Origin of the sequence: Pseudomonas sp. NFACC42-2 (assembly GCF_900116055.1) — a bacterium.
GTDB lineage: Bacteria > Pseudomonadota > Gammaproteobacteria > Pseudomonadales > Pseudomonadaceae > Aquipseudomonas > Aquipseudomonas marginalis.
On record NZ_FOZO01000008.1, the window covers coordinates 1 to 111,073 of the forward strand.

Annotated in this window: 117 protein-coding genes, 1 tRNA gene and 1 pseudogene (1 of these 119 cut by a window edge); 49 read left to right on the forward strand and 70 right to left on the reverse strand. The window is 62.0% G+C overall.

Annotated features, from left to right (window positions below; genetic code table 11):
* On the reverse strand, positions 1-444 hold a 444-nt coding region (locus tag BM416_RS16205; RefSeq protein WP_218190222.1), incomplete at its 3' end, for a DUF2268 domain-containing putative Zn-dependent protease.
* A 185-nt stretch (positions 445-629) separates the two neighbouring features.
* On the opposite strand from BM416_RS16205, the gene BM416_RS16210 reads away from it, so the two are divergent.
* Together BM416_RS16210 and BM416_RS16215 are read left to right on the forward strand one after the other, a co-directional pair.
* On the forward strand, positions 630-1,727 hold the full coding sequence (locus BM416_RS16210) for a carboxynorspermidine decarboxylase (protein WP_092488724.1): 1,098 nt from the start codon (positions 630-632) through the stop codon (positions 1,725-1,727).
* 28 nt (positions 1,728-1,755) lie between these two features.
* Positions 1,756-3,000 carry a saccharopine dehydrogenase family protein gene (locus BM416_RS16215; protein WP_092488725.1) on the forward strand — a complete coding sequence of 415 codons (1,245 nt, stop codon included), beginning with the start codon at positions 1,756-1,758 and terminating at the stop codon, positions 2,998-3,000.
* 131 nt (positions 3,001-3,131) lie between these two features.
* Here BM416_RS16215 and BM416_RS16220 read toward each other — a convergent pair whose 3' ends face one another.
* The gene (locus BM416_RS16220) at positions 3,132-3,911 is read right to left on the reverse strand and encodes an IclR family transcriptional regulator (protein WP_027607245.1); all 780 of its coding nucleotides are present in this window, start codon (positions 3,909-3,911) and stop codon (positions 3,132-3,134) included.
* A gap of 215 nt (positions 3,912-4,126) precedes the next feature.
* On the opposite strand from BM416_RS16220, the gene BM416_RS16225 reads away from it, so the two are divergent.
* The 6 genes from BM416_RS16225 to BM416_RS16250 all read left to right on the forward strand — a co-directional run bounded on the left by BM416_RS16225 (position 4,127) and on the right by BM416_RS16250 (position 9,155).
* Entirely contained in the window at positions 4,127-4,909 is a 783-nt protein-coding gene (locus BM416_RS16225) for an ABC transporter substrate-binding protein (RefSeq protein ID WP_092488726.1), read from the forward strand.
* Positions 4,906-5,574 carry an ectoine/hydroxyectoine ABC transporter permease subunit EhuD gene (gene ehuD / locus BM416_RS16230; RefSeq protein ID WP_027607247.1) on the forward strand — a complete coding sequence of 223 codons (669 nt, stop codon included), beginning with the start codon at positions 4,906-4,908 and terminating at the stop codon, positions 5,572-5,574. The genes BM416_RS16225 and ehuD overlap by 4 nt, the downstream gene beginning before the upstream one ends.
* Entirely contained in the window at positions 5,571-6,323 is a 753-nt protein-coding gene (locus BM416_RS16235) for an amino acid ABC transporter ATP-binding protein (RefSeq protein ID WP_027607248.1), read from the forward strand. The genes ehuD and BM416_RS16235 overlap by 4 nt, the downstream gene beginning before the upstream one ends.
* Positions 6,320-7,588, forward strand: a complete 1,269-nt coding sequence (locus BM416_RS16240; protein WP_092488727.1) for an NAD(P)/FAD-dependent oxidoreductase — start codon at positions 6,320-6,322, stop codon at positions 7,586-7,588. The genes BM416_RS16235 and BM416_RS16240 overlap by 4 nt, the downstream gene beginning before the upstream one ends.
* Positions 7,589-7,714: 126 nt before the next feature.
* A complete protein-coding gene (gene mddA, locus BM416_RS16245; RefSeq protein ID WP_092488728.1) occupies positions 7,715-8,485 on the forward strand; it encodes a methanethiol S-methyltransferase in 771 nt (256 codons plus the stop codon).
* 430 nt (positions 8,486-8,915) lie between these two features.
* Positions 8,916-9,155 (forward strand): DUF6124 family protein, encoded by a 240-nt coding sequence (locus BM416_RS16250; protein ID WP_092488729.1) that lies wholly within the window; start codon positions 8,916-8,918, stop codon positions 9,153-9,155.
* Between the two features lie 37 nt (positions 9,156-9,192).
* Here BM416_RS16250 and glsB read toward each other — a convergent pair whose 3' ends face one another.
* Together glsB and BM416_RS16260 are read right to left on the reverse strand one after the other, a co-directional pair.
* Positions 9,193-10,101 carry a glutaminase B gene (gene glsB / locus BM416_RS16255; RefSeq protein ID WP_027607252.1) on the reverse strand — a complete coding sequence of 303 codons (909 nt, stop codon included), beginning with the start codon at positions 10,099-10,101 and terminating at the stop codon, positions 9,193-9,195.
* A gap of 55 nt (positions 10,102-10,156) precedes the next feature.
* A complete protein-coding gene (locus tag BM416_RS16260) occupies positions 10,157-10,501 on the reverse strand; it encodes a hypothetical protein (protein ID WP_065948097.1) in 345 nt (114 codons plus the stop codon).
* Between the two features lie 90 nt (positions 10,502-10,591).
* Between BM416_RS16260 and BM416_RS16265 the strand changes: the two genes are divergently transcribed.
* Positions 10,592-10,927, forward strand: coding sequence for a hypothetical protein (locus tag BM416_RS16265; protein ID WP_092488730.1), 336 nt, complete (start codon positions 10,592-10,594; stop codon positions 10,925-10,927).
* A 75-nt stretch (positions 10,928-11,002) separates the two neighbouring features.
* Here the strand turns inward: BM416_RS16265 and BM416_RS16270 are convergent, their stop codons facing one another.
* Positions 11,003-11,413 carry a hypothetical protein gene (locus BM416_RS16270; protein ID WP_053134349.1) on the reverse strand — a complete coding sequence of 137 codons (411 nt, stop codon included), beginning with the start codon at positions 11,411-11,413 and terminating at the stop codon, positions 11,003-11,005.
* A gap of 110 nt (positions 11,414-11,523) precedes the next feature.
* Here BM416_RS16270 and BM416_RS16275 point away from each other — a divergent pair, with 110 nt between their 5' ends.
* Positions 11,524-12,372 (forward strand): AraC family transcriptional regulator, encoded by an 849-nt coding sequence (locus BM416_RS16275; protein ID WP_092488731.1) that lies wholly within the window; start codon positions 11,524-11,526, stop codon positions 12,370-12,372.
* Here BM416_RS16275 and BM416_RS16280 read toward each other — a convergent pair whose 3' ends face one another.
* Genes BM416_RS16280 through BM416_RS16290 form a run of 3 tightly spaced genes read right to left on the reverse strand, consistent with a single transcriptional unit; the run spans position 12,373 to position 15,189 of the window.
* The gene (locus BM416_RS16280; RefSeq protein WP_092357384.1) at positions 12,373-13,161 is read right to left on the reverse strand and encodes an ABC transporter ATP-binding protein; all 789 of its coding nucleotides are present in this window, start codon (positions 13,159-13,161) and stop codon (positions 12,373-12,375) included. It lies immediately after the preceding gene.
* Positions 13,155-14,144 carry an ABC transporter permease gene (locus BM416_RS16285; protein WP_092488732.1) on the reverse strand — a complete coding sequence of 330 codons (990 nt, stop codon included), beginning with the start codon at positions 14,142-14,144 and terminating at the stop codon, positions 13,155-13,157. The genes BM416_RS16280 and BM416_RS16285 overlap by 7 nt, the downstream gene beginning before the upstream one ends.
* A complete protein-coding gene (locus BM416_RS16290; protein ID WP_092488733.1) occupies positions 14,131-15,189 on the reverse strand; it encodes an ABC transporter substrate-binding protein in 1,059 nt (352 codons plus the stop codon). Before BM416_RS16290 ends, BM416_RS16285 begins: the two co-directional genes overlap by 14 nt.
* Positions 15,190-15,424: 235 nt before the next feature.
* On the opposite strand from BM416_RS16290, the gene BM416_RS16295 reads away from it, so the two are divergent.
* A complete protein-coding gene (locus BM416_RS16295) occupies positions 15,425-16,369 on the forward strand; it encodes an aliphatic sulfonate ABC transporter substrate-binding protein (RefSeq protein WP_092488734.1) in 945 nt (314 codons plus the stop codon).
* A gap of 351 nt (positions 16,370-16,720) precedes the next feature.
* On the opposite strand, the gene BM416_RS16300 is transcribed toward BM416_RS16295, so the two are convergent.
* The 3 genes from BM416_RS16300 to BM416_RS16310 are packed head-to-tail and all read right to left on the reverse strand — an operon-like array spanning position 16,721 to position 19,960.
* Positions 16,721-18,196, reverse strand: coding sequence for an FGGY family carbohydrate kinase (locus BM416_RS16300; protein ID WP_092488735.1), 1,476 nt, complete (start codon positions 18,194-18,196; stop codon positions 16,721-16,723).
* 5 nt (positions 18,197-18,201) lie between these two features.
* Positions 18,202-19,134, reverse strand: coding sequence for a transketolase family protein (locus tag BM416_RS16305; protein WP_092488736.1), 933 nt, complete (start codon positions 19,132-19,134; stop codon positions 18,202-18,204).
* Positions 19,124-19,960 carry a transketolase gene (locus BM416_RS16310; protein ID WP_065941830.1) on the reverse strand — a complete coding sequence of 279 codons (837 nt, stop codon included), beginning with the start codon at positions 19,958-19,960 and terminating at the stop codon, positions 19,124-19,126. Before BM416_RS16310 ends, BM416_RS16305 begins: the two co-directional genes overlap by 11 nt.
* 361 nt (positions 19,961-20,321) lie before the next feature.
* On the opposite strand from BM416_RS16310, the gene BM416_RS16315 reads away from it, so the two are divergent.
* From BM416_RS16315 to BM416_RS16355, 9 genes are all read left to right on the forward strand, one after another.
* Positions 20,322-21,329, forward strand: coding sequence for an ABC transporter permease (locus BM416_RS16315; RefSeq protein WP_092488737.1), 1,008 nt, complete (start codon positions 20,322-20,324; stop codon positions 21,327-21,329).
* 49 nt (positions 21,330-21,378) lie between these two features.
* On the forward strand, positions 21,379-22,311 hold the full coding sequence (locus BM416_RS16320) for a sugar ABC transporter substrate-binding protein (protein ID WP_065924581.1): 933 nt from the start codon (positions 21,379-21,381) through the stop codon (positions 22,309-22,311).
* Between the two features lie 15 nt (positions 22,312-22,326).
* A complete protein-coding gene (locus BM416_RS16325; RefSeq protein ID WP_092488738.1) occupies positions 22,327-23,838 on the forward strand; it encodes a sugar ABC transporter ATP-binding protein in 1,512 nt (503 codons plus the stop codon).
* A gap of 315 nt (positions 23,839-24,153) precedes the next feature.
* Positions 24,154-24,918, forward strand: a complete 765-nt coding sequence (locus BM416_RS16330; RefSeq protein WP_027607265.1) for an SDR family oxidoreductase — start codon at positions 24,154-24,156, stop codon at positions 24,916-24,918.
* A gap of 11 nt (positions 24,919-24,929) precedes the next feature.
* Complete coding sequence (locus BM416_RS16335; RefSeq protein ID WP_027607266.1) at positions 24,930-25,730, forward strand: SDR family oxidoreductase; 801 nt, start codon at positions 24,930-24,932, stop codon at positions 25,728-25,730.
* Between the two features lie 45 nt (positions 25,731-25,775).
* Positions 25,776-26,729, forward strand: a complete 954-nt coding sequence (locus BM416_RS16340) for a sugar-binding transcriptional regulator (protein WP_092488739.1) — start codon at positions 25,776-25,778, stop codon at positions 26,727-26,729.
* 22 nt (positions 26,730-26,751) lie between these two features.
* The gene (gene tal / locus BM416_RS16345; RefSeq protein ID WP_092488740.1) at positions 26,752-27,675 is read left to right on the forward strand and encodes a transaldolase; all 924 of its coding nucleotides are present in this window, start codon (positions 26,752-26,754) and stop codon (positions 27,673-27,675) included.
* Positions 27,672-28,667: a GlxA family transcriptional regulator gene (locus BM416_RS16350; protein ID WP_092488741.1), complete on the forward strand. Its 996-nt coding sequence runs from the start codon at positions 27,672-27,674 to the stop codon at positions 28,665-28,667. The genes tal and BM416_RS16350 overlap by 4 nt, the downstream gene beginning before the upstream one ends.
* A 126-nt stretch (positions 28,668-28,793) precedes the next feature.
* Positions 28,794-29,993, forward strand: a complete 1,200-nt coding sequence (locus tag BM416_RS16355; RefSeq protein ID WP_092488742.1) for an NAD(P)/FAD-dependent oxidoreductase — start codon at positions 28,794-28,796, stop codon at positions 29,991-29,993.
* Between the two features lie 8 nt (positions 29,994-30,001).
* Here the strand turns inward: BM416_RS16355 and aqpZ are convergent, their stop codons facing one another.
* The 3 genes from aqpZ to BM416_RS16370 form a co-directional block, all read right to left on the reverse strand.
* Positions 30,002-30,697 carry an aquaporin Z gene (gene aqpZ / locus BM416_RS16360; RefSeq protein ID WP_371856057.1) on the reverse strand — a complete coding sequence of 232 codons (696 nt, stop codon included), beginning with the start codon at positions 30,695-30,697 and terminating at the stop codon, positions 30,002-30,004.
* Positions 30,698-30,825: 128 nt separating this feature from the next.
* Positions 30,826-32,010: a sugar transporter gene (locus tag BM416_RS16365; RefSeq protein WP_092488744.1), complete on the reverse strand. Its 1,185-nt coding sequence runs from the start codon at positions 32,008-32,010 to the stop codon at positions 30,826-30,828.
* Between the two features lie 88 nt (positions 32,011-32,098).
* Complete coding sequence (locus BM416_RS16370) at positions 32,099-33,097, reverse strand: bile acid:sodium symporter family protein (protein ID WP_027607273.1); 999 nt, start codon at positions 33,095-33,097, stop codon at positions 32,099-32,101.
* A gap of 85 nt (positions 33,098-33,182) precedes the next feature.
* On the opposite strand from BM416_RS16370, the gene BM416_RS16375 reads away from it, so the two are divergent.
* Complete coding sequence (locus BM416_RS16375; RefSeq protein WP_092488745.1) at positions 33,183-33,971, forward strand: AraC family transcriptional regulator; 789 nt, start codon at positions 33,183-33,185, stop codon at positions 33,969-33,971.
* 275 nt (positions 33,972-34,246) lie between these two features.
* Here BM416_RS16375 and BM416_RS16380 read toward each other — a convergent pair whose 3' ends face one another.
* Positions 34,247-35,260, reverse strand: a complete 1,014-nt coding sequence (locus BM416_RS16380) for an ABC transporter substrate-binding protein (protein ID WP_092488746.1) — start codon at positions 35,258-35,260, stop codon at positions 34,247-34,249.
* A gap of 165 nt (positions 35,261-35,425) precedes the next feature.
* Between BM416_RS16380 and BM416_RS16385 the strand changes: the two genes are divergently transcribed.
* Positions 35,426-35,857, forward strand: coding sequence for a hypothetical protein (locus tag BM416_RS16385; RefSeq protein WP_092488747.1), 432 nt, complete (start codon positions 35,426-35,428; stop codon positions 35,855-35,857).
* A gap of 9 nt (positions 35,858-35,866) precedes the next feature.
* On the opposite strand, the gene BM416_RS16390 is transcribed toward BM416_RS16385, so the two are convergent.
* The 3 genes from BM416_RS16390 to BM416_RS16400 form a co-directional block, all read right to left on the reverse strand.
* Positions 35,867-36,811 carry a N5-glutamine methyltransferase family protein gene (locus tag BM416_RS16390; RefSeq protein ID WP_092488748.1) on the reverse strand — a complete coding sequence of 315 codons (945 nt, stop codon included), beginning with the start codon at positions 36,809-36,811 and terminating at the stop codon, positions 35,867-35,869.
* A gap of 11 nt (positions 36,812-36,822) precedes the next feature.
* Positions 36,823-38,196, reverse strand: a complete 1,374-nt coding sequence (locus BM416_RS16395; RefSeq protein WP_092488749.1) for an iron-containing redox enzyme family protein — start codon at positions 38,194-38,196, stop codon at positions 36,823-36,825.
* Positions 38,197-38,344: 148 nt separating this feature from the next.
* Positions 38,345-39,094, reverse strand: coding sequence for a glucose 1-dehydrogenase (locus tag BM416_RS16400; RefSeq protein WP_092488750.1), 750 nt, complete (start codon positions 39,092-39,094; stop codon positions 38,345-38,347).
* A gap of 144 nt (positions 39,095-39,238) precedes the next feature.
* Between BM416_RS16400 and BM416_RS16405 the strand changes: the two genes are divergently transcribed.
* Entirely contained in the window at positions 39,239-40,099 is an 861-nt protein-coding gene (locus BM416_RS16405) for an AraC family transcriptional regulator (RefSeq protein ID WP_092488751.1), read from the forward strand.
* Between the two features lie 25 nt (positions 40,100-40,124).
* Here the strand turns inward: BM416_RS16405 and BM416_RS16410 are convergent, their stop codons facing one another.
* The 3 genes and pseudogenes from BM416_RS16410 to BM416_RS16420 form a co-directional block, all read right to left on the reverse strand.
* Complete coding sequence (locus tag BM416_RS16410) at positions 40,125-41,102, reverse strand: saccharopine dehydrogenase family protein (protein ID WP_092488752.1); 978 nt, start codon at positions 41,100-41,102, stop codon at positions 40,125-40,127.
* Positions 41,099-41,248: pseudogene (locus BM416_RS16415) on the reverse strand (VOC family protein); the annotation flags it as partial. The pseudogene BM416_RS16415 and the gene BM416_RS16410, both read right to left, overlap by 4 nt.
* A 70-nt stretch (positions 41,249-41,318) precedes the next feature.
* On the reverse strand, positions 41,319-42,062 hold the full coding sequence (locus BM416_RS16420; RefSeq protein ID WP_092488754.1) for an SDR family NAD(P)-dependent oxidoreductase: 744 nt from the start codon (positions 42,060-42,062) through the stop codon (positions 41,319-41,321).
* A 138-nt stretch (positions 42,063-42,200) separates the two neighbouring features.
* Between BM416_RS16420 and BM416_RS16425 the strand changes: the two genes are divergently transcribed.
* The gene (locus BM416_RS16425; RefSeq protein WP_175539078.1) at positions 42,201-43,088 is read left to right on the forward strand and encodes an AraC family transcriptional regulator; all 888 of its coding nucleotides are present in this window, start codon (positions 42,201-42,203) and stop codon (positions 43,086-43,088) included.
* A 20-nt stretch (positions 43,089-43,108) separates the two neighbouring features.
* Here the strand turns inward: BM416_RS16425 and BM416_RS16430 are convergent, their stop codons facing one another.
* The 15 genes from BM416_RS16430 to BM416_RS16505 all read right to left on the reverse strand — a co-directional run bounded on the left by BM416_RS16430 (position 43,109) and on the right by BM416_RS16505 (position 59,014).
* On the reverse strand, positions 43,109-44,185 hold the full coding sequence (locus BM416_RS16430) for a protein-glutamate methylesterase/protein-glutamine glutaminase (protein WP_092488755.1): 1,077 nt from the start codon (positions 44,183-44,185) through the stop codon (positions 43,109-43,111).
* Positions 44,148-44,678 (reverse strand): chemoreceptor glutamine deamidase CheD, encoded by a 531-nt coding sequence (gene cheD, locus BM416_RS16435; RefSeq protein WP_092488756.1) that lies wholly within the window; start codon positions 44,676-44,678, stop codon positions 44,148-44,150. The genes BM416_RS16430 and cheD overlap by 38 nt, the downstream gene beginning before the upstream one ends.
* Positions 44,675-45,484, reverse strand: coding sequence for a CheR family methyltransferase (locus BM416_RS16440; protein ID WP_092488757.1), 810 nt, complete (start codon positions 45,482-45,484; stop codon positions 44,675-44,677). The genes cheD and BM416_RS16440 overlap by 4 nt, the downstream gene beginning before the upstream one ends.
* Positions 45,485-45,493: 9 nt before the next feature.
* Positions 45,494-46,033, reverse strand: coding sequence for a chemotaxis protein CheW (locus tag BM416_RS16445; RefSeq protein ID WP_092488758.1), 540 nt, complete (start codon positions 46,031-46,033; stop codon positions 45,494-45,496).
* Positions 46,034-46,069: 36 nt separating this feature from the next.
* On the reverse strand, positions 46,070-47,728 hold the full coding sequence (locus tag BM416_RS16450) for a methyl-accepting chemotaxis protein (RefSeq protein ID WP_092488759.1): 1,659 nt from the start codon (positions 47,726-47,728) through the stop codon (positions 46,070-46,072).
* Positions 47,729-47,757: 29 nt separating this feature from the next.
* The gene (locus BM416_RS16455) at positions 47,758-49,794 is read right to left on the reverse strand and encodes a chemotaxis protein CheA (RefSeq protein WP_092488760.1); all 2,037 of its coding nucleotides are present in this window, start codon (positions 49,792-49,794) and stop codon (positions 47,758-47,760) included.
* A 40-nt stretch (positions 49,795-49,834) separates the two neighbouring features.
* Positions 49,835-50,122, reverse strand: coding sequence for an STAS domain-containing protein (locus tag BM416_RS16460; RefSeq protein ID WP_027607293.1), 288 nt, complete (start codon positions 50,120-50,122; stop codon positions 49,835-49,837).
* A gap of 22 nt (positions 50,123-50,144) precedes the next feature.
* Positions 50,145-50,513 carry a response regulator gene (locus BM416_RS16465; protein ID WP_065873103.1) on the reverse strand — a complete coding sequence of 123 codons (369 nt, stop codon included), beginning with the start codon at positions 50,511-50,513 and terminating at the stop codon, positions 50,145-50,147.
* Positions 50,514-50,522: 9 nt separating this feature from the next.
* Positions 50,523-51,731, reverse strand: coding sequence for a methyl-accepting chemotaxis protein (locus BM416_RS16470; RefSeq protein ID WP_092488761.1), 1,209 nt, complete (start codon positions 51,729-51,731; stop codon positions 50,523-50,525).
* 1,166 nt (positions 51,732-52,897) lie between these two features.
* Entirely contained in the window at positions 52,898-54,640 is a 1,743-nt protein-coding gene (locus BM416_RS16480) for an ABC transporter substrate-binding protein (RefSeq protein WP_027607296.1), read from the reverse strand.
* Between the two features lie 225 nt (positions 54,641-54,865).
* Positions 54,866-55,138 carry a DUF2160 domain-containing protein gene (locus BM416_RS16485; protein ID WP_027607297.1) on the reverse strand — a complete coding sequence of 91 codons (273 nt, stop codon included), beginning with the start codon at positions 55,136-55,138 and terminating at the stop codon, positions 54,866-54,868.
* Between the two features lie 10 nt (positions 55,139-55,148).
* Entirely contained in the window at positions 55,149-55,949 is an 801-nt protein-coding gene (locus tag BM416_RS16490; RefSeq protein WP_003174634.1) for a carbohydrate ABC transporter permease, read from the reverse strand.
* A 10-nt stretch (positions 55,950-55,959) separates the two neighbouring features.
* Positions 55,960-56,826, reverse strand: coding sequence for a carbohydrate ABC transporter permease (locus tag BM416_RS16495; protein WP_025858174.1), 867 nt, complete (start codon positions 56,824-56,826; stop codon positions 55,960-55,962).
* On the reverse strand, positions 56,823-57,920 hold the full coding sequence (locus tag BM416_RS16500) for an ABC transporter ATP-binding protein (RefSeq protein ID WP_092488763.1): 1,098 nt from the start codon (positions 57,918-57,920) through the stop codon (positions 56,823-56,825). The genes BM416_RS16495 and BM416_RS16500 overlap by 4 nt, the downstream gene beginning before the upstream one ends.
* Positions 57,920-59,014, reverse strand: a complete 1,095-nt coding sequence (locus tag BM416_RS16505; protein WP_092488764.1) for an ABC transporter ATP-binding protein — start codon at positions 59,012-59,014, stop codon at positions 57,920-57,922. Before BM416_RS16505 ends, BM416_RS16500 begins: the two co-directional genes overlap by 1 nt.
* Positions 59,015-59,277: 263 nt before the next feature.
* On the opposite strand from BM416_RS16505, the gene BM416_RS16510 reads away from it, so the two are divergent.
* The gene (locus tag BM416_RS16510) at positions 59,278-61,095 is read left to right on the forward strand and encodes a sigma-54-dependent Fis family transcriptional regulator (RefSeq protein ID WP_092488765.1); all 1,818 of its coding nucleotides are present in this window, start codon (positions 59,278-59,280) and stop codon (positions 61,093-61,095) included.
* On the opposite strand, the gene BM416_RS16515 is transcribed toward BM416_RS16510, so the two are convergent.
* The 3 genes from BM416_RS16515 to BM416_RS16525 all read right to left on the reverse strand — a co-directional run bounded on the left by BM416_RS16515 (position 61,092) and on the right by BM416_RS16525 (position 64,910).
* On the reverse strand, positions 61,092-62,024 hold the full coding sequence (locus tag BM416_RS16515; protein WP_092488766.1) for a FecR family protein: 933 nt from the start codon (positions 62,022-62,024) through the stop codon (positions 61,092-61,094). The two genes, BM416_RS16510 and BM416_RS16515, sit on opposite strands and share 4 nt — an antisense overlap.
* Positions 62,021-62,563, reverse strand: coding sequence for a sigma-70 family RNA polymerase sigma factor (locus BM416_RS16520; protein WP_092488767.1), 543 nt, complete (start codon positions 62,561-62,563; stop codon positions 62,021-62,023). Before BM416_RS16520 ends, BM416_RS16515 begins: the two co-directional genes overlap by 4 nt.
* A 229-nt stretch (positions 62,564-62,792) precedes the next feature.
* Complete coding sequence (locus BM416_RS16525) at positions 62,793-64,910, reverse strand: TonB-dependent receptor family protein (RefSeq protein ID WP_092488768.1); 2,118 nt, start codon at positions 64,908-64,910, stop codon at positions 62,793-62,795.
* Positions 64,911-65,150: 240 nt separating this feature from the next.
* Between BM416_RS16525 and BM416_RS30595 the strand changes: the two genes are divergently transcribed.
* The 3 genes from BM416_RS30595 to BM416_RS30600 all read left to right on the forward strand — a co-directional run bounded on the left by BM416_RS30595 (position 65,151) and on the right by BM416_RS30600 (position 66,512).
* Entirely contained in the window at positions 65,151-65,309 is a 159-nt protein-coding gene (locus BM416_RS30595) for a hypothetical protein (protein ID WP_162844266.1), read from the forward strand.
* Positions 65,310-65,313: 4 nt separating this feature from the next.
* Complete coding sequence (locus BM416_RS16530) at positions 65,314-65,940, forward strand: helix-turn-helix domain-containing protein (RefSeq protein ID WP_092357444.1); 627 nt, start codon at positions 65,314-65,316, stop codon at positions 65,938-65,940.
* Positions 65,941-66,005: 65 nt separating this feature from the next.
* Positions 66,006-66,512, forward strand: a complete 507-nt coding sequence (locus BM416_RS30600; RefSeq protein ID WP_175539076.1) for a hypothetical protein — start codon at positions 66,006-66,008, stop codon at positions 66,510-66,512.
* A 253-nt stretch (positions 66,513-66,765) separates the two neighbouring features.
* Here BM416_RS30600 and BM416_RS16540 read toward each other — a convergent pair whose 3' ends face one another.
* From BM416_RS16540 to BM416_RS16570, 8 genes are all read right to left on the reverse strand, one after another.
* A complete protein-coding gene (locus BM416_RS16540) occupies positions 66,766-67,035 on the reverse strand; it encodes a hypothetical protein (RefSeq protein WP_092488769.1) in 270 nt (89 codons plus the stop codon).
* A gap of 124 nt (positions 67,036-67,159) precedes the next feature.
* The gene (locus BM416_RS16545) at positions 67,160-67,909 is read right to left on the reverse strand and encodes a hypothetical protein (protein WP_027607308.1); all 750 of its coding nucleotides are present in this window, start codon (positions 67,907-67,909) and stop codon (positions 67,160-67,162) included.
* A 501-nt stretch (positions 67,910-68,410) separates the two neighbouring features.
* On the reverse strand, positions 68,411-69,043 hold the full coding sequence (locus tag BM416_RS16550; RefSeq protein ID WP_092488770.1) for a hypothetical protein: 633 nt from the start codon (positions 69,041-69,043) through the stop codon (positions 68,411-68,413).
* A 101-nt stretch (positions 69,044-69,144) separates the two neighbouring features.
* Positions 69,145-69,429 (reverse strand): hypothetical protein, encoded by a 285-nt coding sequence (locus tag BM416_RS16555; RefSeq protein WP_092488771.1) that lies wholly within the window; start codon positions 69,427-69,429, stop codon positions 69,145-69,147.
* A 30-nt stretch (positions 69,430-69,459) separates the two neighbouring features.
* The gene (locus tag BM416_RS16560) at positions 69,460-70,356 is read right to left on the reverse strand and encodes a hypothetical protein (RefSeq protein WP_092488772.1); all 897 of its coding nucleotides are present in this window, start codon (positions 70,354-70,356) and stop codon (positions 69,460-69,462) included.
* Between the two features lie 310 nt (positions 70,357-70,666).
* Entirely contained in the window at positions 70,667-71,230 is a 564-nt protein-coding gene (locus tag BM416_RS30860) for a hypothetical protein (RefSeq protein WP_256577529.1), read from the reverse strand.
* On the reverse strand, positions 71,227-71,424 hold the full coding sequence (locus BM416_RS30400; RefSeq protein ID WP_139237754.1) for a hypothetical protein: 198 nt from the start codon (positions 71,422-71,424) through the stop codon (positions 71,227-71,229). The genes BM416_RS30860 and BM416_RS30400 overlap by 4 nt, the downstream gene beginning before the upstream one ends.
* A 102-nt stretch (positions 71,425-71,526) precedes the next feature.
* Positions 71,527-71,617, reverse strand: a tRNA-Ser gene (locus BM416_RS16570).
* Positions 71,618-71,769: 152 nt separating this feature from the next.
* Here BM416_RS16570 and BM416_RS16575 point away from each other — a divergent pair.
* Positions 71,770-72,441, forward strand: a complete 672-nt coding sequence (locus BM416_RS16575; protein WP_027607314.1) for a Bax inhibitor-1/YccA family protein — start codon at positions 71,770-71,772, stop codon at positions 72,439-72,441.
* 63 nt (positions 72,442-72,504) lie between these two features.
* Here the strand turns inward: BM416_RS16575 and murB are convergent, their stop codons facing one another.
* The 8 genes from murB to BM416_RS16615 all read right to left on the reverse strand — a co-directional run bounded on the left by murB (position 72,505) and on the right by BM416_RS16615 (position 79,360).
* Positions 72,505-73,524: a UDP-N-acetylmuramate dehydrogenase gene (murB, locus tag BM416_RS16580; protein WP_092488774.1), complete on the reverse strand. Its 1,020-nt coding sequence runs from the start codon at positions 73,522-73,524 to the stop codon at positions 72,505-72,507.
* Complete coding sequence (locus BM416_RS16585; protein WP_092488775.1) at positions 73,521-73,985, reverse strand: low molecular weight protein-tyrosine-phosphatase; 465 nt, start codon at positions 73,983-73,985, stop codon at positions 73,521-73,523. Before BM416_RS16585 ends, murB begins: the two co-directional genes overlap by 4 nt.
* Positions 73,985-74,749 carry a 3-deoxy-manno-octulosonate cytidylyltransferase gene (gene kdsB / locus BM416_RS16590; RefSeq protein ID WP_092488776.1) on the reverse strand — a complete coding sequence of 255 codons (765 nt, stop codon included), beginning with the start codon at positions 74,747-74,749 and terminating at the stop codon, positions 73,985-73,987. The genes BM416_RS16585 and kdsB overlap by 1 nt, the downstream gene beginning before the upstream one ends.
* Positions 74,746-74,931: a Trm112 family protein gene (locus tag BM416_RS16595; protein ID WP_003174668.1), complete on the reverse strand. Its 186-nt coding sequence runs from the start codon at positions 74,929-74,931 to the stop codon at positions 74,746-74,748. The genes kdsB and BM416_RS16595 overlap by 4 nt, the downstream gene beginning before the upstream one ends.
* Positions 74,932-74,954: 23 nt before the next feature.
* Complete coding sequence (gene lpxK, locus BM416_RS16600) at positions 74,955-75,965, reverse strand: tetraacyldisaccharide 4'-kinase (protein WP_092488777.1); 1,011 nt, start codon at positions 75,963-75,965, stop codon at positions 74,955-74,957.
* Complete coding sequence (locus BM416_RS16605; protein WP_027607319.1) at positions 75,965-76,393, reverse strand: ExbD/TolR family protein; 429 nt, start codon at positions 76,391-76,393, stop codon at positions 75,965-75,967. The genes lpxK and BM416_RS16605 overlap by 1 nt, the downstream gene beginning before the upstream one ends.
* Positions 76,390-77,025, reverse strand: coding sequence for a MotA/TolQ/ExbB proton channel family protein (locus BM416_RS16610; protein WP_092488778.1), 636 nt, complete (start codon positions 77,023-77,025; stop codon positions 76,390-76,392). Before BM416_RS16610 ends, BM416_RS16605 begins: the two co-directional genes overlap by 4 nt.
* Positions 77,026-77,134: 109 nt before the next feature.
* Positions 77,135-79,360: a ComEC/Rec2 family competence protein gene (locus tag BM416_RS16615; RefSeq protein ID WP_256577530.1), complete on the reverse strand. Its 2,226-nt coding sequence runs from the start codon at positions 79,358-79,360 to the stop codon at positions 77,135-77,137.
* 135 nt (positions 79,361-79,495) lie between these two features.
* Between BM416_RS16615 and BM416_RS16620 the strand changes: the two genes are divergently transcribed.
* A complete protein-coding gene (locus BM416_RS16620; protein ID WP_027607322.1) occupies positions 79,496-80,011 on the forward strand; it encodes a DUF2062 domain-containing protein in 516 nt (171 codons plus the stop codon).
* 3 nt (positions 80,012-80,014) lie between these two features.
* Here BM416_RS16620 and BM416_RS16625 read toward each other — a convergent pair whose 3' ends face one another.
* Together BM416_RS16625 and BM416_RS16630 are read right to left on the reverse strand one after the other, a co-directional pair.
* Entirely contained in the window at positions 80,015-81,382 is a 1,368-nt protein-coding gene (locus BM416_RS16625) for a sensor histidine kinase (RefSeq protein ID WP_092488780.1), read from the reverse strand.
* Positions 81,372-82,100 (reverse strand): response regulator transcription factor, encoded by a 729-nt coding sequence (locus BM416_RS16630; RefSeq protein ID WP_092488781.1) that lies wholly within the window; start codon positions 82,098-82,100, stop codon positions 81,372-81,374. Before BM416_RS16630 ends, BM416_RS16625 begins: the two co-directional genes overlap by 11 nt.
* A gap of 205 nt (positions 82,101-82,305) precedes the next feature.
* Here BM416_RS16630 and BM416_RS16635 point away from each other — a divergent pair, with 205 nt between their 5' ends.
* The 4 genes from BM416_RS16635 to BM416_RS16650 all read left to right on the forward strand — a co-directional run bounded on the left by BM416_RS16635 (position 82,306) and on the right by BM416_RS16650 (position 86,985).
* Complete coding sequence (locus BM416_RS16635) at positions 82,306-85,059, forward strand: response regulator (protein ID WP_092488782.1); 2,754 nt, start codon at positions 82,306-82,308, stop codon at positions 85,057-85,059.
* Positions 85,060-85,082: 23 nt separating this feature from the next.
* A complete protein-coding gene (locus BM416_RS16640) occupies positions 85,083-86,072 on the forward strand; it encodes a 2-hydroxyacid dehydrogenase (protein WP_092488783.1) in 990 nt (329 codons plus the stop codon).
* Positions 86,073-86,143: 71 nt separating this feature from the next.
* Positions 86,144-86,584: a hypothetical protein gene (locus tag BM416_RS16645; RefSeq protein ID WP_092488784.1), complete on the forward strand. Its 441-nt coding sequence runs from the start codon at positions 86,144-86,146 to the stop codon at positions 86,582-86,584.
* The gene (locus tag BM416_RS16650; protein ID WP_092488785.1) at positions 86,581-86,985 is read left to right on the forward strand and encodes an META domain-containing protein; all 405 of its coding nucleotides are present in this window, start codon (positions 86,581-86,583) and stop codon (positions 86,983-86,985) included. Before BM416_RS16645 ends, BM416_RS16650 begins: the two co-directional genes overlap by 4 nt.
* Before the next feature lie 135 nt (positions 86,986-87,120).
* Here the strand turns inward: BM416_RS16650 and BM416_RS16655 are convergent, their stop codons facing one another.
* Entirely contained in the window at positions 87,121-87,582 is a 462-nt protein-coding gene (locus tag BM416_RS16655; protein WP_090402869.1) for a TlpA disulfide reductase family protein, read from the reverse strand.
* Positions 87,583-87,697: 115 nt separating this feature from the next.
* Between BM416_RS16655 and arsC the strand changes: the two genes are divergently transcribed.
* The 3 genes from arsC to BM416_RS16670 are packed head-to-tail and all read left to right on the forward strand — an operon-like array spanning position 87,698 to position 89,053.
* Positions 87,698-88,051 carry an arsenate reductase (glutaredoxin) gene (gene arsC / locus BM416_RS16660; protein WP_053128537.1) on the forward strand — a complete coding sequence of 118 codons (354 nt, stop codon included), beginning with the start codon at positions 87,698-87,700 and terminating at the stop codon, positions 88,049-88,051.
* Positions 88,048-88,662, forward strand: a complete 615-nt coding sequence (gene wrbA / locus BM416_RS16665; RefSeq protein WP_027606360.1) for an NAD(P)H:quinone oxidoreductase — start codon at positions 88,048-88,050, stop codon at positions 88,660-88,662. The genes arsC and wrbA overlap by 4 nt, the downstream gene beginning before the upstream one ends.
* Complete coding sequence (locus BM416_RS16670) at positions 88,646-89,053, forward strand: DUF2069 domain-containing protein (protein WP_092488786.1); 408 nt, start codon at positions 88,646-88,648, stop codon at positions 89,051-89,053. Before wrbA ends, BM416_RS16670 begins: the two co-directional genes overlap by 17 nt.
* 7 nt (positions 89,054-89,060) lie before the next feature.
* On the opposite strand, the gene BM416_RS16675 is transcribed toward BM416_RS16670, so the two are convergent.
* Complete coding sequence (locus BM416_RS16675) at positions 89,061-89,732, reverse strand: DNA-3-methyladenine glycosylase I (protein ID WP_053128532.1); 672 nt, start codon at positions 89,730-89,732, stop codon at positions 89,061-89,063.
* A gap of 80 nt (positions 89,733-89,812) precedes the next feature.
* Positions 89,813-90,637, reverse strand: a complete 825-nt coding sequence (gene ttcA, locus BM416_RS16680) for a tRNA 2-thiocytidine(32) synthetase TtcA (RefSeq protein WP_092488787.1) — start codon at positions 90,635-90,637, stop codon at positions 89,813-89,815.
* A 264-nt stretch (positions 90,638-90,901) separates the two neighbouring features.
* Between ttcA and BM416_RS16685 the strand changes: the two genes are divergently transcribed.
* Positions 90,902-91,504, forward strand: coding sequence for a Yip1 family protein (locus BM416_RS16685; RefSeq protein ID WP_092488788.1), 603 nt, complete (start codon positions 90,902-90,904; stop codon positions 91,502-91,504).
* 129 nt (positions 91,505-91,633) lie between these two features.
* On the forward strand, positions 91,634-92,128 hold the full coding sequence (locus tag BM416_RS16690) for a SprT family zinc-dependent metalloprotease (protein WP_092488872.1): 495 nt from the start codon (positions 91,634-91,636) through the stop codon (positions 92,126-92,128).
* A 96-nt stretch (positions 92,129-92,224) separates the two neighbouring features.
* Here BM416_RS16690 and BM416_RS16695 read toward each other — a convergent pair whose 3' ends face one another.
* Positions 92,225-93,400, reverse strand: a complete 1,176-nt coding sequence (locus BM416_RS16695; RefSeq protein ID WP_092488789.1) for a CaiB/BaiF CoA transferase family protein — start codon at positions 93,398-93,400, stop codon at positions 92,225-92,227.
* Positions 93,401-93,557: 157 nt separating this feature from the next.
* Here BM416_RS16695 and tusD point away from each other — a divergent pair, with 157 nt between their 5' ends.
* The 6 genes from tusD to BM416_RS16725 all read left to right on the forward strand — a co-directional run bounded on the left by tusD (position 93,558) and on the right by BM416_RS16725 (position 96,994).
* The gene (gene tusD, locus BM416_RS16700; protein WP_092488790.1) at positions 93,558-93,950 is read left to right on the forward strand and encodes a sulfurtransferase complex subunit TusD; all 393 of its coding nucleotides are present in this window, start codon (positions 93,558-93,560) and stop codon (positions 93,948-93,950) included.
* Between the two features lies 1 nt (position 93,951).
* Entirely contained in the window at positions 93,952-94,302 is a 351-nt protein-coding gene (tusC, locus tag BM416_RS16705) for a sulfurtransferase complex subunit TusC (RefSeq protein ID WP_092488791.1), read from the forward strand.
* Complete coding sequence (tusB, locus tag BM416_RS16710) at positions 94,302-94,580, forward strand: sulfurtransferase complex subunit TusB (RefSeq protein ID WP_092488792.1); 279 nt, start codon at positions 94,302-94,304, stop codon at positions 94,578-94,580. The genes tusC and tusB overlap by 1 nt, the downstream gene beginning before the upstream one ends.
* The gene (locus tag BM416_RS16715; protein ID WP_092488793.1) at positions 94,577-94,912 is read left to right on the forward strand and encodes a TusE/DsrC/DsvC family sulfur relay protein; all 336 of its coding nucleotides are present in this window, start codon (positions 94,577-94,579) and stop codon (positions 94,910-94,912) included. The genes tusB and BM416_RS16715 overlap by 4 nt, the downstream gene beginning before the upstream one ends.
* The gene (locus BM416_RS16720) at positions 94,909-95,910 is read left to right on the forward strand and encodes a glycosyl transferase family protein (protein WP_092488794.1); all 1,002 of its coding nucleotides are present in this window, start codon (positions 94,909-94,911) and stop codon (positions 95,908-95,910) included. Before BM416_RS16715 ends, BM416_RS16720 begins: the two co-directional genes overlap by 4 nt.
* 88 nt (positions 95,911-95,998) lie before the next feature.
* Positions 95,999-96,994 carry a glutathione S-transferase family protein gene (locus BM416_RS16725; RefSeq protein WP_092488795.1) on the forward strand — a complete coding sequence of 332 codons (996 nt, stop codon included), beginning with the start codon at positions 95,999-96,001 and terminating at the stop codon, positions 96,992-96,994.
* Positions 96,995-97,043: 49 nt separating this feature from the next.
* On the opposite strand, the gene cysG is transcribed toward BM416_RS16725, so the two are convergent.
* The 6 genes from cysG to BM416_RS16755 are packed head-to-tail and all read right to left on the reverse strand — an operon-like array spanning position 97,044 to position 104,546.
* Complete coding sequence (cysG, locus tag BM416_RS16730; protein ID WP_092488796.1) at positions 97,044-98,438, reverse strand: siroheme synthase CysG; 1,395 nt, start codon at positions 98,436-98,438, stop codon at positions 97,044-97,046.
* Positions 98,439-99,719: a serine--tRNA ligase gene (serS, locus tag BM416_RS16735; RefSeq protein WP_092488797.1), complete on the reverse strand. Its 1,281-nt coding sequence runs from the start codon at positions 99,717-99,719 to the stop codon at positions 98,439-98,441.
* A 16-nt stretch (positions 99,720-99,735) separates the two neighbouring features.
* Positions 99,736-100,110 carry a fluoride efflux transporter CrcB gene (crcB, locus tag BM416_RS16740; RefSeq protein ID WP_065948349.1) on the reverse strand — a complete coding sequence of 125 codons (375 nt, stop codon included), beginning with the start codon at positions 100,108-100,110 and terminating at the stop codon, positions 99,736-99,738.
* Positions 100,110-101,432 carry a replication-associated recombination protein A gene (locus tag BM416_RS16745; protein ID WP_027606344.1) on the reverse strand — a complete coding sequence of 441 codons (1,323 nt, stop codon included), beginning with the start codon at positions 101,430-101,432 and terminating at the stop codon, positions 100,110-100,112. Before BM416_RS16745 ends, crcB begins: the two co-directional genes overlap by 1 nt.
* Before the next feature lie 27 nt (positions 101,433-101,459).
* Positions 101,460-102,083 carry an outer membrane lipoprotein periplasmic chaperone LolA gene (gene lolA, locus BM416_RS16750; RefSeq protein ID WP_016975527.1) on the reverse strand — a complete coding sequence of 208 codons (624 nt, stop codon included), beginning with the start codon at positions 102,081-102,083 and terminating at the stop codon, positions 101,460-101,462.
* 54 nt (positions 102,084-102,137) lie between these two features.
* Positions 102,138-104,546: a DNA translocase FtsK gene (locus BM416_RS16755; protein ID WP_065927074.1), complete on the reverse strand. Its 2,409-nt coding sequence runs from the start codon at positions 104,544-104,546 to the stop codon at positions 102,138-102,140.
* A gap of 498 nt (positions 104,547-105,044) precedes the next feature.
* On the opposite strand from BM416_RS16755, the gene aat reads away from it, so the two are divergent.
* The 3 genes from aat (at position 105,045) to infA (ending at position 106,807) form a co-directional block, all read left to right on the forward strand.
* Positions 105,045-105,725 (forward strand): leucyl/phenylalanyl-tRNA--protein transferase, encoded by a 681-nt coding sequence (aat, locus tag BM416_RS16765; protein WP_027606341.1) that lies wholly within the window; start codon positions 105,045-105,047, stop codon positions 105,723-105,725.
* Positions 105,726-105,780: 55 nt separating this feature from the next.
* Positions 105,781-106,488, forward strand: a complete 708-nt coding sequence (locus BM416_RS16770; RefSeq protein WP_092488798.1) for an arginyltransferase — start codon at positions 105,781-105,783, stop codon at positions 106,486-106,488.
* A 100-nt stretch (positions 106,489-106,588) separates the two neighbouring features.
* Positions 106,589-106,807: a translation initiation factor IF-1 gene (gene infA / locus BM416_RS16775; RefSeq protein ID WP_002553999.1), complete on the forward strand. Its 219-nt coding sequence runs from the start codon at positions 106,589-106,591 to the stop codon at positions 106,805-106,807.
* 164 nt (positions 106,808-106,971) lie between these two features.
* Here the strand turns inward: infA and clpA are convergent, their stop codons facing one another.
* Complete coding sequence (gene clpA / locus BM416_RS16780) at positions 106,972-109,242, reverse strand: ATP-dependent Clp protease ATP-binding subunit ClpA (protein WP_027606339.1); 2,271 nt, start codon at positions 109,240-109,242, stop codon at positions 106,972-106,974.
* Between the two features lie 29 nt (positions 109,243-109,271).
* Entirely contained in the window at positions 109,272-109,640 is a 369-nt protein-coding gene (clpS, locus tag BM416_RS16785; protein WP_010567912.1) for an ATP-dependent Clp protease adapter ClpS, read from the reverse strand.
* Positions 109,641-109,865: 225 nt separating this feature from the next.
* Between clpS and cspD the strand changes: the two genes are divergently transcribed.
* On the forward strand, positions 109,866-110,174 hold the full coding sequence (gene cspD, locus BM416_RS16790; protein WP_092488873.1) for a cold shock domain-containing protein CspD: 309 nt from the start codon (positions 109,866-109,868) through the stop codon (positions 110,172-110,174).
* 68 nt (positions 110,175-110,242) lie between these two features.
* Here cspD and icd read toward each other — a convergent pair whose 3' ends face one another.
* On the reverse strand, positions 110,243-111,073 hold the 3' portion of the coding sequence (gene icd / locus BM416_RS16795) for an NADP-dependent isocitrate dehydrogenase (RefSeq protein ID WP_027606337.1). Its footprint extends 426 nt past the window's final position; the window shows 831 of its 1,257 coding nt (coding positions 427-1,257); the start codon falls outside the window, past its right edge; its stop codon occupies positions 110,243-110,245.

A 111,073-nucleotide genomic window follows, 5' to 3' on the forward strand; every position in this document is an offset into this window, starting at 1 on the left:
CCCACCCCCGTAGCAGCTGCCGAGCGCAAGCGAGGCTGCGTCGGGCGCGCTGCCCAGCACATGCTGTACAAACCGTCCCGCCAGGCCTTCGCTGACCAGCGCCTCCCCCAGCGTCCAGCCATACCCCGGCCCAGCCATGCGCAGGCAATGATGCACCTCATGCACCACATGCCGACTCATTGCCCCGCCTTCGAGGCTCGTGGCGAAATTTTGGTTGTCGGGGTCCAGGGTCAGGGAGAACATCGTGCTGCGATAAGCACGGCCAACCAGGCCCAACTCCGGGATGGTTTCGCCCGGCAACCTTTGAATCAGTACATCCAATCGTGGTGGTGGCATCACTTGGGAGATCCCCCGGTAGGCAACATCGAACGCTTGCATCAATGCCTTGCGATTCGTGGCCAACGAGCCCGATGCCTCCAACCAGTGCAGTGTCCATGCGTCCATCCTCACCTCTCGTCATCCCAACGTCGTGTCGTCACCCCAGTGGCTCATCATACCCACGGGCTGTCACATTGGCAGGTCAGATTAAAAGCGGCGCAGCAAAATCCGCCCACTAACCTTTCGATTCGATCCAAGTGCGGGCACAATGCGTGTCCTTTTTTGGCAGGCACCGCCGCAGGCTCTCAAAAATGATCAAAACGCCGTACTACCTCATCGATAAACAGAAGCTTCTGGTCAACATGCAGAAGATTGCTTACGTGCGCGAGCAGTCCGGCGCCAAGGCCCTGCTGGCGCTCAAGTGCTTTGCCACCTGGTCGGTGTTCGACCTGATGCAGGAATACATGGACGGCACCACCTCGTCGTCGCTGTACGAATTGAAGCTCGGCCGCCAGAAGTTCGAAGGCGAGGCGCACGCCTACAGCGTGGCCTGGGCCGACGATGAAATCGAAGAGATGCTCGATAACTGCGACAAGATCATCTTCAACTCCATCAGCCAGCTGCAGCGTTTTGCCGAACGCAGCGAAGGCAAGACCCGCGGCCTGCGCGTCAACCCGCAGGTAAGCAGCTCCGACTACCTGCTGGCCGATCCGGCGCGTCCGTTCAGCCGCCTGGGCGAATGGGACCCGGTGAAGATCGAAGGCGTGATCGAACATATCTCCGGCTTCATGTTCCACAACAACTGCGAGAACGGCGACTTCAACCTGTTCGACCAGATGCTCAATACCATCGAAGAACGCTTCGGCGCGCTGCTGCACAAGGTCAACTGGGTCAGCCTCGGCGGTGGCATCCATTTCACCGGTGAAGGCTATGCCATCGACGCCTTCTGCCAGCGCCTCAAGGCGTTCTCGCAGAAGTACGACGTGCAGGTCTACCTGGAACCCGGCGAAGCGGCGATCACCAACAGCGCGTCCCTGGAAGTCACCGTGCTCGACACCCTCTACAACGGCAAAAATCTCGCCGTCGTCGACAGCTCCATCGAAGCCCACCTGCTGGACCTGCTGATCTATCGCCTCAACGCCAAGCTGGCGCCGAGCGAGGGCGAACACACCTACATGGTGTGCGGCAAATCCTGCCTGGCCGGGGACATCTTCGGCGAGTATCAATTTGATCGTCCGCTGGCCATCGGCGATCGGCTGTCGTTCATCGACACCGCGGGCTACACCATGGTCAAGAAAAATTGGTTCAACGGCCTGAAAATGCCGTCCATCGTAGTGAAACAACTCGACGGTACAGTCGAAGTGGTTCGTGAATTTGGTTACGACGACTACCTGTCCAGCCTTTCGTAAGCTGGCGGATAAAGGAGAGATAAAGCAATTGAAAAAGAACGTTCTTATCATTGGTGCAGGAGGTGTCGCCAAGGTGGTGGCCCACAAGTGCGCGCAGCACAACGACGAACTCGGTCGTATTGCTATCGCGTCGCGCAACATCTCCAAATGCCAGGCCATCATCGACAGCGTCAAGGCCAAGGGTAGCCTCAAGGTTCCCGCCGACATCCAGGCCTTCGCGCTGAACGCCCTGGACGTGGAAGCGACCAAGGCCCTGATCCGCGAGACCGAATCGCAGATCGTCATCAACGTGGGTTCCGCGTTCCTCAACATGTCGGTACTGCGTGCCTGCATCGACACCGGCGTCGCCTACCTCGACACCGCCATCCACGAAGAGCCGGGCAAGGTCTGCGAGACCCCGCCGTGGTACGGCAACTACGAATGGAACCACCTGGAAGAGTGCAAACAGAAGAACATCACCGCCATCCTTGGCGTGGGCTTCGACCCGGGTGTCGTCAACGCGTACGCCGCGCTGGCGCAGCAACAGCATTTCGACCGCATTGATTCGATCGACATCCTCGACGTCAATGCCGGCTCCCATGGCAAATACTTCGCCACCAATTTCGATCCGGAAATCAACTTCCGCGAATTCACCGGGCAGGTGTGGAGCTGGCAGAACAGCCAGTGGACCAGCAACACCATGTTCGAAGTCAAACGCACCGACGACCTGCCGGTCGTGGGTTCGCAGAACCTCTACCTCACCGGCCACGATGAAGTGCACTCGCTGTCGAAAAACCTCGACGTGCCCAACGTGCGTTTCTGGATGAGCTTCGGCGAACACTACATCAACGTGTTCACCGTGCTGAAAAACCTCGGCCTGCTCTCCGAGAAGCCGGTCACCACCGCCGAAGGCCTGGAAGTGGTGCCGTTGAAAGTGGTCAAGGCCGTGCTGCCCGACCCGTCTTCCCTGGCCCCGGGCTACACCGGCAAGACCTGCATCGGCGACCTGGTCAAAGGCACCAAGGATGGCCAGCCGCGTGAGATGTTCATCTACAACGTGGCGGATCACGAAGAAGCCTTCGCCGAGACCGACAGCCAGGGCATCTCCTACACCGCAGGCGTTCCACCGGTAGCCGCCGCGTTGCTGGTCGCCCGGGGCGAGTGGGATGTGAAACACATGGCCAACGTCGAGGAACTGCCGGCGGAGCCGTTCCTCAAGGCGCTGGACGTGATGGGCCTGCCGACTCGGATCAAGGACGAGCACGGTGATCGCGCCTGGGATGCAATGGCCTGACAGGTCATAGTGAACCGAACAGAATGTGGGAGGGAGCTTGCCCCCGATAGTGGTGGATCAGCAAGCAGTTGCTCGCTGACACACTGCCATCGGCGGCCAGCCCCCTCCCACATTTGCATCTACATTGCCGGTTATTCCAGGTTCCGCGCCGAGTTGCTCAGTGCCCTGGAGCACTGCAACAGCGCCGGCGCCAGCTGCTTCTCCGCATCCGCCCTGCTCCACCGACTGGTCGGCGCCACCACATGCACCGCCGCCACCGGCCGGCCATTGGCGCCCAGCACCGGCGCGCCGATGGTCATGTCGCCGAGGAACAGCTCCTGGGCATTCACCGCATAGCCCTGCTCGCGCACCTGCTGCAACGATTCCAGAATGCCCGCCACGTCCGTCAACGTCTGGCTGGTGTGTGCCACCCGCTGGCTGTGCTCGATCAGCGCCAACGCCTCCTCCTGCGGCAATGCACTCAAATACGCCCTCCCCGACGCCGTACAGTACATCGGCACCCGCGAGCCGATCGGCATATGCACCGGTACAAAACCCGCGCTGACAAAGCGCGCGATATAGGTCATGTCGTAGCCCGCCGGCTCGGTCAGGCACGAGGTCTCGCCGGTCAGCCGGGTCAGTTCCGACAGAAACGGGTTGGCCACCTCGATCAATGAATGCGCATCCAGGTAGCTGAACCCCAACTCCAGCACCCGGGGGGTGAGTTGGTAATGCCGTGTGCGGGAGTGTTTCCGAAGGTAACCCAGGCTTTCGAGGGTAAACACCATGCGCTGGGCCGAGCTTTTGGTCATGCCAGCGGCCTCGGCCACCTCTGCAAGGCTCATGCTGCGGCGCTGGGCGCTGAATGCCTTGAGCACCGACAGGCCTTTTTCCAGGGATTGGTTGTGCAGACTGTTGCGTTCTTCGGACATGGCGGACTCGCGGTCAGGTGGATCAGGCGTGGCGATATTACTACCCCAAATCACAAAAACAGACCACTAAATATCGCATAGCGATACGAATGGTTCATTTTATCGATTTTATATAGCGTGATTCGATTTATTTGAATCGAAATGGCACAGAGCTTGCGATTTCATCGGTAACCGCTCGCGGTACTGACTTTCCGTTTTCCTTCTGGAGTAGCCCGATGAACAGTCTTTCGCCCTTGTTTCGCCGCCTTGCCTTCGGTGTGTGCGCCACACTCTGCGTCAGCGCCGCGCACGCAGAAAGTGCGTCCACGTACAAAGTCGGTGCAACCGCCAGTGGGTCGCCGTTCACCTTCCTCGATATCAAGACCAACAGCATCCAGGGCGTGATGGTCGACGTCGCCGAGGCCGTGGGCAAGGCCGGCGGCTTCACCAGCCAGATCGAACAGACCAACTTCGCCGCGCTGATCCCCTCCCTCACCTCCGGCAAGCTCGACTTCATTTCCGCCGGCATGCTCAAGACCGAAGAGCGTACCAAGGTCGTCGACTTCAGCGCCCCGGTGTACGCCTACGGTGAGGGCCTGATCATCAATGCCGACGACAGCGCCGCCTACCCCGACCTCACGCCGCTCAAGGATCAGGTGGTCGGCGTACAGGCCGGCACGGTGTTCTACGACCAACTGAATAAGCTGGGGATCTTCAAGGAGATTCGCACCTACGACTCCATCGGCGAGATGGTCCGCGACCTGTCCCTGGGGCGCATCAAGGCGGCGGTCGGCGACCAGCCGGTGGTGGCCTACCAGATTCGCCAGAAGCTGTTCAAAGGCGTGAAGCTCGCCCCCGACTACCAGCCCACCAACGTCGGCGAAGTCTGCCTGGTGGTACGCAAAGGCGATGCGCAAACCCTCGGGCGCCTGAACACCGCCATCGCCGGCATCAAGGCCGACGGTACCCTGGACAGCATCCTCAAGAAGTGGGGACTTGATACCCAGGTGCGCCCATGAACCCGGCCGAGTTCCTGCAAAACGCCCGGGACTTCCTGCCGATTCTGCTGCAGGGCGCCTGGGTGACGATCCAGATCACCGTGCTGTCGTTCCTGCTCAGCAGTGCGATCGGCCTGGTGCTGGCGCTGCTCAAGCTGTCGCCGATTCGCACGCTGTCATGGGTGGCCAGCACCATCATCAACGTGATCCGTGGCCTGCCGATCATCGTGCAGCTGTTCTACATCTACTTCGTGCTGCCGGACATGGGCGTGCACCTCACGGCGTTCTACGCCGGGGTGATCGGCATGGGTATCGCCTACTCGGCATACCAGGCCGAGAACTTCCGCACCGGCATCATCGCCGTGGAACAGGGCCAGCGTGAAGCCGCCGAAGCCCTGGGCATGCGCTCGGCGCTGATGATGCGCCGGGTGATCCTGCCCCAGGCGTTTCGCATCGCCCTGCCGCCCTACGGCAACACCCTGGTGATGATGCTCAAGGATTCGTCCCTGGTCTCCACCATCACCGTCGCCGAGATGACCCGCCAAGGCCAACTGATCGCCTCGTCGACCTTCCAGAACATGACCGTCTACACCCTGGTCGCCCTGCTCTACCTGCTGATGAGCCTGCCGCTGGTGTATGGCCTGCGTCGTATGGAGCAGCACCTGGGGCGGAGGAAAAAAGCATGATCGAGATTCGTCAGTTGCAAAAACATTACGGCAGCCACCGCGTCCTGCACGGCGTTGACCTCGACGTGGCCAAGGGCGAAGTGGTGTGCCTGATCGGCCCCTCGGGCTCGGGCAAATCCACCCTGCTGCGCTGCATCAACGCGCTGGAAGCCTACGATGGCGGCCACATCAACGTGTTCGGCGAAACCGTGCAACGCGGCAGCAAAACCGTGCACGCGCTGCGCAGCCGCATGGGCATGGTGTTTCAGCGCTTCAACCTGTTCCCCCACCGCACCGTGCTGGAAAACGTGATGGAAGGTCCGGTGTATGTCAAAGGCGAACCGCTCAAGCAGGCCCGCGAAGAGGCCCTGGTGTTGCTGGACAAGGTGGGCCTGAGCGCCAAGGCCGACGCCTACCCCGAACAGCTCTCCGGCGGCCAGCAGCAACGCGTGGCCATCGCCCGCGCCCTGGCGATGAAACCTGAAGCCATGCTGTTCGACGAACCCACCTCGGCCCTCGACCCTGAACTGGTGGGCGATGTCCTGGCGGTAATGCGCACCCTGGCCGACGAAGGCATGACCATGATCGTGGTCACCCACGAAATGGGCTTTGCCCGCGAAGTGGCCGACCGCGTGTGCTTCCTGCATGGCGGCTACATCGTCGAGAGCGGCCCGGCCGAGCAGGTGCTGGGCGATCCACAGCATGCACGTACCCAGGACTTCCTGCGGCGCGTGCTGCACCCCACCGGCAACACGCGGAGCCTGTCATGAAATCATTGTGGTCGGCGACGGCGCCCTCCGTGGTGCCGACGCCTGCGCTGGGTGAGTCGGTGAACGTGGATGTGGCGATTGTCGGCGCGGGGTATACCGGCCTGTCGACAGCCCTGCATCTGGCCGAGCGCGGGGTCAGCGTGTGCGTGCTGGAAGCCAATGAGCCCGGCTGGGGCGCATCGGGACGCAATGGCGGGCAGGTCAACCCGACGCTCAAGTACGACCCGGAGCAACTGGTGCAGATGTACGGACCGGAGCAGGCCGAGCCGTTGATCTCGACAGTGTCGAACTCGGCGGACCTGGTGTTCACGTTGATCGACAGGCACGGCATTGATTGCGCGCCGGTGCGCAAAGGCTGGATGCAGGTGTCGTACACGCAAAAGGGCGTGGCCGGCCTGCATGCGCGAGCCGAGCAATGGGCGCGGCGCGGCGTGCCGGTGCAGCGCCTGGATGCGGCGGCGGTGGCATCGCGCATGGGCAGTGAGGCATTCGCCGGCGGCTGGCTGGATGGCCGCGCCGGGGCGATTCAGCCGCTGGCGTATGCCCGTGGGCTGGTCGGGGCGGCGTTGGCGGCGGGTGTTCGCGTTCATGGTCACAGCGCAGTGACAGGGTTACAGCGCCAGGGCCCGGGATGGCAACTGCAGACCGCTGGCGGTGCGCAGGTGATGGCCGATCAAGTGGTGCTGGCCACCAATGGCTACAGCGGCAACCTGTGGCCGGGCATGGCGCAGAGCATCCTCGCGGCGAACAGTTTTATCGTCGCCACCAAACCGCTGCGTGGGCGTGCGGCAGAGAGCATCTTGCCGGGACAGGAAACCGTGTCCACCGCACAACGGCTGCTGCTGTACTTTCGCAAAGACAGTCATGGGCGCTTACTGATGGGCGGACGCGGGTTGTTCAACGACCCCACGTCACCGGCCGATTTTGCCCACCTGGAGCGCTCCCTGGCGCTGCTCTTTCCGCAATTGGGCCCGCTGGAATTTGAGTACCGCTGGGCCGGGCGTATCGCAATCACGCGGGACTTCATGCCCCATGTCCACGAACCGGCACCGGGGCTGACCTTGGCGCTGGGCTGCAATGGCCGCGGCATCGCATTGTGTACCAGCCTGGGGCAGCAACTGGCCGGGCGGTTGTGCGACAGCCAAGCTGAATTTGCCTACCCGGTCACGCCGCTGCAACGCTTGCCGATGCACGGATTGCAGCGGTTTTACATTGGTGCGGGGGTGGCTTGGTACAGCTTGTTGGATCGGCTCAATATCAGCTGAGTCCTAATTGCAGGGGCGCCGAAAACCGTTATCCCTCACAGGTCCTTTGGTACGCAAAACCCGCTAGGCTTAGCCATGGATTGGCTGACCTGCGGGTTTGCGGTCTATTCATCCTGTGGGAAAGGCATGCTCATGCAACTCGACAACACTCGCACCGCCCGTGTCATCGGGCTGGTGTACAGCACCTGCTGCTATTTGGCGTTCCTATTCACGTGTTTGTATTTGATCGGGTTCGTCGGCAGCGTGGCGGTGCCCAAGAACATCAACGACGGGCCCCTCCTCGCTTGGCCAGCCGCCGTGCTGATCAACTGCGCGCTGATCCTGCTGTTCGGCGTCCAGCACACGGCCATGGCGCGCAAAGGCTTCAAACAGTGGCTGGCGGCAGTCATTCCGACCTCCGTTGAACGCTCCACGTATGTGCTGCTCAGCAGCCTGGTGCTGGTGCTGATGTTCTGGCTGTGGCAACCGATGCCGCTCACCGTCTGGAAGGTTGAAACGACGTGGGCCAAGGCCCTGCTGATTGGCCTGTTCTGGCTGGGCTGGGGCATCGCTTTACTGGCAACCTTTTTGATTGACCACTTCGAACTGTTCGGGCTCAAGCAGGCCATCGACCGTTGGCGCAAAACCACACCACAGGCGCCAGTATTCAGGACACCGCTGTTTTACAGGATCGTACGTCACCCGCTGTATCTCGGCTTCCTGATCGCCTTTTGGGCAACGCCACACATGACGGCCGGGCACCTGTTGTTTGCGACAGGGATGACGGTTTACCTCTTCATTGGCGCCAGCTTTGAAGAAAAGGACCTGGTGGTGTTGTTTGGTGAGCGGTATCGGCGCTACCAGCAGGAGGTGGGTATGATTTTGCCGGGGTCGAAGACGCGCAAAAAAGGACGCTGAATAGGCGTTTTGTGGCGAGGGAGCTTGCTCCCGTTGGACTGCGCAGCAGTCCCATTTTTGGGGCCGCTTCGCGGCCCAGCGGGAGCAAGCTCCCTCGCCACAGGATGTAGCGTCTGGCCATGAGTTCCTTAGGACTTATCCCACGACTGTTTCAGGTTGTCGCTCGGAACTTCGCTGACTAACCTCTGTGCCGTCGCTGCCAATTCAGCGACCGGATTTGACCGTCCGGCCTTGTTAACGAACTGCTACGCCCTGCACCTATCCCAGGCGTTTTTTTTGTGCCTGAGGTATCGTGTCGCGGCAGTTGTGCGCGGGATACTTTCGGGTATGCCGGGTTCGTTGACAACCGGTCGGTCAACCCGCGTACAGCTGCCACCCTCTTCGTTTGACCGCGAACGCTGGCGGCTCCACTTGTCGACGGAGTTCCACCATGATTAAAGACACCCCAAATCCCCCAGAAAAACTCTTCACCGTGCGCCCCGACCTGGGCACGGAGACCCTGCTGGTCAACGCCTCCCAGGATCTATCCTCCATCACCGATATCACCACGCACCTGGCCTTTGAAATCGACGGCGCCCAACGCAATGTGGCGTTGGGCATCTGCCGAATGCTGGAAGGTGTGCAATTGTTGGTGGACAAAGCATTGGATGACGCCCATCCAGCGGCATGACACTCAGATGATCGTTCCCACGCGCGTGGGAACGATCTCAAAACACCGACCACCCAATCCGCTCACTCAACAACTCCAACGCCTTGATCCCCGCCAGCGAGTTGCCCGCCGCGTTCAACTCCGGCGACCACACGCACACCGTAAACTGCCCCGGCACCACCGCGACAATGCCGCCGCCCACACCGCTCTTGCCCGGCAAGCCCACGCGGTAGGCAAAGTTGCCCGCCTCGTCATACAGCCCGCTGGTGGCCATGATCGAGTTGACTTGCTTGGTCTGCCGCGCGGTGAGGATCTGTTCGCCGCTGTGGGCACTGGTGCCCTCGTTGGCGAGGAAGCTGAACGCCTTGGCCAGGTCCAGGCAGCTCATCTGCAGGGCGCAGTAGTTGAAGTAGCTGTGCAGCACCGCGTCCACATCGTTGTGGAAGTTGCCGAAGGACTTCATCAGGTAGGCCATGGCCGCGTTGCGTGCGCCGTGCTGGGCTTCGGAGTCGGCGACCACGCTGTTGACCAGGATCTGCGGGTTGCCCGACAGGCGCCGCACGAAGTCGCGCATCGACAGGATCGGCACGGCAAAGCGTGATTGGTTGATGTCGCAGATCACCAGCGCGCCGGCATTGATGAAGGGGTTACGCGGGCGGCCGCGTTCGAATTCCAGTTGCACCAACGAGTTGAACGGTTGCCCCGAAGGCTCGTGGCCCAGGCGTTCCCAGATGGTTTCGCCGCCGTGGTCGATGGCCTGCACCAGGCTGAACACCTTGGAAATGCTCTGCACCGAGAACAGCGTATCGGCGTCACCGGCGCGGTAGGCCGAGCCGTCATTGCCGTACACCGCGATGCCCAGTTGGTTGGCCGGTACATCGGCCAGCGCGGGAATGTAGTCGGCGACTTTGCCGAGGCCGATCAGGGGGCGCACTTCGTCGAGGATCGACTCCAGCAGCGCCTGCATGTCTTGTCCTGTCATCTGTCTTTGAATCGGTGGAAAGCGGGGTGCGGAGGATACTTCAATGGGCGCGGAAGCCCCACACAATCTCTACCACCCGCTCGGCCACCACCAGATAAACCAGGATCAGCAACAGCTGCAATGCCAGGTGATAACGCAGCTTGGCCAACCGGCGAATGCCATCGCTGACGTTCAACAGCATCAGCACTGTCGACAGAAGGATCAGCCCCCACCCCGCCACGCTGGAGGCGAACACCCCGATAAACAGGTCCTGCTGCCCCACGAGGGTATTGGTACCCGCCGCAAACAGCAGCGCGCACACCAGCAGGTTTTTGACGTTGTCGAAAACTTGCGTGCTCAGGTCGTTTTCCAGCAGGGCCACATACCGCTTCCATAACGTGCGCATGAGTCATTACCGGTTAGGGATCGCTCGTCAATCAAAGTAGTCCATATGCCCGTACACTGCACCGTTGCGCTTACTCCACGAGGACTTTGCATGAAATTGATAATTGGCCTGGCCGCTTTACTGCTGGTATCGGCCTGTACCACGACCCCACCCGCCCAGGACGCTGCGGCGTCCACCTGCCTGGCAGGCGGCGGTACCATGAAGCAAGTCGGCAAGCTGCAGAGCTGGAAATGCATCACCCCGTACAAGGATGCGGGCAAGGCATGTACCGATTCGAGCCAGTGTGAAGGCGAGTGCCAGACCAGCGTCACCACCCAGTCCGGCAACGGTCCGGTGACCGGCGCGTGCCAGGTGGATAACGGCCACTTCGGCTGCTCGGCGACGGTGGAGAAAGGCAAGCTGGGCCGAGCGATCTGCGTGGACTGAGCCATACCACCAAACCCATGTGGGAGCGGGCCCGCGGCCAGACCCGCTCGCACATTTTTTGCTCCACTTTACCCTTCAAAAATGCGCCACATCCGACACCCGCTCATCCAGCACATCCCGCGCCAGTGCCCAGGCCTGGTCCTTGGATTCCACCACCAGCAACGGGTAGCCCCAGGCCTTGCTGAACATCACCGCAAACGGCTTGAGTGCCAGGCGTTTAGCGGCGCTGGGCTCAACTTGGATCATGCCTTTGACGAACATGCGCAGCGCCTGTTTGTTTTTCTTCATCCAGATCGACGCCTGCTTACGCTCTTCGTGGGAGTGCTCATGGTTGTTTTCATCCACGGATTTTTCGTGCAGCAACATAAAGGCCTGCTCCCTCGCCAATAGTCCTTCAAAAGCCAGGAAAGCATCCTCCGGCCCACCCTCGCTGGGCGCATCGAAGACGATTTTCACCACAGGGAACGTTGTACTGTCGAGTCGCATGGCAAAGCTCCTTAATGAGAGTGGATCTCAATATAAAGCTCGAGCCCCTGGACGGCATTGCACAGAATAGCCAGACTGTTTCGCAATCCGGCCAACCTGCGATCTCCGCCATGAAGCACCACCGTCTTGATCTGCTCGAACCGTTGATGGGCAAGGACGCCGACCTGTTTCCCCGCGCCGTGGTGGCGGTGGGCGCAACCAGCACGTCGGACACCTGGGAACATGCCCAGCACGCCCACCGCAAGGGCCAGTTGATGTACACCCTGCGCGGGGTCATCCACTGTGAAATCGAAGCGGGAATCTGGATCGTGCCGCCCCAGTGTGCACTGTGGATTCCCGGCGGTACGCCCCATGCGGCGCGTGGCTCTGGCGAGGCCGAGGTGTATTGCCTGTTGATCGACCCCGACGCCGCCCACGCCCTTCCGCCGCAATGCTGCACCCTGGCCGTGTCCGGGTTGCTGCATGAGCTGATCAGCAAGGCCGTCAGCTTCCCGCAATTCTATGACGAGGGCGGCGCCCAAGGCCGCTTGATCAACACCTTGCTGGATGAACTGGCCGCCGCCCCGGTCGAAGCCCTGCACCTGCCCATGCCCCAGGACGCACGCTTGCGCCGCCTGGCCAACAGCCTGCTGGCCGACCCGACCGACAAAGCCACCCTCGGCCAGTGGGCGGTGCGCATCGGCATGAGCGAGCGCAGCATGACGCGCCTGTTGCTGGAGGAATTGGGCCTGAGTTTCGGCCGCTGGCGCCGGCAGTTGCATGTGATCCTGTCCCTGCAACGGCTGGCCAAGGGTGAAAGTGTGCAACGGGTGGCCCTGGAACTGGGTTATGAAAACGCCAGCGGCTTCATCACCATGTTCCGCAAGGCGGTGGGCCAGCCGCCCGCGCGTTACCTGGCGGACCGTGCCGGTGTCTCAAGTACGACCACCCAGGCCATTGCGCTGAAAGACGCCCACTGACTACCAGTTTTCGCCCAACCCCAGCAGGCCCAGTATCTGCCGCCGCAGGTCCACCAGGTAAGGATCGTCCCGGTGCCGTGGATACGGCCTATCGATGCTCAACTGTGCCTGGATCTTCGCCGGGCGGTCGCTGAACACAATCACCCGGTTGGCCAGCAGCAAGGCTTCTTCCACATCGTGGGTCACCAGCAGGGCCGTGTAGCCCTGGCGCTGCCACAGGTCGATCAGCTCTTTTTGCATGGTGATGCGGGTCAGGGAGTCGAGTTTGCCCAGGGGTTCGTCGAGGATCAGCAAACGCGGCTGGTTGACCAGTGCACGGGCCAACGCCACCCGCTGGGCCATGCCGCCGGACAACTGCCGGGGATAGGCACGGGCGAACGGGCCAAGGCCGACCTTGTGCAGGGCCTCATCGACCTTGGCCGAATGGGTCTTGAGCAGGCCCTGGGCTTCGAGGCCGAGGGCGACGTTGTCCCACACGCGACGCCATGGGTACAGGGTCGGGTCCTGGAACACCACCACGCGGCTTGGGTCCGGGCCGGCGATGGGTTCGCCATCGGCCAATAGCCGTCCGGAGTCCGCCGGTTCCAGCCCCGCCACCAGGCGCAGCAAGGTGGACTTGCCGCACCCCGAAGGCCCGAGCAATGCCACAAACTCTCCCGGCGCCACGTCCAGGGACACCCGCTCCAACACCGGCAAATGCCGGCCGTCCAGCGCAAAACCATGGCTGAGGTTTTCTATGCGCAGCGCCAATCCTTCCGAAGCCGATACCGCGTGTGCCAGGGCTACCATTTCATCGCTCCTTTCTGCCAGGCCAGCAACCGATCACGCACCAGGAACAACCCGGTGATCAACCCCGAACAGGCCAGCGCCATGATCAGCAGTGCGGCGTACATGTTCGCGTAGGCCGCCCAGCCCTGGGCCCATTGCAGGTACCAGCCGATGCCGGATTTGACTCCCATCATTTCCGCCACCACCAAGGTTGAGAATGAGGCGCCCAGGCCCATGAACAGGCCGACGAAGACGTGGGGCAGCGCGGCGGGAATCGCCACCTTGAAAATCAGAAAACCCGGCCGGGCGCCGAGGGTGCGCGCCACGTCGTAATAGGCTTTATCGACGCTGGCCACGCCGGACCAGGTGAGCACCGTGACCGGAAACCAGGTGGCCAGAGCAATCAAAAACACACTCGCACTCCAACTGCTCGGAAACAGGAAAAAACACAGCGGCAACAACGCCGTCGACGGCACCGGGCCGAGGATGCGCAGCACCGGGTGCAGCCAGTAGCCGATCCGCGTGGACCAGCCAATGGCAACACCGGCGACAAACCCGGTGGCCGCGCCCAGCGCCACCCCCGAGCCCAGCAGCAGCGCCGAATGCAGCAGGCTGTCGGCCAGGCGTGCGTAGTCTTCGATGTACACCGCGAGCAAGGCTTGGGGCGGCGCGAAGAATGGCACCGGCAACAGCGCAAGCTTGGCGGTGAGCAATTCCCAGAGGCCCAAAAGCACCGGCAAGGCGATCAGCCAGGGCGCGGCCGTGCGCAAGCGCAGCGCGAGTGTCGACAGCCTGCGCCCCAGCAGGCTCAGCACAATAAACAACGCCGCCACGCCCACACAGAGGTTGGCCAGGCCCTGGGTCATCGGCCAGTTGCGCACCGCGTTGGGCCAGTAACTGATCAGCAGCGCGACGGCCACCCAGGCCGTCACCACCGCCGCGCCTTGCCACCCGAGCTTGAGCGCCACAGGCGGGTTGAGGATGCTTGCGTCAGTTGAAGACATCGGCGGTGATCTCCTGGGCAAACGCGATCGGGTCGGTGCCTTTGCTGATCACTTCCACGGTTTTCAGGTCGGTGACGTAGGTGGTGATCTCCTGGGTCAGCGCTACGCCGACCGCGTGGTGGCCGTGGGTGTGGTCGTGGAGGATGGCCTGGACTTCTTCGGTGGAGGTGTTCAGTGCGTAGGCCTGGAAGCCTTTGGCAACGTCCTCCGGGTGCTGCACGGAATAGTCATGGGCCTCAAGGATCGCCTGGGTCAGCGCCGCGACCACGCGCTTGTCTTCACGCACCAATTTGCCGGTGACGCCGACCACGCAGCAACTGAGGTTGGCGTATTCCTCCACCAGGTTGGTGGACAACTCACGCGCCACGCCGGACTTGATCAGGCGGTACATGAACGGGTCACTGCCGCTCACCGCCTGCACTTCACCACGCTCCAGCGCCGTGCCGAGCAGGTCGGCCGGGTACAGGCGCCACTCCACATCGCGCACCGGGTCGACGCCGTGTTTTTTCAGCAGGATCGAAAAGAAATTGCGGTCCGGGCTGGCCATGTCGGTCACGCCAATGGCCTTGCCCTTGAGGTCTTCCAGCTTGCTCACGCCGCCGTTGGCGGCACTGAGCAACCGCAGGCAACCGCCATGGGTGCCGGCGGTGAGCTTCACGTCGAAGCCCTGCTCCAGGGCCTTGAGCCAGCGCAACGCCATGCCCACGCCTGCGTCGGCCTTGCCGGTGGCGATGGCTTCCAGCAAGACCTCGGTGGAGTTGCCGAAGTTGACCAACTCCACGTCCAGGTTGTGCTTGCCAAAGAAACCCTGCCCATGGGCGATCACCACCGGCGCCAGGCACACCGCGTTGAGGTTCACCGCCAGCTTGAGTTTGCGCGGCGCGTCGAGGCGGATGAACTCACCGGTGCCGGCAGGCTCCTGGGCGATGTTGTGGCCGGCATGTGCGTCAGCGGCAAGGCCCAGGCGCGGCAGCGACAGGCTCGCCAGGGTCAGGCCGGCCAGGCCCAGGAGGCGGCGACGGGTCAGGTGATCAAAAGCAGCCATGCGAAGTATCCCTATTGAATGGATCAGCCCGCTTCAGAGAAAGGCCGAATGCGGCAAAAACTCCATTTTAATTATATTAACGACTGACTTTTATGAAAGAACCATATAATTCTATGGTTATGCCCGCTGGGCAGGAAGCGGCTGAAAGCGCCCTAAGCTCAGATCGAAAGAGTATTTATCGAATGGTTTTCAGATCATTAAGCTTGGATCTATTTCGCTGAAGATCGAGCCCACCATGCCCCTCCGTCGTCCCCTCGCCGCTGTATTAGGATTGCTGGCCTTTTCCGTCGCGATCAGTGCGCACGCCCAGGAAACCGTGCGCATCGGTTACCAGAAATCCTCCACGCTGATCACCCTGCTCAAGACCCAGGGCACCCTGGAGAAAGCCCTCAAGGCCGACAACATCGAGGTGAGCTGGCATGAGTTCCCCAGCGGCCTGCCGCTGCTGGAAGCGCTGAACGTCGGCAATGTGGACATCAGCGCCGACGTGGCCGACACCGTGCCGATCTTCGCCCAGGCCGCCCAGGCCAAACTCACCTACTTCGCCCAGGAAGCGCCCTCGCCCTCGGCCCAGGCCATCGTGGTACGCAAGGACTCGCCGATCCAACAGTTGGCGGACTTGAAGGGCAAGAAGATCGCGGTAACCAAGGCCGCCGGCACTCACTATCTGTTGATTGCCGCGTTGGCCAAGGCCGGCCTGGCGTTCTCGGATATCGAGCCGGCTTACCTGTCGCCGGCCGATGGCCGCGCGGCGTTCGAGAACAACAAGGTGGACGCCTGGGTCACCTGGGAACCCTTCCTCACCAGCGTGCAGCGCCAACTGCCGACGCGCACCCTGGCGGACGGTGCTGGGCTGGCGAGCTACAAGCGCTATTACCTGACCGGCACGCCCTACGCCAAGGCGCACCCGGAGGTATTGAAGGTGGTGTATGCGCAGCTGGAAAACGCCGGCCACTGGGTAAAAACCAACCCGCAGGACGCGGCCAAAGTGCTAGGCCCGCTGTGGGGCAACCTGGATGCAGCCACGGTGGAAGCGGCGAATGCGCACCGCAGTTATCAAGTGCAGCCGGTGACGATTGAGCAGTTGGGTGAGCAGCAGAAGATTGCCGATGCGTTCTTCAAGGCGGGGCTGTTGCCCAGGGCGGTGGATGCCAAGGATGTGCAGACCTGGCGGCCTTGAAGGCGGGTGTGATCTCAATGTGGGAGGGGCAGTGCAACGATTCGACTTGCCCTCGATGGGCATGGGTATCTACACAACTTTTCAGACTCTGACAAATATCCCTGTGGTGAGCGGGCTTGTCCCGCGCTGGGCTGCGTAGCAGCCCCAGTAAAGAAGAATGCGGTGTATCAGACACTCTGTAGAGGCTGGTTTTGGGGCTGCTACGCAGCCCAACGCGGGCGGTGCGACGATTCGACAAGCCCGCTCACCACAACAGCCCTATCTGCCGGACGTTCAGTGTTGAGTCAACGTTATGTAGATCCCTATGCTCATCGGCGGCAAGCCCCTCCCACATTTGGTTTGCATATGCGGTTAGAGGAGTGTTCGGGCTAGAGCCTTTTTCCACTCTGAGTAACGCTCCGCCATCGCCGGATCCTCCTGCGGCTCAAAGCGCTCGCGCTGGCGTTCCAACTGCCCCAGTTCCGCATCACTCGCCCACACCCCCAACGCCCGACCCGCCAGGTGCGCTGCGCCCAATGCCGACACCTCCGGCGACAGGCTGCGCACCACCGGGCGTTGCAGCAGGTTGGCGAGGAACTGCATCAGCCAGCGGTTGCGCGTGGCGCCGCCATCCACCCACAGTTCCTTGAGCGGGCTGCCGATGTCTTGCTGCATGGCCTCGAACACATCGCGAATCTGATAGCCGATGGATTCCAGCGAGGCGCGCAGGATATGCGCGCCGGACGTGGCTTCGCTCAACCCGCAGATGAGTCCACGGGCGTCGGCCTTCCAGTGCGGTGCGCCGAGGCCGGACAGCGCCGGGACAAAATACACGCCGCCGTTATCCGGCAATTGCGCGGCCTGTTCGGTCAGCGCATCCAGGGATTCTCCCGCCACCAGCTTCGACGCCCACTGCACGGCAGCGCCGGTATGGACGATATTGCCTTCCATGCCGAAAGTAGGTTGGCTGCCATCGTGCCAGGCCAGGGTGGTCGACAGGCCATGGGTGGAGGCAATCGGCCCGCCCATGGGCGTCATCAAGGACGAACCGGTGCCGAGGGTGGCCTTGACCAGCCCCGGCGCGAAACCGCCCTGCCCGTACAGCGCCGCATGGGAGTCGCCGATCATCGACATCACCGGGATGCCGGCAGGCAAGCCGCCCAACGCGACGGTTTCGGCGAAGAACCCGGCGCTCGGCTGGATCGGCGCCAAGGCCGCAGCCGGAATGCCGAACAACGCCAACAGCTCAGGATCCCAGGCACAGGTGTGCAGGTTGAACAGTTGGGTGCGTGCGGCGTTGGAATAGTCGGTGGCGAACACCCGGCCGCCGCTGAGTTGCCACAACAGCCAGCTATCGACCGTGCCCAGGCAGATTTCCCCGGCAGCAGCGCGGGCATGGCCATCCTCAAGGTGATCGAGAATCCAGCGGAATTTGCCCGCCGAGAACATCGGGTCCAACGCCAGCCCGGTCTTTTCCAGGATCAGCGCTTCATGACCCTGCTCATGCAGTTGCGTGCACAACGCCGTAGAGCGTCGGCACTGCCAACTGATGCACGGCGACAATGGCTCACCGGTATGCCTATCCCAAGCCACCACCGATTCACGCTGATTGCTGATGGCCAACGCAGTGATCGGACGGTCCATCTGGGCCAGGCATTCTTCAATCGCCGCCAACGTGTTTTGCCAGATCAGCAGCGGGTCCTGCTCGGAAAACCCGGCCTGGGGATGGCGAACGCTCAAGGGCCGCGAACCGCGCGCAACCACCTGGCCAAGTTCGTTGACCAGCACCGCCTTGGCATTGCTGGTGCCTTCATCTATCGCCAGGATCAGCGGGGTATTGTTATTCATGGGGTTCACCGCAACCGAGTGGCAGCCGCCACGATCCCAGCCGCGTCGATGTTATGCAAGGCGCGGGTCGGTTCGCGGGCACCGGCGGCGGCGTACTCGCCATCGCCGATACCCAGGCGGATAAGGGCAATGCCCAACCCGGCTTCGGCCAGCACTTCGGCGACCAGGCTGCCGACGCCGCCGTTGATATTGTGTTCTTCCACACTGATGACCGCGCGGGTGCCGCTCAAGGCGCTGAGCAATACATCACGCTGCAAGGGCCGGATCGACGACAGGTTGATCACCTGCGCCTGGATGCCCTGCTCCGCCAGCAATGCCGCCGCCTCCACCGCTTCATGCACCACCGAGCCCAGGGCCACGATGCTCACATCGGCGCCCTGGCGCAGGATGTCTACCTGACCGGGCACAAACTGATAGTCGGCGCCGTGCACGTCGGGCAAGGCTTTGCCGTCGAGACGGATATACACCGGGCCGTGGTAGCGCAGCGCGTAATCGATGATCTGGCGGCACTCGACGGCATCGGCGGGGGCGAAGATCTGCACATTGCCAAACCCGCGCATCACCGAAATATCGTCGAGGCTGTGGTGGGTGCTGGCGAGCGGGCCATAACTGGTGCCGGCATTCAGGCCGAACATCTTCACGTTGGCCTGGTTGTAGCAAACGTCCACCTTGATCTGCTCATTGGCCCGCGAGATCAGGAACGGCGCCGCGTTGCAGGTAGCGGCGATCTTGCCACCCAGGGCCAGGCCCGCCGCGACGCTGACCAGGGATTGCTCGGCAATGCCGACGTTGATCAGGCGCTCGGGAAAGCGCTGGGCAAACGGGCCGATCTTGGCCGTGGAGGTGGAGTCGCTGACCACCGGCACTACGTCCAGCCCGGCCTCGACGGCAGCGATAAACGCTTGCACCATGACGCTCGCCAAATGTTCACTCGCCATGGTTCAACTCCTCCAATGCTGCGTTGATTTCATCACCCTTGGGCACGCGGTGGTGCCATTCGGGGCGGGCTTCGATAAACGACACGCCCTTGCCTTTGATGGTGTGGGCGATCAGCACCTGGGGCGCGCCGGTCTTGGTCTGCATGCTTTCCAGGGCTTCGATCAATTGGCCAACATCGTTACCGTCGCACTCGCTGACGCGAAAGCCGAAGGCCGCCCATTTCACGTCCAGCGGGTCCAGCGGCATGATCTCGGCGGTCAACCCGGCAAGCTGCAGTTTGTTTTTGTCGACGATCACAAACAGGTTATCCAGGCCGTACTTGGCTGCCGCCATCGCCGCTTCCCAGTTGGAGCCTTCGGCCAGTTCGCCGTCGCCGGTGAGCACGTAGATGCGCTTGTTGCTGCCGGACATCTTCGCCGCCAGGGCCAGCCCGACCGCCACCGGCAAACCGTGGCCGAGGGCGCCGGTGTTCAGTTCGATGCCGGGGGTTTTCTGCCGTACCGGGTGGCCGGGCAGGTGCGAGTTGAAGTGCTGGTAGGTGGGCAGCCACTCGGTGGGGATGTAGCCCGCCTGCGCCAGGCAGCAGTACAAACCGCCGACGCCGTGGCCCTTGCTCTGGATATAAATATCGCGCTCGGGGTCTTCGGTGCGTTCCGGGCCGGTGTTGAGGATGCGGAAATACAGGGTGGCGAGGATGTCGGTTTCGGAAAGGTCCGCCCCGGTGTGGCCGCCGGCCGGTGAGTCGGCATTCAGGCGGATCACATGGCGACGGATCAGGCGGGCCTGTTCCTTGATCTGGTGGGCGTCGTACTGGAAGGCATTCATGCAGCGGCTCCTTTGAGGCTGACCACGCGGGGTGAAAGTGTCCAAGGCTGTCTTTGAATATTTATTCAGCAGTGACAATATATTTCTATTTAGACGCCGATCCTCTGGCAGGTCAAGTGAGCGAACCGCCGAAAAATCAAATAAAGCTCGGAAATAGCCCTCGGACAAACGGCCAAAATCCCACGTCGGCATCTCTAGTCCGTGGCTTTGCGCCGGGCAAAAACACCGCTTCAGCGGCAGGCAAGAAAAATTAAGCGCTTGACTTTGACACGGTGCCACTGGAATCTGAATTAACAGTCAGGCACGCATAAATATTCACGACGCCTGAAGCACTCCAAAAAAAATAACTCAGGAGAACACTGTGGACGCCAAAGCTATTGTCCAGCACCCGGCCGAACTCAAGCCGCCACCTCGCCCACGCATTGTCAAACTGCTGCCCAGCAATATCGGCGGCCCGCTGATCGGGCTGGTGCTGCTGGTGCTGGTCTTCTCCTTCAGTTCCGAATTCTTCTTTTCGTTGCGCAATGGCCTGAACATCCTCGATCAGGTCACGGTGCTGGGCATCCTGGCGATCGGCATGACAGCGGTGATCGTGATCGGCGGCATCGACCTGTCGGTCGGCTCGGTGCTGGCCTTCTCGATGATGATGTTCGGCTGGCTGTATCAGGATCAGGCGGTGCCCCTGGGCTTTGCGATTCCGATCTCGATTGCCAGCGGCATGCTCGCCGGGCTGGTCTCCGGCGCGTTGATCACCTACGCCAAGCTGCCACCCTTTATTGCCACGCTGACCATGATGTCCGTGGCCCGTGGCCTGGCGAATATCCTCACCGAAGGCCGGCAGATCGTCGGCTACCCGGACTGGTTCACCAGCCTGGCGACGGTGCGCCACTTTGGTTTCCTCTCGGCCACCGTGGGCCTGTTCCTGGTGATGCTGGTGGTGGCCTGGGTGTTCCTGCGCTTTCGTGCCGGTGGCCGCAACCTCTACGCCATGGGCGGCAGCCCCGAAGTGGCGCGGTTGTCGGGCATCAAGGTGCGGGCGATTACCCTGTGGGTGTACGCCATCAGCGGTGCGCTGGCCGGCATCGCCGCGGTGACCCTGGCCGCGCGCCTGGACTCTTCGCAACCGAGTGCCGGGCTGAGCCTGGAACTGGACGCCATCGCCGCCGTGGTGATTGGCGGCGCCAGCCTCAGTGGCGGCGTCGGCAGCATCGGCGGCACCCTGGTGGGCGTACTGATCATTGGCGTATTGCGCAATGGCCTCAACCTGCTCGGCGTCTCGCCCTTTATTCAACAAGTGGTGATCGGCGTGGTCATCGCCCTCGCCGTCACCATCGACACCCTGCGACGCCGCTCCAGCACTGCCCGTTAACCTGTTCGACAGTTGACACCCTCCAACAATAAAACCAGGAGTCACCGACATGTTCAGCCCCAAGAAATTGCTGTTGGCCACCGCTCTCGCCGCCGCCACCCTTACCGTTGCCGGCACCACCTGGGCCAAGGATTTGACCATCGGCCTGGCCGTGGCCAACCTGCAGGCCGACTTCTTCAACCAGATCAAGCAATCGGTGGAAGCCGAAGGCAAAGCCAAGGGGGTCAAGGTGATCACCGTGGACGCCCAGGGCAACTCGTCCACCCAGGTCAGCCAGATCGAAGACCTGATCACCCGCCAGATCGACGTGCTGATCTACATCCCGGCCGGGGCCACTGCTGCCGGTGTGCCGGTGAAAGCCGCCAAGGCCGCAGGCATCCCGGTGATCGCCGTGGACCGCAACGCCCCCGACGCACCGGGCGACACCTTTATCGCCAGCGACAGCGTGGCCGGCGCCAAGACCCTGGCCGAGTACGTGGGCAAGATCACCGACGGCAAGGGCCGCATTGCGATCCTGCAAGGCCAGATCGGCACCACGCCGGAGAATGATCGCGCCAAGGGTTTTGAAGAGGGCCTGAAAGCCTTCCCGGACCTCAAGGTCGTCGCCCAGCAACCGGCCGAATGGGCCCAGGACAAAGGCTTCGCCGTGGCCCAGGACCTGCTCCAGCGTGACCCGAACATCACCGTGTTCTTCGGCCGTGCCGATGCCATGGCCTTGGGCGCTGCCCAGGCGGTGAAAGTCGGCAACCTCGATCACAAGGTGGTCGTGGTCGGTTTCGACGGTGACGTGGCCGGGCTCAAGGCCGTGCAAAGCGGTGTGCTGAACGCGACCATGACCCAGCAGACGCAGAAAATGGGGCGCCTGGCCGTGGCCTCGGCCATCGACCTCAAAGCCGGCAAGACCCTGCCCAAGGAGCAGTTGTTGCCCACCGTGCTGACCACTAAAGAAAACGTCGCGCCGTTCCTGCAACAGCACCCGTAAGCCTTGGAGGTCGTCATGCAAGCAGCAGCCGTTGACACCGCTCGATCCGACGCGGTGCTGTGCCTGCGCAATATCAGCAAGGCCTACGGGCCGGTGCAGGTGTTGTCGCAGGTCAACGTGGACATTCGCCCCGGCGAGGTATTGGCCCTGCTCGGTGAGAACGGGGCGGGCAAGTCGACCTTGTCGTCGATCATCGCCGGGCTGGTGCAACCGGAAGCCGGGGGCAGCATGACCTGGCTCGGCGCGCCCTACGCGCCGGCTTCACCGGGGGCCGCGCTGGGCGCCGGGATCGGCCTGATCCACCAGGAAATCCGCCTGCTGCCGCAACTGTCGATCGCCGAGAACATCTTCGTCGGCCGCCTGCCCATGCGCCGTGGGCGGGTGGATCGCGAGTACATGGAGGCCCAGGCGCAGATCCAACTCGAACGCCTGGGCCTCAAGGTGCCGGCCTCGCGCAAGGTCGAAGGCCTGAGCGTGGCGGCCCAGCAACTGGTGGAAATCGCCAAGGCGCTGACGCTGAAGGCCAGCCTGTTGATCCTCGATGAACCCACCGCCGCATTGGGTGGCGAGGAAACCGAGCTGCTGTTCAAGCAGGTGGAACGGCTGAAGGCCGAGGGTGTGTCGTTTATCTATATCAGCCACCGCCTGGAAGAAATCGCACGCATCGCCGACCGCGTGCTGGTGCTGCGCGACGGTCGCCAGATCGCCTTGCACGCCACGGCCCAGGTGCCGGTGCGGGAGTTGGTCGAGCAGATGGTCGGGCGCAGCCTGGAGCGGATCTTCCCTGCATTGCAGGCGCCCCAGGAGCAGGTGATGTTGCAGGTCAAGGCGTTGAGCTGCCGTGAGTTTGCCTTGCACGGCATCGACTTCAGCGTGCGTGCCGGCGAGGTATTCGGCATTGCCGGGGTGGTCGGCGCCGGGCGAACCGAACTGGTGCGTACCATTGCCGGCGCGGCCCAGGACATCCAGGGGCATATGCTGCTGGATGGCGAGGTCCGCCAGTTGCGCTCGCCCTTCGAGGCGATCCAGGCCGGCGTGGTGCTGGTGCCCGAAGACCGCAAGCAGCAAGGCGTGGTGGTGGAACACCGTATCGAAGACAACCTGATCTATGGCAACACCGACCTGCTGGATAAACGCGGTTGGGTGTTCCCTGCCCCACTGCGCGAATTCGCGCGCACGGCGGCGGCGCGACTGGGGGTCAAAGGTGCGCCGCAGTCGCGGATCTCCAGCCTGTCTGGCGGTAACCAGCAGAAGGTGATCATCGCCAAGTGGCTGGCGCGCAACCCCAAGGTGTTCATCCTCGATGAGCCCACACGCGGCATCGACGTGGGCGCGCGGGCGGCAATTTATGAAGTGATCGCGGACCTGGCGGCCAAGGGCATGGCGGTGATTGTGGTCAGTTCCGACCTGGATGAAGTGCTGGGCTTGTCCCATCGGGTGATGGTGATGAGCCGGGGACGGCAGATGGGGATTCTGGAGCGTGGCGAGGCCACGCCGGTGTCGGTGATGGAGATGGCCACCGCCTAGGCAACCGGTCCTCACAGACAATGGAGATCCCCCTCCCACAGGGGATCTACTGTGATTTCAAGATTGGAGTTATCCAGGCAACTTGTTAGACGGGGATTCTGGATCGCGGCGAGGCCGTCCCGGTTTCGGTGATGGAAATGGCTACCGCATAACCAAATACCTACAAAGATCCAACTGTGGGAGGGGGCTTGCCCCCGATGAGGGAGTGTCAGTGGATGCATCTGTCACTGAATCACCGCCATCGGGAGCAAGTCGAATCGTCGCACCGCCCCTCCCACAAGGGGTCTACTGTGATTTCAAAAATTGGAGTTAGTCATGCAGCTTTTTAGTCTTCAAGGCCAAGTGGCCTTTGTCACCGGCGCCGGCAGCGGCATTGGCCAGGCTATCGCCGTCGGGCTCGCCGAAGCCGGTGCCGATGTAGCCTGCTTTGATCTTCCGGGCAGCCCCGGCATCGCCAGCACCGTAGAACGCATCCAGGCCCTGGGCCGGCGCGCCCTGGCCTTGAGCGGCACCGTCACCGAGCGGGCCGCCCTGGATGCAGCGGTCGCGCGCACCGAGCACGAACTCGGCCCACTCAGCGTGGCCGTCAACTGCGCCGGCATCGCCAATGCCCAGGCCGCCGAAGACCTGGAGCTGCAACGCTGGCAAACCACCCTGGACATCAACCTCACCGGCATTTTCCTCAGCTGCCAGGCCCAGGCCGCGGTGATGTTGCCGCGTGGCAAAGGCGCCATCGTCAATATCGCCTCCATGTCCGGCAGCATCGTCAACCGCGGGCTGTTGCAGGCGCACTACAACACCTCCAAGGCCGGGGTGATCCACCTGAGCAAAAGCCTGGCGATGGAATGGGCCGACAAAGGCCTTCGGGTCAACTGCATCAGCCCCGGCTACACCGCCACGCCGATGAATTCACGCCCGGAAGTCGCCGACCAGGTGAAGATCTTTGAACAGACTACGCCCATGGGCCGCATGGCCAGCGTGGACGAAATGGTCGGCCCGGCGATTTTCCTGGTCAGCCAGGCCTCGTCTTTCTGCACCGGTGTCGACCTGCTGGTCGATGGTGGTTTTGTCTGCTGGTAAGGAGTTTTGTCATGTCGCAACGTTTCAGCGGTAAAACCATCGTGATCACCGGCGCCTGCCGTGGCATCGGTGCCGGCATTGCCGAGCGCTTCGCCCAGGAAGGTGCCAACCTGGTGCTGGCCTCCAACGACCTGGAGCGCGTGACATTCACCGCCGATCAACTGGCCCGGGAATACAAGGTCGACACCCTGGCCCTGGGCATCGACGTGACCCGCGAAGAAGACATCGAAACCCTCTACCGCGAAGGCCACGCGCGCTTCGGCAGCATCGACGTGTCGGTGCAGAACGCCGGCATCATCACCATCGACCACTACGACAAGATGCCCCGCGCCGACTTCGACAAGGTGCTGCAGGTCAACACCACCGGCGTGTGGCTGGGTTGCCGGGAAGCGGCCAAATACATGGTCAAGCAAGGCAGCGGACGCTTGATCAACACCTCGTCCGGCCAGGGCCGCCAGGGGTTTATCTACACCCCGCACTACGCCGCGAGCAAAATGGGCGTGATCGGCATTACCCAGAGCCTGGCGCTGGAACTGGCGCGGCATAACATCACCGTGAACGCGTTCTGCCCCGGCATCATCGAAAGCGAGATGTGGGACTACAACGACCGCGTGTGGGGCGAGATCCTCAGCACCGACGAAAAACGCTACGGCAAGGGTGAACTGATGGCCGAATGGGTCAGGAACATCCCCCTGCGCCGGGCCGGCAAGCCCTCGGATGTCGCCGGCCTGGTGGCGTTCCTGGCCTCGGATGACGCGGCCTACCTGACCGGCCAGGCGATCAATATCGACGGCGGCCTGATCATGTCGTAAGGGTTTGGTATCCTCACCCGCATTGATGTCATCACTGAGGCCTTCATGAGCCAGATCGAAGAACAGCGCCTGATCACCAAGATCGCGAGCCTCTATTACGAAGACGGGCTCAAGCAGTCCGAGATTTCCGCCCAGCTGGACCTGTCCCAATCCTTTATCAGCCGCGCCCTGCGCCGGGCGCTGCAGGAAGGCGTGGTGAAGATCAGCGTGATGCGCCTGCAAGGCCTGCACCTGGAGCTGGAAAACCAATTGCAACGCCGCTACGACGTGCGCCAGGTGATCGTGGTGGAAGCCACCGAGCCCGGCAACGATGAAAGCATCAAGCAAGCCATCGGCTCGGCGGCTGCCCACTACCTGGAGACCAGCCTGTCGCCCCAGGACCATATCGGCATTTCGTCGTGGAGCAGCACCATTCGCGCCATGGTCGGCCACCTGCATGCCCAGCCGGGCAAACAAGGCGCCCAGGAAGTGGTACAACTGTTGGGCGGTGTCGGCCACAAAGGCGCGTTTGAAGCCACCCTCCTCACCCAGCGCCTGGCCACCCTGCTCAACTGCCCGGCGTTCCTGCTGCCATCGCAAAGCATCGAGCAATCGGTGGAAAGCAAACAGCGCATCGTGCAGATGGAAGAGGTCAGGGAAGTGCTGCAACGCTTTGACAGCATCACCCTGGCGATCGTCGGCATCGGCGACCTGGAACCCTCGCAGTTGCTGCGCAACAGTGGCAACTACTACACCGAGGACATGCTGCGCCTGCTGGCCGAACGCGGTGCCGTCGGCGATATCTGCCTGCGCTACTTCGATGCCCAGGGCAAGCCGGTGCTGGAGGAAGATGAAGAATTCGTGGTCTCGGTGGCGCTCCCCAAGTTGCGCGGTATCCACCGCGTGCTCGGCCTGGCCGGCGGGCTGAACAAGGTCCAGGCCATTCGTGGCGCGCTCAAGGGCGGCTACCTGGACATCCTGATCACCGACCTGGACACCGCACAGGCCCTCAACCAATAACCTTTTTTGGAGATTGCCGCTCATGACGTCCAAACTCGAACAACTCAAGCAATTCACCACCGTGGTCTGCGACACCGGCGACCTGGAAGCCATCAGCCGCCTGCGCCCGGTGGACGCCACCACCAACCCGTCGCTGCTGCTCAAGGCCGCCGCGATCCCGGAATACGCCGAGCTGCTGCGCAATGCCGTCAACCTGGCCAAGGGCGACGTCGGCCTGGCCTGCGACCACTTCGCGGTGTCAGTGGGTGCCGGCATTTTGAAGGTCATTCCCGGGCGTATTTCCACCGAAGTCGACGCGCGCCTGTCCTTCGATGAAGACGCGCTGTGGGCCAAGGCCAACCAGTTGATCGCCCTGTACGACCAGGCCGGTATCAGCCGCGACCGCGTGCTGATCAAGCTCGCCTCCACCTGGGAAGGCATCCGTACGGCCGAACGCCTGGAAAAAGCCGGTATCCAGACCAACCTCACCCTGCTGTTCTCGTTCGCCCAGGCCCAGGCCTGCGCCGACGCCGGGGTGTTCCTGATCTCACCGTTCGTGGGCCGCATCTACGACTGGTACCGCAAGAACACCGGCCTGGACTACACCGGCGCTGATGACCCGGGTGTGCAATCGGTGACGCGCATCTACAACTACTACAAGGCCAACCAGATCAACACCGTGGTGATGGGCGCAAGCTTCCGCACCCTCAGCCAGATCGAACAGCTGGCGGGATGCGATCGCCTGACCATCAGCCCGGAGCTGCTGCGGAAGCTCGACGAAGACCAGGGCACGCTGGCACGCAAATTGGTACCGGTGACCGAAGGCGAAGCGCGCCAGCCAATGAATGAAGCGCAGTTCCGCTGGGCGTCGAATGAAGATGCGATGGCCACGGAGAAGCTGGCGGAAGGGATTCGACAGTTTGCGCGGGATCAGGAAAAACTCGAGGCGGTGTTGTCGGCGCTATGACCCCCGTCCAGCCGCTCGGCCAGTCGCGCACCTTGGTGTTCCTGGCCTACCCGCAAATGGGCCTGCTCGACCTGACCGGTGCCCAGACCGTGTTCTGGGCTGCCACCAAGGCCATGGTCGAGCGTGGCCTGCCGGGCTATGTGGTGCACACCGCCAGCCTGGCGGGCGGCTTGATGCCAACGGCCGAAGGATTGAGCGTCGACACCCTGCCATTGGCGCAATTTGACCCCGCCGCCCTGGACACCTTGATCGTACCCGGCGCCCCCGCCATTCAACAGGCGCTGGCCGCCAACACCGACCTGGTGGTCTGGCTGCGTCACGCCTCCACTCGGGCCCGGCGCACGGCCTCGGTGTGCAGCGGTACCTTCCTGCTGGCCCAGGCCGGCTTGCTCCAGGGCCGACGTGCTGCCACGCACTGGGCGATGTGCGACATGCTCAAGCGCGGGTTTCCCAGCATCGATGTGGACATGGACGCGATCTTTGTCCAGCAAGGCAATGTGTGGACGTCGGCAGGCGTAAGTGCCGGCATCGACCTTGCGCTGGCGTTGGTAGAGGCCGATTGCGGGCGTCACATCGCCCTGCAAGTGGCACGGGAACTGGTGGTGTTCCTCAAAAGGCCCGGCGGCCAGGCCCAGTTCAGCCAACTGCTGCAAGCCCAGACCGACGACACTGCCGGTTTCGACGCCTTGCACCTGTGGATCGCCGACAACCTTAGCGACAGCGAGCTTACGGTGGAGCGCCTGGCAGAACAAAGTCGCATGAGCCCGCGCAACTTCGCCCGGGTCTACAAGCAAAAAACCGGGCGCACCCCGGCCAAAGCCATCGAGTTGTTTCGCGTGGAAGCCGCACGGCGCCTGCTGGAAGACTCCCAGCGCAACATCGACCAGGTGGCGCACCTGTGTGGCTTCGGCGATGAAGAACGCATGCGCTACACCTTCCATCGCCACCTTTCGATTTCCCCTCGCGACTACCGCGCGCGCTTTTCCCGCTGACGGCAGGCCGCTTGGCAGTCATTCAGGGTTTTCTGTCCTACCCGCCAAACCGCGGCGCTCTTAGAGTAGGCCGGTAACGCATTGCGCCTTGAGCAATCGTATCGACCTGGTCCCTGGAGCATCCCCATGAAGCAGCACATCCTTATCATCGGCGCCGGGTTCGGCGGTGTCTGGAGCGCCTTGAGCGCCGCGCGCCTGCTGGATAAACATGATCGCCATGACGTGCAGATCAGCGTCCTGGCCCCACAGCCGGCGCTACGCATTCGCCCACGTTTCTACGAGGCCGACGTGCATGCCATGCAGGCGCCGCTAGGCCCATTGTTTGCGGCAGTCGGCGTGGACTTCATCGAGGGCGCCGCCGACCGCATCGATGAACACGGCAAGCAGGTGACCTACCGCAACGCGGCGGGCATCCCCACTACCCTCAAGTACGATCGCCTGGTGCTGGCTGCCGGCAGTCGTCTCAATCGCCCGCAGATGGACGGCCTCCAGCACGTGTTCGATGTGGACCAGATCGAAGACGCCACGCGCCTCGAAGCCCATATCAAGGGTTTGAAAAACCTGCCCGACAGCCCGGCACGCAACACCGTGGTGGTGGCCGGCGGCGGGTTTACCGGGATCGAGACCGCCACCGAAATGCCCGCGCGCCTGCGCGAAGCATTGGGTGACAGCGCCAATATCCGTGTGATCGTGGTGGACCGCGGCCCGCAGATTGCGGCATCCATGGGCGATGGCATTCGCCCGTCCATCGTCGAAGCCAGCGAACACCTGGGCCTCGAATGGCGATTGAACACCTCCGTAGCCGCGGTGGATGCCGGCGGCGTGACCCTGGCCGATGGGCAACGCATTGAGTCCAGCACCGTGATCTGGACTATCGGCTTTCGCGCCAACCCGCTGACCGAACAGGTCAGCGGCACCCGTGACCCCCAAGGCCGCCTGCATGTGGACGGCAACCTCAAGGTGAAGGGCCAGGCCGATGTTTTTGCCGCCGGTGATGTGGCCTACGCCGCCACCGACGACCTGGGTAACTTCGCCGGTATGTCCTGCCAGCACGCCATCGCCCTGGGCCGCTACGCCGGCAACAACGTCGCCGCCGAACTGATCGGCGTGGCCCCGATGACCTACAGCCAACCCAAATACGTCACCTGCCTCGACCTGGGTGCCTGGGGCGCGGTGTATACAGAGGGCTGGGATCGTCAACTCAAGCTGGTGGGCCAGGAAGCCAAGGAGCTCAAGCAGCAGATCAACACGGTGTGGATCTACCCGCCAGCCGCCGAACGGGCCACCGCCCTGGCGGCGGCTGACCCGCTGATTCCGGTGGCCTGACCCCGACGTCAGCCCTGTGGCGCATTCACCGTCAGGCCACGCGCCACCCACGCCCCCAGCACCCCGCCCACTATCGGCGCCAGCCAGAACAACCACAGCTGCGCAATGTACTCACCGCCGGCAAACAACGCCGGCCCGGTGCTGCGCGCAGGGTTGACCGAGGTGTTGGTCACCGGGATCAGGATCAGGTGAATCAGGGTCAGTGCCAGGCCGATGGCAATCGGCGCAAAACCGGCGGCCGCGCCTGGTGCGGTGACGCGCATGATGATCAGCACAAAGAAGAACGTGGCGATGACTTCGGCCAGCAACGCCGCCTTCATATCGAACAGGCCCGGACTCAGTTCGCCGTAGCCGTTGGCGGCAAAGCCACCCATGTCGAAACCGGGCTGGCCGTTGGCGATCACGTACAGCGCCGCAGCGGCAGCCAGCGCGCCAATGACCTGCGCCGCGATGTAGGGCAGCACATCCCCACCGCATATACGGCGCCCTACCCACAGGCCGATGGTGACGGCCGGATTGAAATGCCCCCCGGAGATGCCACCCACGGCATAGGCCATGGTCAGCACGGAGAGCCCGAATGCCAGGGAAACCCCTGCGAAACCTATGCCCAACCCAGGAAATGCGGCCGCTAGAATGGCACTGCCACATCCCCCGAAGGTCAGCCAGAAGGTACCCAGAAACTCTGCGGTCAAACGTTTTTGCACAGTCGACTCCATTGCTGTTCAAGCGCCGTCACCACAGGCTGTGGGCGGTCCTGGGCGACGGTAGCAATGGGCATCGAGGGGCCCTGTAAGACTTGTCTGGTTCTATTTAAGCTGCGGCGCTTCGCACGTCAGTCCTGCACAACTCCGGTCCCAAACTTGCGAATCGCCAGGCAATACCCGATCAACGCCAGCGCCGCCAGCAACCCGCCCGCCACGCCGACCCAGGCGAAGCCGAAGTGGCTGCCAACCCAACTGCCCATCAGGGCGCCACCGCCAATGCCGATGTTGTAGATGCCGGAGAACATCGCCATGGCCACGTCGGTGGCGTCCGGGGCCAGCACCAGCACCTTGGACTGCATGGCGAGGCCGAAGCCCATGATCGCCATGCCCCAGAACACGCTGAGGATCACCAGGTACGACTCGGCACCGCTCAAGGGCAGCATCAGCGCCAGGCACGCGGCCAGGATAAACACCGCGCCGACCACGAACAGGTGGGGGTTGAAGCGGTGCACCAGGCTGAACAACAGCGAACCGATGATGCCCGCGCCGCCGAACACCAGCAGGATCAGGGTCACCGCGCTGCCGCTCATGCCGGCCACGCCTTCGACGAAGGGTTCGATGTAGCTGTAGGCGGTGAATTGCGCGGTCACGGTCATGGCGGTGAGCACATACAGCGCCACCAGCGCCGGACGCTTGAACAGCAGTGGCAGGCTGCGCAGGGAGCCGGAGTTCTGGCTCGGCAGCAAGGGCAAGGTGCGCGCCAGCCAGAACACCAGGGCGGCGGCGAACGCGCCGATCACCAGGAACGTGGTGCGCCAACCCATGGCTTCGCCGAGCAGACGCCCCAGGGGGATACCCAGCACCATCGCCAGGGACGTACCGGTGGCGAGCAGGCCGAGGGCTTGCACCTGCTTGCCTTCCGGCGCCAGGCGTACCGCCAGGGACGCGGTGATCGACCAAAACAGCGCATGGGACAAGGCAATGCCGACGCGGCTGACCATCAACAGGCCGAAACTGGTGGCCACGCTGGAAAGGATATGGCTGGCGATAAACAGGCAGAACAGCACGATCAGCAGCTTGCGTCGCTCGACGTTACGCGTCAGCAGCATCACCGGCAGCGAGGTCAGGGACACGATCCAGGCATAGATGGTGAGCATCAGGCCGACGCTGGAAACCGGCATGTCGAAGCTGGCGCCAATGGCGCTGAGCAGGCCGACGGGGACGAATTCGGTGGTGTTGAACACAAAGGCGGCCAACGCCAGGGCGATGACCGGTTGCCAGTTGGCTTGGGGGGTTGCGGCTGAAATGCTCATTTACAGGTCGTCGTACTCGGTTTCCGCGCGGGTCAAGGCGGCCCAATGCCGGCCCTTGAGCAGCGCGGAAAAATAGTAACACGGACCTTCAAGGATCGACCTGTGCCATCAGTTCCGGGATTGACTCCGGTCGCTTGGCATAACGCTGGGCCAACGCCGCACAGACCATCAACTGGATCTGGTGAAACAGCATCAACGGCAAAATCAGCACGCCCATGCTCGCCCCGGCGAACAGCACCTGGGCCATCGGCACACCAGTGGCCAAGCTCTTCTTCGAGCCGCAGAACAGGATGGTGATGCGATCTTCCTGATTAAAGCCAAAGGCCTTGCCCAACAGAGTGGACGCCACCAGCACCAAGGCCAGCAACACGCAGCAGGCCACCACCAGGCCGCCCAGTTCCCACAGCGGGATCTGGTGCCAGATGCCTTCGTTGACCGCTTCGCTGAACGCGCCGTACACCACCAGCAGGATCGAGCCCTGGTCGACGAACTTAAGCCAGGCTTTATTGCGCCCCACCCACGCGCCGATCCAGCGGCGGGCGATTTGCCCGGCGATAAACGGCAGCAGCAGTTGCACGCTGATTTTCAGGATCGCATCGACGGTAGAGCTGCCCTCGCCGTGCACATTGAGCAACAGCGTCACCAGCAACGGCGTCAGGAAGATGCCGAACAGGCTGGAGGCCGCCGCGCTGCAGATCGCCGCCGGGATGTTGCCCCGCGCCAGCGAAGTAAAGGCAATCGCCGACTGCACCGTGGCCGGCAAGGCGCAGAGGTAGAGCATGCCCATGTACAGGTCTTTGCCGATCAGCGGCGACAGCACCGGTTTGAGCGCAAGGCCCAGCAGCGGGAACAGTACAAAAGTCAGGCTGAACACCAGCAGGTGCAGGCGCCAGTGGCCCGCGCCGGCGACGATGGCCTGGCGCGACAGCTTGGCGCCGTGCAGGAAAAACAGCAGCGCGATGGCCAGGTTGGTGACCCAGCCGAAGGCCACGGCGGTCTGGCCGCTGGCGGGCAGCAGGGAGGCGAGGATCACCGTGGCGATCAAGGTCAGGGTGAAGTTGTCGGGCAGAAAACGGGGGCGAGTCATAAGCGAATCTTCCGGGGGTTGCCAAGAGCGTCATGGCGACTCTAACGTAACGGCTTGTTACCGACTAACGCCAATGAGCCAGTAAATGCCGCCTAAAGGACATGCCAACACCGTACGCCGCAGTGTGCCTGGGCTTTCCAGCCTGCCACGGCCGGTGTATGGGCGCACCGAATCGCTGCCCAACCGCGCCCTGACCCGCCGGCACAGCCACCCGTGGGTGCAATTGTCCTACGCCATTTCCGGGGTGCTGGAGATCCAGACCAGCGCCGGCCGCTTCGTCGCGCCGCCCCAGCGGGCGGTGTGGATCCCCGCGGGCATGCCGCATCGGGTGTACAGCTCGCCCCACACCGAGATGCGCAGCCTGTACCTCGATTGCAGCGTCACCACTTGGGCCGCCGAACGCTGCCAGGTGCTGGAGGTGAGCAGCCTGCTGCGCGAGTTGATCCGCAGCTTCAGCGAGCTGCCGGTGGAATATGCCGAGGATGGGCCGGATGGGCGCCTGGTCCAGGTAGTGCTCGACCAACTCGCCGCAGCGCCCAAGGTCGACTTGATGCTGCCATTGCCCCATGACCCAAGGTTGCGACAGATCTATCGCAGCTTGAGCCTGCGCCCGGAACAGCAAACTACCCTGGGACACTGGAGCGAGAAACTGGGGGTCAGCGAAAAGACGCTGAGCCGCCTGTTTTTGAAGGACACCGGCCTGACATTTCGGGCCTGGCGCCAGCGTTTAAGGTTGTTGAGCGCCCTGCCCGCCCTGGAGCAAGGCGAACGGGTGACGGATGTGGCGTTGAACTGTGGCTATGAGTCCACGTCGGCGTTTATCAACGCGTTTCGGCAGCAGTTCGATGCCACGCCGGGTGAGTTCTTCCGATGACACTTCAAACGCTGAGTATCAAATGTGGGAGAGGGTTTGCCCTAATGCCGATCAGTTAAGAAGTAGAACGGGTAAAAATTAACCTGTGGCGAGGGAGCTTGCTCCCGTTGGACTGCGCAGCAGTCCCGTTTTTTTCAAACAAAGAGCTGGGGCCGCTTCGCGGCCCAACGGGAGCAAGCTCCCTCGCCACAGGTACGGTGTCCGAACTGAACTGTCTGGCATTGGGGCTTGCCCCCTCCCACAATGTTGACCGTACTTCCAATGGGGATCGACGTTCAGCTGCCGTTACCGCCATGGGCCTCTTCAAAGAAGTAGTCCTTCCAGCTCGCCGCCTTGTTTTTCAGTACGCCCAGTTCCTGCAATTTCTCGGCGTAGATATAGGTACGCTGCGGCACGATAGTGAAATCGATTTCCGGGTCCTGGACGATTTTTTCCACCAGGTCCAACGGCAGCTTGGACTGTTCTACACGGATATACGCCTTGGCCGCTGCCGGCTTGTCGGCCTTGATGATCTGCTCGGCTTCGGCCAGCGCGGCGTAGAACGCCTGGTAGGTCTTGGGGTTTTCGTCGTGGAATTTCTGTGTGGTGTACAGCACGTTGAACGTCGCCGGACCGCCAAGGATGTCGTAGGAACTGAGCACCTTGTGCACATTGGGGTTCAACAGTTCCTGGTACTGGAACGGCGGGCTGGAGAAGTGCGCGTTGATCTCCGAACCACCGGCAATCAACGCGGCGGTGGCGTCGGGATGGGCCAGGCTGATGGAGATGTCATCGAACTTCTTGTAGTTGGCATCACCGAACTGCCTGGCGGTTTCAATCTGTAAGGTGCGCGACTGGAAACCCACCCCGGCGGCAGGCACGGCGATGCGGTCCTTCTCGCTGAAGTCCTTGAGGGTCTTCACGTTGGGGTTGTTGGTCAGCAGGTAGTTGGGCATCGAGCCCAAGGAGGCGATGGCCTTGACGTTCTGTTTGCCCTTGGTACGGTCCCACAGGGTTAGCATCGGCGGCACACCGGCGGACACCACATCCAGGGCGCCGGCCAGCAGCGATTCGTTCATGGCGGTGGCGCCGGAAATGCTGTTCCATTCCACCTGGATGTCCAGGCCCTGGGCCTTGCCGTGTTTTTCGATCAGGTGCTGGTCGCGCACCACATCGAGGATCAGGTAGCCGATGCCGAATTGCTGGGCGATGCTGATCTTGCCTTCGGCCTGGGCACCAGGGCTGAGCAAGACGCTGGCGGCGGCGAGGGACGCGGCCAGGAGGGTCAGGGAGGAACGCTTGAACGTCATGGGGAATCTGCCGCGTTTTCGAGAAGGTGATGGAGCGTAGCCGCGGTTTTTTAGACAGCAAAAGAATATCTGGGTCTATTGTTATGCAAATACCCCTAAAACGGCGCGCGACTGGTATCGTGCCGCGCTTTGAAAAAACTGCCGCACACTGCGAGGAACTGCACGTTGAACACTGACGAAAAAATGACCGGGGACCTGTTCGAGGTGGATAAGCGCCTGTCACTCAAACCCGTGGTGGACTTCAACAGCTACGTGCGCAGCGCTTTCGGCGACGGTCCGTGCACCTGCATTCGTTGCACCGCCAGCGGCGGTGACGAAACCGGTTACGCGTTCCAGCACACCTTCAGCTTCGACGGCAAACCGACCCAGCGCCGCTTTGCCTCCACGGCGGGCAGTGATGTGTTGATGGCGCTGAAAAAGGCCTGGTTGTCCTTCACCAAGGCTGAGCTGCCTTCGAATGGCCCGCTGGCGCTGGAGACGGTGAAGGAATTTGTCGAACCGCAGTTGCACAAGCGCCTGGCGCCGCTGTTCCTCGCCAGTGGGCTGGTCAAGGAGGTGGACGGCGAGTTGCACCTGCAGCCACAAGCTGCGGCCTGAACATAATCGTCAGCGCAAACGGGTGACGGTGAGCGCCACCACGGCGATCCGCTCCACACGCTCATAGCCGGGCTTTTCCAGCTCTTCGCCGAACACATCGGGGTCAAGTTCGCGGTAGGTCCACCCAAAGGCATCGCTGCCCAGCAACGGCGTGACGGCGGCCAGGAACGGGTCTTCCCCGGCGACAATCGCCACGCCGGTGTAGAGCACCAGGCTGCCGCCCAGGGCCAGGCGCCCAACGGCCTCGCCGGCGATGCGCACCGACAGTTGCTCGCCCAGTGCCCCGCCGCCATGCCGGTAGGCCCGCTGGCGGTCGTCATTCATGTAGGGCGGGTTGGCGACGATCAGGTCGAACGTGCCTTCGACGCTGCCCAGCACATCGCTGTGGTACGCCGTGACATTCGCCAGTCCGGCCAGCTCGGCATTCACTGCCGTCAGGCGCAAGGCGCGCGGGTTGATGTCCACCGCCAGCACCTCGGCGTCAGACCGCGCCCGGGCGACCACCAACGCGCCTACACCGGCGCCGCAGCCGATGTCCACGGCGCGCTTGATCGGCTCGAAGCGCTGTTGCATATGGGCTTCGATCAGTTGGGCAAACCGATAGCTGTCAGGCCCGAAAAATACCGCGTCCGCTTGCGTGGTGGGGTACGCCGAGTGGGCAAACAGCAGGTCGTCCAGGCTCGACCAACGCACCGCACTGCGCCACAGCGCCTCGTGTTTTTCGATCACCTCGGCCTGCTGCAGCTCCTCTCGAAACGCCTCGGGCAACAGCTCGCGGTCAAACGGCAGCGACCAGCCGAAGACGTCCCGCAGGTCCTTCGCCAGCGGCCTCCCCTGGCGCTGGAAAAACCGCTCATGGGTCAAGGGCGTTGGCGTGATGAACCGGTAGCCATTTTCCTTTAACCCCCGGCCCAGGTTCAGCAGGGCGCGGTCGGCGAGTTGTTGTGCAGACATGGGTGATTTCCTTAGCGCAGGCGCGCACGCAGTTGGATAAAGCGGCGAGTGGCATACAACCCGGCGGGCGTGCAGTGACGCCGCGCCGACAGCCACGGGATCAGCGCATTGAGCTGCTGCTCATCAGGCAGGTTCCACAGCGAATCCACCAGCGCCTGGGTGTCCGGGTCGGACGGGCGATGCTGCTCGCGGGAGAAGCGGCTGCCGCGTCCGGGCCGCACGGGCGCCACACGTTGAGCGCTGATCCAGTCACCCGCGATCCAGTCGCGCAGCAGCTGTTTCTCATAGCCGCTGAACACGCCGAACATCGCCGCGCCCGCGCCTTCGATCAATTGCCAGAAGCGACTCTCGGCCGGATCCTGGTTGCGCTTGATCCAGCCCTTGTCTTCCAGGGCCTGGAGAAAGGCGCCGATCTGCCCCGGCCGCGCCAGCCATTGGTTGACGGTCTTGCCTTCGAAGCGGCAGTAATCCGAATGCATGTGCTGGCCGAACGTGCGCTTACGTTCAAGCATGGCAACCACTTCGTCATTCAGGTTGAAGTCGTGGATAACGGCGCTGGTCCCCGGGCCGAGGTCATTCAGGCGATACCCATCGGCCACGCGGCGATAGAAGTCCTCCCTGCCCTCCCCCAGCGGCAGCAGGTTCAACACCGACTGCGCGGCCTTGCAGGCGTGGCCGCTGCTGGCATTGTCGATGGTGACGTGGAGGGTGAAGTAATACGGGTCGATGCCCAGTTCGCTCAACTCATACGCGGTGATCAGCAGGTGCAACGGCAACTGCTCATAACCGAGGTTGAAACCGATGATCTCCGGCAGAAAGTCGTCGGCGCACAGGCCCAGCGCCAGTTGCAGGGCGCCTTGCAGGTAATGGTTGTCCTCAAGGCCGGCGTCGCTGTCGGCATCATGCTCACTGAGTAATTTGCGATAGATCACCACATGGTTCTGCGCCGCTTCGCCGTCACCCAGCTCTTCGAGATAGGTGGTGAGCAGGCCGTCGAAGCGCGGGTCGTGCCAATAGCGCAGCAGGCCATTGAGCCAGGCACCGTCGACCTGTTTGGTCGGCGCCACGCGCTGCAGGAAATACAGCGCATGGGCCTTGTTCTGAAAATAACGACGTGGCCGGCCTTGCTGGCGTTGCTCCAGGTAATCGGCATAGGCCTGGGCCACGTCGGCGCAGCGCTGTTCGATCCAGGCCGGCAGTTGTTCGGGCATCTGCGGCAACTCACTGGGCGCGTCGCGCACCTGCGCCAAGTGCGTGCGCAGAAACTCCCGCGCAACCTCTTCAGCGCCAGGGGTTTCGCCATACAGGTGTTGGTACAACCACTGGTACTGACCCGGTTGGGTGATGGAGGCCGGCTGGCCCGACAGCGCTGTGAGAAGCGTCATGATGGCAGTTTCCGCAAAGTCCGATCCAACCAGGCCTCCCGACAAGGAGGCCCCGCAAGCGCGCTCAACAGCACACGCATCTAGAATGCAGAGCCTGCGGGCATGGGGAAAATTCAATCGGGGTTGTGCGGCTGCGGATCAGTGGTCGTCAGTAGCCCACGCCACGTACGCCGCCCGAGGCACGGATCGACTCACCTGTGACCCAATGCGCCGCCTCGGAGGCCAGGAATACGGCCAGCGGTGCAATGTCCTCGGGCTCGCCGAAACGCCCCAGCGGCGTGCCGGCAATCAGCGACTGACCAAATTCGCCGGCGAAGTTGCCATCGGTGGCAGGCGTATGGGTATGGCCGGGCAGGATCGAATTGACGCGAATACCGCGCGGTCCCAACTCACGGGCCAGGGCAAACGTCAGGGTATCCACCGCCCCCTTGGTGGCCGAATAGACGCTGGAGGCCAGGTACGGGTCGGTACTGAGGATCGAGCTGATATTGATGATACTGCCGCCCTGCCCCAGCAACTTGACCGCCTCACGTACCGCCAGCAAGTAGCCCAGTACATTGAGGTTGAACTGCTTGTGAAAGGCCTCTTCGGTCAGGTCTTCAATCATCTGGAACACCGCCACGCCCGCGTTGTTGACCAGGATGTCGAGCCTGCCGTATTCGCTGCGCACCGTGTCGAACAGGCGTGTCACATCGGCAGCCTGGCTCATGTCGGCGCGCACGCCGAACGCAGTGCCACCGTGGGCGTGGATATGGGCGACCACCGCATCGGCGTCAGGTTTGCTGTTGGCGTAATTGACCACCACCGTCGCCCCTGCTGCTGCCAGGGCCTTGGCGATGCCGGCACCAATGCCTTTGGAGGCGCCAGTCACGACTGCGATTTTTCCATTGAGTGTCATAGCTGTTTTCCCAGGTTGAGTGATAGTGCTGACCCCCAGTATTCGGGCAAGGCCTGAAACGGCGGTTGCCGGTTTCTCTTCCATGCTTGCCTATTCTTCGCACGTGGCTTGCTTTACCTTCTGCCAGGGCTCATGGTCAGCGCCATGAACGACAACCTGAATGAACTGCGCCGTCTGGTGATGCGCGCAGAAAACACCTGGACCGATACCGGCCTGCCGCGCGTAGCGATGGTCCAGGCCGAAGCCTGTGCCGATCAGTTGTACCCGCCGATGGTGCACCTGGTGCTGCAAGGCTCGAAAACCCTCTCGATTGGCGATCAGGTCTCGACGTACGGGCCGTCCAGCTATTTTGTGGTGCCGGTGGAGGTACCCGCCACCGGCCAGGTCCACGCCGGCGCACCCGGCCTGCCCTACCTGGCACTCAGCCTGACCTTGGAGCCTACGGTGATCGCGGCCGTGCTGGCGGATGAAGTCCCCCCCGAAGAAAGTCTGGGCGCGCAACGGTTCGCGGCGTTGCAGGCCACCGACGAATTGCTGGACGCCTGGCTGCGCATGCTGCGCCTGATGGATCGGCCCAGCGAAGCGGCTGTGCTGGCCCCCCTGATCGAACGGGAGATTGTATTTCGTGTATTGCAGGGCCCACTGCGCTCAACCCTGGTGCAAATGGCCCGCCCCGATGGGCGCCTGGCGCAGATCCGGCGAGCCACCGCGTGGATTCGAGAGCACTACACCGAACCCTTTCGCGTGGAACCGCTGGCGGCCATGACCGACATGAGCGTCGCGGCGTTCTATCGGCACTTCAAGGCGGCTACCGCAATGACGCCGATTCAGTACCAGAAGCACTTGCGCCTGTTGCGGGCGCGCTGGTTGCTGCTGTTCGACAGCCTGGATGCAGCGTCTATCGCGTTCCAGGTGGGCTATGAAAGCGCCTCGCAGTTCAGCCGCGAATACGCACGACTGTTTGGCCTGCCGCCGATCAAGGACGCGGCCAGGTTCAAGGTCTAGCCCCACCACCAGCACTGCCTGAAGGTTAAAAATCGACGATGCGGGTGCCTGCAATCGTCTGGGCAAAGCCCACGCCAAACAGGTGTGCAGGGCTTTCAAAGCCGCTGCGGCGCTCACCGCCAAGCACCCGCCGCGCGGCTTCCACAGCGGCGAGAGGCGTGTAGCTGTAGCCATTGACGGTCTCGATCACCGAGCGCGCCACGCTGCCATCCGCGCCGGTCACTTCGGCGATGGCGCGGGCGCGATGGGCGTCACGCTCGACCTGCGTGGGGCCGTCGGGCAGTTGTGACAGGTCACCTTCGGGGAAGGCGTCGCCACTGATGTGCACGAACATCGCGATATCCGCGATCGCGGTGGAATGCCAGGCGGTCACCAGGTCGCCGAAGGACAGCGGCACGCACAGCACCGGGCCATCGCCGAAGTCCAATAGCTGGGGCTGTGCGTCCGGGGTCGCGATCAGTTGGCCGTCGACCCTTGCCATAACGCCCGCGCCGATGATTTCGCCCACACTCAGCGCCGAGCCTCGAGACATCGAGCCCGGCACTTGCAGGGCGATGCGCAACGATTGGGGCTGCCGCACGCGCTGGGCGACATGCATGGCCAGACAGTCGGTGGGCACGACGTCCCAGCCGACACCGGGCAGCAACATGACGCCGGCTGCGGCGGCGTCGCTGCCGAGTTGCTCGGCCAAGCGATAGACGTTGATCTCGGCGGTGATATCCAGGTAGTCGACCCCGGCCTTGATACAGGCCTGCATCAAGGTGCCCGCCGTGTGGGCGAAGGGCCCGGCGACATTGAGCAGCACATCGATACCGTCCAGGGCCTCAGCGGTGGGTGCCTGCGCGGTGAAGACGCGGTATTGCACCTCGAGTTGGGCCGCGAGCGGCGCCAGCCGTTCGGCATTGCGCCCGGCGATCACCAGGGCCAGGCCCAGTTTTTTGGCGTGTTCGGCGGCCATGCGTCCGGTATAGCCGGTGGCGCCGTAGATCATCAGGGTTTTCATAGGCTGTGCTGCCAGTTCTTGTAGACGAATTCGAGGCTGTACCCGTCCGGGTCCAGTACGTTGGCGGCGTAGTAGTCGGGGTCGTAGTGCAAGCGGGCGCCGGGTGCACCGTTATCGCGGGCGCCATGGGCCAGGGCGGCGGCGTAGAAACCCACGGAACGCGGGATGTCACTGACTGAAAGAAAGAGATGATCAAGCATGCGGTAGCCTCGCGATTCAAATGATGTAGCCGCCCGCGACCTCAATTGTCTGGGCATTGATCCAACGGCCTTCTTCCGACAGCAGCATGGCGATAACCCGTGCCACGTCTTCCGGTTCGCCTACACGGCCCAGGGCGGTTTGCCCGGCCAGCAGCGCTTCGAACTCATCGTTCAAGCCACCGCCCAGTTCGGTGCGGATGGCGCCGGGTGACACCGCGTTGGCACGGATACGGCGCTCACCGAATTCCTTGGCCATGTAGCGGGTGAGTACGTCGAGGCCGCCCTTGAAGGCGGCATATGGCGCCACACCGGCGGTAGCGACGCGGGTGGTGGCGCTGGTGAGGTTGACGATGCTGGCGTGTTCTTCCAGCAGCGGCAGCAGGGTCTGGGTGAGGAAGAACGGGCCCTTGAGATGGACGTTGAACAGGCCGTCGAATTGCGCTTCGGTCACGCTTTCAAGCGGGTTGAACAGGCCATAGCCGGCATTGTTGACCAGCCCGCCCAGGGTGTTTGCACCCCAGGTGGTACGCAGGGTCTGCACCACGGCGTCACGGAACGCTGCGAATGTCCCGGTAGCGCTGACATCCAGCTGCAACGCCGCCGCCTTGCCGCCGGCCGATTCGATGCGCTGGACCACCGCACGTGCGGCCTCGGGGTTGCGGTTGTAAGTGAGGATCACGCCGTGACCTTGGCGGCCACACAGTTCGGCGGTACTGGCGCCGATGCCACGGCTGCCTCCGGTAATCACGATAACGCTCATGGCTTGCTCCACTGTTGAAAAGCTGAGTCACCACAATAGCCATCGCCCTACCCCCTGACGCAGCCGTTCCTACTCCAATCCTGCCTGTTTCTGCTTTTTGCTTGCGCAAGGTCTGCAGGAAGGCACAGCATGGCCAGCATGAATACTCAATTGATCGAACTGCGTGCCCTGGCCGCCAGGGCCGAAAACCGCCGCACCGAGACCGGTATCCCGCGAGTGGCGATGGTCCAGGGCGAGATTCCAGAGCATATGCTCGCGGCGGTGTATGACCCGATGATCAACCTGATCCTGCAGGGCAGCAAATCACTGACCGTGGGCGACCGCACGTTGCACTACGACCCGGCGACGTATTTTGTGATGTCCATCGAGTTGCCCGCCGTAGGCGTGGTCAACCCGGCAAGTACGGGCGAACCCTACCTGGCGGTCAGCCTGACCCTGGACCCGGCGGTGCTCACCACCTTGCTCAATGACCTGCCCGCGCCAAGCGGTCGCGGCGAACAGGACGCGGGGTTTTCAGTGGCGGCGGTGACGCCTGCGTTGATGGACGCCTGGGTGCGCATGCTGCGCCTGATGGGCGACCCGGTGGCTATCGCGGCCTTGGCGCCGGTGTATGAGCGGGAAATCCTCTACCACGTGCTGCAAGGCCCCCATGGTTGGATGCTGCGGGAAATCGCCGCGCCGGATACCGCCATGGCGCGGGTCAGCCAGGCGATCCAGTGGATACGCCGGGACTATGCCGAACCGATCCGGGTGGAGGCCTTGGCACAGAAGGCGGCGATGAGTGTTTCGGCGTTTCTCCGGCACTTCAAGGCGGTGACCAACTTGAGCCCGTTGCAGTACCAGAAACGCGTGCGCCTGTTAAACGCGCGCATGTTGATGCTGGCCAGTGCGAGCAGCGTGACCAAGGCCGCGTTCGAAGTGGGGTATGAAAGCGCGACCCAGTTCAGCCGCGACTATGCGCGCGTCTTCGGGCTGCCGCCGGCGCGGGATACGGCGCGGATTCTGGCGCAGAGCAAAGGACAGTGAACACAGGCCCGCGCTCTATTTCACTTATACAAGATCGCCTGATGGATATCCTCCAGCGCCATGATGCGTTGGGCAGCGTTGAGCTTGATGGCCTCCTTGGGCATGCCGAACACCACGCAGCTGGCCTCGTCCTGGGCCACCGTGGCGGCTCCAGCCTCGAGCATCTCCTTGAGCCCGCGCGCGCCGTCGTCGCCCATGCCGGTCATGATGATGCCGGTGGCGTTCCTGCCGGCGAACTTGGCCACCGAGCGAAACAGCACATCCACTGATGGCCGATGCCGGTTGACCAAGGGCCCATCAATGACCTGGGCGTGATAATAGGCGCCGCTGCGGGTGACCATCAGGTGCTTGCCACCCGGCGCGATCAGGGCCAGGCCAGGCAGGATGCGGTCATTGTTGCGCGCTTCGCGCACCTCGATCTCGCATACGCTGTTGAGGCGCTCGGCAAACGAGGCGGTGAATTTTTCCGGCATGTGCTGCACGATCACCATGCCTGGGCACACCCTCGGCAATGCCGTCAGAACCGCCTCCAACGCTTGGGTACCGCCGGTAGACGTGCCGATGGCGACGATACGCTCGGTGGTCTGTGCCATGGCATGGCCATTGGCGGCAGGCAGGATCGCATCCGCGGTGAGTTTGCTGGCCGGGGCCGGCGCCGGGCTGGCGCTGCGCTTGCCCAGGTTCCTGACGTTGGAGTTCGCTGCGGCGCGGATCGCGGCCACCAGCTCGGCCGCCGACTCGATCAGGAAACTCTTCAACCCGGTAGTGGGCTTGGTGATGATTTCCACCGCGCCCGCCGACAGCGCCTGCAGGGAGGTTTCCGCGCCTTTCTGGGTCAGCGAGGAGCAGATCACCACCGGCGTCGGCCGTTCGCTCATGATTTTCTTGAGAAAGGTGATGCCGTCCATGCGCGGCATTTCCACGTCCAGCACGATCACATCCGGCCATTCCCGAGCGAGTTTGTCCATGGCGAAAATCGGGTCGGAGGCGGCGCCCATGACGTGGATATCCGGTGTATCGCTGAGAATCGCCAGCAGTACCTGGCGCACCACGGCCGAATCATCGACCAGCAGCACACTGATTTTTTTGGTAGGCATCTTGTTGAATTGTTCCCATTGGTTGGTGCCGGACCCAGACGTTGCCGTTCCACAGGTCGAACATGATCGTGCGGTAACCGGTACTGCCCATGTCCTGGGCCGTCAGGTGCAGGTGATAGTGCTCGGCCAGGGCCAGCGCCGCGCGAATATTCAGGCTGGCCACGTCCTGCTTCGGCAGGCGGCGCAGCTGGGGAAACATCTTGCCGCCGCCGAACAACTTGACCTGGTAATCCTGTGCATGCGTGCCATTGATCTCGGCGTGGCGCAGCAGCAGTTCCAGGGCTTCGTCGGCATATCGGCCGTCCAGGGGCTGATGGTCGCGCACGCGCCCCGGCAGCATGAAGTGACACATGCCGCCGATCAGCCGTTGCGGGTGCCAAAAGGTGATCGCCACGCATGAGCCGAGCAAGGTGCGCAGGCGCGTCGGCCGCGTCGCGAAGCTGACCTGGCCAGGCGCCAATACCACTTCGGCCGTACCGACGGGCTTTTTCATGGCTTGCGGTAAATCGACGGTGCCACCAGCTTCAAGGTGTCGTTGACACCGTGGAGGCTTTCCGAGTGACTGATGATCAGGTAACCGCCCGGCTTGAGCAGCGGCAACAGGCGCGCGACTACCTGGCTCTTGGTCTGCTGGTCGAAATAAATCATCACGTTGCGCAGGAAGATCACCTCGAACTCACCCAGGGCCGGCAGCGCTTCGTTAAGGTTGACCTGGACAAAATTGACGCGGCTACGCAAGGCCTTGTCGATCAGCAAGGTGCCCTCCTGGCGACCAATGCCCTTGAGGCAGTACTTGGCCAGCAGCGGTTGGGGCAATGTCTCGGTGCGTTCCAGGGAGTAATGGCCGGTGCGCGCCTTGGCCAGCACTTGGGAGCTGATGTCCGAGCCGACCACTTCCCAGGGCGTGCTGCCGAGGCTTTCGGCCAAGGTCATCGCCAGGCTGTAGGGTTCTTCACCGGAGGAGCTGGCCGCGCTCCACACGCGAAACACCTTGCCCGGCGCGGCCCGGGGCAGCACGTGCTGACGCAGGAAGTCGAAGTGCTTGGGCTCGCGAAAAAAATAGGTTTCGTTGGTGGTCAGCAAATCCAGCGCAACCTGCAGTTCGCCCTTACGCTGGTCATTCATGATCAGCTTGAAATACTCACCATAGCTGTGCAGCTCATAGTGCTTGAGGCGCTTGAACAGGCGCCCGGCCACCAGGGCTTTCTTGGTCGGCGACAGGTTGATGCCGGCCGCGCGGTACAGCCAGGTCTGGAACTGACCGAATTCATGGTCATCGATGGATACGGTGTCTGGCATGGTCGGGTCTCAACGCGGGTCGAGGTCGAGGGCCGGCGCCTGGCCGGCCTCGGCGAGGCTGGACATCTCATCGATGGACAGCACCTTGTCCACCTCCAGCACGATCACGAACTTGCCGTCGACCTTGGCCATGCCGCTGATGAAATCGGCGCGAATTCGCGCACCGAAGTTGGGTGGCGGTTCGATCTGCGTCGCCGGGATCTCCCGTACCGCAGACACCGTATCGACCAGCAGCCCGATGTCCTGGGCCTGGCCATCTTCGGTACTCGCCTCGATGATGATCACGCAGGAGCGCCGGGTGATCGCCGAGTTGGTCCGGCCAAAGCGCGCCGACAGGTCGACCACCGGCACCACCGCGCCGCGCAGGTTGATCACCCCGCGTACGAACGCGGGCATCATCGGCACCACGGTCAGGCTGCCGTATTCGATAATTTCCTTGATCCCCAGAATGCCGATGGCGAACATTTCGCCGCCGAGCATGAAGGTCAGATACTGCGCATCCTCATCGACCGCTGCTGCGGTCTGCCGAGTCGTCATTGCTGCACCCATGTCACTCTCCCTAGTAGGCCCGTATTGATCGTGGGATCAGAAGCGGGTGAAATCCGCTTCGTCCGGGGCACTGGCCATGGTGTAGGCGAACGCCTTGCGCTGCGCCGGTGGTTTCGGTTGTGGCGCCTGACGGTTGGGCTTGCTGCCCGGGCTGTCCACGCTGTTGCTTTGAACTGCGGCCTTGGGCGCTGAATCCAGCACGAAAAAGCTCATGGCCTGTTGCAGTTGCTCGGCCTGGCTGCTCATTTCTTCCGCCGTGGCCGCCAGTTCCTCGCTGCTCGAGGCATTTTGCTGGGTCACCTGATTGAGCTGGGTCATCGCGGTGTTGATCTGCGCGACACCGGCCGCCTGTTCCTCGGACGCGGCGCTGATTTCCTGCACAAGGTCGGACGTCTTGTTGATGGAGGGCACCATTTCGTCGAGCAACTTGCCGGCCTTCTCGGCCATGTCCACGCTGCTGGAGGACAGTTCACCGATTTCCTGGGCGGCAACCTGGCTGCGTTCGGCCAACTTGCGCACTTCGGCGGCCACCACGGCGAACCCCTTGCCGTGCTCGCCGGCCCGAGCGGCCTCGATGGCGGCGTTGAGCGCGAGCAGATTGGTCTGGTAGGCGATGTCATCGATGATGCTGATGCGCTGGGCGATTTTCTTCATCGCCACCACGGTCTGCTGCACCGATTCGCCGCCCTCGGTGGCTTCCTTGGCGGCCTTGCTGGCCATGCCATCGGTGACCTTGGCGTTTTCGGTGTTCTGATTGATGCTGGCACTCATCTGCTCGACCGACGCACTGGTTTCCTCGACGCTGGCGGCCTGCTCACTGGTGGCCTGGCTCATCGATTGCGCGGTGGCGCTGACCTCCTCGGAGGCGCTGGCCAGGTTATCGGCGGCGTTACGCACCTCACCGATGATATGCGCCAGCTTGCCGACCATGTTGCGCATGGCGTTGAGCACCATGCCGGTTTCATCCTTCCCGCCCGGCTCGATGTGCGCGTTGAGGTTGCCTTCGGCCAATTGCTCGGCGGCGCTCGCGGCCTGGCGCAATGGGCGGGAAATGATCCGCGCGATGAACATCGCCAGGCCCAGGCCAATCAACAGGGCCGCCACCAGTACCGCGATGATCGACACCCGTGCGCTTTCATACAGCACGGAACCCTTGTCACCTGCGGCCGTTGCGCCGGCATCATTGAGCTCGACCATTTTCTGCAGACGGGACGTCACCTCATCGAAATGCCCCTTGGATTCTCCCCTGAGCAAACCGCGCGCCTGGGCTTCCTGGTTCTGGCGAGAAAACTCAAGCACCTGCTTGCTGCTTGCAAGGTAGGCGTCCCAAGCGCTTTTCACACTGGCCAGGAGTTGCCGATCTTCATCGTTCGACAGCAATTGCTCGTAGGTGCCCACGCGGGTTTCGAACTGTTGGCGCGCGTCGGCGGCTTCGCGTTCGGCCTGGGCCTTTTCCTCGGCAATCTCGGTGCCGATGTGGCGGTTCTCTTTCAAGCGATAGTTGGCGGCAAAAAAACGCATGCCTGCCGCGGCACGCATGGAGGGCATCCAGTTGCCCTTGATGTCCTGGGCGGCCTGGTTGACGGCACCGAGCTGGAGGATGGCGAAGCCGCCCATGGCCCCAGTGAGCGCCAGGACCACCAGGAATGAACAGATCAACTTGGTGGAAATCTTAAGATCGTAGAACCATTTCATCGGGGAACCTCCATGGAATTGCAAATGCGTCAGCGAGCGACGGCCGGTGGCGACTGAGGCGCCTGGGCCGTGCGGGCTTCCAGTTGTACGATTTGGTTGAGCAGTACCGGTACATCCAGGATCAGGGCCACCGCGCCGCTGCCCAATATGGTCGAGCCGCTGATGCCACGCAGTGCACCGAACAGCTTGCCCAGGGGTTTGATCACGGTCTGGAACTCGCCGAGCAGGTCATCCACCACCAGCCCGGCCTTATGCTCGGCGTAACGCACCACCACCACATTCTGGCGTCGGGACGCGGGGCCTTCGTGACTGAAGTGGTCGCGCAGGTGCACCAGCGGCAACACCTGGCCACGCAGGTCCAGATAGCCCGTGTCGCGGCTGGACTGGCGCTGCTGTTCATCCAGCTCGATACACTCCTGGACCATGTCCAGGGGAATCACGTAGGTGGATTGGTCGATGCCGACCAGGAACCCATTGATGATCGCCAGGGTCAGCGGCAAGCGAATGCGCACCACGGTGCCCTGGCCGGGGCGGCTGTCGAGGTCGACGGTGCCGCGCAACAGGGTGATATTGCGCTTGACCACGTCCATGCCGACACCGCGCCCGGACAGGTTGGTCACCGCCTCGGCGGTGGAGAACCCGGCCTCGAAGATCAGGTTGTAGATCTCTTGGTCGGTGAGCACCGCACCGCTGGCCACCAGCCCGCGCTCCTGGGCCTTTTGCAGGATGCGATCGCGGTTGAGGCCGGCGCCGTCGTCGGCGATCTCAATGACGATGCTCCCCGAGTCGTGGTAGGCATTGAGGCTCAGATGGCCCTTGGCCGACTTGCCGGCCGCCCGCCGCGCATCGGCGCTTTCGATGCCGTGGTCCATGGCGTTGCGCAACAGGTGCATCAGCGGGTCGCCGATCTTCTCGACCACGGTCTTGTCCAGTTCGGTTTCCGCGCCGCTGATGCTCAGTTCGATGTCCTTGCCCAGCTCCTGGCTGATATCGCGCACCACGCGGCGAAAGCGGTTGAACGTGTCGCCGATGGGGATCATGCGCAAATGCAGGGCGCCATCGAGGATCTCTTCCACCAGCCCCGAGACTGTCGAGGAGGCCTCGTGCAACGGGTCGTTGTTACAGGACCGGGCCAGCAGGTTCGCGCCGGCGCTGGCGATGACCAGCTCACCCACCAGGTTGATCAACTCGTCGAGTTTGTCGGCGTTGACGCGCACGTAATTGCCGTCGCGGCTTTTCGCTTCGCCGGCCGCCAGGCGCTGCGGTGCAGCCGTCACAAGACTTGACTCGGCCTGCGTGCCCGGCTCGCCCGCCGGGGCCTGGGTGCTGTCGGGCGCTTCATCGACGGCACTGATGTGCACGTCACAGTCGTCACGCACGAAATCGAACACCTCGTTGAGGCTGGCGTGGCTGGCGGTCGAGCGCAGGTCGATCTCGAAACCCAGGTAGCAGCTTTCCGGGTCCCAGCTGTCCATGGGCGGGATGCTATCGGTCAGGGTGGCGACCTGTATCAACTGCCCCAAGGTCTCGAGGTAGCGCAGAAATGACAGCGGGTCCATGCCATTACGAAATACGTCCACGCCGAAGCGCAGGGAGATGTGCCAGAGCACTTCGACCGCCGCGTCGTCGGCCACCTCGGCGGTTTCGACGCTGGCAGTGGCGGTTCGCATCGGCTGGTAGGCACTCAGCGCCTCGCGCAATGCCTCACCGCGCTCCAGAGCGGCAGGCGTCGGCACCTCACCGCGGTTGGCGACCACTTCGACCAGTTCGAGCATGTGGTCGCCGCACTTGAGCAGCAGCGCGATCAAGGCAGCGTCCACCGCCACACTGCCTTCGCGCAGGCGGTCAAGCACGTCTTCGACGATATGCGTGAACCCGACGATCGACGCCAGGCCGAAAAGGCCCGCCGAACCCTTGATGGTGTGCGCGGCGCGGAAAATCGCGCCGATGGCATCCTGGTCGCCGGGCTCGCTTTCCAATTGCAGCAGGGATTGCTCCATGGCCTGCAACAGCTCGCGCGCCTCAACGATGAATGTCTGTTGTGCCTGATCGAGATTGATGCTCACCGTGACTTTCCTTGTCTATCAAAAAACCTGGGAAGCGCGGCTATGAGGCCGCGCTGCGACACAGTTGGAGCGCCTGCGTGACCGCCTGGCTCTGGCCGGTCACGCTCAAGGCTATGCCGGCATTACCGGCCTCACGCCGGATGACCGCGAGCAACTGCAAGCCGGCGCCATCCATTTCCGTGACCTCAGACAGGTCCAGCTCCAGGCGTGGCGCCGCGCCCATCTGCGGCAGCAGCGCCGCCGCCAGTTCCGCGACGGTGTAGATCGTAAGCTCGCCGTCAATGCGCACGTGGGCCGTGTCGTCGAGTGTTTCAGTGGTTATCGGCATGGGAGCCTCCCTGGCGCCGGGATCAAGGCAGGATCAGTTTAGACACGGCTGCCAACATCTGCGCAGGCTGGAACGGCTTGACCACCCAGGCCTTGGCGCCGGCGGCCTGGCCCTCGGCCTTCTTCGACTCCTGGGACTCGGTGGTGAGCATGATGATCGGGGTGAACTTGTAGTTGGCCAGCTTCTTGACCTCCTTGACGAAGGTGATGCCGTCCATGTTGGGCATGTTCACGTCGCTGATGATCAGGTGCACTTTCTGCCCGGTCAGCTTGCCCAGGGCATCCTTGCCGTCGCTGGCCTCGATGACGTCGTAACCGGCGCTTTTCAAGGCTATGCCGACCACTTGCCGCACGCTGCTGGAGTCGTCGACCACTAATACATTCTTCGCCATGATGTGCTCCTAAAAGAAGGTGATGTCTTGAGAATTCTGCTGTACGGCCGCCTCTCCATGATGGAGGCGCCGCTGCTCGTCGGTGGCGTAGGTGGCTTCCATGCGCGCCAGCCATTGGCGGGCGTCGACGGCCACCGGCTGGTCCGGGGCCTGGCTGGCCTGCAGGAGGTGCTCATGCAGGGCGTGCATGTTGTCGCGCACGTGGCTGAGGATCTGGCTGACACGGTCCTGGAATTGCAGGTTGACCAGCACCTCGGTCATCTCATCCCGGATACCGTAGCTTTCCTGCTTGAGCAGGTCGGCGGATTCGGCCAGGCGCCCGGTGATGTTCTGGAAGCGTGCGAGCACCACTTGAATACTGTTTTCGGACTCGGCCACCGAATGGCTGTCCTGGTCGGCACTGCTGGACGCGGCCTGGACCAATTGCGTAATGGCGTTGTTGATGATGTCGACCTTGGCCGACATCTGCTGGCCGGTTTCACTGGATTTGCTCGACAGGCTGCGCACCGCGTCGGCCACCACCGCAAAACCGCGCCCGGCCTCACCGGCACGCGCCGCCTCGATGGCTGCGTTGAGGGCCAGCAGGTTGGTTTGCGCGGCAATCGCCGCCACATCGGCGGCCATGGTCCGCAGTTCGCCGGTATAGGCGGTCAGGCTGCGGACCTGGGCCAGGGTCTGGTCACGGCTGGTTTGGGTGGCCTTGAGCGAATTGATCACCTGGCTCAGCTCGCTGTCACTGCGTGCCAGCACCTCAAGCGCGCCGTCGGCGGCCTGCCCGTCCAGTTCGCCGGCCGCGTGCTGCGAGGCTTGTACCGTCTCCTGCAAGCGTGCGGCGATCCCGGTGAAACGGTTGGCCAGGCTCACGATCGCTTCTTCGGTCTGATGGCGCGAGCTTTCCACCTGCTTGGCCCAGATGGGCATGGCGCCCAGCAATACCTCATCGAGCTGGGCACGAGAGGCCATGCCGTCGTGCGCCGCGTGCGCATCTGACTGTTCCGCCAGCGCAAGCGCTTGCTGCATTGCGTTGCGCTGCGAACTCGCGCTCCAGGCACAGGCACCGAGGCCGATCAGCACCAGTACCGTGCAAGCCAGCAGATTGGCCGGCGAGGTTGATTGCACAAGTATCCACAACACGGCCGGCACGACCGGGATCAAAGCGAACCAGCGAAAACGTGGATAAACGGGAAGAGGCAGGCGACTGGATTGGCGCTGGGGCATGAGTTCGATCCTTGAACGTTGTTGCGGATGTAAGTGACATAGTTGTTATCTGCGCTGTAACTCGCAACTTGAGGTGACTTGAGTGCCTTCCGTCTGGTTTATGACCGCAGGGTGACAGATCGGTCAGTTCTGGATTCTTGTTCCTGAAGGATCAGCGGTGGTTTACCGAACAGGGGGTTGTCGCAGCGCTGGTTAGCGAGTCTGTCTTTCAGACTGAGAAATCTCCTTGTGGTGAGGGAGCTTGGTTCCGTGGCGGCCTCTGGGCCGACCATGTCGTTGGGTTTGACCGAGTACATATCCATTGCTGCGGTAACGGCTGCCTACGGTTCCGCCCTTACGGCGGGTCACTTTGGAAAAGCCCCAAAGTAACCAAAGGGCTCTTGCCCCACCACTCGGTACCTCGCCTAGGCTCGGTATGCCCGAACGCAGGCTTGAATCCGTGGGCCGCCGTCATGGGGCGCCTAGGATCAAAAGCCAGAGCAAAAGCAGAGCAAAAGCAGACCGAGTTCTAGCTGATATGTGGAGATCCAAATGTGGGAGGGGGCTTGCCCCCGATTGCAGTGGGTCAGTACCAAATCCACCAACTGACACTCCCTCATCGGGGGCAAGTCGAATCGTCGCACCGCCCCTCCCACATTTTTAACCCAGTACACCAGACCCAACTCCGGTCGGCTCTAAGGCCGCCGCGCTTTGGCTCTTGATCTCAAATCGCCCCGTCAAACACGCTGGCCGAACGCAGGCTTTGGAGCGTGGGTAACCCGGCAGGACGCCGGGTTAGCCGCACTGGGCCAAGGATGGCCCATTGCGGCGGCCCACGCTCCAAAGCCTTCGTTCGGGCACACCGAGCCTAGGCGAGGTGCCGAGTGTTGGGGCGAAGACCTTTTGCTTACTTTTGGGTCTTTCCAAAAGTGACCCGCCGTAAGGGCGGAACCATAAGTGGCCGTTACCGCAGCAACGGATATGTACTCCCCCCCAAAAAAAGCGATCGGCCCGAAGGCCACCACGGAAGCAAGCTCCCTCGCCACAGACCACTGAAAATTGTTTAGACACCCATACTCAGAATTGCCTGACCAACGCGCGTCATCGGTCACAGAGCTACGCCTTTATGTTTGCGCCAAAACAAAACGGCACCTGGGTGCCGTTTTGTGTTCCACGCCCAGGCACGTTTACTTACGCGCTGCCTCCCACTGCTTGAGCAGGTCGCCATAGGCCACGGTCTCGCCTTTCGGTTTCTCGTTGGCCAGTTTCGGTTTCGGCGCACCCGGTTGGTCGAACCAGTATTGCGCGTCACGCTCGGGGTTCATTTTCGGGCCGCACACCGGTTGCACCTTGGAGCGTTCCAGGCGCGTCATGATCGCGTCCTGCTCCTTGGCCAGGTTGTCGAGGGCCTGTTGCGGGGTTTTCTCGCCGCTGGCGGCGGCGGCGATGTTGCTCCACCACAGTTGCGCCAGGCGTGGGTAGTCCGGCACGTTGGTGCCGGTCGGGGTCCACTCGACCCGCGCCGGGCTGCGGTAAAACTCCACCAGGCCACCGAGTTTCGGCGCCATGTCGGTCATGGCCTGGGAGTTGATGTCGGACTCACGAATCGGTGTCAGGCCGACGATGGTTTTCTTCAGGGACACGGTTTTCGAGGTCACGAACTGCGCGTAGAGCCAGGCCGCGAGTTTCTGTTTCTCCGGGGTGGACTTGAGGAAGGTCCAGGAACCCACGTCCTGGTACCCCTTCTTCATGCCCTTTTCCCAATACGGCCCGACCGGCGACGGCGCCATGCGCCATTTCGGCGTGCCGTCGGCATTCACCACCGGCAGGCCCGGCTTGGTCATGTCGGCGGTAAACGCGGTGTACCAGAAGATCTGCTGGGCGATGTTGCCCTGGGACGGCACCGGGCCGGATTCGGAGAAGGTCATGCCCGCCGCTTCCGGTGGCGCATAGGCTTTCATCCAGTCCACGTATTTCTGCGTGGCGAACACCGCCGCCGGGCCGTTGGTGTCGCCACCACGGGTGACGCTGGAGCCCACCGGGTGGCAGTCCTCCACGCGGATGCCCCACTCGTCCACCGGCAAGCCGTTGGGCAGGCCCTTGTCGCCGCCGCCGGCCATGGAGAACCAGGCATCGGTGAAGCGCCAGCCCAGGGACGGGTCTTTCTTGCCGTAGTCCATGTGCCCATAGATGCGCTTGCCGTCGATTTCCTTGACGTCTTCGCTGAAGAATTTGGCGATGTCTTCATAGGCCGACCAGTTCACCGGCACGCCGAGGTCATAGCCGTATTTTTCCTTGAACTTGGCTTTCAGCTCCGGACGCTCGAACCAGTCGGCGCGGAACCAGTAGAGGTTGGCGAACTGCTGGTCGGGCAACTGGTAGATCTTGCCGTCCGGCGCGGTGGTGAAGGAGATGCCGATAAAGTCCTTGATATCCAGGGTCGGCGAGGTAAAGGCCTTGCCTTCGTTGGCCATCAGGTCGGTGATGGATTCGGTCTTGCCATAGCGAAAGTGCGTACCGATCAAGTCGGAATCGTTGACCCAGCCGTCATAGATATTCTTGTCGGACTGCATCTGGGTTTGCAGTTTCTCCACCACGTCGCCTTCCTGCAGCAGGTCGTGGGTCAGCTTGATGCCGGTGATTTCGCTGAAGGCCTTGGCCAGCACCTTGGATTCGTACTCGTGGGTGGTGAGGGTTTCCGACACCACGTTGATCTTCATCCCACGGAACGGTTCGGCGGCCTTGATAAACCACTTCAACTCCTCAAGCTGCTGGTCGGCCGTAAGGGTCGACGGCTTGAACTCGCTGCCGATCCATTTCTTCGCCGCATCTTCATACGCATCAGCCCAGGCCGAAGCGCTCAAACCGCTGAGGGCCAGTACGGCGGCCAATGAAATGCTATGTCGCAGCTTATTGTTCTTATTCAACATAGAGACCTCCTGGTTAATTTCAAAAAGGACTACAAACGCCACAACCCCCTGTAGGAGCGAGCTTGCTGTGGCGAGGGAGCTTGCTCCCGCTGGGCTGCGAAGCGGCCCCAGACTGAACACTCGAGTTACATCAGTTGCAAATCGGTGAACGGATTGGGAGTGCTACGCACTCCAGCGGGAGCAAGCTCCCTCGCCACAGCAAGCTCGCGCCTACACAGGTCATGTCTAGCCCCAACGCATCACACTCAACAGCCATACCAGGGAGAGCGCGGACGCTACCCAGATGCTCCAGTCGGTAACGCCGATCACCAGCAAATGCAGGTAGGCGCTGCCGAGAAGACCGATAAACAAACGATCACCACGGGTGGTGCTGATCGGCAGGACGCCGCGCCGCGGGATGCTCGGCGAGCGCAGCTCCCAGGTGGTCATGCCCGCCAGAATCAGGGCAATGCCGCCAAAGAACAGTGCAGTGGGGGTGGTCCAGGCCATCCATTCCATCATCGACTCCTCAGACCCGGCCCAGGGCAAAGCCCTTGGCCACGTGGTTGCGAACAAACCAGATCACCAGCATGCCGGGCAGGATGGTCAACACCCCCGCCGCTGCCAGCACGCCCCAATCGATACCCGAGGCCGACACCGTGCGGGTCATCACTGCGGCGATGGGCTTGGCGTTGACCGAGGTCAGGGTGCGCGCCAGCAGCAGCTCGACCCAGGAAAACATGAAGCAGAAAAACGCCGTCACACCGATGCCGGAGCCGATCAGCGGGATAAAAATCTTCACGAAGAACTTGGGAAAACTATAGCCGTCGATGTAGGCGGTTTCGTCGATTTCCTTAGGCACCCCGGACATGAAGCCCTCCAGGATCCACACCGCCAGCGGTACGTTGAACAGGCAGTGGGCCAAGGCCACGGCGATGTGCGTGTCGAACAGGCCGATGGACGAATACAGCTGGAAAAACGGCAGCAGGAACACCGCGGGTGGCGCCATGCGGTTGGTCAGCAGCCAGAAGAACAGGTGCTTGTCACCCAGGAAGCGGTAGCGCGAGAAGGCATAGGCCGCCGGCAACGCCACGCTCAGGGAAATCACCGTGTTCAGGCTGACGTAGTACAGCGAGTTGAGGTAACCGGTGTACCAGCTGGGGTCGGTGAAGATCACCTTGTAGTTGGCCAGGGTGAAATCCTGCGGAAACAGGGTCAGCCCGCCGAGGATTTCGGTGTTGCTCTTGAAGGACATGTTCAGCAGCCAGTAGATCGGCACCAGCAGGAACAGGATGTAGATCAGCAGCGGAATAACCTTGCGCTTGCTCATGTTGGCGGCCTCAGCGGTTGGCGTCGGAGTGGGTCATGGCGGTGTAGAACAGCCAGGACACCAACAGGATGATCAGGAAGTACACCAGGGAAAACGCCGCCGCCGGGCCCAGGTCGAATTGGCCTACGGCCATCTGGGTCAGCGTCTGACTGAGGAACGTCGTGGCATTCCCCGGCCCGCCCCCCGTGAGGACGAAGGGCTCGGTGTAGATCATGAAACTGTCCATGAAGCGCAGCATCACCGCGATCAGCAGCACGCTTTTCATCTTCGGCAACTGGATATGCCGGAACACCGCCCACGCCGAAGCCCGATCGATACGTGCGGCCTGGTAGTACACATCCGGGATCGCCCGCAGCCCGGAATAACACAGCAGCGCCACCAGCGAGGTCCAGTGCCACACGTCCATCACCAGCACGGTGACCCAGGCGTCCATGGTGTTGGCTGCGTAGTTGTAGCTGATGCCCAGGGCGTTGAGGCTGTAGCCCAGCAGGCCGATATCGGCGCGGCCGAAGATCTGCCAGATGGTGCCCACCACGTTCCACGGAATCAGCAGCGGAATGGCGAGGATGATCAGCACCAGCGACGACCAGCGGCCCTTGGTCGGCATGGTCAGGGCGATGGCGATGCCCAGGGGAATTTCGATCAGCAGCACGCAAGCCGAATAGATGAACTGGCGCAGCAGCGAGTCATGCAGGCGCGGGTCGAGCAGCACCTGCTTGTACCAGTCGGCGCCGACAAAGTAGCGGCTGGACTGGTCGAAGATGTCCTGCACCGAATAGTTGACCACCGTCATCATCGGGATCACCGCACTGAACGCCACCAGCAGGAACACCGGCAGCACCAGCCACCAGGCCTTGTTGTTCTGCACCTTGTTCATGGCTGCACCTCCAGCAGGTAGTCGTCGGCATACACCATCAGCCACTGCGCGGGAAAGCTGATGGACGCCCTGCCCTCGGGCACCGGTTTGTCTTCGGCCAGGCGCACCTTGAGGGTGGCGCCGTCGAGGTTGAGGGTCATGATCTTGTAGGTGCCGAGGTCTTCGAGGTGAGTGACATCGGCTTGCAGGGCGTCAGGGTTGTACTCGTCCCATACGTGAATGAATTCCGGGCGGATCCCCACCTGCAGCGTCTTGTAGTCGCTGCCGGCAATGCGTTGCTGCAAGGCCTCGGATAACGGCAGAAGCGTGCCGGCAAAGCGCACACCGCCGGCCTCGGCCTGCACCTCGATCAGATTCATCCCAGGGCTACCGATGAAATAGCCGACAAAGGTGTGGCTGGGTCGTTCGAACAACTCACGGGGCGTGCCGAACTGCACGATCTGCCCGCCGTACATCACCGCGATCTTGTCGGCGAAGGTCGAGGCCTCAAGCTGGTCATGGGTGACGTAGACCATGGTGATATTGAACTGCTCATGGATCTGCTTGAGCTTGCGCCGCAGCTTCCACTTCAGGTGCGGGTCGATCACCGTCAGCGGTTCGTCAAAGAGGATGGCCGACACGTCATCCCGCACCAGGCCACGGCCCATGGAGACTTTCTGTTTTTCGTCGGCGGTGAGGTTGCGGGCTTTTTTGCTCAGCAGGTTTTGCAGGTCGAGGACTTCGGCAATTTCCTGCACCTTGCTGTGAATTTTCGCCTCGGCCATGCCCTGGTTTCGCAGGGGAAAGGCCAGGTTATCGAACACGGTCATGGTGTCGTACACCACCGGGAACTGGAACACCTGGGCGATGTTGCGTTTTTCCGGGGTGAGGTCATTGACCACTTTGCTATCGAACAGCACCTGCCCTTCGGACGGGCTCAGCAGGCCGGAGATGATATTGAGCAACGTCGACTTGCCGCAGCCCGACGGCCCGAGCAAGGCGTAGGCACCGCCCTGCTCCCACACGTGGTTCATTTCCCGTATCGCGTAGTCCTCTGGCCCGTTCGGCGTAGGACTGTAGCTGTGCGCCAGGCTCTGCAAATGGATCTCGGCCATCAGGCAACCCTCGCGACGCGGCGCCCGGGGGCCTGGACCAAACAGCCCTGGCCATCGAACACAAACAGTTTATGGGTGGGGATGTACACACGGATCGGCGCGTCGACGTCGTACTCATGCACCCCCGGCAGGTGCAGCACCAGCAGGAAGTGCTCGCTGCGTACATGCAGGAAGGTTTCCGAACCGCTGATCTCGGCGACTTCCACGGTCACTGCCAGTTCGAGGTCGTCGTCGTTGCTCGGCACCAGGCTGATATGGCTGGGGCGTACACCAAAACGGAATTCGCCTTCGCCGATGGGGCGCAGGTCGACGTTCAGCGGGAAGTGCACAAAATTGGCGAAGCTCACCTCATTACCGCTGATACGCCCCGGCATCAGGTTGATCGGCGGCTCGGAAAACAGCTCGGCGGCCAACACGGTCTGCGGCTGGTGATACACCTCGGCGGCCTTGCCGCTCTGGATCACCCGGCCTTCGTGAAGAATGGTGGTGGTGCCGCCCAGGGCCAGGGCCTCGTTGGGCTCGGTGGTGGCGTAGATGGCAATGGTGTGCCGCGCCTTGAATAGCTCGCGCATTTCCTGACGCAGCTCTTCGCGCAGTTTGTAGTCCAGGTTCACCAGCGGCTCGTCGAACAGGATCAGTTCGGCGTCTTTCACCAACGCGCGGGCCATGGCCGTGCGTTGCTGCTGGCCACCGGACAGCTCCAGCGGGTGACGTTGCAGGAATTTCTCGATGCGCAGCATCCGCGCGGTTTCCAGCACCTTGCTCTGGATCAGCTCGTCGGACACACCGGCCTGGCGCAATGGCGAGGCGATGTTTTCGAACACGGTCATGGTCGGGTAGTTGATGAACTGCTGATACACCATCGACACGTTGCGCAGGCGCACCGGTTTGTGGGTGACATCCACGCCGTTCATCAGGATGCGCCCGCTGTCGGGCTTGTCCAGGCCCGCCATCAGGCGCATCAGGCTGGTCTTGCCGGACAGGGTGCGACCAAGCAGGACGTTGAAGGAGCCGGCTTCGAAGCGCAGGTTGGCGTCGTCGATCCAGGTTTGACCTTCGACGACGCGGGAGACATGTTCCAGGGTCAATGACATGACACGACCTTTTTATTATTGGAATGAATCTGGCCAGTCGTCAGAGCGAGTTTCATGCCAAAAACGGCAGGTGCTTGATCCGCAAGGAAATGGGTTGAACGTGATGTTCAGGAGCGAACAGAAATGAACAGATCAGGCTGAACAACTGAACAATCCTGGGGTTGACAATGAACAGTTATGAACAACACTCTTTGAACCCGATTGATCTGGTTACATCCGCTGGATTGTGCAAGACCCCAAAACAATAAAAAGAAGGTCGCCCCATGGCCGAACCCCTGGCTCACGACACCCTTATCCAGGAATCCTGGCGCCGTTGCCGCGCCTTCGGCCTGGACCACCAGAGCACGCCCAGCTTCGATCAACTGCCCGCCGAGGGCATCAGCCAATTGCTGGAAAGCCAGCATTCCCTGGTGCAGACCACGCACCAGGAAGTCCTGCCCTACTACGAAAACATCCTGAGCAATTCCAACTGCCTGATCATGCTGGCCGACAACCAGGGCCAGGTGCTGACCAGCTGGGGCACCCAGCGCTTTATCGAGCCCAAGCTGGCCCGGGGATTCAGCGCCGGCGCCAGTTGGATGGAGCGTTCCAGCGGCACCAATGCCATCGGCACCGCGCTGGCCTGCGCCCAGGCGGTGCATATCGAACATGACGAACACTTCCTCAAGGCCAACCGCTTCATGACCGGCTCGGCAGCACCGATCTTCGATGCCCAGCGCGAAATCATCGCGGTGCTGGATGTGTCCAGCGACAGCTACCTGCCGCCCTCCCACACCCTGGGCATGGTCAAGATGATGAGCCAGACCGTGGAAAACCGGCTGATCCTCAACCTGTTTCGCGGCGAACACTTCCAGCTGACCTTCAACACCGGCCTGAGCAACCTCGACAGCCAATGGGCGGGCCTGCTGATCTTTGATGAGAGCGGCCAGGTGCTCTCGGCCAACCGCCGGGCCGACAACCTGTTGGGCATCAGTCTGTCGCGGGTGATGATCGACAGTTTGTTCAAGGTGTCGCTGCTGGAGTTGCTCAATCAGCCGGAGGGCCTGCCCTTTTCGTTGCAGGCGGCCGGACGCAATCGCTTCCAGTGCCTGCTGAAGCGACCGAAGCAGATGCCGGTGCAGGCCCGCGTGTTCAGCGAACCCGTTGCGCCAAAGCCTGCCGCAATTGGCTTGAAGACCTTGCACTTTGGCGATGTGCGCGTGGAAAAAGCCGTGCGCCAGGCCGAGCGCCTGCTGGAGAAGGACATCCCGCTGCTGATCCACGGGGAAACAGGGGTGGGCAAGGAAGTCTTCGTCAAGGCCCTGCACCAGGCCAGTTCCCGCAGCCAGCAGGCGTTTATCGCGGTGAACTGTGCGGCGATTCCCGCCGAGCTGGTGGAATCGGAACTGTTCGGCTACGAAAAAGGCGCGTTCACCGGCGCCAACCAGAAAGGCAGCATCGGCCTGATCCGCAAGGCCGACAAGGGCACGCTGTTCCTCGATGAAATCGGCGATATGCCACTGCCGACGCAAGCGCGCCTGCTGCGGGTATTGCAGGAGCGTTGTGTGCAGCCGGTGGGCAGCAGCGAGTTGTTCCCGGTGGATTTGCGCATCATCTCGGCCACTAACCGGGCCTTGCGCGAGCAGGTCCAGGCCGGGCGCTTTCGCGAGGACTTGTACTACCGCATCGGCGGCCTGACCCTTGAATTGCCGCCGTTACGCGAGCGCAGCGACAAGCGGGCGCTGTTCCAGCAGCTGTGGCAGCAACACCGGGAGCCAGGCCAATGGGCCGGGCTCAGCGCCGAGGTGCTGGCACTGTTCGAACAGCACCCCTGGCCCGGCAACCTGCGCCAGGTGAGCAGCGTGCTGCAGGTGGCGCTGGCGATGGCCGAGGAGCAGCCGATCCGCCCGGAGCATCTGCCGGACGATTTTTTTGTCGATTTGAACCTGACGGCGCCACTGCCCGCCAGTGAACACCTGGATGCCAGCATCGACCTGACCCAGCGCTTGAAGGCCGCCGGCGGGAATATTTCCCACCTGGCGCGGGAGCTGGGGGTGAGCCGCAATACCCTGTACAAGCGCCTGCGCCAGAACGAACGCTAGCGCGGCTTGACCACCACCAGCAGGTCGGTGAAGTACTCCACCTGGATCGGCAGGTTATCCGCCAGGGTCGACAGCGCCGCCGCCGTGTCATCCAGCTTGAACACCCCCGTCACCCGCAGGTTCTGCAAGGCCTGGGGGTCGAAGCGCAGCAGGCCGTGGCGGTAGCTGGCCAGGGTTTGCAGCACTTCGCTCAGGGGTTGGTCGTTGACCTTGAGCAGGCCACGGGTCCAGGCGTCCGGGTCGGTGTCGTCGGTGGCCTGGGGCGGTTGGGCGCGACCATGGTCGAGGATCGAACGCTGGCCGGCAGTGACCTTGACCCCTTCGCTGCGGTCCCCTTTGACCGCCACGGTGGACTCGATCACCGTCACCACCGTCGTGCCGTCTGGGGCGCGCTTGACCAAATAACGCGTGCCCAGTGCCGTCGCCGTGCCTTGGTCGGTACGCACCACGAAGGGCCGCGTCGCATCCTTGGCCACGTCGACCCAGAGCTCGCCTTGCAGCAGTTCGATCACCCGTTGGTGGCCGTCGAATTTCACGTCCACCGCCGAGTTGCTGTTGAGTTGCAACTGGCTGCCGTCTTCAAGGGCGATCTGGCGCCGCTCGCCCACGTCGGTGCGCTGATCGGCCATCCACACCGGCAGGTGCGTAAGGCCCAGCCAGCCGCAGAGCAATACGCCGAGCACGCCCATCACCTGGGCGCCGCGCGCGCGACGCGGGGCAAATGCGCGGTTCAGGGCCACGCGTGCGGGTTGTGCAGGCAAGGTATCGAGGCTTCCCCACAGCGCGCGCATGCGGTCGATGGCGACGGCGTGACGAGGGTCGGCCTGGCACCAGGCGTTGAAGGCCTGACGCTCGGCGTCGCTGACCTCTTCGTCGTGCAGGCGGGTCAGCCAATTCGCCGCTTGCTGGATGATCTGTTCGGAATTCATGCCAGCGGGTCTGCCGCGTGCAGGCTGTGGTAGCAGTGCACCAGGGCGCTGGAGATGTAGTTTTTGACAGTGCTGGCGGACACGTCCAGGCGCGTGGCGATTTCGCTGTAGGTCAGCCCGTCGAGGCGACTCAACAGGAAGGCTTCGCGGGCCTTGGCGGGCAAGCCGGCAAGCATTTCGGCGATGCGTTCCAGGGCTTGCAGGGCGATATGGATCGCGGCCGGGTCGGGCATGCCGGCATCCTCGCTCTGGATCACCAGGGCTTCCATGTAGGCTTTTTCAATGCGTCGACGCCGGGCGCCATCGATCAGCAAACGCCCTGCCGTGGTGGCCAGGAATGCCCGGGGCTCCTTGATATTTTGCGGCTCGGCCAGCATCAGCACGCGGATGAAGGCATCGTGGGCCAGGTCGGCGGCGTGCTGGGAACACCCCAGTTTTCTGCGCAGCCAGCCCTGCAACCAGCCGTGGTGCTCGCGGTACATCGCCGTAAGGGTCTGCTGACGCACTGAATCGCCCAGCGCGGCCGGAATGTCATGCATGCGCAAAAGAGTCTCAAATGGGAAGAGTTACCAATTGCGCAAACAATGCCAGTAAAACGATAGTAGGGCAAGGGGCGCGCACAAGCGCTGAAAGCACCATGAATCAACAAGGGGGCTTGCTCCCGATAGAGGGTGGGTCAGCCAGCTTATCTGTCGCTGATACACCGCTATCGGGGGCAAGCCCCCTCCCACAGTTTGATCTCCATGCAGCAGGTAACTGTGTGTCCTCTTAGCGCCAGCTCCATGAAACACCGGTATAGATCCCGCGACCATCGGCCGGGGTTGAGCGTGCGACATCAAGGCCCTTGTCGTCGTAGCCCGGCGTGACGGTGTTGGCGTAGCGACGGTTGGTGAGGTTGCGCAGGTCGACCCAGGCTTGCCAGTCCTGCTTGGGTGCGTCGTAGCCGAAGGTCGCGCCCAGAAGGGTGTAGGACGCGGCGTAATAGGAATTGGCGTAATCCACCGCCACCCGCGAGGAATGCTCGGTATTGAGGCTGGTGTAGAAGCCCGTCGGGTGGCCGTAGCGCAGTTGCGCCTGATAGTAGTGCTGGGGGATGCCCGGCAAGCGGTTGCCGCCGAAACGGTCGTCGTCGCGGTAGTGGAAGTCACTGAAGGTATAGGCCTGGCGCAGGTCGAGCTTACCGCTGCGGCCGCCGTCCCACAGCGGGCTGAGCAGGCCCAGCTCCACGCCCTGGTGCACGGTGGGGCTGGCGTTGGACTCGGCGAGGATGGCATTGCTGGTCGAGGTCTGGGCCTGGGTTTCCACGGTGAGCAGTTCGTGGCGCACTTCGGAGCGGTACAGCGCCAGGTCCCACTGGCCGAGCCATGCTTCGCCACGGCCACCGATTTCCAGGGTGGTGGCAGTCTGGTTTTTCAGGCTGACGCCTTCGCGCTGTAATCCAGTGGCCGGGCCGCTGCCCGCTGGAAAGTATTTGTTGGAACCCCAGATCATCGACCACGCATGCGGCGGCTCGACCGAGCGGCTCAGGTTGCCGTACACCTGCAACTGCGGGGTGAAGTCATAGCGCAGGCCAATGCGTGGTGCGTAGTCCCAGTCATGCTGGCTGAGCGGTGCCTGGCCTTCGGGATAGGTGACCTGGGTTTCACGGCGGGTGTAGATCGCGGCCAGGCCGGTGGTCAGCCACAGGTCCTGGACCAGCTCCAGGTCGTTGCCGATATGCAGCACGGTGTCGGAGCCCAGGTAGCTGTAGTCGCGGGTCTTGGTGCCGGGGGCGTAGGTTGCGGTGTTGCCGGCGGGCGTGCGCACGTATTCCGACGTGCCGTTGTTGGGCATCGCCTGGGTGGTGCGCAGGCCGAGGGTGGTTTTGCTGTCGTGGCCGAACAACGTGTCCTGGCGGATGTAATTCAAGGTGCTGCTGATATCGGTGTAGGCCACCTTGAGGCGGTTGGTGCCTTCGCGCAGGTCCATCGGGTAATCGTGATAGGCCAGCCCGACTTCCAGGCGCGAACTGTCGTCCAACTGCAAGGTGGTCTTGTTGGCGATCCAGGTGGAGCCTGGTTGCAGGCGCTTGGAATCGCGGGCAGCGTTGAGACTGTTGGCGGCACGCGGGTCGTGGCTGATCTGGGCGCGGGTGAGTTTGCCGGGGGTGTCGTTGGTGGTTTCGCGGTAGCGGAAATAGAAGCGGGTTTCCAGGTCCGGGTTGAAGCGGTAGCCGAAGTTGGCGGCCATGCCCTTGCCGGTGGCGGCGCTCTGGCGCTGGTAGCCGTCGGATTCCGAGTCGGTGAGGCTGATGTAGTAGTCGGCATCCCCCAGCACCTGGCCCGAACTGATCTCGCGCTGGGCATAGCCACGGCTGCCGGCTTCATAGCGCACTTGCAGCTTGGGCGCATCGTAGCCGGTATGGGTCACGTAGTTGACCGCGCCGCCCAGGGCCAACGCGCCTTGATCAAAACCGTTGGCGCCACGCAGCACCTCCACGCGGCTTTGCCACAGCGGGTCCTTGAGTTCATAAGGGGTACCGCCGGGGCCGGTCAGCGGCAAGCCATCGAACATTTCGTACAGCCCTGAAGCATGGGCGCCCGGGCTGCGGTTCAGGCCCGAACCACGAATGGACAGCTTCACCCCTTCGTTATTTGCCGCCTTGGCATACACACCCGGCTGATACTTGAACACGTCTTCGTTGGTGCTCACCCGCCCCTGCTGCACGCTGTTCATGTCGATGTAATTGGTGGCGCCGGGCACGCTTTTGAGCTGCGCCTGGGCGACTTCGCCGGCGCCGGCCTCGGGCGTGGTGACTTCGACCGGCGCCAATTGCAGGTCTTCGGCGTGCACCAGGGAGCTAAAGGTCAGGGCGGCGAACAGGAACGGAGGTGGGCGCAGCAGCATGGGCGGATCCTTGGAATTCAGGGGCGTGAAAGGCTGGGCCGTCACGCGAACAGTGATGGGAAGACAACGATGCCCGCCAAGTCACGCCTTGATAACGGACCAGACGCTTCCCACAACAGCGTCGGACCGGATTTATTTTTTAAGTCCAAAATCGAATTAATACATGCAAACTCAGTATTTAAAGAAATAACCAGTACGCATTACTGTGGAGCCATCGAGTCACCTACGAGATCGCCTCCCATGCCTGCATCCGCCACCGTCATCGACTTTACCCTCCACCGCAAACGCCGCCAGGCACGTGCTGCGGCCGAGTTGATGTGGGCGATGTACGCAGCGCGCGCAGGGTTGGCGGTGTTTACCACCCACGCCGCAACGCCCAGCGATACACGCCGGGCGTAGGCCAGTGAATTTCCTGCATGTGATTCCCGAACCGCCCGAACCGCTGCCCAAGCCCAACACCGATGACGATGTGATCAGCCTGTGTGTGGCGCATAACCTGCAACGCCTGCGCAGCAAACGGCACTTGTCACTGGACGCCCTGGCACGCGCCTGCGGCGTCAGCCGGGCAATGCTGGCGCAAATCGAATCCGGGCGCAGCGTGCCGTCGATCAAGGTGTTGTGCAAAATTGCCAAGGGCTTGAAGGTGTCGGTGGCGGCGTTCCTGGAAGATCGCGCGTTCGAAGGGGTGGAAGTGTTGCCGGCGCAGCAGAGCAAGCGCCTGGTGAGTGCCGATGGTGCGTTTATCAGCCGCGCATTGTTTCCCTACGATACGGCACGCCAGTCCGAGTTCTACGAGATTCGCCTGCGTGCGCTTGGGGAGGAAGTATCCCAAGGCCATGGGCCGGGCATCCAGGAAAACCTGGTGGTGGCCCAAGGCGTACTGGAAGTCAGCGTCAATGACGAGCGCTACCTGCTGTCCACCGGCGATTCAATCCTGTTCTACGCCGACCAGCCCCACCGCTACCGCAACCCGGCGGACAGCGAAGCCGTGGCGTTCCTGGTGATCACCTATCCCGAGCGGCTGGATTAATCACGGCAAAAAAAACGCCCCGACTTTATCGGGGCGTTTTTTCATCGCGCGGGACCTGTCAGCAGGTGCAGCACATCATCGGCATGCCGTTGCAGCTCATCATCATGGGCATGGCGCAGTCGTTCATCATTTTGTTCATGAGCATGCAGCAGTTGTTCATCATGTCCATGCTCATGCCCGGCATCGGCATCATTTTGCACATCATGCCGTCGGCCATCATGGTGCATTCCATGACGCACTTCATCATCGGCATCGGCATGCCCATCATCGGCATCATGTTCATGCCGGTCATCATGGCCATGGCGTCGGCCGACATGCACATCATCGACATATTGGCGCACTGCATCATCATCGGCATGCCGCAGTTCATCATCATCGCCATCATTTCGGCATTGGTCTTGAACTGGGCCATGTCCATGCCGGCTGCCGGCTTCATGGTGCACATCATGGCGTCAGCGGCCATTTCGCATTTCATGGTTGCCATCATCATCGGCATGCCCATCATCGGCATCATTGGCATGGAGGTGTTCATCGGCATCTGCATTGCATTCATCATGTTCGAAACTCCGTAATCGACAGGAAATGGCTAGGTTCTGGCGCCGATTCTAGAGAGGCCGGAGGGCTGCGCAAGACGCCGGCAGAGCAGCAGGAATGGATGTTCCCAGGCACGCTTGGTCGAACAAGACAGCTGTATTTGGCGTGATAACAGTGATTTGGGTGCTATTGCGTTAGTTACATCCGTTACCTGGCGGCTATAGACGTTATGGATATTCGATTGAGGAATCTCGTCCAATCTTAAGGAAATAAACGGTCTAACGGATGAGCCTAGCCGTCGGGCTTTTCCAGCGACTGCATCAATTCATCGGCCTCCGACCCCGGTGGTAGCCTGAACCCATGCATTTCATCAGTGGCCAGAATTTCATCCAGGGCGGCGAGCAACTGCGCTTCTGTCGGCGAGTCCCGCAGCAGTTTATGCGCGGGGAGCAACAACTCGGAGGGAACGCCCTGGACGCTGGCAGCGTCGATCACAGCGAAGAGGATAAAGCGCAGGCGTATTTCGCGGTCCGTCGGCCAAGCCGTTTTTCGCTTACCCAAGGTAGGGCCTCGTTTTTTCAGAAAAATCCGAGGCTATTGTGCACAGGGAGGTGTTTCAAGCATCGGGATGCAAGATAGGCAAATTCCTACATTCAAAGGAGAAACAGCATACCGAACAACCCAATTACTGCACCGGCAGGAAATTCATCAACAACAGGCTTTGTGCATAGTTAAGCCCAATACGGCGGTAGCGTTCGTCGAGCATCTGGGTCAACAGGTCCAGACGCGCAACAATCTTGCCGAACTCGACGGCGAAACTCAGGTTGCTGCCCTCCTCCGAGATCTCGTTGGAAAACAGGAGCAGGACACCGTTTGCATCCTGACGCTTGCTGAGCAGCCAGGTGGCCTTCTCGATATTGCGCGCGGCATTGCTGACGAACTGCGGGTTGATCGAGTCGGTAATGTAGAACTCGGTACGCCCACCGTGGGCGGTCACGATCATGCTGCCGATGGCATAGATAAACGCCCCGACCCGATCGCCCTGAAACTCAGGGCTCAAGGAGTAGCTCAGCGCTGCCAGGTCGCGACGCTCCCCGAGGGCAGGCAATGAGCGGCGCTGCTCAATGGCCAGGCGGATCTCCCGCGCAGCGCTCACCGCATCCGGATAACCCGACTGGCGCCACTGGTTGGGGTTGCGCAGGTAGAGCTTGTTCATGAGCAAATACAGGCTTTGCAAGTTGTCGCGCATGCCCAGGGTCGCCATGCGATCGACACTGGTCTGGAAGAATTCATCGGGTTTGCCATCACTGAACTGCTTGGCGATGTCCCGCCCCTGCTGCTGGGTACAGCCACTGGCACAGAGTATCAACACCACGGCCAGCCAAAGGGGCCGAGGCACTCGTCGAGTCTTGAATAAAAGTAACGTGCGATCCATCGGCACCCGATCTGGTTCTTTTGCCCACGCGGGAAATCGGCAGGGCTGGGACAAAGATAGATTGGATAAATGAAAAAAAGTGCGATGGGCTGGGCAGATAGTTGTAAGCAGAGCCTGCCGGGGGACTGAATCGGCCCAATCGTGAAAGATTCGTTTCAGGGCCTATACTCAATGGAACAGTTGCGAGTGTTGTTGGCGATCCAGGGAGGATCTACATCGCGTACGACACTTCCCCCCGCAGCTGTACAGGAGGGTCGCACAGATGAAACATCCCATTCGAGCTCAGATTTTTGTCCAGGTGATTTGCCTGCTTTCGGTGGCTCAGCTTTTCTGCTGAGCCATGGGTCACTGCCTTTAAGATCAGCTGCGAGTGTGGCTGGGGCAGTTTTCGCCCTGTATTTGGGCCCATCAACTTAAATGCCATTGCTGCCGCAGTAGCGTTCGCGCGGGTTTCAAGCGCGGACGGCCCGACACTACGAGTCTGGTATTAACGCGAATGTTTCATTTATCCAGATTCACCAGTTCGTGCATCCGCGCCCCTATCATTCCCCGCAACCATTCAGCGTGAAACGCCATTTCGTCCAGAGAGATACCCTCACCCAACTGATATTCGAAAACCTTGTCCTTGGGTCCCTGACCCACGAGGTGGAAATGCCCATAGCGATCAAACCGGGCGAGGACGTAGGGGCAGACGTAAATGATGTTGCTGAATGGCACCCGCACTTCGTAGGGCCCGCGGCCACGACGGATAACCGTGAGGCTAAGCAGTTGCTGGTTTTCATCGAACGTAAAGGCCTCCACATGAGGCGTAGAGGCCATCCAGGCAAAGATCGCACCGATGAGCACTGCGGTACCGAGCATGAACAGGATGAGCGTCGACGTCGTAAAACTCGATTCAGCGCTGGGCGGCGCGCCCTGCAGCGCTCCGAGCCCGGCCAGGAGCAACATCGCCAGCCCGTAGCCCGGCAACAGCATCAGTAGCGCAATGTAGAACCCCAGGATCCCCCGACCACTGCCGCCAACGCTCGGTAGATCCGGGCCGTAATACCAGGTGGGTGGGTGCGCGACAGGGCTTCCAGTGCTTGGCGCTCCGGGAAGGGTGGCGACGAGGTGAGGTGGGTCTTGACGGTTCATCCAACAGGCTCCAGGGGTTGCAGCGTTCAATAATGGGCGAAAAGCCAGGAACCTTTGCGTTCCCCTCAAACCGTTAGTTGGACGCCCGCCTACGGGCAGCCTTACTTGAGCAGGGCAATCACCGCGCAGACGATCATGATCGCCAGCGCCGGCCACTGCATGGGCATGAAAAAGAAGTGATGGCGCACGCCACCTTCATGCACCTGCCGATTCAGGACAAAGCCCAGCACGGTGTTGATGGCCGAGCCAATCCCCACCCCCATCAACAGTTGCATCAGTGAGGTATTGCCGGGGTTGACGCTGGGGTCGGGCCACACCCCCATCAGCAACAACACCATGGCCACCGGTGTGAACAGCGTCAGCCAGCCTGCGCCGCGATAGATCATCGTTTAATCCTCATGAACGACACGATTGGCTCAAGCCGGCTCGCGTGCTTGCTCTTCAGCCGCAAACACGGCATCGAGTGTGTTGAGGAACAGGTCATGGCTCAGAATGCCGGTGGCGATGGTCGACAACACGGGTTTGCCGCTCTCGTCCTTGATCACCACCTTTTCGGTCCAGGCGTTGAGGTCGACGGTACGCAGCGACGACATCGGCACCTTGCGGCCCTGGTATTCGAGGAGATCCTGGCTCACCACAATCGGCGTCGTGGTGATTTTGAGGAAGTTGCCGCTGACGCGCTTGCCCCAGACCTGCCCGGAGCTGATGCAATTGAACCTAACCGCCCCACCCGACTCCAGCGTCGCCATCACCCCCGGCAGACGTGCACGTACGTGCAGCTCACGGACCAACTGCTGGAAATCGTGAAAACCCTTGAGGCTCTCGATCACTCGATGAAACGGCTCGGAGGCATTACGACGGTAAGCCACGTTGGTGATCATGCCGGTCAGCACGGTTTGTCCGGAGCCAAACAGATACAAGTCATCAATCTCGGCAAAGGCGGTGTATTCGCGCTGATCGTTGATGATGCGCTCGATACCATGTTCATACACGTCGTAAAGCGGCGCACGCAATTTCCTGTGCCAGGCGTAAGCGGCAAATACACCCAGCCCGAGAACCGCCAGCAAAGCGCTGGTGGCGTAAATCAAGGTATGGGGGCTGCTGAAGCTGAAGGCCATGCCACTGGACGTCTGGAGGCTGACCGGCCCCTCATTGCCCGGTGGCAGGATCGTACCCAGATACAACACAAACCCGGCGAGACCTAACAACACAACGCCAAATATCAAACTGAAAATCAGAAAACCCTTGCCGTGACGGAAACTGGCGATCAGTTCGCCGGTGGCGGAAGGCGCTTGGGAGGGGGATGACTGCATAAATCTTGCGTCCTTGTAATGGGGTAGCGCGCCGCGGTTTACGCGGAGCCGATTGAGCCGTGCCCCCACTGGGCAGGCTTGGCACGGCAGGTTGGAACATGGCCCATTAACATCGTTCCCTGTGCATATGGGTTAATGCCAACGGGTTCACAACGTTCGCGACATTGGGGCCGGAAACACGAAAGCCCCGCTAAGGCGGGGCTTTGGTTTAAGTCCTGGCGGGAAACCACGCCTGGGACCCTCGTCATCTTTCGGACAATGCAGCGCTTGTTTCACCAGCTGGCAAAAGACGTCCCCGGACGTGGAATCATTATCGGGCTTGGCGAAGCACAAGCTCCGACAGACGGGTCTTAACTCGGAAGCAGAACTCACGAATTTGAAATTGATAAGCGGGCATAACCATGTAGTTTAAATCGGGACCCAATGAGTCTTTAATTTCCATGTATTTGGCAGTCTTGGCAGCAATGGCCTGGTATTGCGCCTCGTATTTATCATAAGACGCTTTGTTGTAGACCTTTAAAACATCCAGTTCTTTACGGCATTGCTCAGCGCGATTTTGGTTCAAGTTTGTTTCTGATTCTGATTGAGCCGCCTCCGGAGAAGTTGCTTTCGGGGCGTCAGCACTGGCGTTCGCAGGTGCAGCCTCATATCGCACAGTCCACTTTTCTGGTGTCGAAGGTGCGACTTCAGGCGGTGCTTCCTGGACGACGGCAGGAGGTGGAGTCACATCAGGTTTTTCGGGAGTTTTCGTAGCGCATCCAGAGAGGGCAAGCCCTACCACTACAACGATGCCACACATTTTATCCATCGGTTCCACCAAGAGGTAATTACGGATGGCTGAGTCGTTAGGTTCTGGGTAAAAGTAATAACTCATTCAATGGTCGAGTGTAATTTTTCTACCAGCCTCAAGGCGCTCAGCCTCTCTTCCTTGAGTGCGCAGATGAACGATAGTAGTAAAAAAACAAAGAGATGACGAGCAAAAGCTGACTGGAAAAACCACAAATTTAATGAGCCAGTTGAAGTGGTTTCAGTTGCTTGATTCAGGTCCCGGGCGGCATCGGCAATCATCAGTATTGGCTGCGCGAGTCTGCTACAGGACACAGTAAGCAGAAGATCGCCAAACCCCAGAAACGCAAAAGCCCCGCTTTCGCGAGGCTTTCGTTTGAATCTTGGCGGGAAACCAGGGATTCGAACCCTGGGAACGCTATTAACGTTCGCCGGTTTTCAAGACCGGTGCATTCAACCACTCTGCCAATTTCCCTTGTGCATCACAGGATTAGGATAGCCCATCCTGTCTCAGCGGGCGCCATAATACCCGAATGAAACACACTGTCAAACTCTCGCCATCGCTTGTTACAGAGCGTCTGTTATGATCTTTGCGACTGAACGTTTCAAAACCGAAGGAGTGTCGCCATGCGCGAACAGAATTACGCAGTGAATGGTAACGCGCAGGCTGAGCAGCTTGAAGTCAGCCGCGTGTTGCGCAACACCTATGGACTGCTCGCCCTTACCCTCGCATTCAGCGGCTTAATGGCGTTCGTGGCCCAGCAGATGCACGTCGGCTACCCGAATATCTTTGTCGTACTGATCGGTTTCTATGGCCTGTTCTTCCTGACCAACAAGCTGCGTGACTCGGCCTGGGGCCTGGTGTCGGCGTTTGCCTTGACCGGTTTCATGGGCTTTATCCTCGGCCCGATCCTCAACCGTTACCTCGGCATGGCCGGCGGTGCGGAAGTGGTCAGCTCGGCGTTTGCCATGACCGCCCTGGTGTTTGGTGGCCTGTCGGCCTACGTGCTGGTCACCCGCAAGGACATGAGCTTCCTGGGTGGTTTCATCACCGCGGGCTTCTTCGTGTTGCTGGCGGCGGTGGTGGCGGGCATGTTCTTCCAGATCAGCGGCCTGCAGTTGGCGATCAGCGCGGGTTTTGTGCTGTTCTCCTCCGTGTGCATCCTGTTCCAGACCAGCGCCATCATCCACGGCGGTGAGCGTAACTACATCATGGCGACCGTCAGCCTGTATGTGTCGATCTACAACCTGTTTATCAGCCTGTTGCAGATCTTCGGAATCATGAGCCGCGACGACTGATTTACTCACTGCATAAAAAATGCCCCGTATCGAAAGATGCGGGGCATTTTTGTTTTCGGGGTATCAGTACTGGTTGGGTTCCATTTCCAGCTCGACCTTGAAACGCTGGGCGATATCCCGCTGGATACGCTGGGCCAGGCTGGCAATATCATGCCCTGTGGCGCCGCCATAGTTGACCAGCACCAGCGCCTGCAGGGCATGCACGCCGGCATCGCCGTCACGAAAGCCCTTCCAGCCGGCCTTGTCGATCAGCCAGCCAGCGGCCAGCTTCATCTGCCCATCCGCCTGGGGGTAAGCCACCAGGTCCGGATACTGCGCCTGTAACTCTTCAGCCAGGGCCTTGGACACCAGCGGGTTCTTGAAGAAGCTGCCGGCATTGCCAAGGACTGCCGGGTCGGGCAATTTTTCGCTACGGATGCTGCAAATCGCGCGACTGACATCGCTCGGTGTCGCCTCGGTGATCCCCTGCCCTGCCAGGCGCTGCTGCACTGGGCCGTAGTCGAGCTTGAGGTGGCTGGCGCGGCTCAGGGCAAAGCGTACCCGCAGGATCAGCCAGCGCCCGGTTTCGTGCTTGAACAGGCTGTCGCGGTAGGCAAAGTTGCATTCTTCCAGGCTGAAATCGCGCAACTCGCCCGTCTGGCGATCGAGGGCGGTCAAGCCGGCAAAGACGTCCTTGATCTCCACGCCGTAGGCACCGATGTTCTGCATGGGGGCGGCACCGACGGTGCCGGGGATCAGGCTGAGGTTTTCCAGGCCGCAGAAGCCCTGCTCCAGGGTCCACAGTACAAACGGGTGCCAGGCTTCGCCGGCTTCGGCTTCGACCACCACCTGCATGCCATCATCCTGAAGCACCCGTATGCCCTGGGTGGCCATACGCAACACCAGGGCAGGAATGTCCTGGGTCAGCAGCAAGTTGCTGCCACCGCCAATCACCAGCAAGGGCAACGCCTGGGTCGACGCATAGGCCAGTGCCTCGCGCACATCGGCGTCACTGCGGGCCTCGGCGAAGAGTTGGGCACGCACATCAATGCCAAAGCTGTTGAATGGCTTGAGCGACACCTGCGCCAGCACTTGCAAGGTCATAACCGCCCCTTCAATTCGATCACCAATAAATCACACGCCTGCTCGATCAAGTCCAGGACCCGTTCGAAGCCTTGTTCGCCTTCGTAGTAGGGATCCGGCACCTCGTCCACTTCAGCCTCATAGCGCCGCAGGAACAGGTCCAACTCCGCCTTGCCCTGGCCGGGCTGCATGGCCTTGAGGTTGCGCAGATTGCTGTGGTCCATGGCCAGGATCAGGTCGTACCGTGCAAAGTCGGCGCGGGAGACCTGCCGGGCCCGCTGGGCCGACAAATCGTAGCCGCGCACCAGCGCCGCACGTTGGCTGCGCGGGTCCGGCGGGTTGCCGACATGCCACTCGCCGGTGCCGGCGGACGCTACGTCGACCGGCCCCGCCAACCCGGCTTCGCGCAATTTATGGCGCAGTACGCCCTCAGCGGTGGGCGAGCGGCAGATATTGCCCAGGCAGACAAACAGAACCTCCATCAGGCCCCCAGCAGGCGACGGACGCGCTCAAGGTCTTCCGGGGTATCGACACCCGCAGGCGGTGCTTCCAGGGCGTCCCCCACGTGGATACGTACGCCGTGCCAGAGGGCACGCAGTTGCTCCAGGGATTCGGTATTTTCCAACCAGCACGGCCCCCAACTGACGAAGTCATGCAGGAAACCGGCACGGTAGGCGTAGATGCCGATATGGCGACGGTACGGCACGCCTTGCGGCAACAGGTCAGGGTGCCTGGCGAAGGCGTCGCGCGCCCAGGGCAAGGTCGAACGGCTGAAGGTCAGCGCCAGGCCGTTGACATCACTGACCACCTTGACCACGTTCGGATTGAACAGGGTGTCGATGTCTTCAATCGGCTCGGCCAGGGTCGCCATACGCGCTTCACCATGGGCAGCCAGGTTGGCGGCCACCTGGTCGATCACGCCCGGCGGGATCAACGGTTCGTCGCCTTGTACATTGACCACGATGGCGTCTGGCGCCAGGCCCAGCTGCGTAGCCACTTCGGCCAGGCGGTCAGTGCCGGAGTTGTGATCTTCACGGGTCAGCACCGCTTCGGCGCCGAACCCTTTGCAGGCTTCGATGATGCGCTGGTCATCAGTGGCCACCACGACACGCTCAGCGCTGCTTTTGCAGGCCTGCTCCCACACCAGCTGGATCATCGGCTTGCTGCCGATCAGTTGCAGTGGCTTGCCCGGCAGGCGTGTCGAGGCGTAGCGGGAAGGAATGACAACGGTAAAGGCTGTGGTCATTTATCCAGGCGCTCGTCGGTGGTCAGGGTGCGGGCTTCGCTTTCCAGCATCACCGGGATGCCATCACGGATCGGGTACGCCAGGCCGGCGCCCTTGCTGATCAGCTCGGTTTTATCGGCGCTGAGCTTGAGCGGGCCTTTGCAGATCGGGCAAGCGAGGATGTCGAGCAGTTTGGTGTCCATGAGTGTTTCCTGGATAGCAGCGTTTAAGGCAAAAGACGGGCGGGCAGCAGGCGCATCAGCTGCGTGTCGAACCAGGCGACGAACGCCGGCGACGGCACCGCATCCACCGCAAGGTACCACCAGTCGGGCTGGGCAAAGGCGCGGCACTTCACCGCGTCCTTCTCGGTCATGACCAGTGGCAATGACGGGGTAAAACTCAAGACCTCGGCACTGTAGGGCGCGTGGTCGGCGAAAGCATGGGGAATCGGCTGCCAGTGTAGCGTTTCGAGGGTGTTGAAGAAACGTTGCGGGTTGCCGATACCGGCAACCGCGTGTACCGGCTGCCCCTCAGGAAAATACGCCAGCGACTGGCGCTCGCCGCTGTGCAGGTTGACCAGTGCGGTGGGTTGCAGGCGAAACCCAAAGCCATCGTCGCGATCCGAGCCGGCACCGTTGTAGAGCAGCGCATCCACACTGTGCAGACGCTCAACCGGTTCGCGCAATGGCCCGGCAGGCAGGCAACGGCGATTGCCCAGGCCCCGGGCGGCGTCGATCAGCACCAGTTCCAGGTCACGGGCCAGGCGGTAGTGTTGCAGGCCGTCGTCGGAGAGGATCAGGTCGAGGGCCTCGCTGGCAAGCAGGGCCTGCACCGCACGACTGCGATCAGGATCGATCATCAGGGGTACGCCGCAGCGCTGCACGATCAGCAAAGGCTCGTCACCCGCCACCGTGGCGCTGTGGCTGGCCTCGACGCGCCAGGGCAACTGCGGTGGCTTGGCGCCATAGCCGCGACTGACCACACCGACGCGCAGGCCACTGCGTCGGCAGTGTTCGATCAACCACAGGATCAACGGCGTCTTGCCGGTGCCGCCCACGGTGATATTACCGACCACCACCACCGGCACCGGAGATTGATAGATCTCGCCCTCTCCCGCCAGGAACCGTGCGCGCTTGCGCTGCACCACCCGGCGATACAACGATTCCAGCGGACGCAACAACGCCAGCGCCGGATGGCCCTCGTACCAGGCCTTGAGCAAACGATCGGACATGGCCATCAGGGTTGGCTCGCCGCCTCGACAGTGCTCATGCGCAGATGGCTGAAACCGAGCTTGCCGGCGGCGTCCATCGCCGTGATCACGGCCTGGTGCTGGGTCTTGCCATCGGCACTGATGGACAACGGCATCTTGGTATCGCCGCCGGACTCTTTCTCCAGGGCCGCCATGAGGCTGGCGAGGTCGTTTTTCTCCAGCACCTGGTTATTCACCGAAAACGCCCCGTCGGCGCTGATAGCGATGTCCAGTTGCTTGACTTCCTGGTCTTCGGCCGGCGAACCACTCACGGCTTCCGGCAGGTCGACGCGCAGTTCGGTCTGCCGGGTGAAGGTGGTGGTGACGACAAAAAACAGCAGCAGGATAAACACCACGTCGATCAACGACGCGAGGTTGATGTCGACATTTTCCCGTTGCTTGCGGCGAAATTTCACGCTTTGCCCCCAACCAGGTCCACATCACGGTCACCCTGCACCACTTCCACCAGCTTGATGGCTTCCTGCTCCATACCAACCACCAGTTCATCGATGCGCCGCTGCAGGAAACGGTGGAAGAACACCGAAGGAATACCGACCATCAGGCCCGCCGCCGTGGTAATCAGGGCCTTGGAGATGCCGCCGGCCAGTACGGCCGCGTTGGTGGTCATGCCCGAGCCCATGAACGAGCTGAAGATATCGATCATGCCCAGTACCGTCCCCAGCAAGCCGAGCAACGGCGCCATGGCGGCAATGGTGCCGAGGGCGTTGATATAGCGCTCCAGTTCATGGATGACCCGGGCGGCGGCCTCTTCGATGCACTCCTTCATGATCTCGCGACCATGCTTGGAGTTGGCCAGGCCGGCGGCGAGGATTTCACCCAGGGGCGAGTTGGCGCGCAGTTCCTTGAGTTTGTCCTTGTCCAGCTGCTTGTTCTTGATCCAGTTCCAGACCTGCCCCAGCAGATGCTCGGGGGTGACGCGACTGGCGCGCAGGGTCCACAAACGTTCGGCAACGATGCCGAGTGCGGCGATGGAGCTCAGGATGATGGGCAACATCATCCAGCCACCAGATTTGACCAATTCCCACACAGTGAATATCCCTTCGAAAAAGTGCGCCACTTTACCATATAGGTTCGGCGACGGGGTTCATCGACCATGGACCCGTCTGTCCCAGGCGCCGGTCTTTGGCATGGCCGGCTCAGGGTAACGTTTCGCGCCAAAAACGGCGTTGACTACGCGCAACAGTCGGTGGCTGGAAAGCCCCTAATTGCACACGCACCGCGCCCTGCTCGGCACTGTCGTATATCTGGCTGCCCAGTCGCTGGTAGCGCTCCACCACCTGCGGGTGAGGATGGCCGAACGCATTGCCACGCCCACGGGAAATCAGCACCGACGTGGGCGCCAGCCGCTGTAGAAAAGGCCACGACGACGAACTGCGGCTGCCATGGTGAGGCGACTGCAGCCAATCGGTGCGCACGGCCAGCGAAGACGCGAGAAATGCTCGCTCGGCAGCCCGATCAATATCCCCCGTGAGCAGCAGCCGCTCACCGTTGGCCTGGACCTGCAGAACACAGGACTTGGGGTTGCCATCAATCGCATCAGGCCACTGCCACAGCTCGAATGCCACACCGTCCCACTCCCACCGTTCGCCGCTGACGCAGGGCTGGGTGGCGAGAAACGCGGGCAACCCTTCGGTTTCACCGCCCACGACACGCCGGATCGGCAACCCTCGGGCAACAGCCGACGCCCCACCGGCATGATCGGCGTCGGCGTGGCTCAGCAGCATCATATCCAGCGTCCCGACGCCGAGTTTTTTCAACGCAGGCACTACCACACGGGCACCAAGGTCAACCGTCCCCGAACGCGGGCCGGCATCGTAGAGCAACGTGTGATGGCGGGTACGCAGGATCAAGGCCTGACCTTGCCCGACATCCAGTTGCACCACCTCCACCCGCCCATGGGGCACGAGCTCGCGGGGTGGAAACACGGCCAACAACAGCAGCGGCAAGCCCAGGGGCCGAAACGGCACGCCGCTGGGCAGCAGTAACAGCACCGCGCCGACCAGGCTGATCAGCCAGTAACCCAGGGGCACCTCGGCCGGTATCCAGGCAGGCATTTGCCCAGCGAGCCATGCCAAGCCCCGGAACAACCCGTCAAGCGCCCCACCCGCCAGCCACAACAAGCCCTCACCCGCATACGGCAGCGGCAACAATGCGCTCCCCAGCAACGCCAGGGGCAACACCACCAGGCTGATCCACGGCACGGCAACCAGGTTGGCCAGCGGCGCACTGACGCTGACGGGCAAGCCGAGCACCAGCAACACAGGAAACAGACCAACGGCAATCAAGCACTGGGGACGTGTCCATGCCTGCCAGACACTCCACGGCCCCAAGCGCCCACCAAATCCCAGGACCAGCACCGCGACAGCCATGAAGGACAGCCAGAATCCGGGTTGCAGGCTGGCCAGTGGCTCCAGGATCAGCACGCCATTGAGTGCCAGCAACAACGGCCACCAGAATCCCAGATGACGAAAGCGCAGGCGCCACAACAACACCAGCCCCACCATGACGCAGGCCCGTTGCACCGGCACGCCAAACCCTGCCAGCAGGCCGTACCCCAGCGCGGCGGCAAACGCCAGGCCGCACGCCCACGGCAGCCACGGCCAGGTGCGGGGCCAGCAGCCATAGCGCGCAAGTAGCGCGACCAACCCGTAGATCAACCCCGCCAGCAAGCCAATGTGCTGGCCGGAAATCACCAACAGGTGCACCGTGCCAGTGTCCTGCAACACCTGCCAGTCTTCGGCCGCCAGCCCGGAGCCATCCCCCAGCACCAAAGCCGCCAGGCCCGCCTCGCGGCCTTGGGCGTCCACCGCCATCAGGCGTTGGCGGACCGTGTCACGCCAGGCATGACGCGCCGGCGCCAGGCGCTCACCATCCTTCACCGAGCCGGTGGCGCCAATGCGCTGGGCCAGCAGCCAGGCCTCCTGATCGAAACCGTGAAAATTGAGCAGCCCGGCAGGCCGTTTCAGCGTTACGGCCAGACGCCAGCGCTCGCCGCTGCGTATCGGCGGCCCGCCGTGCCAAAACACCCGGATGCGCTTGGGCAACCGGGCGTTGCGCGCCTGGCTGTCGGCCAGCTCAAAACGCACGCCCTTCCCTGTCTGCTGCGGCAACCCGGTTACACGGCCTTCCAGCCATCGCGTCTGGCCATCCAGCACCGGCCGTAGTCGATCATCCAGCGCCCACTGCGCGCTGATGCAGGCCCAGCTCAAGCCCAGCAGGAAAAATGCCAGTGGCGACGTACGAAAAGACAATAGCATCAATGCCAGCACCAACATGGCTATCAGCCACCCCGTCGACGGCAACGCCGGTAGAAAGCGCAAGGCAAGCAACCCAAGCGCGAGCGCGAACATCCCTGTCTTCATGAACCATCCTTTTCAAGTGATCCACTCAGTCTTAGACGAGGGCCCAGCGTGTCCTATGATGTTTTGTCACAAAGTCTGAATTTTCTGTTTATAGAATGCGGGCATACTTGCCCCTCGAACTGACCTGGACCCCCTATGCCTCGGCGCTTATTCAAACGGTACATGCCCGACCCCACCAGTATCAGGGAACACAAGTCATTACAGTTTCTTGGCACGTTGCTGCACGACCCGAACCTCTGGCACCTGAACCGGCACTCCGTGGCACGCGCCATGGCCGTGGGTTTGTTCGCGGCGTTTATCCCGATCCCGTTGCAGATGCTGCTGGCGGCAGTGCTGGCGATCACCGTGCGCGGCAATATGCCCATCGCCATCAGCCTGGTATGGCTGACCAACCCGATCACCATGCCGGTGGTGTTCATCTGCACCTACATGACCGGCGCCTGGCTGATGAATGTGCCACCGCGCAGCCTGCCCGACGACCTGACCTGGGAATGGATCAGCGGCCAGTTGAGCACCCTGTGGCAGCCCTTCCTGCTGGGTTCGGTGGTGTTGGGGCTGGTGCTGGGCGCACTGGCCTACTGCCTGACCATGGGGTACTGGCGCTGGTGGGTCGCGCACCAATGGAAAAAGCGCAAGCAGCGCCGAGGCTGAGACCTATCGCGCCGGCAATCGCAGGTGCACACGCAAGCCCTGGCCGGTATTTTCCGCCCACAGGCTGCCGTCCTGACGTTGCACGGCATTGCGCGCGATGCTCAGGCCCAGCCCGAAGCCACCATCGCCGGGTCTTGAACCGTCCAGCCGCGTAAACGGCGCAAAGATTCGCTCCAGATCCTGCTCATCGATTCCCCCGCCCTGGTCTTCCAACCAAAGGTGCCAATACTCCCCCTCGCGGCATCCATCCAGGCACACGACGCCCTCCGCCGGGGAATGGCGTATGGCGTTGCGCAGGATATTCTCCAGGGCCTGGGCCAAGGCATTCAGGTTGCCCCGCACCCAACTGTCGGCGCCCAGAAGGCAGGGCAGCCGCGATGCCGGCCAAGCGCTTTCAAAGCACGCGTTCTCGCGCAGCATGTCCCACAGCGCCTGCACCTGAATATCTTCTTTGGGCAGCGGCGCCCGCTCGGTATCCAGCCAGGCCAGTTGCAGGCTGTCTTCCACCAGGCGCTGCATGGCGTCGATCTCCCGCCCCAGCCGCTCACGCAGGCGCGCAAGATCCTGCTCACTGTCACAGGCCACCCGCAAACGGCTCAAGGGCGTGCGCAGTTCATGGGACATGTCCCTTAACAGCTGCTGTTGCAGCATCACCGTACCCTGCAAGCGCTCGGACATATGATCAAACGCGCGCCCCAGCTCGCCCAATTCGTCCTGGCGGCTGGTGGCGTCGTGGGACATCCGCGTATTCAATTGATCGGCACGCCATGCATTGGCCTGCTCGCGCAGTTGATTGAGGGGCATGATCAGCAACCGATAGAGGCCGACGCACAGCAACAAGGTAAAGAGGCCGGGAATCACGCCGTTGGTCAGCACCCGCCAGAACAGTTGGTAGCGCCCCGGCATAAAGCGCTGCGGCAGTTCAATCACCAGCGAACCGGCGCCCGGGTCCACCGCAAACGGGATCTTCAACCACGGCAACCCCTTGACGTGGCGGCTGACCGGCCAGTCCAGGCCCCGCAGGAAGGTCAGGCGCTGGCTTTCCGTATCGGTCAGCGGGTAGCTGCTCAACGACTGCAAGTCATTGCCGATCACCCCGATCCACGTGCTTTCGCGCTTGCCCATTGCCTGCAGCCACGCATCGACGCCGGCATTGCCGCCCTGGTTCCAGGCCTGCTCGGCGCCTGCCGCATAACCACTCAAGGTGCTCCTGGCCTCATCGGACAGGTAGGCGTTCTTTTGCTCCATGTACCGGCCCCAGGACCAACTGAGCCAGATCATCAGCAAACAGAAGGCGATCAGCAGGCAGGCAAGTTTCCAGAATAACGAGTGCCTGCCCGGCAGCCGTTTCAGCGACGCCTCAAAGCCCATCGTCGTGACCGCTCAGCACATAGCCCTTGCCCCACACCGTGCGTACCTCACGCTCGGTGTAGCCGATGGCCTTGAGCTTGCGGCGGATCTGGCTGATATGCATGTCGAGGCTGCGGTCATGGGGCGCATAACCCCGTTGCAACACGTGCTGGTAGAGGAAGGCTTTGCTGAGGACTTCTTCAGCGTTGCGATGCAGGGTTTCCAGCAGGCGATATTCGCTGCGGGTCAGGCCCGCCCAGTGCTCCTGATGAAAAACATCGCACAGCTCATCGTCGAAACGCAGCGTGCGGGTATCCTCGCGCACGGGCGCAAGCGTCGGCAACGGGCGCCGATCCAGGGCCACCCGCCGCAGGATGGCTTCGATACGCACGCGCAGTTCAACCATGCTGAAGGGCTTGGGCAGGTAATCATCGGCCCCCAGGCGAAAACCGCTGACGCGATCGGTTTCAGCGCCCAGGGCCGACATCAGGATCACCGGAACCGAATGGCTCCGGCGCAAATGGGTGAGGATCGACAAGCCATCCAGGCCCGGCAGCAGAATATCCATCAATACCACGTCGAATGCCTGGTCGCGCGCCATCTCCAGGCCCTGCTGACCGTTCTGGCACCAGGTGACCTGGAAGCCACAGCGCCCCAAATGCTCGTGCACATAGGCACCCAGCACGGGGTCATCTTCAATTGTGAGGATACGGGGTAGGCTAACTGCCGCGGGATTCATTAGCGTCTGCAAGTCATTCTCAATCACTGATTATTCAAGATAACCCCGCCGCAGGCAATCGCCACACGGTGCCCAACGGCCCGAAGATTGCCCTCTGTCATTAATTTGCAAGATTCCGGGCCGCGCAAATGGCTACACTGCGCAGGTGGCGCGGGCCGGATGCCGGCGCGGAAAATTGATATCAGTGTGGTAGCAGGAGAGTGGCGTGCTTAAAAGAATGGGGATAAAAGGCCGCGTACTGTTGCTGACCTTATTACCGACCAGCCTGATGGCCTTGTTGTTGGGAGGGTACTTTACCTGGATGCAGCTCTCGGAGTTGCAGGCCCAGTTGCTGCAACGCGGCGAAATGATCGCCGAGCAGCTGGCGCCCCTGGTGGCCCCCGCCATGGGCAGCAGGAACACCGACCTGCTGGAGCGTATCGCCACCCAATCCCTGGAACAGACGGACGTGCGCACCGTGGCGTTCCTCGCGCCGGACCGCACGCCCCTGGCCCACGCCGGCCCGACCATGCTCAACCAGCCGCCGGTCGGCAACAGTTCCCACCTGCTGCAGCGCACCGGCAACGACGCCACGCGCTACCTGCTGCCGGTGTTTGGTCGCCATCGCAACCTGGCGGGCGATTTGATCCCCGATGAAGCCGATCGCCTGCTTGGCTGGGTCGAGGTGGAGCTGTCCCACAACGGCATGTTGCTGCGCGGCTATCGCAGCCTGTTCGCCAGCCTGCTGCTGATTGCCATCGGCCTGATCTGCACCGCGGCCCTGGCCCTGCGCATCAGCCGTACGATCAACGCGCCGCTTGGCCTGATCAAGCAAGCGGTGGCCCAACTCAAGGACGGCAACCTGGAAACCCGCCTGCCACCCTTGGGCAGCCAGGAGCTGGATCAGCTCGCATCGGGCATCAACCGCATGGCCGAAACCCTGCAAAATGCCCGGGAAGAATTGCAGCACAGCATCGACCAGGCCACCGAAGACGTGCGCCAGAACCTGGAAACCATCGAGATCCAGAACATCGAGCTGGACCTGGCGCGCAAGGAGGCCCTGGAGGCCAGCCGCATCAAGTCCGAGTTCCTGGCGAACATGAGCCATGAAATCCGCACGCCGCTCAACGGCATACTCGGTTTTACCCACCTGCTGCAAAAAAGCGAGCTGACCCCGCGCCAGCTTGACTACCTGGGCACCATCGAAAAATCCGCCGACAACCTCCTGGGCATCATCAACGAGATCCTCGATTTCTCCAAGATCGAGGCCGGCAAGCTGGTGCTCGACAGCATCCCCTTCAACCTGCGGGATTTGCTGCAAGACACCCTCACCATCCTCGCCCCCGCCGCCCATGCCAAGCAGCTGGAACTGGTCAGCCTGGTGTACCGCGACACGCCGCTGGCGCTGGTGGGCGACCCGCTGCGGCTCAAGCAGATCCTGACCAACCTGATCAGCAATGCGATCAAGTTCACCCGCGAAGGCACCATCGTGGCCCGGGCGATGATCGAGGACGAGCAGGAAGACAGCGTGCAACTGCGCATCAGCGTGCAGGACACCGGCATCGGCCTGTCCAGCCAGGACGTGCGGGCGTTGTTCCAGGCGTTCAGCCAGGCCGACAATTCACTGTCGCGCCAGCCCGGCGGCACGGGGCTGGGCCTGGTGATTTCCAAGCGCCTGATCGAACAAATGGGCGGTGAAATCGGCGTCGACAGCACGCCGGGCGAAGGCTCTGAATTCTGGATCAGCCTGAACCTGCCCAAGACCCGCGACGACGTCGAAGACCTGCCCTGCGCGCCGTTGCTGGGCCATCGCGTGGCGGTGCTGGAAAACCACGACCTGGCGCGCCAGGCCCTGCAACACCAATTGGAAGACTGTGGCCTGGAAGTGACGCCGTTCAATACCCTGGAAAGCCTGACCAACGGCATCACCAGCGCTCACCAGACCGAGCAGGCCATCGACCTCGCGGTACTCGGCGTGACCGCCAACGATATCCCCCCCGAGCGCCTCAACCAGCACCTATGGGACCTCGAACACCTGGGTTGCAAAGTGCTGGTGCTGTGCCCTACCACCGAACAGATGCTGTTCAACGAGTCGGTACCCAACCCCAACAGCCAGTTGCAGGCCAAGCCGGCGTGTACCCGCAAGCTGCGCCGTGCGCTGTCCGACCTGATCAGCCCGCGGCCGTCACGCAGTGAACCGGGCGAGCCGTTGTCCAGCCGTGCGCCGCGTGTGCTGTGTGTCGACGACAACCCGGCAAACCTGCTGTTGGTGCAAACCCTGCTGGAAGACATGGGCGCGCAGGTCCGTGCAGTGGAAAGCGGCTACGCAGCGGTCGACGCGGTGAAACAGGACACCTTCGACCTGGTGCTGATGGACGTGCAAATGCCCGGCATGGACGGGCGCCAGAGCACCGAGGCGATCCGCCAGTGGGAAAGCGAGCGCCATGGCACGCCCTTGCCGGTGGTCGCCCTCACCGCCCACGCTATGGCCAACGAGAAGCGTGCGTTGCTGCAAAGCGGTATGGACGACTACCTGACCAAACCCATCAGCGAACGGCAACTGGCCCAGGTGGTGCTGAAATGGACCGGCCTGGCCCTGCGCAACCAGGTGCCGGAGCGCGCCGTCGAAGGCTTGGGCCCCGGGGTGCAATTGCCGGTGCTGGACCACGAGGAAGGCCTGCGCCTGGCCGCCGGCAAGACCGATCTGGCGGCCGACATGCTGGCCATGCTGCTGGCCTCCCTGGAAGCCGACCGCCAGGCCATTCACGTCGCCCGCGAGGCCAAGGACAACCTGGCCCTGATCGAACGCGTCCACCGCCTGCACGGCGCCACCCGCTACTGTGGCGTGCCGCAACTGCGCGCCGCCTGCCAGCGCGCCGAAACCCTGCTCAAGCAGGACGACGCCAAGGCCATGACCGCGCTGGACGAGCTGGACATGGCCATTGCACGGCTGGCCAGTGAAGCGCGGGTCAGCGCCTGAACTCATCAAAAAGGACGCCTGTGATGCGCGTGATTCTTTTCAGCAGCCAGACCTACGACCGCGACAGTTTCCTCGGCGAACCCTTGCCGCGCGGCCTGGAACTGCAATTCCAACCCGCCCGGCTCAACCTCGACACCGTCGCCCTGGCCGAACACCACGAGGTGGTCTGCGCCTTTATCAACGATGACCTCAGCGCCCCGGTGCTGGAACACCTGGCCAAGGGCGGCACGCGGTTGATCGCGTTGCGTTCGGCCGGTTACAACCATGTGGACCTGCCTGCCGCCAAACGCCTGGGCCTGACCATCGTGCGCGTCCCGGCCTATTCGCCCCATGCGATCGCCGAACACGCGGTGGCCCTGATCCTCGCCCTCAACCGCCGCCTGCATCGCGCCTACAACCGCACCCGCGACGGCGATTTCAGCCTGCATGGCCTCACCGGCTTCGACCTGGTGGGCAAGACCGTCGGCGTGGTCGGCACCGGCCAGATCGGCGCCACGTTCGCCAGGATCATGGCGGGCTTCGGTTGCCGGCTGCTCGCCTACGACCCGTTCCCCAACCCCCAGGTCCAGGCCCTCGGCGCTGACTATGTGAGCCTGCCGGAGCTCCTGGCCCAGGCCCAGATCATCAGCCTGCACTGCCCGCTGACCGCCGACAGCAAGCACCTGATCAATGCACGCTCCCTGGCGCGGATGCAACCCGGCGCCATGCTGATCAACACCGGTCGCGGTGGCCTGGTCGACACGCCGGCGCTGATCGAAGCACTCAAGGACGGCCAACTCGGCTACCTGGGGCTGGATGTATACGAGGAGGAAGCCCAGCTGTTTTTCGAGGACCGCTCCGATCTGCCCTTGCAGGACGATGTGCTCGCGCGCCTGCTGACCTTCCCCAACGTGATCGTCACCGCACACCAGGCGTTCCTTACCCGCGAAGCCCTGGCGGCGATCGCCGACACCACCTTGGCCAATATTGCGGCATGGGCGGATGGCCGGGCACAGAACCTCGTCGAAGGATGATCAGCGGTCACATACCAGGCTCATGATGATCAGGCACCCGTGATAGGATGCCGCGCCTATTTGGAGGATCCATGGCCGAACACGATTTCCGCTTCAGCTTGCTGAGCCCGCAACACACCCTGATCGAATGCCGCGCCCTGGTGCCGGGCCGTTACCAGGTCACCGGCAACGGTGGCTCGATCAAGCATGACGACGTGCTGATCGTCACGCTGCGTGGCAGTAAAACCTTGTCCATGCGCCTTACCGTCGAAGGTGACGCGCGCTACTCCATCCGCCCTGCAGGCCAGTGGGTCGCCATGGCCCGCGGGCCGAAGTTCGGTGAGCTGGAGATTCACACCTGGAAGGTCAACTGCGACAGCTGCGACACTGTGCTGGAGTTTGAATTCGCGGTGGAAACCAAGCTGACCAAAGAGCCGCTGCAACCGGCCGCCAACGCGCGCATTGCCGAGTTGGGCTGGGCCAGCGAAGGCGACAAGCACCGTTGCCCGACATGCCAGAAGGCCGGGCAATGAAAGGCCTGGTTCTGCTCGCCGCCGTCGGTGCGGCCCTGAGTGGCTGCGCCGGTGACGCGGCCAAGCTCAAGCAGGATCACAGCTACGTGGTGGAGTGGATTGGTGAGCGGCCGTTGATGGATTACGCGCACCTGACCGTCACCCTCGGCGCCGATGGGCGTGCCTACGGCAATGGCGGCTGCAACCACTGGTTCGCGCCGTACACCCTTGAGGGCGACAGACTCAGCTTCGGCAAACTCGGCAGCACCCGCAAGCTCTGCGCCGAGGCCCTGATGGAGCAGGAACAGCGCTTCTTCCAGGCCCTGCAAGGCGTACAGCGCTGGGACATCTCGCCGATCGAGCAGACCCGCTTCTGGCCGGCCGAAGGCAAGCCGATTCGCCTGTGGCTCGAAGAGGGCTGACTCCACCGATCTACAGATTGGTGAGATTTAAATGTGGGAGCTTGCCCCCGATGACGGTGTAACAGTCACTGATGTATTGACTGACACACTGTTATCGGGGCAAGCCCCCTCCCACATTTGATCGAGGACAATACTCTAGCCGCGCAAGGCCTTGAGCTTGGCCAGCACCCCTTCCGCCGTCTGCTCACCCATCAACTGCTCGCGCACCTTGCCCTTGTCATCGATGATGTAGGTCACCGGCAACGCTTCGCTGCGCGGAATATCGAAGATCCCATCCGGGTTCTGCGCCAGCACGGTGAACTTGATCCCCAGTTTGTCGCTGGCCTCCTTCAGCTCCGCCCCCTGCACATTGTCGAAGTTAACCCCGAACACCCCCACGCCCTGCCCCTTCAACTGTTCTGCCAGGGCGTTGAGTTCGGGGATTTCCGTACGGCATGGGCCACACCATTCCGCCCAGTAGTTGACCACCAGCCACTGTTTGTCCAGGCGCTCGGCCGCGACCTTCTGACCGTACTGGTCAACGCCGTAGTCATTGCCGCAGCCGCTGAGCAGCAGGGTTGTGATGATCGCCAATGCACCGATCAGTCGCCTTGTCATGGGGTAATCCTTCGCAAAAATGAACGTTGGCTGCGACCTATCGCCTCTTACGGTTTAAGGACAGGACGCCGCGCAGGTAGAATACCCGCCACCTTACGCAAGATGCGACCCGCACATGACCGATCTGACGCTTTATCACAACCCGCGCTGCTCGAAATCCCGCGGTGCGCTCGAACTGCTGGAAGCCCGAGGCCTCGCCCCCACCGTGGTGCGTTACCTGGAAACCCCGCTGAATGCCGCGCAATTGAAGGCACTGCTGGCCAAGCTGGGCATCAGCGCCCGCCAACTGCTGCGCACCGGCGAAGACGAATACAAGGCCCTCAACCTGGCCGACGCCAGCCTCAGCGAAGCGCAGTTGATCGCCGCGATCGCCGAACACCCCAAGCTGATGGAACGCCCGATCCTGGAAACCGCCGATAAAGCCATCATTGGCCGCCCGCCGGAGAACGTGCTGGAGATCCTGCCGTGACTGCGCCGTATGTGCTGGTGTTGTATTACAGCCGCAATGGCTCGGTGAGCGAAATGGCTCGGCAGATTGCCCGGGGCATCGAGCAAGGCGGCATGGAAGCGCGGCTGCGCACCGTACCGGCGATCTCCACCGAATGCGAAGCCGTGGCGCCGAGCATCCCCGACGAAGGCGCGCTGTACGCCAGCCTCGATGACTTGAAAAACTGCTCGGGCCTGGCCCTGGGCAGCCCGACGCGCTTCGGCAACATGGCCGCGCCGCTCAAGTACTTCCTCGATGGCACCAGCAACCTGTGGCTGACCGGTGCGCTGGTCGGCAAGCCGGCCGGGGTGTTCACCTCCACCGCCAGCCTGCATGGCGGCCAGGAAACCACGCTGATGTCGATGCTGTTGCCGCTGTTGCACCACGGCATGCTGATCACTGGCCTGCCCTACAGCGAACAGGCACTGCTCGACACCCAGGGCGGCGGCACACCGTACGGCGCCAGCCACCATGCCGGTCCGGATGGCAAGCGCCTGCTCGACCCGCATGAAATTACCCTGTGCCGGGCCCTGGGCCTGCGCCTGGCCAAGACCGCCACGCTGCTGGAGAACGGCCGTGGCCAGGAAGCCTAAGGTTCTACCGCCGCAAGCGTGGCTGGAGCCACGGGTCAAGGCGGCACGCGCGTTAAGCCTGCTGGCGTTTTTCGCCCTGGTGGGTTTGTTGTGCGGGTACTACCTGTTCGTCGCCGACCTGCACGGCGCACGCCCGTGGGTGATCCTGCTGATCGAACTGGTGCCGCTGCTGGTGCTGGCGCCGGGGATGATCATCGGCAGCACGCGCGGGCATTCGTGGATGTGCTTTGCGGTGAACCTGTATTTCATCAAGGGCGCACTGGCGGCGTATGACCCGAACCGGCAGTGGTTCGGGGTACTGGAGATGCTGGCCAGCCTGGCGGTGTTTTGCACGGCGCTGCTGTATGTGCGCTGGCGGCACCAGTTGAACCGCCGGTTGGCCACACCCTAGAACCCGGTCAGTGATTCACCGTATAGGCCAGCATCATCGACAGCTGGCACATCGGCCGCCCACTCTCGGCATGCCACTGGTTGAACGCAGCCTGCACCGTGGCCAGGTCGCGCAGGCTGGTGGGTGCCTTATCGACAATCTTCTGCGCATTCAATGCCGCGACCACGTCATAGCTCGGCACAAAGGTATCCTTGCCCACCATCCGCAAAAAGCGCGGGGCCGACAGCCCGCCCAATTGATGACCGTGCTTGCTCAGGTATTTCCATAACCCGACGATATCGGTCACCGGCCAGTCGGCGATAAATGCGCCGAAGCTGCCTTTTTCCTGCTCGATATCCAGGATCATCTGCGCATTGCGCGGCACGCTCTTGAGCTTGCCCAGGTGACGGATGATGCGCGTGTCCTGCATCAGCCGCTCCAGGTGCTCGGCCCCCATCAGCACGACTTTTTCCGGGTCGAAGCCGAAGAACACCTGCTCGAAGGCCGGCCACTTGGCATCCACCACGCTGTGTTTCAAGCCGGCGCGAAACACGCGCAGCGCCAAGGTCGACAGGTAGCGATCATCACTGATCTTGCGTAACTGCGCCGGGGTCTTGGGCACCGGCAGGTGGGCGTCCAGCTCGGCCGCTGAACCGAAGCGGTTCAGACAATATTCGTGCAGCCACTTGTAATCGCGCATGCCCTCTCCTGCTGTTGAATGCTGGCAATAGAATTGAAAACGGCGCCCGCGAGCGCCGTGTGTCAGAGCGTTGAATGAGCTCAGAGGTTCACAACATTGACGAAACGCGGCGCGGCGCTCTCATCGATTTTCAGGCTGATGAAGTCGAACAGGTTGCGGTCGGCCAATTGCGACGGCTGCACGTTCTGCAGGCTGCGGAAAATACTTTCGGTACGCCCCGGGGTCTTACGCTCCCAATCCACCAGCATGTCCTTGACCACCTGGCGCTGCAGGTTTTCCTGGGAGCCGCACAGGTTGCACGGGATGATCGGGAATTGCTTGAAGTCGGAGTAGGCCTGGATGTCCTTCTCGTTGCAATACGCCAGCGGGCGGATCACCACGTTGCGCCCGTCATCGGCACGCAGCTTGGGCGGCATGGCCTTGAGCGAGCCGTTGAAGAACATATTGAGGAAGAAGGTCTCGACGATATCGTCGCGGTGATGACCCAGGGCCATCTTGGTCGCCCCGATCTCATCGGCAAAGGTGTAGAGCGTGCCACGGCGCAGGCGCGAGCACAGCGAGCAGGTGGTCTTGCCTTCAGGGATCAGTTCCTTGACCACCGAATAGGTGTCTTTTTCGACGATGTGGTACTCGACGCCCAGTGCCTTGAGGTAGGCCGGCAGCACGTGCTCGGGGAAGCCCGGTTGTTTCTGGTCCATATTGACCGCAACGATCTCGAACTTGATCGGTGCGACCTTTTGCAGGTGCAGCAGCACGTCGAGCATGGTGTAGCTGTCTTTGCCGCCGGAGAGGCAGACCATGACCTTATCGCCGTCCTCGATCATGTTGAAATCGGCGACTGCCTCACCGGCCAGGCGGCGCAGGCGTTTTTGCAGTTTGTTCTGGTTGACCGTAAGAGTGCCCATGGCGCTTGGATCCGCTGGAGGTGTGTGACGAAAAGCCGGGTATTTTACGCAAAAAAAACAGCTAAAGGGCTAACCGTAAAAGACCCCGCCGCGATTAGGCCCCCTGTTTACAGCGCAATTTGCTCTAAAGGCCCTACGGTTATTCCGGTCATCCCTTCCTATACTGCGACTTGAGGTCGCACACATATATCCAGACCTTTGTGGCCATTTGGCCCGTGGGCGCTCCGATGGGGGGCGATGGTAATAACGACAGGAGTGACTGGCATGATCCATCACGTCGTGGGGCTGTTTACCCATCCCGACCAGGAATGGCGGGAAATTCGTGGCGATAAAGAAGAAAGCATCGGCCACATGTACCTCACTCACACCTTGATTCTCGCGGCGATCCCCGCCGTATCGGCTTTTATCGGTACCACCCAGGTCGGCTGGGTCATCGGCAACCGCGCGCCGGTCATGTTGACCCAGGAAAGCGCGCTGTGGATGACCCTCATGTCGTACGCGGCCATGCTCGGCGGCGTCGCGGTCATGGGTGCGTTCATTCACTGGATGGCCCGTACCTACGACGCCAACCCCAGCATGGCGCGGTGCGTGGCGTTTGCCACCTATACCGCGACCCCGCTGTTCATCGGCGGGCTGGCGGCGCTCTACCCGCATATGTGGCTGGGCATGGTGGTGGGCACTGCGGCGATCTGCTACACGGTGTACCTGCTGTATGTCGGCGTACCGACCTTCATGAGCATCGATCCGGATGAAGGTTTCCTGTTTTCCAGTTCGATACTGGCCGTAGGGCTGGTGGTGCTGGTGGCGATCATGGCGTTTACCGTGATTGTCTGGGGCCTGGGCGTGGGGCCGATCTACACGAACTGACCCGTTCAATGGCAAAGGCAAGGCCACCGCAAGGTGGCTTTGTACGTGATGGATGACCATTCGGCGCCTGACAGATTCGGAAACACTCGGTTTTGCGGCATACTGGACGTCTCTGGAGATATGTACAGCATGCCCGAGCAACTCAATACCCGCGTCGAAGATTGTTTCCTGCAAGCCGAATCCTTTTTCAAACGAAGCTTCAAACGCCCCCAGGTCAGCCTCAAGCTGCGGGGCCAGAAGGCCGGTGTCGCGCATTTGCACGAGAACCTGCTGCGCTTCAACCCACAGTTGTACCGAGAAAACAGCCAGCACTTCCTGAAACAGACCGTGGCCCATGAGGTGGCGCACCTGATTGCCCACCAATTGTTCGGTGACCGTATCCAGCCCCATGGCGAGGAATGGCAACTGATCATGCGTGGGGTCTACGAACTGCCGCCGGACCGCTGCCACACCTATGCCGTGAAGCGTCGCCAGGTGACCCGTTATATCTACCGGTGCCCGTGTGCCGACAGCGACTTCCCGTTTTCATCGCAACGCCATGGCATGGTGGCTCAGGGGCGGCGGTATTTGTGCAGGCGGTGTCGGCAGACCTTGGTGTTTACCGGCGAAACCAGGGTGGAATAAAGGCCTCATCGGGAGCAAGCCCCCTCCCACACTCAGGCCTGTGAATACGATCAACCTGTGGGAGGGGGCTTGCTCCCGATAGCGTCCGCCCAGCCACTACATAATCACCTTGGAGCTACGCAGCTCGCTGATGCGCTGCGGGCTCAAGCCCAGCTCCGCCAACACTTCATCACTGTGCGCGCCCACGGCGACGCCAATGTGCCGGGGCGCTGGCAACCCTTCCGAAAACTTCAACGGGCAGGCTATCTGCGCCTGGCTCGAGCCGTCGCCCCTGGGCACCTGGCTGACCAGCGCCCGCGCCTTCAGTTGCGGATGGGCCACGGCTTCGCTGAGCGTCAGCACCGGCTCCACGCAGGCATCCACCCCGGCAAACAGCTCGCACAATTGCTGGAAACTGCGCTTCTCGAACTCCACCTGCAAGGCCTGCTTAAGCGCCGGCTGCTGTTCAGGCTTCAAGCCCTGCGCGGCCAACTCCGGGCGGCCCAATGCTTCACACAATTGCTGCATGAAAGCCGGTTCCAGGCTGCCGACCGCCATCCAACGCCCATCCCGCGAGCGGTAATAGTCATAAAAACTGCCGCCATTAAGCACATGGCTCTCCCGCTCAGGCTCCACACCACACGCCAGGTAACCGGCGCCGGCCATGGCATTCAGGCTGAACGAGCAATCGGTCATGCTCACATCCAGGTATTGGCCGACCCCACTTTGCTGACGGGCGATAACGGCCGCCAGCAGCCCCACCACCGCATGCAGCGAACCGCCGCCCACGTCCGCCAACTGCACGCCCAGTGGCAACGGCCCGCTGTCCTGGCGCCCGGTGTAGCTGGCGACCCCGGCCAGCGCCAGGTAGTTGATGTCATGCCCGGCGCGGTCCTTATAGGGCCCGGTCTGGCCGTACCCGGTGATCGACACATAAATCAGCCGCGGGTTGATCGCCTTCAGCGCCTCATAGCCCAGGCCCAGGCGCTCCATCACGCCGGGGCGAAATTGTTCGAGGACAATGTCGTAGTCCTTGACCAGTTCGCGCACGATCTCCAGCGCCTGGGCCCGCTTCAAATCCAGCGCCAGGCTGCGTTTGTTGCGATTGAGATAGGCATGACTGGCCGAAGTCCCCCGGTCATGGGGCGGCAGCACCCGCAGCAGGTCCATGCGCGTAGGGGACTCGATGCGCAGCACCTCGGCGCCCATGTCCGCCAGCATCAAGGAAGCAAACGGGCCGGGCAGCAAGGTGGAAAAATCCAGCACTTTGAGGGACGCCAAGGGACCTGACATGGAGACTCCATTTGGGTTTCGGATTCCCACAGACTAGGCAGCCTGGCGCCTACCGGCAATCGTCAGAACGATCATCGAGGGTGACCGTTTTGATCATGGCGGGCTTTTTCGTGGCGGCGGCTTTATCATTGCCCCACGTTTGCTTGCAGAGTGTTCCATGAAGTTTGCGATTGCAGTGTTTTCCGCCGCCCACGCGCCCTCCTCGCGCCGCGCCCTGCTGTTTGCACAGGCGGCGTTGGCCGGCGGGCATGAGATTGTGCGGCTGTTTTTCTATCAGGACGGCGTCTACGGCGCCTCCAATAACATCGTTGCACCCCAGGATGAGCAGGACATTACCCGCCAATGGCGCGAGTTGGTCAATGCGCATCAACTGGACGGCGTGGTGTGCATCGCTGCCGCCTTGCGTCGTGGCGTGCTGAATGCCGAGGAAGCCACGCGCTATCAACGCAGCGCGGCCAACCTGGATGCGCCCTGGGCGTTGTCGGGCCTGGGGCAATTGCACGACGCCGCCCAGGCCGCCGACCGCCTGATCTGTTTTGGAGGGCCGTGACATGTCCAAATCCTTGTTAGTGATCAGCCGCCAGGCGCCCTGGTCCGGGCCGAGCGCGCGCGAAGCGCTAGATATCGTGCTGGCCGGGGGCGCGTTTGATCTGCCGATCGGCGTGCTGTTCATGGATGACGGCGTGTTCCAACTGGCGCCGCACCAGGACGCCAAGGCCGTGCAGCAAAAAGACCTCAGCGCCAATCTGCAGGCCTTGGGCCTGTTCGGCATCGATGAGGTGTTCGCCTGCCGCCATAGCCTGGCTGAGCGCGGGCTGACGCAGCCGGCCAATGCCCAGTCACTGGACAGCGAAGCGATCTCCAGGCTGATTGACCGTTACGACCAGGTGATAACCCTCTGATGTCGACTTTACATGTGGTATCTCACTCTCCTTTTACCGATAGCCGCCTCGCCAGTTGCCTGCGCATCTGTGGCGCCGAGGATGCGATCCTGCTCTGCGGCGATGGAGCCTACGGGCTGCACAACCCGGCCCTGCGCACCAAGGGCGTGAAGGTGTTCGTGCTGGCGGAAGACATGCAGGCGCGCAATCTGCCGCTGCCGGACTGGGCCGACAGCGTGGACTACCCGGGTTTCGTGCAGCTGTCGCTCGACTACAGCAAGGTCAACACCTGGCTATGAACACCCTGACCGTAGGCGCGCGCACCCTCGAGCTGGACAAGGACGGTTACCTCGTCGACCTGAACGAATGGTCCCCTGAGGTGGCCGAGGCCCTGGCTGCCGCCGAGGCCCTGGAGCTGACCCCGGACCATTGGCAGATCCTCGAGCTGCTGCGCCAGTTCTATGCCGAATTCCAGCTGTCCCCCGCCACGCGCCCTCTGATCAAGTACACCGCCTTGAAGCTGGGCCCGCAAAAGGGTAACAGCCTGCACCTCAACACACTGTTCAACGGCACTCCCGCCAAACTCGCCGCCAAGCTGGCGGGCCTGCCCCGGCCGACGAATTGCTTATGACCGACTTTGCCCCACTGACCCTTGAAACCCCTGCCGAGCATCCGTTTGCGCAGTTCGTGCGCATCCTGGGCAAAGGCAAGCGCGGCGCGCGCAACCTCACCCGCGAAGAGGCCCGCGAAGCCATGGGCATGCTGCTCGACGAAAAAGTCGAAGACACCCAGCTCGGCGCCTTCCTGATGCTGCTGCGCCACAAGGAAGAAAGCCCGGAAGAACTCGCCGGTTTTACCGAAGCCGTGCGTGAACGCCTGGACGCCCCCGCGCTGAATGTGGACATCGACTGGCCGACCTATGCCGGCAAGAAGCGCCACCTGCCGTGGTTCCTGCTGGCGGCCAAGTGCCTGGCACAAAATGGCGTGCGCATCCTCATGCACGGCGGCGGCGCACACACGGCGGGCCGGCTGTACACCGAACAATTGCTGCAAACCCTGCACATCCCGCTGTGCCGTAATTGGCAGCAGGTCGGGACCGCGTTTGAACAAGGCAACCTGGCGTTTATCCCGCTGGGCGACTGGGCGCCGCAACTGCAACGCATGATCGACCTGCGCAACACCCTCGGCCTGCGCTCGCCGATCCACTCCCTGGCGCGCCTGCTCAACCCGCTGAATGCGCGCTGCGGCCTGCAAAGCATTTTCCACCCCGGTTACCAGGGCGTGCACCGCGATGCCAGCGGCCAGCTTGGCGACCATGTGATCGTGGTCAAGGGCGACGGCGGCGAAGTCGAGATCAACCCCGACACGATCAGTCACCTCTATGGCACCACCGGTGGCGAAAGCTGGGATGAAGAATGGCCCGCCCTCTCCGACCAGCGCCACGTCAAGCCGGCAACCCTGGAGCCTGATCACCTGAAGGCCGTGTGGCGCGGCGACGTAGAAGACAGCTACCCGCAACTGGCGCTGATCGCCACCATGGCCCTGGCCTTGCGCGGCCTCGACCACCCACGGGAACAGGCGTTCGAATTAGCCCGGCAATACTGGGATGCACGGGACAAATCGATTTAATCGATCATTCACGCCCGGTCTTTGCGCTTTTAGTTCGAACTCATCCCTTTAGACTGGGCTCCAACGCTTATTAGCCAAGGAGCCAGTCATGGGTTTGCTGATCGAAGGACACTGGAAAGACCAGTGGTACGAAAGTAGCGCAGATGGCGCTTTCCAGCGCGAACAGGCCCAGCGCCGCCACTGGGTGACCGCCGATGGCCAGCCGGGGCCCAGCGGCGAAGGCGGCTTCAAGGCCGAGGCCGGTCGTTATCACCTCTATGTGTCCCTGGCCTGCCCCTGGGCCCACCGCACCCTGATCCTGCGCAAGCTCAAGGGCCTGGAAAGCTTGATCGACGTGTCCGTGGTCAGCTGGCTGATGCTGGAAAACGGCTGGACCTTCGACAAGGCCCACGGCTCCACCGGCGATAAGCTCGATGGTTTCGAATTCATGCACCAGCGCTATACCGCCGACACCGCCGACTACACCGGCCGCGTCACCGTGCCGGTGCTGTGGGACAAGCAGCTCAACCGCATCGTCAGCAATGAATCGGCGGAGATCATCCGCATGTTCAACAGCGCGTTCAACGGCCTGACCGGCAACACCCTGGACTTCTACCCCGAGCCGCTGCGCGCGACCATCGATGGGCTGAACGAGCGGATCTACCCGGCCGTGAACAATGGCGTGTACCGCGCAGGCTTTGCCACCTCACAAAAAGCGTATGAAAGCGCGTTTGATGATGTGTTTGCCGAACTGGATCACCTGGAGCAGCACCTGGGGGACCACCGCTACCTGGCCGGCGAATACCTGACCGAAGCGGATGTGCGCTTGTTCACCACGCTGATTCGTTTTGATGCGGTGTATTACAGCCACTTCAAATGCAATCTGCGGCGGATTGCCGATTATTCGAACCTGTCGAACTGGCTGAGGGAGATGTATCAGTGGCCTGGCGTGGCCGAGACGGTGGATTTCGCGCACATCAAGGGGCATTACTATGGGAGCCACCGCACGATCAACCCGACGGCGATCGTGCCGAAGGGGCCGTTGCAGGCGTTTGATACCGGGCATGATCGAGCGCGGCTGACAGGTCAGGGTGTCTTGAGCTGAGTACGGCTGGCAAGCCCGTCTGGTGAGCGGGCTTGTCGCAATAATGTTGTCAAACCTGAGACTGGGCGCCTTCAAACCACTTCAGCTTCTCGCGCAACACCACCACCTCACCGACGATCACCAGCGTCGGCGCATGCACTTCATGCTCCGCCACCATGCGCGGCAAGTCTGCCAGGGTGCCGGTAAACACGCGCTGGTTGGACGTGGTGCCCTGCTGGATCAACGCCGCCGGGGTATCCCCGGCACGCCCATGCTTGATCAGTTGCTCACAGATGATCGGCAAGCCAATCAAGCCCATGTAGAACACCAGGGTCTGCGACGGCCCTACCAGGTCACTCCAGGGCAGGTCCGACGTCCCGTTCTTCAAGTGCCCGGTGATAAAGCGTACCGACTGTGCGTAGTCGCGATGGGTCAGCGGAATCCCGGCATACGCCGCGCAACCACTGGCGGCGGTGATCCCCGGCACCACCTGGAACGGGATGCCGTGGGCCGCCAGTTCCTCGATTTCTTCACCGCCACGACCAAAGATGAACGGATCGCCCCCCTTGAGGCGCAGCACGCGCTTGCCTTGCCTGGCCAGGTCCACCAGTTGCTGGTTGATCTGGTCCTGCGGCACGGCGTGGTCGGCGCGGCGCTTGCCGACGTAGATGCGCTCGGCATCACGACGGCACAGTTCCAGAATCGCCGGCGCCACCAAACGGTCGTACAGCACCACGTCGGCTTGCTGCATCAGGCGCAGGGCACGGAAGGTCAGCAGGTCCGGGTCGCCTGGGCCGGCACCGACCAGATATACCTCGCCCGGCGCATAAGGCGGCGCGCCGTTGACCTTTTCGATCAACAGACGCTCAGCCTCATCGCCCTGCCCGGCCAACTGACGGTCGGCAATCGGGCCCTGGAACACTTCCTCCCAGAATGCCCGACGCTGCTGCACATCCGGGTACAAACCTTTGACCTGGGCACGAAAGCGCGCCGCCAGCCCGGCCAGTTGGCCGTAGGTGGACGGAATCCAGGTTTCCAGCTTGGCCCGGATCAAGCGCGCCAGCACCGGCGCATCGCCGCCGCTGGACACCGCGATCACCAAGGGCGAACGGTCGACAATCGCCGGGAAGATCACGCTGCACAAGGCCGGCGCGTCCACCACATTGACCGGAACGCAACGACGCTTGGCATCACTGGACACTTGCGCGTTCAGTGGCTCGTCGTCGGTCGCCGCGATGATCAGGGTGCAGCCTTCCAGGTCGGCCTCCTGATAACCGCGCAGAATCAATTCCCCGCCACTGCCCTGCACCAACTCGCGCAACTGGTCTTCGATCTGGGGAGCAACCACCCGCAGCACGGCGCCGGCGTCAGCCAGCAGGCGGGATTTGCGCAAGGCAATCTCCCCCCCGCCGACGACCAGCACACGACTGCCGCGCAGGTTATGAAACAGCGGCAGGAATTCCATTTAGCGGATGACCTCGACGCCCGCCATGTAAGGCTTGAGCACTTCAGGTACGCGGATCGAACCGTCAGCCTGCTGGTAGTTTTCCAGCACCGCCACCAGGGTACGACCTACAGCCAGGCCCGAACCGTTGAGGGTATGCACCAGCTCCGGCTTGCCGGTTTCCGGGTTACGGAAACGCGCCTGCATGCGCCGGGCCTGGAAATCACCGCAGTTGGAGCACGACGAAATCTCGCGGTATTTGTCCTGGCTGGGTACCCACACCTCGAGGTCATAGGTCTTCACGGCGCTGAAGCCCATGTCGCCGGTGCACAGCGCCAGGACGCGGTACGGCAGCTCCAGCAGCTGCAGGACGCGTTCGGCGTTGGCGGTCAGGCCTTCCAGGGCTTCCATGGATTGGGACGGCTCGACCACCTGGACCATCTCGACCTTGTCGAACTGGTGCTGGCGGATCATGCCGCGGGTGTCGCGGCCCGAGGCGCCGGCTTCGCTGCGGAAGCACGGCGTGTGGGCGACGAATTTGATCGGCAGTTGCCTGGCGTCGAGGATCTCACCGGCCACGATATTGGTCAGCGACACTTCGGCCGTCGGGATCAGATAGAAGTCGGCTTCGCCGTCGCGGCTGATCTTGAACAGCTCTTCCTCGAACTTCGGCAATTGGCCGGTGCCCTGCAGTGCCGGCGCCTGAACCAGGTAAGGCGTGTAGGCTTCTTCGTAACCGTGCTCGCCGGTGTGCAGGTTGATCATGAACTGCGCCAGAGCGCGGTGCAGGCGCGCAATCGGGCCACGCAGCAAGGCAAAGCGCGCGCCGGAAAGCTTGGCGGCGGTTTCAAAATCCAGGCCACCGGTCAATTCACCCAGGGCGACGTGGTCCTTGATCTCGAAATCAAAGGCCGTTGGCGTGCCCCAGCGGCGCACTTCGACGTTGCCGTCTTCGTCGTCGCCAATCGGCACCGACTCATGCGGCAGATTGGGGATGCCCAGCAGGATCGAATCCAGCTCGGACTGAATGCCTTCCAGCTCGACCTTGCCGTCGGACAGCTCGGTGCCCATGCGCTCGACGTCCGCCATCAACGGCGCGATGTCTTCGCCCCGTTGCTTGGCCTGACCGATGGATTTGGAACGCGCATTCCGCTCAGCCTGCAGTGCTTCGGTGCGGGTCTGGACGGTCTTGCGCTGTTCTTCCAGCGCTTCGATGCGCGCAACATCCAAGGCAAAGCCACGGGATGCCAGGCGGTCCGCTACGTCCTGAAGGTTGCTACGTAACAGTTTGGAATCGAGCATGTCGGTCTCTCGTTTATCAAAGTTTGGTCAAGGACAGGCCGGCCCAGGTGGCGAGCAGCCCGCCGAACACGCTGATGCCCAGGTACCCGAAGGCGACCAGGGCCTGCCCGCTTTCCAGCAAGCGCAGCGTATCCAGTGAAAAGGATGAAAAGGTCGTCAGACCGCCTACAAAGCCGACAATCAGGCCGGCGCGAATTTCAATCGGTACTTCCGGGCGCAACAGGAACCAGCCGTACAACAACCCGATGATCAGGCAACCCACCAGGTTGACCGCCAGGGTCGCCGCATAAAAATGCTTCGGCCAATGGGCGCTCACCCACGTACCGGTGGCGAAACGCAATAATGTACCAGCGATGCCGGCTGCGGACACGGCAAGAATCGTCTTGAACACTACTTTCTCCGCTGTTTTGGGCTGAGGCGGTCGAGTTGGGCGAGGTGATTGAGCTTTTCACCGATCTTCAGCTCCAGGCCACGGGGCACCGGCTGGTAGAACGGCTGCGGCTCAAGCTCATCGGGGAAATAGTCTTCGCCGGCGGCATAGGCGTCCGGCTCATCATGGGCATAGCGGTATTCATCACCGTAGCCCAGTTGTTTCATCAACTTGGTCGGCGCATTGCGCAGGTGCAGCGGCACTTCGAGGGAGCCGTGTTCGGCGGCCGCACGCAGGGCGGACTTGAAGCCCATGTACACCGCGTTGCTTTTCGGCGCGCAGGCCAGGTACGTGATGGCCTGGGCCACCGCCAGCTCGCCTTCCGGGCTGCCGAGGCGCTCCTGCACTTCCCAGGCGGCCAGGCACAGGCTCAGGGCGCGCGGGTCGGCGTTGCCGATGTCTTCACTGGCCATGCGCACCACGCGGCGCGCCAGGTACAGCGGGTCGCAGCCGCCGTCGATCATGCGCGCAAACCAATACAGCGCGCCGTCCGGGTTGGAGCCACGCACGGATTTGTGCAGCGCCGAAATCTGGTCGTAGAAAGCTTCGCCGCCCTTGTCGAAACGCCGACGCGTGTCGCCGAGCAGGCTTTGCAGCAGGTCGACGCCAATCTCGCTGCCGTCTTCGGCTAGGTCGGAGGCGTTCTCCAGCAGGTTGAGAAAGCGGCGACCGTCGCCGTCGGCAGCGCTGAGCAGGATCTTGAAGCCTTCGTCGCTGAGGCTCAGCTGACGCTTGCCCAGGCCCTTGTCTTCGCTCAAGGCGCGGTGCAACAGCTTTTGCATCGCCGCTTCGTCGAGGCTCTTGAGCACATAGACCCGCGCCCGCGAGAGCAACGCGTTGTTCAACTCAAACGAAGGGTTTTCGGTGGTGGCCCCGATAAAAATCAGCGTGCCATCCTCGACGTAGGGCAAAAACGCATCCTGCTGCGACTTGTTGAAGCGATGCACTTCGTCGACAAACAGGATGGTGCGCTTGCCGTACTGTCCGGCCTGCTGCTTGGCCACCTCGACGGCCTGGCGGATCTCCTTGACCCCGGCCAGCACGGCCGAGACCGTTTCGAAGTGTGCATCCGAGACTTTTGCCAGCAGTCGCGCCAGGGTGGTCTTACCCACGCCCGGCGGCCCCCAGAAAATCATCGAGTGCAGCGCACCCTGCTCCAGGGCTTCGCGCAACGGCTTGCCGCGAGCGAGCAGGTGTTCCTGACCGACGTACTCATCCAGGTTGGTCGAGCGCAGGCGCGCGGCCAAAGGCTGGGCAATCGGGTCACTTCGAAACAGATCCATGGGCAGCGTTTGAAACCTCTGGGCAGTTTATTCCTGGATCACGTCGGCACCCTTGGGGATGTCGAACTTGAACTTGGACGCCGGTACCGGCTGGTTGGCCTTGACCCCGGAGAACAGGATATCGGTGCGCTGGCCGACGCTGTCGACCAGGCGCATGTTATTGATCACGCCGTTGCCGAACGACAGGGACAACGTGTCAAACAGCGTGTCCTTGGATTTCGGCTTGAGGGTGAACTCGATCACATTGCTGGTCTGCTTGGAGGTGATGTCGAAGCTGTCGTTGATTTTCGACACATCGCCCGACAGCAGCAGCGCCGGCGTCTGGTTCAGGCGCGGGTCGAGCTTCTTGATGGTGGCCTGCTCCAGGTCCGGGTCCCACAGGGTGACTTTCTGGCCGTCCGAGACGATGGTCTGCTCGGCCTTGCCTTCGGTGTGCCAGTAGAACAGCCCTGGGCGCTGCACGGCCATCTCGCCGGCGGTTTCCTGCAACTGGGTGCCACCGGCATCCAGGGTGAGCTGGGAGAAGCGCGCGGTCAGGGTCTGGGATTTGTCCAACAGGTTTTTCAGGCTGGCGACGGAGGCCGGGTCAGCGTGGGCCGAAACAGCGGTCAGGGCCAGTGCCGGCAACAACAGCATGCGGATAAGACGCATGGGAGTCCTCATTGAGTCGTAAGGGCGCGCCGCGTGCTGCCACGCGGCACGGAATCAGTCGCGCATCTGCCCGGGGGCGATGACTTCGCGCGAGCCGTTGGTGTTCATTGCAGTGACGACGCCAGCGTTTTCCATGGCCTCGATCATGCGCGCGGCACGGTTGTAGCCGATCTTCAGCTTGCGCTGCACCGCAGAAATCGAGGCACGGCGGCTTTCCAGCACGAAGGCCACGGCTTCGTCGTACAGCGCGTCGGTTTCGGCATCATCGTCGCCACCGCTGCTGCCACCGTCAAAGCCGCTGCCGGCCTCTTCGACACCGGCGAGGATGTCGTCGTTGTATTCAGGGGCGCCACGCAGCTTCCAGGCCTCCACCACGCGGTGCACTTCATCGTCGGAGACGAAGGCGCCGTGGACCCGGATCGGCAGGCTGGTGCCGGGCGGCATGTAGAGCATGTCGCCGTGGCCCAGCAGTTGCTCGGCACCGCCCTGGTCGATGATGGTCCGTGAGTCGATCTTGCTCGACACCTGGAACGCCATGCGGGTCGGGATGTTGGCCTTGATCAGGCCGGTGATCACGTCCACCGACGGACGCTGGGTGGCGAGGATCAAGTGGATACCGGCCGCCCGCGCCTTCTGGGCGATACGGGCGATCAGTTCTTCGACCTTCTTGCCGACGATCATCATCATGTCGGCAAACTCGTCGACCACCACCACGATGGTCGGCAGCTTGCTCAACAGCGGTGCTTCGTCGTGGATACTTTCGCGCTTGTACAGCGGGTCGGTCAGCGGCGTGCCGGCGTCCTGGGCTTCCTTGACCTTGGCGTTGAAGCCCGACAGGTTACGCACGCCCATCTTCGCCATCAGCTTGTAGCGCCGCTCCATCTCGGCCACGCTCCAGCGCAGGGCGTTGGCGGCGTCCTTCATGTCAGTGACCACCGGGCAGAGCAGGTGCGGAATGCCTTCGTAGATCGACAGCTCGAGCATCTTCGGGTCGATCATGATCAGCTTGGCGTCTTCCGGGCCGGACTTGAACAGGATCGACAGGATCATCGCGTTCACGCCCACCGATTTACCCGAACCGGTGGTACCGGCCACCAGCAGGTGAGGCATTTTGGCAAGGTCGGTGATCACCGGCTTGCCGCCAATGTCGTGGCCCAGGGCCAGGGTGACCGGCGACTTGAAGTTGTCGTATTCGGGCGTCGACAGCACTTCGGAGAACCGCACGATCTGGCGGTCCTCGTTGGGAATCTCGATACCCACGGTGGTCTTGCCCGGGATCACTTCAACCACGCGCACGCTGGTCACGGCCAGGGAGCGCGCCAGGTCCTTGGCCAGGTTGGAAATGCGGCTGACCTTGACGCCGGCAGCCGGCTGGATTTCGTAACGAGTAATCACCGGACCGGGATGGATCGAGTCCACCGACACCTCGACGCCGAATTCCTTGAGCTTGATTTCCAGCAGATGGCCGACGGCCGCCAGGGACTCAGGGGAATAGTTGAGCTGTTTCTTTTCGGCCGGGTCGAGGATCGAGATCGGCGGCAAGGTGCCTTCCACGGCGCTGTCGACAAACAACGGCGCCTGTTTCTCTTTCTGCACGCGGTGGCTGGGCTCGGCCGGCTTGGGCGGCGCCGGGGCGATCACCGGCGGCACCTGCTTCTCGCGGTCCGACATGTGTTTGCTCAGGGCCTGCTCGCGTTCGATCAGGCGTTCCTTGACCTTGGCCTGCTCACGGCGGTCCGGTGTGCTTGGGGCCACCACTTCGTTGACGCGGGTATCCACCTCGCGCAACTGGGCCACCATGCGCTTGCGTTCGACCCGGGCGGCCCACCAGCGGTTGGCAGCGCCCTGGAACAGCTCCAGCAGGTCGAGCGTGATCTTGCCCGTCACGTCCATCACCTTGAACCACGACAGGTCGGTGAACACGGTGAGGCCAAACAGGAACAGCGCGATAAACATCAGGGTGCTGCCCTGGATATTCAGGGTCTTGCGCGCCAGGTCGCCGAGGCTCTCGCCCAGCGCCCCACCCGCGCCCGCCGGCAGGCCGGTGGGTGCGTGGAAATGAATATGCGCCAGGGCGGCACCCGACAGCACCAGGAATACCAGGCCGATCAGGCGCCACGAAAACAGCCAGCCGCTCCACTGCCACGGCTCATGACGCTGGCGGAAGATCTGCCAGGTCTTGATCGCCAGCAACAGCGGGAAGATATAGGCGAAGTAACCCAGCACCATGAACAGGATGTCGGCGCTGTAGGAGCCGGCAGGCCCACCGAAGTTCTGCACGTCTTCGATCTTGCTGTTATGGCTCCAGCCCGGATCGTCCTTGCCATAGGTGAGCAAGGCCATCATCAGGAACAGGCACAGCGCGCCGATAGCGATCAGCGCGCCTTCCTTGAGTCGATAGTGCAGGTGCTGGCGCCAGGCCGGCACGACGGCTGCTTTAGGTGTTGCGGCGGATTTCTTCAAAACGGGTCTTTTCCTGCGCCTGTTAGCGCGTCCATCTGTTGAATAACTGCAAATACTGCCCAATCCGAGCAGCTGAAAAATGAACGAACGTCGTGGAATCTACTTTTAACACTGGGCGATTGCTGGATGAAATGGCGATAACACCACAATGGCCGCATTGTACGGGTTTGTGTTGCGGTTGCCACGCCACTTGGCTTTCTTCAGGCAGCATAGCCAATTGTGTGTCACAACATGTTCAATTTGAGCATGCATTGTCTTTGCTGACAAAGGCTTATGAGCTGTTTTTACCAATCCAGGCAAGCTTGGCAAATGGCCTGCAGGGGCCAGACCCGATTACGACCACGCCTCACGCAGAGAGTTGCAGAAACACCCGCTCATGCTTCTGCACGCCAACAGCCGATTCGGGCTGGCCCCACAGCGCTGCGTCGACAATAATCACACCCCTTGGGGCAGGCGATCCGCCTGCCACTCCCCTCCCCTTCCGCAAGCCTGGATGCCATGCTGACCTGGTTACAACGCGACTCACTGACATTTCCCCCGCTGGCCAAGGCCATGCGTGAACCCAATGGCCTGCTCGCCGCCGGTGGCGACCTGTCGGCCGAGCGACTGGTGCAAGCCTACCGCCACGGTTGCTTTCCCTGGTTCTCGGAGGGCCAGCCGATCCTCTGGTGGTCGCCGGACCCGCGCACCGTGATATTCCCCGACGAGCTGCACGTTTCCCGCAGCCTGGGCAAACTATTGCGCCAGCAGCGCTATACCGTGACCTTCGACCAGGACTTTGCCGCCGTCATCCAGGCGTGCGCCGCGCCGCGCGCGTATGCCGATGGCACCTGGATCACCGAAGGCATACAGAGCGCCTACCTGACGCTGCATCAGCGCGGTTACGCCCATTCGGTGGAGGTATGGGACAACGGCGAGCTGGTAGGCGGCCTGTATGGCCTGGCGATGGGCCAGCTGTTCTTCGGCGAGTCGATGTTCAGCCGTGCCGACAACGCCTCGAAATTCGGCTTTGCCACATTGACCCGGCAATTGCAGGCCTGGGGCTTTGTACTGATCGACTGCCAGATGCCCAACGACCACCTGCACAGCCTGGGCGCCCGCGCCATATCCCGCAGCGACTTTGCAGGTTTCCTGCGCAACCATCTGGACCAACCCAACGCAGGGCCATGGGTTTCTTAGGCGACATCCGCACACCTGGCTTACACTTATTTCAAAGCTTATCCGAGGGTTGATCATGACCGAGTTGGCGCGTTTGAAGTTCTATGCCACTCAACCCCACTCTTGCAGCTATCTGCCCGACGAGCAGGCCACCACGCTGTTCCTCGACCCCAGCCAGCCAATGGATGTGCACGTGTATGCCGATCTCTCGGAAATGGGTTTTCGGCGCAGCGGCGATCATCTGTACCGGCCCCACTGCCAGAACTGCAATGCCTGCGTGCCGGCACGCATCCCTGTGGCGCAGTTTCTGCCGGACCGCAATCAGAAGCGCATCCTCAAGCGCAATGCCGACCTGACGGTGGCAGCTGCCAAGCCACGATTCACCGAAGAGTATTTCGACCTGTACCAGCGCTATATCGAGCAGCGCCACGCCGACGGCGATATGTTCCCACCCAGCCGCGACCAGTTTTCCACCTTCCTGGTGCGTGACCTGCCGTTCTCGCGCTTTTACGAATTTCGCGCGGACGGCCGCCTGGTGGCCGTCGCCGTGACCGATTTGCTGCCTAACGGCCTGTCAGCGGTCTACACCTTCTACGAGCCGGCCGAAGAGCGGCGCAGCCTCGGGCGCTTCGCGATCCTCTGGCAAATCGGTGAAGCACTGCGCCTGGAACTCGACGCGGTGTACCTCGGATACTGGATCAAGAACTGCAAAAAGATGAACTACAAGACCCAATATCGCCCCATAGAACTGCTGATTAATCAAAGATGGGTCACGCTTAACTAGAACCCCTTGGCTTAAACACCCTTTTTCGGGCACAATGCACGCCGCTTTTGCCTGGCGCAGTTGCACCGGGCCATTCACTGGATACCGAGGGCTTTACTGCATGTCGAAAGAAGACAGCTTCGAAATGGAAGGCACTGTCGTCGACACCCTGCCCAACACCATGTTTCGTGTGGAGTTGGAAAATGGGCACGTCGTAACCGCGCATATCTCCGGCAAGATGCGCAAGAACTACATTCGTATTCTTACCGGTGACAAAGTGCGCGTCGAGCTGACGCCCTATGACTTGAGCAAAGGGCGTATCACTTACCGCGCTCGCTAAGCAAGTCAATACAAGACGCCCGGTTATGCCGGGCGTTTTTGTGTGCATGGGATTTCTCAAACACCGAGGAATCCTGCGGGAGGGGGGGCAAGCCCATTCTGAGAATTGCATTTCAAGACAGCAAAAAGGCGCCTTTCGGCGCCTTTTGCGTTATTGCAGAACGATCAGGCCATTTCAGCCGTGGTTTCGAACTCGAAGGTCAGCTCGCCATCCTTCAGGTCGATATGCACCACGCCACCATGGTCGGAAAGCTCGCCAAACAGGATCTCTTCGGCCAACGGCCGCTTGATCTTGTCCTGGATCAGGCGCGCCATCGGGCGAGCGCCCATTGCCGCGTCGTAGCCACCTTCGGCGATCCAGCTGCGTGCCGCTTCCGTGACATCCAGTTGCACGCGCTTGTCTTCCAACTGCGCCTGAAGCTCGGTAAGGAACTTGTCCACCACACTCTTGATGACCTCATGGCTGAGGCGACCAAACTGGATAATGGTGTCCAGGCGGTTGCGGAACTCCGGCGTGAAGCTCTTCTTGATCACTTCCATAGCATCGGACGAGTGATCCTGGTGGGTAAAGCCGATCGAAGCCCGCGCGGCCGTCTCGGCACCGGCGTTGGTGGTCATGATCAGGATGACATTGCGGAAGTCCGCCTTGCGCCCGTTGTTGTCGGTCAGGGTCCCATGGTCCATCACCTGCAGCAGCAGGTTGAAGACTTCCGGGTGAGCCTTCTCGATTTCATCGAGCAGCAGTACGCAATGGGGCTGCTTGGTAATCGCCTCGGTCAACAGACCGCCCTGGTCGAAACCGACATAGCCCGGAGGCGCACCGATCAGGCGCGACACGGTGTGACGCTCCATGTATTCGGACATGTCGAAGCGCACCAGCTCGATCCCCATGGCCTTGGCCAATTGCCGCGCCGCCTCGGTCTTGCCGACACCGGTAGGACCGGCGAACAGGAACGAACCGACAGGCTTGTCCGGCGACTTGAGGCCCGCACGCGACAGCTTGATCGCGGTGGACAGCGCGTCGATCGCTGCGTCCTGGCCGAACACGGTGAGCTTGAGGTCGCGCTCCAGGTTACGCAGCAGCTCCTTGTCGGAACTGTTGACGTGTTTTGGTGGAATCCGCGCGATCTTCGCGACAATGTCCTCGACCTGAGGCACGTCGATGCGCTTAACACGCTTCTCGACCGGCTGCAGGCGCTGGTAGGCCCCGGCCTCGTCGATCACATCGATGGCCTTGTCCGGCATATGCCGGTCATTGATGTAGCGCGACGCCAGCTCAGCGGCCGCACGCAACGCCTCATCGGTGTACTCGATGCCGTGGTGCGCTTCAAACCGCCCCTTGAGCCCGCGCAGGATGCCGATGGTGTCTTCGACCGACGGCTCGGACACGTCGACTTTCTGGAAGCGACGCGCCAGGGCACGGTCTTTCTCGAAGATGCCGCGGAATTCCTGGAAGGTGGTCGAACCGATGCAGCGGATATCACCCGACGACAGCAACGGCTTGAGCAGGTTGGAAGCGTCCATCACCCCACCGGATGCCGCACCGGCACCAATGATGGTGTGGATCTCGTCGATGAACAGGATCGCCTGCGGGCGTTTTTTCAGCTCGCCGAGCAGCGCCTTGAAGCGCTTCTCGAAATCGCCACGGTACTTGGTCCCGGCGAGCAACGCGCCCAGGTCAAGGGAGTAGACGACACTGTTGGCCAGCAGGTCCGGCACCTGGTTGTCGACGATGCGCTTGGCCAGGCCTTCGGCAATCGCGGTCTTGCCCACGCCCGCCTCACCCACCAGCAACGGGTTGTTCTTGCGACGGCGCGCCAGGATCTGCGCTACGCGCTCCACCTCAAGCTCACGCCCCACCAACGGATCGATCCGCCCCTGGCGCGCCAGCTCATTGAGGTTGCTGGCATAGGCATCCAGCGGGTTGCTTGAAGAAGAAGACTCGCCGCCCTCGTCGTCCTGCATATCCTGCTCACCCTCGGAATGATCGCCATGCCCAGGCACCTTGGAGATACCGTGGGCGATGTAGTTGACGACATCGATACGGGCAACGCTCTGCTGCTTGAGCAGGAACACTGCCTGGCTTTCCTGTTCGCTGAAGATCGCCACAAGCACATTGGCGCCTGTGACTTCACGCTTACCGGAGCTCTGTACGTGGAAAACAGCACGTTGCAATACCCGCTGGAAGCCCAGGGTTGGCTGGGTCTCACGGTCCTCGTCATGCACGGGGATCAGTGGCGTGGTGGAGTCGATAAACTCCTGCAGGTCATGCTTGAGCTTGTCGAGGTTGGCGCCGCACGCACGCAGAACCGTGGCGGCAGCTTCGTTATCCAAAAGTGCCAGCAGCAGGTGTTCGACGGTCATGAATTCATGACGCTTCGAACGAGCCTCCTTGAAGGCAAGATTGAGGGTGACTTCGAGCTCGCGGTTTAACATAGCTTCACCTCATACCCAAGTGGTCGGCGTTAACCGTCCTTCTCGATTTCACAGAGTAGCGGATGCTGGCTTTCCCTGGCGTACTGGTTGACCTGCATGGCCTTTGTCTCGGCGATGTCACGGGTAAACACTCCACATACTGCCCGTCCTTCTGTGTGAACGGCCAGCATTACCTTGGTCGCCAACTCGCGGTTCAGGTTAAAAAACACCTCGAGCACTTCGACCACGAAATCCATCGGTGTGTAGTCATCGTTGAACAAAACCACCTTGTACATCGGCGGCGCCTGTAAAGCAGGCTTGGCCTCCTGAACAGCAATGCCTGCAGAACCGTCGTCATCGTGTTCGTGATCCGGTCGATCCTGATTGAATGTTAGTCGAATCTGGCTGATTGCATGCATGGAAAGAAAGGTTCGTCAGTGGTTCAAATACAGTGGTGGGGGCGACCTGTCAGAATTTCAACTCCTGACCACCCGGTCGCCTTGACTATCGGCAAATCGGTGTTACAACCAATAGAACCCACAGTGGGTAAAAAAGGTCCGCGCAGTCAACCTTATTTATTCGGGTTAGGACGGATAAACTGGATGATACTCCAGTGATGGAGTCTGGTGCAGAGGGATATGGGTATGTCTGGCGTCAAGATCAGTGGCAAGGTCAAGTGGTTCAACAATGCCAAAGGGTATGGTTTTGTTGTAGAGGACGGGAAGTCCGAAGATCTCTTTGCGCATTATTCAGCGATCAACATGGAAGGATACAAGACGCTGAAGGCGGGCCAACCTGTGGAGTTTGAAATCATTCAAGGACCGAAAGGGCTGCACGCCGTCGAAATTTGTGCAGCCTGCGCAGCTACACCCGAAAAAGCCCACGACGAAACACATGAAACGAAGCGCAAAGCAGAACAGCCCATTCAACCAAAAAAGAAACAAACGGCCTGATCTGCTTTTGAGTAATAGCCTGTAAAAAACCGGCCATCCTGAATGGCCGGTTTTTTTATAACGTTGACTTACATATGCGAAATCAGCGCATCCCCAAAGCCGGACGACGACACCAGCTTCGCACCATCCATCAGGCGCTCGAAGTCATAGGTCACGGTCTTGGCCGAGATAGCGCCGTTGGTGCCCTTGATGATCAGGTCGGCCGCTTCGGTCCAGCCCATATGACGCAGCATCATTTCCGCCGACAGGATCAATGAGCCCGGATTGACCTGATCCTTGCCCGCGTACTTGGGCGCAGTACCGTGGGTGGCCTCGAACATGGCCACGGTGTCGGACAGGTTGGCACCCGGCGCAATCCCGATACCACCCACCTCTGCCGCCAGGGCGTCGGACAGGTAGTCGCCGTTCAGGTTGAGGGTCGCGATCACGTCATACTCGGCCGGACGCAACAGGATCTGCTGAAGCATGGCATCGGCGATGGCATCCTTGACCACCACATTCTTGCCGGTCTTCGGGTTCTTGAACTGCATCCACGGGCCGCCATCCAGCAGGGTCGCACCGAACTCTTCAGCCGCCACTTCGTAGGCCCATTCCTTGAAGGCGCCTTCGGTGAACTTCATGATGTTGCCTTTGTGCACGATGGTCAGCGAGTCGCGATCGTTATCCACTACATACTGCAGGGCCTTGCGCGCCAGGCGCTTGGTGCCTTCCAGCGATACCGGCTTGATCCCAATGCCGCAATCCTGGTCGAAACGAATCTTGGTGACGCCCATTTCCTCCTTGAGGAACTTGATGACCTTGGTCGCTTCCGGCGAGCCGGCCTTCCACTCGATCCCGGCGTAAATGTCTTCGGAGTTTTCGCGGAAGATGGTCATGTCCACGTCGCCTGGTTTCTTGAC

Excerpts from the sequence above, each read along its gene's own strand:
- BM416_RS16210 (WP_092488724.1), top strand. The coding sequence starts at position 630 with ATGATCAAAACGCCGTACTACCTCATCGATAAACAGAAGCTTCTGGTC.
- BM416_RS16220 (WP_027607245.1), bottom strand. The coding sequence starts at position 3,911 with ATGTCCGAAGAACGCAACAGTCTGCACAACCAATCCCTGGAAAAAGGC.
- BM416_RS16225 (WP_092488726.1), top strand. The coding sequence starts at position 4,127 with ATGAACAGTCTTTCGCCCTTGTTTCGCCGCCTTGCCTTCGGTGTGTGC.
- ehuD (WP_027607247.1), top strand. The coding sequence starts at position 4,906 with ATGAACCCGGCCGAGTTCCTGCAAAACGCCCGGGACTTCCTGCCGATT.
- BM416_RS16235 (WP_027607248.1), top strand. The coding sequence starts at position 5,571 with ATGATCGAGATTCGTCAGTTGCAAAAACATTACGGCAGCCACCGCGTC.
- BM416_RS16240 (WP_092488727.1), top strand. The coding sequence starts at position 6,320 with ATGAAATCATTGTGGTCGGCGACGGCGCCCTCCGTGGTGCCGACGCCT.
- mddA (WP_092488728.1), top strand. The coding sequence starts at position 7,715 with ATGCTCATGCAACTCGACAACACTCGCACCGCCCGTGTCATCGGGCTG.
- BM416_RS16250 (WP_092488729.1), top strand. The coding sequence starts at position 8,916 with ATGATTAAAGACACCCCAAATCCCCCAGAAAAACTCTTCACCGTGCGC.
- glsB (WP_027607252.1), bottom strand. The coding sequence starts at position 10,101 with ATGCAGGCGCTGCTGGAGTCGATCCTCGACGAAGTGCGCCCCCTGATC.
- BM416_RS16260 (WP_065948097.1), bottom strand. The coding sequence starts at position 10,501 with ATGCGCACGTTATGGAAGCGGTATGTGGCCCTGCTGGAAAACGACCTG.
- BM416_RS16265 (WP_092488730.1), top strand. The coding sequence starts at position 10,592 with ATGAAATTGATAATTGGCCTGGCCGCTTTACTGCTGGTATCGGCCTGT.
- BM416_RS16270 (WP_053134349.1), bottom strand. The coding sequence starts at position 11,413 with ATGCGACTCGACAGTACAACGTTCCCTGTGGTGAAAATCGTCTTCGAT.
- BM416_RS16275 (WP_092488731.1), top strand. The coding sequence starts at position 11,524 with ATGAAGCACCACCGTCTTGATCTGCTCGAACCGTTGATGGGCAAGGAC.
- BM416_RS16280 (WP_092357384.1), bottom strand. The coding sequence starts at position 13,161 with ATGGTAGCCCTGGCACACGCGGTATCGGCTTCGGAAGGATTGGCGCTG.
- BM416_RS16285 (WP_092488732.1), bottom strand. The coding sequence starts at position 14,144 with ATGTCTTCAACTGACGCAAGCATCCTCAACCCGCCTGTGGCGCTCAAG.
- BM416_RS16290 (WP_092488733.1), bottom strand. The coding sequence starts at position 15,189 with ATGGCTGCTTTTGATCACCTGACCCGTCGCCGCCTCCTGGGCCTGGCC.
- BM416_RS16295 (WP_092488734.1), top strand. The coding sequence starts at position 15,425 with ATGCCCCTCCGTCGTCCCCTCGCCGCTGTATTAGGATTGCTGGCCTTT.
- BM416_RS16300 (WP_092488735.1), bottom strand. The coding sequence starts at position 18,196 with ATGAATAACAATACCCCGCTGATCCTGGCGATAGATGAAGGCACCAGC.
- BM416_RS16305 (WP_092488736.1), bottom strand. The coding sequence starts at position 19,134 with ATGGCGAGTGAACATTTGGCGAGCGTCATGGTGCAAGCGTTTATCGCT.
- BM416_RS16310 (WP_065941830.1), bottom strand. The coding sequence starts at position 19,960 with ATGAATGCCTTCCAGTACGACGCCCACCAGATCAAGGAACAGGCCCGC.
- BM416_RS16320 (WP_065924581.1), top strand. The coding sequence starts at position 21,379 with ATGTTCAGCCCCAAGAAATTGCTGTTGGCCACCGCTCTCGCCGCCGCC.
- BM416_RS16325 (WP_092488738.1), top strand. The coding sequence starts at position 22,327 with ATGCAAGCAGCAGCCGTTGACACCGCTCGATCCGACGCGGTGCTGTGC.
- BM416_RS16330 (WP_027607265.1), top strand. The coding sequence starts at position 24,154 with ATGCAGCTTTTTAGTCTTCAAGGCCAAGTGGCCTTTGTCACCGGCGCC.
- BM416_RS16335 (WP_027607266.1), top strand. The coding sequence starts at position 24,930 with ATGTCGCAACGTTTCAGCGGTAAAACCATCGTGATCACCGGCGCCTGC.
- BM416_RS16340 (WP_092488739.1), top strand. The coding sequence starts at position 25,776 with ATGAGCCAGATCGAAGAACAGCGCCTGATCACCAAGATCGCGAGCCTC.
- tal (WP_092488740.1), top strand. The coding sequence starts at position 26,752 with ATGACGTCCAAACTCGAACAACTCAAGCAATTCACCACCGTGGTCTGC.
- BM416_RS16350 (WP_092488741.1), top strand. The coding sequence starts at position 27,672 with ATGACCCCCGTCCAGCCGCTCGGCCAGTCGCGCACCTTGGTGTTCCTG.
- BM416_RS16355 (WP_092488742.1), top strand. The coding sequence starts at position 28,794 with ATGAAGCAGCACATCCTTATCATCGGCGCCGGGTTCGGCGGTGTCTGG.
- BM416_RS16365 (WP_092488744.1), bottom strand. The coding sequence starts at position 32,010 with ATGAGCATTTCAGCCGCAACCCCCCAAGCCAACTGGCAACCGGTCATC.
- BM416_RS16370 (WP_027607273.1), bottom strand. The coding sequence starts at position 33,097 with ATGACTCGCCCCCGTTTTCTGCCCGACAACTTCACCCTGACCTTGATC.
- BM416_RS16375 (WP_092488745.1), top strand. The coding sequence starts at position 33,183 with ATGCCGCCTAAAGGACATGCCAACACCGTACGCCGCAGTGTGCCTGGG.
- BM416_RS16380 (WP_092488746.1), bottom strand. The coding sequence starts at position 35,260 with ATGACGTTCAAGCGTTCCTCCCTGACCCTCCTGGCCGCGTCCCTCGCC.
- BM416_RS16390 (WP_092488748.1), bottom strand. The coding sequence starts at position 36,811 with ATGTCTGCACAACAACTCGCCGACCGCGCCCTGCTGAACCTGGGCCGG.
- BM416_RS16395 (WP_092488749.1), bottom strand. The coding sequence starts at position 38,196 with ATGACGCTTCTCACAGCGCTGTCGGGCCAGCCGGCCTCCATCACCCAA.
- BM416_RS16400 (WP_092488750.1), bottom strand. The coding sequence starts at position 39,094 with ATGACACTCAATGGAAAAATCGCAGTCGTGACTGGCGCCTCCAAAGGC.
- BM416_RS16405 (WP_092488751.1), top strand. The coding sequence starts at position 39,239 with ATGAACGACAACCTGAATGAACTGCGCCGTCTGGTGATGCGCGCAGAA.
- BM416_RS16410 (WP_092488752.1), bottom strand. The coding sequence starts at position 41,102 with ATGAAAACCCTGATGATCTACGGCGCCACCGGCTATACCGGACGCATG.
- BM416_RS16420 (WP_092488754.1), bottom strand. The coding sequence starts at position 42,062 with ATGAGCGTTATCGTGATTACCGGAGGCAGCCGTGGCATCGGCGCCAGT.
- BM416_RS16425 (WP_175539078.1), top strand. The coding sequence starts at position 42,201 with ATGAATACTCAATTGATCGAACTGCGTGCCCTGGCCGCCAGGGCCGAA.
- BM416_RS16430 (WP_092488755.1), bottom strand. The coding sequence starts at position 44,185 with ATGCCTACCAAAAAAATCAGTGTGCTGCTGGTCGATGATTCGGCCGTG.
- cheD (WP_092488756.1), bottom strand. The coding sequence starts at position 44,678 with ATGAAAAAGCCCGTCGGTACGGCCGAAGTGGTATTGGCGCCTGGCCAG.
- BM416_RS16440 (WP_092488757.1), bottom strand. The coding sequence starts at position 45,484 with ATGCCAGACACCGTATCCATCGATGACCATGAATTCGGTCAGTTCCAG.
- BM416_RS16445 (WP_092488758.1), bottom strand. The coding sequence starts at position 46,033 with ATGGGTGCAGCAATGACGACTCGGCAGACCGCAGCAGCGGTCGATGAG.
- BM416_RS16450 (WP_092488759.1), bottom strand. The coding sequence starts at position 47,728 with ATGAAATGGTTCTACGATCTTAAGATTTCCACCAAGTTGATCTGTTCA.
- BM416_RS16460 (WP_027607293.1), bottom strand. The coding sequence starts at position 50,122 with ATGCCGATAACCACTGAAACACTCGACGACACGGCCCACGTGCGCATT.
- BM416_RS16465 (WP_065873103.1), bottom strand. The coding sequence starts at position 50,513 with ATGGCGAAGAATGTATTAGTGGTCGACGACTCCAGCAGCGTGCGGCAA.
- BM416_RS16470 (WP_092488761.1), bottom strand. The coding sequence starts at position 51,731 with ATGCCCCAGCGCCAATCCAGTCGCCTGCCTCTTCCCGTTTATCCACGT.
- BM416_RS16480 (WP_027607296.1), bottom strand. The coding sequence starts at position 54,640 with ATGTTGAATAAGAACAATAAGCTGCGACATAGCATTTCATTGGCCGCC.
- BM416_RS16485 (WP_027607297.1), bottom strand. The coding sequence starts at position 55,138 with ATGGAATGGATGGCCTGGACCACCCCCACTGCACTGTTCTTTGGCGGC.
- BM416_RS16490 (WP_003174634.1), bottom strand. The coding sequence starts at position 55,949 with ATGAGCAAGCGCAAGGTTATTCCGCTGCTGATCTACATCCTGTTCCTG.
- BM416_RS16495 (WP_025858174.1), bottom strand. The coding sequence starts at position 56,826 with ATGAACAAGGTGCAGAACAACAAGGCCTGGTGGCTGGTGCTGCCGGTG.
- BM416_RS16500 (WP_092488763.1), bottom strand. The coding sequence starts at position 57,920 with ATGGCCGAGATCCATTTGCAGAGCCTGGCGCACAGCTACAGTCCTACG.
- BM416_RS16505 (WP_092488764.1), bottom strand. The coding sequence starts at position 59,014 with ATGTCATTGACCCTGGAACATGTCTCCCGCGTCGTCGAAGGTCAAACC.
- BM416_RS16510 (WP_092488765.1), top strand. The coding sequence starts at position 59,278 with ATGGCCGAACCCCTGGCTCACGACACCCTTATCCAGGAATCCTGGCGC.
- BM416_RS16515 (WP_092488766.1), bottom strand. The coding sequence starts at position 62,024 with ATGAATTCCGAACAGATCATCCAGCAAGCGGCGAATTGGCTGACCCGC.
- BM416_RS16520 (WP_092488767.1), bottom strand. The coding sequence starts at position 62,563 with ATGCATGACATTCCGGCCGCGCTGGGCGATTCAGTGCGTCAGCAGACC.
- BM416_RS16525 (WP_092488768.1), bottom strand. The coding sequence starts at position 64,910 with ATGCTGCTGCGCCCACCTCCGTTCCTGTTCGCCGCCCTGACCTTTAGC.
- BM416_RS30595 (WP_162844266.1), top strand. The coding sequence starts at position 65,151 with ATGCCTGCATCCGCCACCGTCATCGACTTTACCCTCCACCGCAAACGC.
- BM416_RS16545 (WP_027607308.1), bottom strand. The coding sequence starts at position 67,909 with ATGGATCGCACGTTACTTTTATTCAAGACTCGACGAGTGCCTCGGCCC.
- BM416_RS16550 (WP_092488770.1), bottom strand. The coding sequence starts at position 69,043 with ATGAACCGTCAAGACCCACCTCACCTCGTCGCCACCCTTCCCGGAGCG.
- BM416_RS16555 (WP_092488771.1), bottom strand. The coding sequence starts at position 69,429 with ATGATCTATCGCGGCGCAGGCTGGCTGACGCTGTTCACACCGGTGGCC.
- BM416_RS16560 (WP_092488772.1), bottom strand. The coding sequence starts at position 70,356 with ATGCAGTCATCCCCCTCCCAAGCGCCTTCCGCCACCGGCGAACTGATC.
- BM416_RS30860 (WP_256577529.1), bottom strand. The coding sequence starts at position 71,230 with ATGAGTTATTACTTTTACCCAGAACCTAACGACTCAGCCATCCGTAAT.
- BM416_RS30400 (WP_139237754.1), bottom strand. The coding sequence starts at position 71,424 with ATGATTGCCGATGCCGCCCGGGACCTGAATCAAGCAACTGAAACCACT.
- BM416_RS16575 (WP_027607314.1), top strand. The coding sequence starts at position 71,770 with ATGCGCGAACAGAATTACGCAGTGAATGGTAACGCGCAGGCTGAGCAG.
- murB (WP_092488774.1), bottom strand. The coding sequence starts at position 73,524 with ATGACCTTGCAAGTGCTGGCGCAGGTGTCGCTCAAGCCATTCAACAGC.
- BM416_RS16585 (WP_092488775.1), bottom strand. The coding sequence starts at position 73,985 with ATGGAGGTTCTGTTTGTCTGCCTGGGCAATATCTGCCGCTCGCCCACC.
- kdsB (WP_092488776.1), bottom strand. The coding sequence starts at position 74,749 with ATGACCACAGCCTTTACCGTTGTCATTCCTTCCCGCTACGCCTCGACA.
- BM416_RS16595 (WP_003174668.1), bottom strand. The coding sequence starts at position 74,931 with ATGGACACCAAACTGCTCGACATCCTCGCTTGCCCGATCTGCAAAGGC.
- lpxK (WP_092488777.1), bottom strand. The coding sequence starts at position 75,965 with ATGGCCATGTCCGATCGTTTGCTCAAGGCCTGGTACGAGGGCCATCCG.
- BM416_RS16615 (WP_256577530.1), bottom strand. The coding sequence starts at position 79,360 with ATGAAGACAGGGATGTTCGCGCTCGCGCTTGGGTTGCTTGCCTTGCGC.
- BM416_RS16620 (WP_027607322.1), top strand. The coding sequence starts at position 79,496 with ATGCCTCGGCGCTTATTCAAACGGTACATGCCCGACCCCACCAGTATC.
- BM416_RS16625 (WP_092488780.1), bottom strand. The coding sequence starts at position 81,382 with ATGGGCTTTGAGGCGTCGCTGAAACGGCTGCCGGGCAGGCACTCGTTA.
- BM416_RS16630 (WP_092488781.1), bottom strand. The coding sequence starts at position 82,100 with ATGAATCCCGCGGCAGTTAGCCTACCCCGTATCCTCACAATTGAAGAT.
- BM416_RS16640 (WP_092488783.1), top strand. The coding sequence starts at position 85,083 with ATGCGCGTGATTCTTTTCAGCAGCCAGACCTACGACCGCGACAGTTTC.
- BM416_RS16645 (WP_092488784.1), top strand. The coding sequence starts at position 86,144 with ATGGCCGAACACGATTTCCGCTTCAGCTTGCTGAGCCCGCAACACACC.
- BM416_RS16650 (WP_092488785.1), top strand. The coding sequence starts at position 86,581 with ATGAAAGGCCTGGTTCTGCTCGCCGCCGTCGGTGCGGCCCTGAGTGGC.
- BM416_RS16655 (WP_090402869.1), bottom strand. The coding sequence starts at position 87,582 with ATGACAAGGCGACTGATCGGTGCATTGGCGATCATCACAACCCTGCTG.
- arsC (WP_053128537.1), top strand. The coding sequence starts at position 87,698 with ATGACCGATCTGACGCTTTATCACAACCCGCGCTGCTCGAAATCCCGC.
- BM416_RS16675 (WP_053128532.1), bottom strand. The coding sequence starts at position 89,732 with ATGCGCGATTACAAGTGGCTGCACGAATATTGTCTGAACCGCTTCGGT.
- ttcA (WP_092488787.1), bottom strand. The coding sequence starts at position 90,637 with ATGGGCACTCTTACGGTCAACCAGAACAAACTGCAAAAACGCCTGCGC.
- BM416_RS16685 (WP_092488788.1), top strand. The coding sequence starts at position 90,902 with ATGATCCATCACGTCGTGGGGCTGTTTACCCATCCCGACCAGGAATGG.
- BM416_RS16690 (WP_092488872.1), top strand. The coding sequence starts at position 91,634 with ATGCCCGAGCAACTCAATACCCGCGTCGAAGATTGTTTCCTGCAAGCC.
- BM416_RS16695 (WP_092488789.1), bottom strand. The coding sequence starts at position 93,400 with ATGTCAGGTCCCTTGGCGTCCCTCAAAGTGCTGGATTTTTCCACCTTG.
- tusD (WP_092488790.1), top strand. The coding sequence starts at position 93,558 with ATGAAGTTTGCGATTGCAGTGTTTTCCGCCGCCCACGCGCCCTCCTCG.
- tusC (WP_092488791.1), top strand. The coding sequence starts at position 93,952 with ATGTCCAAATCCTTGTTAGTGATCAGCCGCCAGGCGCCCTGGTCCGGG.
- tusB (WP_092488792.1), top strand. The coding sequence starts at position 94,302 with ATGTCGACTTTACATGTGGTATCTCACTCTCCTTTTACCGATAGCCGC.
- BM416_RS16715 (WP_092488793.1), top strand. The coding sequence starts at position 94,577 with ATGAACACCCTGACCGTAGGCGCGCGCACCCTCGAGCTGGACAAGGAC.
- BM416_RS16720 (WP_092488794.1), top strand. The coding sequence starts at position 94,909 with ATGACCGACTTTGCCCCACTGACCCTTGAAACCCCTGCCGAGCATCCG.
- BM416_RS16725 (WP_092488795.1), top strand. The coding sequence starts at position 95,999 with ATGGGTTTGCTGATCGAAGGACACTGGAAAGACCAGTGGTACGAAAGT.
- cysG (WP_092488796.1), bottom strand. The coding sequence starts at position 98,438 with ATGGAATTCCTGCCGCTGTTTCATAACCTGCGCGGCAGTCGTGTGCTG.
- serS (WP_092488797.1), bottom strand. The coding sequence starts at position 99,719 with ATGCTCGATTCCAAACTGTTACGTAGCAACCTTCAGGACGTAGCGGAC.
- BM416_RS16745 (WP_027606344.1), bottom strand. The coding sequence starts at position 101,432 with ATGGATCTGTTTCGAAGTGACCCGATTGCCCAGCCTTTGGCCGCGCGC.
- lolA (WP_016975527.1), bottom strand. The coding sequence starts at position 102,083 with ATGCGTCTTATCCGCATGCTGTTGTTGCCGGCACTGGCCCTGACCGCT.
- aat (WP_027606341.1), top strand. The coding sequence starts at position 105,045 with ATGCTGACCTGGTTACAACGCGACTCACTGACATTTCCCCCGCTGGCC.
- BM416_RS16770 (WP_092488798.1), top strand. The coding sequence starts at position 105,781 with ATGACCGAGTTGGCGCGTTTGAAGTTCTATGCCACTCAACCCCACTCT.
- infA (WP_002553999.1), top strand. The coding sequence starts at position 106,589 with ATGTCGAAAGAAGACAGCTTCGAAATGGAAGGCACTGTCGTCGACACC.
- clpA (WP_027606339.1), bottom strand. The coding sequence starts at position 109,242 with ATGTTAAACCGCGAGCTCGAAGTCACCCTCAATCTTGCCTTCAAGGAG.
- clpS (WP_010567912.1), bottom strand. The coding sequence starts at position 109,640 with ATGCATGCAATCAGCCAGATTCGACTAACATTCAATCAGGATCGACCG.
- cspD (WP_092488873.1), top strand. The coding sequence starts at position 109,866 with ATGTCTGGCGTCAAGATCAGTGGCAAGGTCAAGTGGTTCAACAATGCC.